General features: G+C 46.5%; 110 protein-coding genes, 16 tRNA genes, 12 rRNA genes, 1 pseudogene and 2 other annotated features (2 of these 141 cut by a window edge). Of the genes and pseudogenes, 4 read left to right on the top strand and 135 right to left on the bottom strand.

From position 1 onward, the window contains the following. A protein-coding gene (locus J6600_RS01000; protein ID WP_179156185.1) for an MFS transporter crosses the window boundary here: on the top strand, positions 1-593 show its final stretch. 619 nt of this gene lie to the left of the window's left edge; 593 of the gene's 1,212 nt are visible here — the last part of the coding sequence; its start codon lies off the left edge, out of view; its stop codon occupies positions 591-593. Positions 594-688: 95 nt separating this feature from the next. On the opposite strand, the gene rrf (J6600_RS00995) is transcribed toward J6600_RS01000, so the two are convergent. The 11 genes from rrf (J6600_RS00995) to J6600_RS00945 all read right to left on the bottom strand — a co-directional run bounded on the left by rrf (J6600_RS00995) (position 689) and on the right by J6600_RS00945 (position 11,443). Further along, positions 689-804, bottom strand: a 5S ribosomal RNA gene (gene rrf / locus J6600_RS00995). Between the two features lie 50 nt (positions 805-854). Further along, positions 855-3,781: ribosomal RNA gene (locus J6600_RS00990) — 23S ribosomal RNA — on the bottom strand. Between the two features lie 175 nt (positions 3,782-3,956). Beyond that, positions 3,957-5,504, bottom strand: a 16S ribosomal RNA gene (locus J6600_RS00985). Between the two features lie 303 nt (positions 5,505-5,807). Continuing rightward, positions 5,808-5,884 (bottom strand) — tRNA-Pro (locus J6600_RS00980). Positions 5,885-5,900: 16 nt separating this feature from the next. After that, positions 5,901-5,977: transfer RNA gene (locus J6600_RS00975), tRNA-Arg, on the bottom strand. Positions 5,978-6,009: 32 nt separating this feature from the next. Then, positions 6,010-6,084: transfer RNA gene (locus J6600_RS00970), tRNA-Gly, on the bottom strand. A 347-nt stretch (positions 6,085-6,431) separates the two neighbouring features. Continuing rightward, positions 6,432-6,504: transfer RNA gene (locus J6600_RS00965), tRNA-Thr, on the bottom strand. Positions 6,505-6,506: 2 nt separating this feature from the next. Continuing rightward, positions 6,507-6,581: transfer RNA gene (locus J6600_RS00960), tRNA-Asn, on the bottom strand. A gap of 46 nt (positions 6,582-6,627) precedes the next feature. Next, positions 6,628-6,743: ribosomal RNA gene (gene rrf, locus J6600_RS00955) — 5S ribosomal RNA — on the bottom strand. A gap of 50 nt (positions 6,744-6,793) precedes the next feature. Next, positions 6,794-9,721 (bottom strand): 23S ribosomal RNA (locus J6600_RS00950). Between the two features lie 175 nt (positions 9,722-9,896). Beyond that, positions 9,897-11,443, bottom strand: a 16S ribosomal RNA gene (locus J6600_RS00945). Together the 16S, 23S and 5S rRNA genes with 5 tRNA genes alongside form the textbook arrangement of a ribosomal RNA operon. A gap of 340 nt (positions 11,444-11,783) precedes the next feature. On the opposite strand from J6600_RS00945, the gene pdaB reads away from it, so the two are divergent. Continuing rightward, complete coding sequence (pdaB, locus tag J6600_RS00940) at positions 11,784-12,548, top strand: polysaccharide deacetylase family sporulation protein PdaB (protein WP_095061648.1); 765 nt, start codon at positions 11,784-11,786, stop codon at positions 12,546-12,548. Here pdaB and kbaA read toward each other — a convergent pair whose 3' ends face one another. Continuing rightward, positions 12,549-13,145, bottom strand: a complete 597-nt coding sequence (kbaA, locus tag J6600_RS00935) for a KinB-signaling pathway activation protein (RefSeq protein ID WP_209387825.1) — start codon at positions 13,143-13,145, stop codon at positions 12,549-12,551. It lies immediately after the preceding gene. 107 nt (positions 13,146-13,252) lie between these two features. Between kbaA and gerD the strand changes: the two genes are divergently transcribed. Further along, the gene (gene gerD / locus J6600_RS00930; protein ID WP_007615280.1) at positions 13,253-13,810 is read left to right on the top strand and encodes a spore germination lipoprotein GerD; all 558 of its coding nucleotides are present in this window, start codon (positions 13,253-13,255) and stop codon (positions 13,808-13,810) included. 32 nt (positions 13,811-13,842) lie between these two features. Here the strand turns inward: gerD and J6600_RS00925 are convergent, their stop codons facing one another. The 3 genes from J6600_RS00925 to J6600_RS00915 all read right to left on the bottom strand — a co-directional run bounded on the left by J6600_RS00925 (position 13,843) and on the right by J6600_RS00915 (position 16,192). Continuing rightward, positions 13,843-14,895, bottom strand: coding sequence for an Mrp/NBP35 family ATP-binding protein (locus tag J6600_RS00925; protein WP_209387824.1), 1,053 nt, complete (start codon positions 14,893-14,895; stop codon positions 13,843-13,845). A 79-nt stretch (positions 14,896-14,974) separates the two neighbouring features. Beyond that, positions 14,975-15,688: an N-acetylmuramoyl-L-alanine amidase CwlD gene (cwlD, locus tag J6600_RS00920; protein ID WP_007410417.1), complete on the bottom strand. Its 714-nt coding sequence runs from the start codon at positions 15,686-15,688 to the stop codon at positions 14,975-14,977. Positions 15,689-15,748: 60 nt separating this feature from the next. Beyond that, positions 15,749-16,192, bottom strand: a complete 444-nt coding sequence (locus J6600_RS00915) for a DUF2521 family protein (RefSeq protein ID WP_007410416.1) — start codon at positions 16,190-16,192, stop codon at positions 15,749-15,751. A gap of 130 nt (positions 16,193-16,322) precedes the next feature. Between J6600_RS00915 and J6600_RS00910 the strand changes: the two genes are divergently transcribed. Further along, positions 16,323-16,796, top strand: a complete 474-nt coding sequence (locus tag J6600_RS00910) for a DinB family protein (RefSeq protein ID WP_209387823.1) — start codon at positions 16,323-16,325, stop codon at positions 16,794-16,796. Between the two features lie 13 nt (positions 16,797-16,809). Here J6600_RS00910 and J6600_RS00905 read toward each other — a convergent pair whose 3' ends face one another. The 120 genes and pseudogenes from J6600_RS00905 to glmU form a co-directional block, all read right to left on the bottom strand. Beyond that, the gene (locus J6600_RS00905) at positions 16,810-17,577 is read right to left on the bottom strand and encodes a class I SAM-dependent methyltransferase (protein WP_014416757.1); all 768 of its coding nucleotides are present in this window, start codon (positions 17,575-17,577) and stop codon (positions 16,810-16,812) included. Between the two features lie 137 nt (positions 17,578-17,714). Then, positions 17,715-18,107 (bottom strand): 30S ribosomal protein S9, encoded by a 393-nt coding sequence (gene rpsI, locus J6600_RS00900; RefSeq protein WP_003225846.1) that lies wholly within the window; start codon positions 18,105-18,107, stop codon positions 17,715-17,717. A gap of 20 nt (positions 18,108-18,127) precedes the next feature. Continuing rightward, a complete protein-coding gene (gene rplM, locus J6600_RS00895; protein ID WP_003225844.1) occupies positions 18,128-18,565 on the bottom strand; it encodes a 50S ribosomal protein L13 in 438 nt (145 codons plus the stop codon). 159 nt (positions 18,566-18,724) lie between these two features. Further along, on the bottom strand, positions 18,725-19,468 hold the full coding sequence (truA, locus tag J6600_RS00890) for a tRNA pseudouridine(38-40) synthase TruA (RefSeq protein ID WP_032872237.1): 744 nt from the start codon (positions 19,466-19,468) through the stop codon (positions 18,725-18,727). A gap of 12 nt (positions 19,469-19,480) precedes the next feature. Then, the gene (locus tag J6600_RS00885; protein WP_014304219.1) at positions 19,481-20,278 is read right to left on the bottom strand and encodes an energy-coupling factor transporter transmembrane component T family protein; all 798 of its coding nucleotides are present in this window, start codon (positions 20,276-20,278) and stop codon (positions 19,481-19,483) included. Next, on the bottom strand, positions 20,275-21,144 hold the full coding sequence (locus J6600_RS00880; protein ID WP_029974329.1) for an energy-coupling factor ABC transporter ATP-binding protein: 870 nt from the start codon (positions 21,142-21,144) through the stop codon (positions 20,275-20,277). Before J6600_RS00880 ends, J6600_RS00885 begins: the two co-directional genes overlap by 4 nt. Next, positions 21,120-21,965 (bottom strand): energy-coupling factor ABC transporter ATP-binding protein, encoded by an 846-nt coding sequence (locus J6600_RS00875; protein ID WP_061861777.1) that lies wholly within the window; start codon positions 21,963-21,965, stop codon positions 21,120-21,122. The genes J6600_RS00880 and J6600_RS00875 overlap by 25 nt, the downstream gene beginning before the upstream one ends. A 131-nt stretch (positions 21,966-22,096) precedes the next feature. After that, positions 22,097-22,459: a 50S ribosomal protein L17 gene (rplQ, locus tag J6600_RS00870; protein ID WP_003156550.1), complete on the bottom strand. Its 363-nt coding sequence runs from the start codon at positions 22,457-22,459 to the stop codon at positions 22,097-22,099. A 77-nt stretch (positions 22,460-22,536) separates the two neighbouring features. Beyond that, positions 22,537-23,481, bottom strand: coding sequence for a DNA-directed RNA polymerase subunit alpha (locus J6600_RS00865; protein WP_003156549.1), 945 nt, complete (start codon positions 23,479-23,481; stop codon positions 22,537-22,539). Between the two features lie 176 nt (positions 23,482-23,657). Then, positions 23,658-24,053: a 30S ribosomal protein S11 gene (gene rpsK, locus J6600_RS00860; RefSeq protein ID WP_007410409.1), complete on the bottom strand. Its 396-nt coding sequence runs from the start codon at positions 24,051-24,053 to the stop codon at positions 23,658-23,660. 20 nt (positions 24,054-24,073) lie between these two features. Continuing rightward, positions 24,074-24,439 carry a 30S ribosomal protein S13 gene (rpsM, locus tag J6600_RS00855; protein ID WP_003156545.1) on the bottom strand — a complete coding sequence of 122 codons (366 nt, stop codon included), beginning with the start codon at positions 24,437-24,439 and terminating at the stop codon, positions 24,074-24,076. A 22-nt stretch (positions 24,440-24,461) separates the two neighbouring features. Continuing rightward, positions 24,462-24,575 (bottom strand): 50S ribosomal protein L36, encoded by a 114-nt coding sequence (rpmJ, locus tag J6600_RS00850; protein ID WP_003156543.1) that lies wholly within the window; start codon positions 24,573-24,575, stop codon positions 24,462-24,464. A 33-nt stretch (positions 24,576-24,608) separates the two neighbouring features. Beyond that, positions 24,609-24,827, bottom strand: a complete 219-nt coding sequence (gene infA, locus J6600_RS00845; RefSeq protein ID WP_003156508.1) for a translation initiation factor IF-1 — start codon at positions 24,825-24,827, stop codon at positions 24,609-24,611. Continuing rightward, positions 24,805-25,039 (bottom strand): annotated as a pseudogene (locus J6600_RS19460) (KOW domain-containing RNA-binding protein); the annotation flags it as partial. The gene infA and the pseudogene J6600_RS19460, both read right to left, overlap by 23 nt. A 112-nt stretch (positions 25,040-25,151) precedes the next feature. Next, positions 25,152-25,898 carry a type I methionyl aminopeptidase gene (map, locus tag J6600_RS00840; protein WP_007410408.1) on the bottom strand — a complete coding sequence of 249 codons (747 nt, stop codon included), beginning with the start codon at positions 25,896-25,898 and terminating at the stop codon, positions 25,152-25,154. After that, the gene (locus tag J6600_RS00835; RefSeq protein WP_007410407.1) at positions 25,895-26,548 is read right to left on the bottom strand and encodes an adenylate kinase; all 654 of its coding nucleotides are present in this window, start codon (positions 26,546-26,548) and stop codon (positions 25,895-25,897) included. Before J6600_RS00835 ends, map begins: the two co-directional genes overlap by 4 nt. A gap of 51 nt (positions 26,549-26,599) precedes the next feature. After that, positions 26,600-27,895 carry a preprotein translocase subunit SecY gene (secY, locus tag J6600_RS00830; protein ID WP_007410406.1) on the bottom strand — a complete coding sequence of 432 codons (1,296 nt, stop codon included), beginning with the start codon at positions 27,893-27,895 and terminating at the stop codon, positions 26,600-26,602. 1 nt (position 27,896) lies between these two features. Further along, positions 27,897-28,337 (bottom strand): 50S ribosomal protein L15, encoded by a 441-nt coding sequence (gene rplO, locus J6600_RS00825; protein ID WP_003156499.1) that lies wholly within the window; start codon positions 28,335-28,337, stop codon positions 27,897-27,899. 30 nt (positions 28,338-28,367) lie between these two features. Then, positions 28,368-28,547, bottom strand: coding sequence for a 50S ribosomal protein L30 (rpmD, locus tag J6600_RS00820; RefSeq protein WP_003156497.1), 180 nt, complete (start codon positions 28,545-28,547; stop codon positions 28,368-28,370). A gap of 13 nt (positions 28,548-28,560) precedes the next feature. Continuing rightward, entirely contained in the window at positions 28,561-29,061 is a 501-nt protein-coding gene (gene rpsE, locus J6600_RS00815; protein WP_003156493.1) for a 30S ribosomal protein S5, read from the bottom strand. A 24-nt stretch (positions 29,062-29,085) separates the two neighbouring features. Beyond that, complete coding sequence (gene rplR / locus J6600_RS00810) at positions 29,086-29,448, bottom strand: 50S ribosomal protein L18 (RefSeq protein WP_003156492.1); 363 nt, start codon at positions 29,446-29,448, stop codon at positions 29,086-29,088. A 34-nt stretch (positions 29,449-29,482) separates the two neighbouring features. Beyond that, complete coding sequence (rplF, locus tag J6600_RS00805; protein WP_209387822.1) at positions 29,483-30,022, bottom strand: 50S ribosomal protein L6; 540 nt, start codon at positions 30,020-30,022, stop codon at positions 29,483-29,485. A gap of 30 nt (positions 30,023-30,052) precedes the next feature. Beyond that, complete coding sequence (gene rpsH, locus J6600_RS00800) at positions 30,053-30,451, bottom strand: 30S ribosomal protein S8 (RefSeq protein WP_003156489.1); 399 nt, start codon at positions 30,449-30,451, stop codon at positions 30,053-30,055. 31 nt (positions 30,452-30,482) lie between these two features. After that, positions 30,483-30,668: a 30S ribosomal protein S14 gene (rpsN, locus tag J6600_RS00795; RefSeq protein WP_003156488.1), complete on the bottom strand. Its 186-nt coding sequence runs from the start codon at positions 30,666-30,668 to the stop codon at positions 30,483-30,485. A gap of 22 nt (positions 30,669-30,690) precedes the next feature. Further along, positions 30,691-31,230: a 50S ribosomal protein L5 gene (gene rplE / locus J6600_RS00790; RefSeq protein ID WP_003156487.1), complete on the bottom strand. Its 540-nt coding sequence runs from the start codon at positions 31,228-31,230 to the stop codon at positions 30,691-30,693. Between the two features lie 26 nt (positions 31,231-31,256). Next, on the bottom strand, positions 31,257-31,568 hold the full coding sequence (gene rplX / locus J6600_RS00785) for a 50S ribosomal protein L24 (protein ID WP_003156486.1): 312 nt from the start codon (positions 31,566-31,568) through the stop codon (positions 31,257-31,259). A 36-nt stretch (positions 31,569-31,604) separates the two neighbouring features. Beyond that, positions 31,605-31,973 carry a 50S ribosomal protein L14 gene (gene rplN / locus J6600_RS00780; RefSeq protein ID WP_007410404.1) on the bottom strand — a complete coding sequence of 123 codons (369 nt, stop codon included), beginning with the start codon at positions 31,971-31,973 and terminating at the stop codon, positions 31,605-31,607. 40 nt (positions 31,974-32,013) lie between these two features. Continuing rightward, a complete protein-coding gene (gene rpsQ, locus J6600_RS00775; RefSeq protein WP_003156484.1) occupies positions 32,014-32,277 on the bottom strand; it encodes a 30S ribosomal protein S17 in 264 nt (87 codons plus the stop codon). A 22-nt stretch (positions 32,278-32,299) separates the two neighbouring features. Continuing rightward, positions 32,300-32,500: a 50S ribosomal protein L29 gene (gene rpmC / locus J6600_RS00770; RefSeq protein WP_003156482.1), complete on the bottom strand. Its 201-nt coding sequence runs from the start codon at positions 32,498-32,500 to the stop codon at positions 32,300-32,302. Continuing rightward, positions 32,490-32,924, bottom strand: a complete 435-nt coding sequence (gene rplP, locus J6600_RS00765; RefSeq protein WP_003156478.1) for a 50S ribosomal protein L16 — start codon at positions 32,922-32,924, stop codon at positions 32,490-32,492. Before rplP ends, rpmC begins: the two co-directional genes overlap by 11 nt. A gap of 1 nt (position 32,925) precedes the next feature. After that, entirely contained in the window at positions 32,926-33,582 is a 657-nt protein-coding gene (gene rpsC / locus J6600_RS00760) for a 30S ribosomal protein S3 (RefSeq protein WP_003156476.1), read from the bottom strand. Between the two features lie 3 nt (positions 33,583-33,585). Further along, a complete protein-coding gene (rplV, locus tag J6600_RS00755; protein ID WP_003156475.1) occupies positions 33,586-33,927 on the bottom strand; it encodes a 50S ribosomal protein L22 in 342 nt (113 codons plus the stop codon). A gap of 16 nt (positions 33,928-33,943) precedes the next feature. Beyond that, positions 33,944-34,222, bottom strand: a complete 279-nt coding sequence (gene rpsS, locus J6600_RS00750; RefSeq protein WP_003156472.1) for a 30S ribosomal protein S19 — start codon at positions 34,220-34,222, stop codon at positions 33,944-33,946. Between the two features lie 57 nt (positions 34,223-34,279). After that, positions 34,280-35,113: a 50S ribosomal protein L2 gene (gene rplB, locus J6600_RS00745; protein WP_003156470.1), complete on the bottom strand. Its 834-nt coding sequence runs from the start codon at positions 35,111-35,113 to the stop codon at positions 34,280-34,282. A 31-nt stretch (positions 35,114-35,144) separates the two neighbouring features. Continuing rightward, entirely contained in the window at positions 35,145-35,432 is a 288-nt protein-coding gene (rplW, locus tag J6600_RS00740) for a 50S ribosomal protein L23 (RefSeq protein WP_003156467.1), read from the bottom strand. Then, a complete protein-coding gene (rplD, locus tag J6600_RS00735) occupies positions 35,432-36,055 on the bottom strand; it encodes a 50S ribosomal protein L4 (RefSeq protein WP_007615239.1) in 624 nt (207 codons plus the stop codon). The genes rplW and rplD overlap by 1 nt, the downstream gene beginning before the upstream one ends. Positions 36,056-36,082: 27 nt before the next feature. Further along, positions 36,083-36,712 (bottom strand): 50S ribosomal protein L3, encoded by a 630-nt coding sequence (gene rplC, locus J6600_RS00730; RefSeq protein ID WP_007410402.1) that lies wholly within the window; start codon positions 36,710-36,712, stop codon positions 36,083-36,085. 39 nt (positions 36,713-36,751) lie between these two features. Beyond that, the gene (gene rpsJ / locus J6600_RS00725; RefSeq protein ID WP_003156464.1) at positions 36,752-37,060 is read right to left on the bottom strand and encodes a 30S ribosomal protein S10; all 309 of its coding nucleotides are present in this window, start codon (positions 37,058-37,060) and stop codon (positions 36,752-36,754) included. A 248-nt stretch (positions 37,061-37,308) separates the two neighbouring features. Then, positions 37,309-38,274 carry an alpha/beta fold hydrolase gene (locus tag J6600_RS00720; RefSeq protein ID WP_209387821.1) on the bottom strand — a complete coding sequence of 322 codons (966 nt, stop codon included), beginning with the start codon at positions 38,272-38,274 and terminating at the stop codon, positions 37,309-37,311. 103 nt (positions 38,275-38,377) lie between these two features. Beyond that, complete coding sequence (tuf, locus tag J6600_RS00715; RefSeq protein ID WP_007410400.1) at positions 38,378-39,568, bottom strand: elongation factor Tu; 1,191 nt, start codon at positions 39,566-39,568, stop codon at positions 38,378-38,380. Between the two features lie 119 nt (positions 39,569-39,687). Further along, positions 39,688-41,766: an elongation factor G gene (fusA, locus tag J6600_RS00710; protein WP_007410399.1), complete on the bottom strand. Its 2,079-nt coding sequence runs from the start codon at positions 41,764-41,766 to the stop codon at positions 39,688-39,690. 52 nt (positions 41,767-41,818) lie between these two features. Further along, positions 41,819-42,289: a 30S ribosomal protein S7 gene (gene rpsG, locus J6600_RS00705; protein WP_003156447.1), complete on the bottom strand. Its 471-nt coding sequence runs from the start codon at positions 42,287-42,289 to the stop codon at positions 41,819-41,821. A gap of 39 nt (positions 42,290-42,328) precedes the next feature. After that, on the bottom strand, positions 42,329-42,745 hold the full coding sequence (rpsL, locus tag J6600_RS00700) for a 30S ribosomal protein S12 (RefSeq protein ID WP_003156445.1): 417 nt from the start codon (positions 42,743-42,745) through the stop codon (positions 42,329-42,331). 115 nt (positions 42,746-42,860) lie between these two features. Beyond that, positions 42,861-43,109, bottom strand: a complete 249-nt coding sequence (locus J6600_RS00695; RefSeq protein ID WP_003156443.1) for a 50S ribosomal protein L7ae-like protein — start codon at positions 43,107-43,109, stop codon at positions 42,861-42,863. Between the two features lie 168 nt (positions 43,110-43,277). Then, on the bottom strand, positions 43,278-46,877 hold the full coding sequence (gene rpoC / locus J6600_RS00690; protein ID WP_007410398.1) for a DNA-directed RNA polymerase subunit beta': 3,600 nt from the start codon (positions 46,875-46,877) through the stop codon (positions 43,278-43,280). A gap of 62 nt (positions 46,878-46,939) precedes the next feature. Further along, positions 46,940-50,521, bottom strand: a complete 3,582-nt coding sequence (gene rpoB / locus J6600_RS00685) for a DNA-directed RNA polymerase subunit beta (RefSeq protein WP_209387820.1) — start codon at positions 50,519-50,521, stop codon at positions 46,940-46,942. A gap of 244 nt (positions 50,522-50,765) precedes the next feature. After that, complete coding sequence (locus tag J6600_RS00680) at positions 50,766-51,371, bottom strand: class I SAM-dependent methyltransferase (protein ID WP_015388780.1); 606 nt, start codon at positions 51,369-51,371, stop codon at positions 50,766-50,768. Positions 51,372-51,462: 91 nt separating this feature from the next. Then, positions 51,463-51,834: a 50S ribosomal protein L7/L12 gene (gene rplL / locus J6600_RS00675; protein WP_003156436.1), complete on the bottom strand. Its 372-nt coding sequence runs from the start codon at positions 51,832-51,834 to the stop codon at positions 51,463-51,465. Between the two features lie 41 nt (positions 51,835-51,875). Further along, on the bottom strand, positions 51,876-52,376 hold the full coding sequence (gene rplJ / locus J6600_RS00670; protein ID WP_014416746.1) for a 50S ribosomal protein L10: 501 nt from the start codon (positions 52,374-52,376) through the stop codon (positions 51,876-51,878). Between the two features lie 63 nt (positions 52,377-52,439). Continuing rightward, positions 52,440-52,582 (bottom strand) — a sequence feature (ribosomal protein L10 leader region). A 48-nt stretch (positions 52,583-52,630) separates the two neighbouring features. Then, positions 52,631-53,329, bottom strand: coding sequence for a 50S ribosomal protein L1 (gene rplA, locus J6600_RS00665; RefSeq protein ID WP_003156431.1), 699 nt, complete (start codon positions 53,327-53,329; stop codon positions 52,631-52,633). A gap of 94 nt (positions 53,330-53,423) precedes the next feature. Then, entirely contained in the window at positions 53,424-53,849 is a 426-nt protein-coding gene (gene rplK, locus J6600_RS00660) for a 50S ribosomal protein L11 (RefSeq protein ID WP_003156430.1), read from the bottom strand. Positions 53,850-54,016: 167 nt separating this feature from the next. Further along, positions 54,017-54,550, bottom strand: a complete 534-nt coding sequence (nusG, locus tag J6600_RS00655) for a transcription termination/antitermination protein NusG (RefSeq protein WP_003156423.1) — start codon at positions 54,548-54,550, stop codon at positions 54,017-54,019. Positions 54,551-54,717: 167 nt separating this feature from the next. Next, the gene (secE, locus tag J6600_RS00650; protein ID WP_003156422.1) at positions 54,718-54,897 is read right to left on the bottom strand and encodes a preprotein translocase subunit SecE; all 180 of its coding nucleotides are present in this window, start codon (positions 54,895-54,897) and stop codon (positions 54,718-54,720) included. Positions 54,898-54,929: 32 nt separating this feature from the next. Next, entirely contained in the window at positions 54,930-55,079 is a 150-nt protein-coding gene (gene rpmG / locus J6600_RS00645; protein WP_003156421.1) for a 50S ribosomal protein L33, read from the bottom strand. Between the two features lie 85 nt (positions 55,080-55,164). Further along, on the bottom strand, positions 55,165-55,821 hold the full coding sequence (gene sigH / locus J6600_RS00640; RefSeq protein WP_003156415.1) for an RNA polymerase sporulation sigma factor SigH: 657 nt from the start codon (positions 55,819-55,821) through the stop codon (positions 55,165-55,167). A gap of 62 nt (positions 55,822-55,883) precedes the next feature. After that, the gene (rae1, locus tag J6600_RS00635; RefSeq protein ID WP_003156414.1) at positions 55,884-56,396 is read right to left on the bottom strand and encodes a ribosome-dependent mRNA decay endonuclease Rae1/YacP; all 513 of its coding nucleotides are present in this window, start codon (positions 56,394-56,396) and stop codon (positions 55,884-55,886) included. Between the two features lie 6 nt (positions 56,397-56,402). After that, entirely contained in the window at positions 56,403-57,152 is a 750-nt protein-coding gene (rlmB, locus tag J6600_RS00630) for a 23S rRNA (guanosine(2251)-2'-O)-methyltransferase RlmB (RefSeq protein ID WP_003156413.1), read from the bottom strand. Continuing rightward, positions 57,136-57,567, bottom strand: coding sequence for a Mini-ribonuclease 3 (locus J6600_RS00625; protein WP_003156412.1), 432 nt, complete (start codon positions 57,565-57,567; stop codon positions 57,136-57,138). Before J6600_RS00625 ends, rlmB begins: the two co-directional genes overlap by 17 nt. 4 nt (positions 57,568-57,571) lie before the next feature. After that, complete coding sequence (gene cysS, locus J6600_RS00620) at positions 57,572-58,972, bottom strand: cysteine--tRNA ligase (protein ID WP_022552483.1); 1,401 nt, start codon at positions 58,970-58,972, stop codon at positions 57,572-57,574. Next, entirely contained in the window at positions 58,969-59,622 is a 654-nt protein-coding gene (cysE, locus tag J6600_RS00615) for a serine O-acetyltransferase (protein WP_003156410.1), read from the bottom strand. The genes cysS and cysE overlap by 4 nt, the downstream gene beginning before the upstream one ends. A 74-nt stretch (positions 59,623-59,696) precedes the next feature. Next, positions 59,697-59,930 (bottom strand) — a binding site (T-box leader). A 2-nt stretch (positions 59,931-59,932) separates the two neighbouring features. After that, positions 59,933-61,384 carry a glutamate--tRNA ligase gene (gltX, locus tag J6600_RS00610; RefSeq protein WP_209387819.1) on the bottom strand — a complete coding sequence of 484 codons (1,452 nt, stop codon included), beginning with the start codon at positions 61,382-61,384 and terminating at the stop codon, positions 59,933-59,935. A 91-nt stretch (positions 61,385-61,475) separates the two neighbouring features. Then, positions 61,476-61,952, bottom strand: a complete 477-nt coding sequence (gene ispF / locus J6600_RS00605; protein ID WP_003156407.1) for a 2-C-methyl-D-erythritol 2,4-cyclodiphosphate synthase — start codon at positions 61,950-61,952, stop codon at positions 61,476-61,478. Beyond that, positions 61,945-62,643, bottom strand: a complete 699-nt coding sequence (gene ispD, locus J6600_RS00600) for a 2-C-methyl-D-erythritol 4-phosphate cytidylyltransferase (RefSeq protein ID WP_017419469.1) — start codon at positions 62,641-62,643, stop codon at positions 61,945-61,947. The genes ispF and ispD overlap by 8 nt, the downstream gene beginning before the upstream one ends. A 12-nt stretch (positions 62,644-62,655) precedes the next feature. Continuing rightward, positions 62,656-63,756, bottom strand: a complete 1,101-nt coding sequence (locus J6600_RS00595; RefSeq protein ID WP_003156403.1) for a PIN/TRAM domain-containing protein — start codon at positions 63,754-63,756, stop codon at positions 62,656-62,658. 113 nt (positions 63,757-63,869) lie between these two features. After that, positions 63,870-64,952: a DNA integrity scanning diadenylate cyclase DisA gene (gene disA, locus J6600_RS00590; protein WP_003156401.1), complete on the bottom strand. Its 1,083-nt coding sequence runs from the start codon at positions 64,950-64,952 to the stop codon at positions 63,870-63,872. A 3-nt stretch (positions 64,953-64,955) separates the two neighbouring features. Further along, positions 64,956-66,335, bottom strand: a complete 1,380-nt coding sequence (gene radA / locus J6600_RS00585; RefSeq protein ID WP_014416742.1) for a DNA repair protein RadA — start codon at positions 66,333-66,335, stop codon at positions 64,956-64,958. A 93-nt stretch (positions 66,336-66,428) separates the two neighbouring features. Beyond that, a complete protein-coding gene (clpC, locus tag J6600_RS00580) occupies positions 66,429-68,861 on the bottom strand; it encodes an ATP-dependent protease ATP-binding subunit ClpC (RefSeq protein WP_007410388.1) in 2,433 nt (810 codons plus the stop codon). Continuing rightward, on the bottom strand, positions 68,858-69,949 hold the full coding sequence (gene mcsB / locus J6600_RS00575) for a protein-arginine kinase McsB (RefSeq protein ID WP_003156398.1): 1,092 nt from the start codon (positions 69,947-69,949) through the stop codon (positions 68,858-68,860). Before mcsB ends, clpC begins: the two co-directional genes overlap by 4 nt. Beyond that, positions 69,949-70,506, bottom strand: coding sequence for a protein-arginine kinase activator protein McsA (mcsA, locus tag J6600_RS00570; protein ID WP_003156397.1), 558 nt, complete (start codon positions 70,504-70,506; stop codon positions 69,949-69,951). Before mcsA ends, mcsB begins: the two co-directional genes overlap by 1 nt. Positions 70,507-70,519: 13 nt before the next feature. Beyond that, positions 70,520-70,984, bottom strand: a complete 465-nt coding sequence (gene ctsR, locus J6600_RS00565) for a transcriptional regulator CtsR (RefSeq protein WP_003156396.1) — start codon at positions 70,982-70,984, stop codon at positions 70,520-70,522. Positions 70,985-71,211: 227 nt separating this feature from the next. Then, a 5S ribosomal RNA gene (gene rrf, locus J6600_RS00560) occupies positions 71,212-71,327 on the bottom strand. Between the two features lie 50 nt (positions 71,328-71,377). Then, positions 71,378-74,305 (bottom strand): 23S ribosomal RNA (locus J6600_RS00555). Between the two features lie 233 nt (positions 74,306-74,538). Beyond that, positions 74,539-76,086 (bottom strand): 16S ribosomal RNA (locus J6600_RS00550). Positions 76,087-76,252: 166 nt separating this feature from the next. Then, positions 76,253-76,328: transfer RNA gene (locus J6600_RS00545), tRNA-Ala, on the bottom strand. 4 nt (positions 76,329-76,332) lie between these two features. Further along, positions 76,333-76,409, bottom strand: a tRNA-Pro gene (locus J6600_RS00540). Positions 76,410-76,425: 16 nt separating this feature from the next. Then, a tRNA-Arg gene (locus tag J6600_RS00535) sits at positions 76,426-76,502 on the bottom strand. 11 nt (positions 76,503-76,513) lie between these two features. Next, a tRNA-Leu gene (locus tag J6600_RS00530) sits at positions 76,514-76,599 on the bottom strand. A 14-nt stretch (positions 76,600-76,613) separates the two neighbouring features. Continuing rightward, a tRNA-Gly gene (locus tag J6600_RS00525) sits at positions 76,614-76,688 on the bottom strand. Positions 76,689-76,712: 24 nt separating this feature from the next. After that, positions 76,713-76,794 (bottom strand) — tRNA-Leu (locus J6600_RS00520). Positions 76,795-76,800: 6 nt separating this feature from the next. Beyond that, positions 76,801-76,876 (bottom strand) — tRNA-Lys (locus tag J6600_RS00515). A gap of 36 nt (positions 76,877-76,912) precedes the next feature. Next, a tRNA-Thr gene (locus J6600_RS00510) sits at positions 76,913-76,988 on the bottom strand. A 5-nt stretch (positions 76,989-76,993) separates the two neighbouring features. Next, positions 76,994-77,069 (bottom strand) — tRNA-Val (locus tag J6600_RS00505). Positions 77,070-77,092: 23 nt separating this feature from the next. Next, positions 77,093-77,208: ribosomal RNA gene (gene rrf / locus J6600_RS00500) — 5S ribosomal RNA — on the bottom strand. Between the two features lie 50 nt (positions 77,209-77,258). Continuing rightward, a 23S ribosomal RNA gene (locus J6600_RS00495) occupies positions 77,259-80,187 on the bottom strand. A 175-nt stretch (positions 80,188-80,362) separates the two neighbouring features. Next, positions 80,363-81,911: ribosomal RNA gene (locus tag J6600_RS00490) — 16S ribosomal RNA — on the bottom strand. Between the two features lie 328 nt (positions 81,912-82,239). Continuing rightward, positions 82,240-83,739: a lysine--tRNA ligase gene (gene lysS / locus J6600_RS00485; RefSeq protein WP_014416740.1), complete on the bottom strand. Its 1,500-nt coding sequence runs from the start codon at positions 83,737-83,739 to the stop codon at positions 82,240-82,242. Between the two features lie 89 nt (positions 83,740-83,828). Beyond that, positions 83,829-84,830 (bottom strand): tRNA dihydrouridine synthase DusB, encoded by a 1,002-nt coding sequence (gene dusB, locus J6600_RS00480; protein ID WP_209387818.1) that lies wholly within the window; start codon positions 84,828-84,830, stop codon positions 83,829-83,831. A gap of 21 nt (positions 84,831-84,851) precedes the next feature. Further along, entirely contained in the window at positions 84,852-85,061 is a 210-nt protein-coding gene (locus J6600_RS00475; protein WP_003150668.1) for a helix-turn-helix domain-containing protein, read from the bottom strand. Beyond that, positions 85,013-85,516 carry a 2-amino-4-hydroxy-6-hydroxymethyldihydropteridine diphosphokinase gene (folK, locus tag J6600_RS00470; protein ID WP_007409947.1) on the bottom strand — a complete coding sequence of 168 codons (504 nt, stop codon included), beginning with the start codon at positions 85,514-85,516 and terminating at the stop codon, positions 85,013-85,015. Before folK ends, J6600_RS00475 begins: the two co-directional genes overlap by 49 nt. Further along, the gene (gene folB, locus J6600_RS00465) at positions 85,513-85,875 is read right to left on the bottom strand and encodes a dihydroneopterin aldolase (protein WP_014416738.1); all 363 of its coding nucleotides are present in this window, start codon (positions 85,873-85,875) and stop codon (positions 85,513-85,515) included. The genes folK and folB overlap by 4 nt, the downstream gene beginning before the upstream one ends. Then, positions 85,868-86,725, bottom strand: coding sequence for a dihydropteroate synthase (gene folP / locus J6600_RS00460; RefSeq protein ID WP_209387817.1), 858 nt, complete (start codon positions 86,723-86,725; stop codon positions 85,868-85,870). The genes folB and folP overlap by 8 nt, the downstream gene beginning before the upstream one ends. Then, the gene (pabC, locus tag J6600_RS00455; RefSeq protein ID WP_115941249.1) at positions 86,706-87,590 is read right to left on the bottom strand and encodes an aminodeoxychorismate lyase; all 885 of its coding nucleotides are present in this window, start codon (positions 87,588-87,590) and stop codon (positions 86,706-86,708) included. Before pabC ends, folP begins: the two co-directional genes overlap by 20 nt. After that, positions 87,587-88,174, bottom strand: a complete 588-nt coding sequence (gene pabA / locus J6600_RS00450; RefSeq protein ID WP_007409944.1) for an aminodeoxychorismate/anthranilate synthase component II — start codon at positions 88,172-88,174, stop codon at positions 87,587-87,589. The genes pabC and pabA overlap by 4 nt, the downstream gene beginning before the upstream one ends. A 6-nt stretch (positions 88,175-88,180) precedes the next feature. Continuing rightward, positions 88,181-89,602: an aminodeoxychorismate synthase, component I gene (pabB, locus tag J6600_RS00445; RefSeq protein ID WP_025650395.1), complete on the bottom strand. Its 1,422-nt coding sequence runs from the start codon at positions 89,600-89,602 to the stop codon at positions 88,181-88,183. Between the two features lie 166 nt (positions 89,603-89,768). Continuing rightward, positions 89,769-90,695, bottom strand: a complete 927-nt coding sequence (gene cysK / locus J6600_RS00440) for a cysteine synthase A (RefSeq protein WP_007615206.1) — start codon at positions 90,693-90,695, stop codon at positions 89,769-89,771. A 75-nt stretch (positions 90,696-90,770) separates the two neighbouring features. Further along, a complete protein-coding gene (locus J6600_RS00435; protein WP_045206448.1) occupies positions 90,771-91,661 on the bottom strand; it encodes a peptidyl-prolyl cis-trans isomerase in 891 nt (296 codons plus the stop codon). Between the two features lie 45 nt (positions 91,662-91,706). Further along, a complete protein-coding gene (gene hslO, locus J6600_RS00430; protein WP_004264606.1) occupies positions 91,707-92,582 on the bottom strand; it encodes an Hsp33 family molecular chaperone HslO in 876 nt (291 codons plus the stop codon). Between the two features lie 10 nt (positions 92,583-92,592). Further along, on the bottom strand, positions 92,593-93,369 hold the full coding sequence (locus J6600_RS00425) for a type III pantothenate kinase (protein WP_007409940.1): 777 nt from the start codon (positions 93,367-93,369) through the stop codon (positions 92,593-92,595). Positions 93,370-93,517: 148 nt separating this feature from the next. After that, a complete protein-coding gene (gene ftsH, locus J6600_RS00420) occupies positions 93,518-95,437 on the bottom strand; it encodes an ATP-dependent zinc metalloprotease FtsH (RefSeq protein ID WP_004264608.1) in 1,920 nt (639 codons plus the stop codon). Positions 95,438-95,534: 97 nt separating this feature from the next. Next, complete coding sequence (hpt, locus tag J6600_RS00415) at positions 95,535-96,074, bottom strand: hypoxanthine phosphoribosyltransferase (RefSeq protein WP_004264611.1); 540 nt, start codon at positions 96,072-96,074, stop codon at positions 95,535-95,537. Continuing rightward, on the bottom strand, positions 96,071-97,489 hold the full coding sequence (tilS, locus tag J6600_RS00410; protein ID WP_061862606.1) for a tRNA lysidine(34) synthetase TilS: 1,419 nt from the start codon (positions 97,487-97,489) through the stop codon (positions 96,071-96,073). Before tilS ends, hpt begins: the two co-directional genes overlap by 4 nt. 104 nt (positions 97,490-97,593) lie before the next feature. Then, positions 97,594-98,595, bottom strand: coding sequence for a protein kinase domain-containing protein (locus J6600_RS00405; RefSeq protein ID WP_014416732.1), 1,002 nt, complete (start codon positions 98,593-98,595; stop codon positions 97,594-97,596). After that, entirely contained in the window at positions 98,561-99,298 is a 738-nt protein-coding gene (locus J6600_RS00400) for a vWA domain-containing protein (protein ID WP_004264624.1), read from the bottom strand. The genes J6600_RS00405 and J6600_RS00400 overlap by 35 nt, the downstream gene beginning before the upstream one ends. Positions 99,299-99,365: 67 nt before the next feature. Continuing rightward, entirely contained in the window at positions 99,366-101,855 is a 2,490-nt protein-coding gene (gene spoIIE / locus J6600_RS00395; RefSeq protein ID WP_209387816.1) for a stage II sporulation protein E, read from the bottom strand. 209 nt (positions 101,856-102,064) lie between these two features. Continuing rightward, positions 102,065-102,136 (bottom strand) — tRNA-Glu (locus J6600_RS00390). Positions 102,137-102,145: 9 nt separating this feature from the next. After that, a tRNA-Met gene (locus tag J6600_RS00385) sits at positions 102,146-102,222 on the bottom strand. 157 nt (positions 102,223-102,379) lie between these two features. Then, positions 102,380-102,766, bottom strand: a complete 387-nt coding sequence (locus tag J6600_RS00380) for a S1 domain-containing RNA-binding protein (RefSeq protein WP_004264630.1) — start codon at positions 102,764-102,766, stop codon at positions 102,380-102,382. Positions 102,767-102,846: 80 nt separating this feature from the next. Beyond that, positions 102,847-103,224, bottom strand: coding sequence for a cell division protein DivIC (gene divIC / locus J6600_RS00375; protein WP_014416730.1), 378 nt, complete (start codon positions 103,222-103,224; stop codon positions 102,847-102,849). 17 nt (positions 103,225-103,241) lie between these two features. Then, complete coding sequence (yabQ, locus tag J6600_RS00370; protein WP_014416729.1) at positions 103,242-103,877, bottom strand: spore cortex biosynthesis protein YabQ; 636 nt, start codon at positions 103,875-103,877, stop codon at positions 103,242-103,244. Further along, positions 103,874-104,176, bottom strand: a complete 303-nt coding sequence (gene yabP / locus J6600_RS00365) for a sporulation protein YabP (RefSeq protein ID WP_004264638.1) — start codon at positions 104,174-104,176, stop codon at positions 103,874-103,876. Before yabP ends, yabQ begins: the two co-directional genes overlap by 4 nt. 78 nt (positions 104,177-104,254) lie before the next feature. Then, positions 104,255-104,515: an RNA-binding S4 domain-containing protein gene (locus J6600_RS00360; RefSeq protein WP_007409934.1), complete on the bottom strand. Its 261-nt coding sequence runs from the start codon at positions 104,513-104,515 to the stop codon at positions 104,255-104,257. Between the two features lies 1 nt (position 104,516). Beyond that, positions 104,517-105,992, bottom strand: a complete 1,476-nt coding sequence (gene yabN / locus J6600_RS00355; RefSeq protein ID WP_007615180.1) for a bifunctional methyltransferase/pyrophosphohydrolase YabN — start codon at positions 105,990-105,992, stop codon at positions 104,517-104,519. Next, positions 105,982-107,562 (bottom strand): putative polysaccharide biosynthesis protein, encoded by a 1,581-nt coding sequence (locus tag J6600_RS00350; protein ID WP_209387815.1) that lies wholly within the window; start codon positions 107,560-107,562, stop codon positions 105,982-105,984. The genes yabN and J6600_RS00350 overlap by 11 nt, the downstream gene beginning before the upstream one ends. 168 nt (positions 107,563-107,730) lie before the next feature. Then, a complete protein-coding gene (gene spoVT, locus J6600_RS00345) occupies positions 107,731-108,267 on the bottom strand; it encodes a stage V sporulation protein T (RefSeq protein ID WP_004264646.1) in 537 nt (178 codons plus the stop codon). A gap of 136 nt (positions 108,268-108,403) precedes the next feature. Further along, on the bottom strand, positions 108,404-111,937 hold the full coding sequence (mfd, locus tag J6600_RS00340) for a transcription-repair coupling factor (RefSeq protein ID WP_209387814.1): 3,534 nt from the start codon (positions 111,935-111,937) through the stop codon (positions 108,404-108,406). A gap of 69 nt (positions 111,938-112,006) precedes the next feature. Continuing rightward, the gene (gene fin, locus J6600_RS00335) at positions 112,007-112,237 is read right to left on the bottom strand and encodes an anti-sigma-F factor Fin (protein ID WP_004264650.1); all 231 of its coding nucleotides are present in this window, start codon (positions 112,235-112,237) and stop codon (positions 112,007-112,009) included. A 61-nt stretch (positions 112,238-112,298) separates the two neighbouring features. Beyond that, entirely contained in the window at positions 112,299-112,865 is a 567-nt protein-coding gene (gene pth, locus J6600_RS00330; protein ID WP_015239025.1) for an aminoacyl-tRNA hydrolase, read from the bottom strand. A gap of 84 nt (positions 112,866-112,949) precedes the next feature. Next, complete coding sequence (locus tag J6600_RS00325; RefSeq protein WP_014416724.1) at positions 112,950-113,558, bottom strand: 50S ribosomal protein L25/general stress protein Ctc; 609 nt, start codon at positions 113,556-113,558, stop codon at positions 112,950-112,952. Positions 113,559-113,642: 84 nt separating this feature from the next. Continuing rightward, positions 113,643-114,596, bottom strand: coding sequence for a ribose-phosphate diphosphokinase (locus tag J6600_RS00320; RefSeq protein WP_004264656.1), 954 nt, complete (start codon positions 114,594-114,596; stop codon positions 113,643-113,645). Between the two features lie 21 nt (positions 114,597-114,617). Beyond that, positions 114,618-115,343: the 3' portion of a bifunctional UDP-N-acetylglucosamine diphosphorylase/glucosamine-1-phosphate N-acetyltransferase GlmU gene (gene glmU / locus J6600_RS00315; protein ID WP_004264658.1), read on the bottom strand. 645 nt of this gene lie beyond the right edge of the window; only the last 726 of its 1,371 coding nucleotides appear in the window; its start codon lies beyond the right edge, outside the window — the gene reads right to left on this strand; its stop codon occupies positions 114,618-114,620.

Raw genomic sequence — 115,343 nt, 5'->3', positions numbered from 1 at the left:
TGCTGTTTATTGCCTTGGCGGGTGCTTATTTCTTCTTTTACGGCGGCAGTGAAGTTTCAATTGTCCATTTTATCCCCTCCATTTTCGCTGAGAAATGGGATATCCCCAACTCTTTGGCAACGATAACAGTTACAGTGTATTGGACGGGTATGATCATCGGAAGGTTATTAACAGGCCCGGTATCAGAAAAGCTGACATATCACCGTTATCTTCGTCTCATAAGCATTGGCGGTCTGGCAGCACTTACCGTATTAGCATTAAGTAAAAACGTATGGTTCGGTTTTGCCCTTTGCTTCTTTTTAGGACTGTTCATGGCAGGCATGTTTGCAATAGCCCTAATCATCACGAATCATTTTTATCCCGGAAAGACAGAAACAACTACCAGTATTCTGCTCGCTTCAAACGGATTAGGAGGTTCACTCCTTCCGATCGCCGTCGGCTGGAGCTTAGATGAATATCCCGCACAAACTGCATTCTGGCTGTTTACTGCACTGATGCTCCTTATGCTGCTGATTGTGTTCAGTTTAAGAATGCTCGAGACAATAAAATCAAACAATCTTCAACATCACAACAGCAAAGCAAAATCAATGTAAACAAAAAAGCTAATGCCCTTGAAAGGCATTAGCTTTATATATCTATGTGATCTTCCATATAAAAAACCCAGTTCATCATGAACTGGGTTAAGATAGCTTGGCGGCGTCCTACTCTCACAGGGGGAAACCCCCGACTACCATCGGCGCTGAAGAGCTTAACTTCCGTGTTCGGCATGGGAACGGGTGTGACCTCTTCGCTATCGCCACCAAACCATTGAGAGTGTTCTCTCAAAACTAGATAACAGTAAGCATACATTCAAATTGGTTAAGTCCTCGATCGATTAGTATCTGTCAGCTCCATGTGTCGCCACACTTCCACCTCAGACCTATCAACCTGATCATCTTTCAGGGATCTTACTTCCTTGCGGAATGGGAAATCTCATCTTGAGGGGGGCTTCATGCTTAGATGCTTTCAGCACTTATCCCGTCCGCACATAGCTACCCAGCGATGCCCTTGGCAGAACAACTGGTACACCAGCGGTGCGTCCATCCCGGTCCTCTCGTACTAAGGACAGCTCCTCTCAAATTTCCTGCGCCCGCGACGGATAGGGACCGAACTGTCTCACGACGTTCTGAACCCAGCTCGCGTACCGCTTTAATGGGCGAACAGCCCAACCCTTGGGACCGACTACAGCCCCAGGATGCGATGAGCCGACATCGAGGTGCCAAACCTCCCCGTCGATGTGGACTCTTGGGGAGATAAGCCTGTTATCCCCGGGGTAGCTTTTATCCGTTGAGCGATGGCCCTTCCATGCGGAACCACCGGATCACTAAGCCCGACTTTCGTCCCTGCTCGACTTGTAGGTCTCGCAGTCAAGCTCCCTTGTGCCTTTACACTCTGCGAATGATTTCCAACCATTCTGAGGGAACCTTTGGGCGCCTCCGTTACCTTTTAGGAGGCGACCGCCCCAGTCAAACTGCCCACCTGACACTGTCTCCCCGCCCGATAAGGGCGGCGGGTTAGAAGGTCAATACAGCCAGGGTAGTATCCCACCGATGCCTCCACCGAAGCTGGCGCTCCGGTTTCCAAGGCTCCTACCTATCCTGTACAAGCTGTACCAACATTCAATATCAGGCTGCAGTAAAGCTCCACGGGGTCTTTCCGTCCTGTCGCGGGTAACCTGCATCTTCACAGGTACTATAATTTCACCGAGTCTCTCGTTGAGACAGTGCCCAGATCGTTGCGCCTTTCGTGCGGGTCGGAACTTACCCGACAAGGAATTTCGCTACCTTAGGACCGTTATAGTTACGGCCGCCGTTTACTGGGGCTTCAATTCGCACCTTCGCTTACGCTAAGCGCTCCTCTTAACCTTCCAGCACCGGGCAGGCGTCAGCCCCTATACTTCGCCTTACGGCTTCGCAGAGACCTGTGTTTTTGCTAAACAGTCGCCTGGGCCTATTCACTGCGGCTCTCTCGGGCTTGCACCCTAACAGAGCACCCCTTCTCCCGAAGTTACGGGGTCATTTTGCCGAGTTCCTTAACGAGAGTTCTCTCGATCACCTTAGGATTCTCTCCTCGCCTACCTGTGTCGGTTTGCGGTACGGGCACCTCTCACCTCGCTAGAGGCTTTTCTTGGCAGTGTGGAATCAGGAACTTCGCTACTATAATTCGCTCGCCATCACAGCTCAGCCTTCACGGGAAACGGATTTGCCTATTTCCCAGCCTAACTGCTTGGACGCGGATATCCAATACCGCGCTTACCCTATCCTCCTGCGTCCCCCATTGCTCAAATGGTGAGGAGGTGGTACAGGAATATCAACCTGTTATCCATCGCCTACGCCTTTCGGCCTCGGCTTAGGTCCCGACTAACCCTGAGCGGACGAGCCTTCCTCAGGAAACCTTAGGCATTCGGTGGAGGGGATTCTCACCCCTCTTTCGCTACTCATACCGGCATTCTCACTTCTAAGCGCTCCACAAGTCCTTCCGGTCTTGCTTCACAGCCCTTAGAACGCTCTCCTACCACTGTTCGAAGAACAGTCCGCAGCTTCGGTGATACGTTTAGCCCCGGTACATTTTCGGCGCAGAGTCACTCGACCAGTGAGCTATTACGCACTCTTTAAATGATGGCTGCTTCTAAGCCAACATCCTGGTTGTCTAAGCAACTCCACATCCTTTTCCACTTAACGTATACTTTGGGACCTTAGCTGGCGGTCTGGGCTGTTTCCCTTTCGACTACGGATCTTATCACTCGCAGTCTGACTCCCAAGGATAAGTCATCGGCATTCGGAGTTTGACTGAATTCGGTAACCCGGTAGGGGCCCCTAGTCCAATCAGTGCTCTACCTCCGAGACTTTTACCTTGAGGCTAGCCCTAAAGCTATTTCGGAGAGAACCAGCTATCTCCAGGTTCGATTGGCATTTCACCCCTACCCACACCTCATCCCCGCACTTTTCAACGTGCGTGGGTTCGGGCCTCCATTCAGTGTTACCTGAACTTCACCCTGGACATGGGTAGATCACCTGGTTTCGGGTCTACGACCACGTACTCAATTCGCCCTATTCAGACTCGCTTTCGCGCGGCTCCGCATCTTCTGCTTAACCTTGCACGGGATCGTAACTCGCCGGTTCATTCTACAAAAGGCACGCCATCACCCGTTAACGGGCTCTGACTACTTGTAGGCACACGGTTTCAGGATCTCTTTCACTCCCCTTCCGGGGTGCTTTTCACCTTTCCCTCACGGTACTGGTTCACTATCGGTCACTAGGGAGTATTTAGCCTTGGGAGATGGTCCTCCCGGATTCCGACGGAATTTCACGTGTTCCGCCGTACTCAGGATCCACTCAGGAGAGAACGAAGTTTTGACTACAGGGCTGTTACCTCCTATGGCGGGCCTTTCCAGACCTCTTCATCTACCTCGTTCCTTTGTAACTCCGTACAGAGTGTCCTACAACCCCAAGAGGCAAGCCTCTTGGTTTGGGCTGGTCCCGTTTCGCTCGCCGCTACTCAGGGAATCGCATTTGCTTTCTCTTCCTCCGGGTACTTAGATGTTTCAGTTCCCCGGGTCTGCCTTCTCATATCCTATGTATTCAGATATGGATACCACTCCATTACGAGTGGTGGGTTTCCCCATTCGGAAATCTCCGGATCAAAGCTTGCTTACAGCTCCCCGAAGCATATCGGTGTTCGTCCCGTCCTTCATCGGCTCCTAGTGCCAAGGCATCCACCGTGCGCCCTTTCTAACTTAACCGTTAAAAAGAATCACTACGTGATATCTTGCATTACTAATTGAATGTGAATTACTTCTGTTATCTAGTTTTCAAAGAACAACATCTCGAAGAATCGAATGATCCTTCAAAACTAAACAAGACAGGGAACGTTCTGTTTATAAGACCCAAGGTCTTATATTCCGTTAAAATCCTTAGAAAGGAGGTGATCCAGCCGCACCTTCCGATACGGCTACCTTGTTACGACTTCACCCCAATCATCTGTCCCACCTTCGGCGGCTGGCTCCTAAAAGGTTACCTCACCGACTTCGGGTGTTACAAACTCTCGTGGTGTGACGGGCGGTGTGTACAAGGCCCGGGAACGTATTCACCGCGGCATGCTGATCCGCGATTACTAGCGATTCCAGCTTCACGCAGTCGAGTTGCAGACTGCGATCCGAACTGAGAACAGATTTGTGGGATTGGCTTAACCTCGCGGTTTCGCGCCCTTTGTTCTGTCCATTGTAGCACGTGTGTAGCCCAGGTCATAAGGGGCATGATGATTTGACGTCATCCCCACCTTCCTCCGGTTTGTCACCGGCAGTCACCTTAGAGTGCCCAACTGAATGCTGGCAACTAAGATCAAGGGTTGCGCTCGTTGCGGGACTTAACCCAACATCTCACGACACGAGCTGACGACAACCATGCACCACCTGTCACTCTGCCCCCGAAGGGGACGTCCTATCTCTAGGATTGTCAGAGGATGTCAAGACCTGGTAAGGTTCTTCGCGTTGCTTCGAATTAAACCACATGCTCCACCGCTTGTGCGGGCCCCCGTCAATTCCTTTGAGTTTCAGTCTTGCGACCGTACTCCCCAGGCGGAGTGCTTAATGCGTTAGTGCGAGCACTAAGGGGCGGAAACCCCCTAACACTTAGCACTCATCGTTTACGGCGTGGACTACCAGGGTATCTAATCCTGTTCGCTCCCCACGCTTTCGCTCCTCAGCGTCAGTTACAGACCAGAGAGTCGCCTTCGCCACTGGTGTTCCTCCACATCTCTACGCATTTCACCGCTACACGTGGAATTCCACTCTCCTCTTCTGCACTCAAGTTCCCCAGTTTCCAATGACCCTCCCCGGTTGAGCCGGGGGCTTTCACATCAGACTTAAGAAACCGCCTGCGAGCCCTTTACGCCCAATAATTCCGGACAACGCTTGCCACCTACGTATTACCGCGGCTGCTGGCACGTAGTTAGCCGTGGCTTTCTGGTTAGGTACCGTCAAGGTGCCGCCCTATTTGAACGGCACTTGTTCTTCCCTAACAACAGAGCTTTACGATCCGAAAACCTTCATCACTCACGCGGCGTTGCTCCGTCAGACTTTCGTCCATTGCGGAAGATTCCCTACTGCGCCTCCCGTAGGAGTCTGGGCCGTGTCTCAGTCCCAGTGTGGCCGATCACCCTCTCAGGTCGGCTACGCATCGTTGCCTTGGTGAGCCGTTACCTCACCAACTAGCTAATGCGCCGCGGGTCCATCTGTAAGTGGTAGCCGAAGCCACCTTTTATGTCTGAACCATGCGGTTCAAACAACCATCCGGTATTAGCCCCGGTTTCCCGGAGTTATCCCAGTCTTACAGGCAGGTTACCCACGTGTTACTCACCCGTCCGCCGCTAACATCAGGGAGCAAGCTCCCATCTGTCCGCTCGACTTGCATGTATTAGGCACGCCGCCAGCGTTCGTCCTGAGCCAGGATCAAACTCTCCGATAAAGTAGTTTGACTGACTACGCACATCGCTGTGCGATTTATTTAAAACTTTGAATTAACAGGTACGTTTTGTCTTGTTTAGTTTTCAAAGATCATTACCGCTTGTTGAAGCAGCTTTATTATCTTACCACTCAGCTTCTTTTATGTCAACAACTTTTTTTAAGCTGTTTCCGAAGCTTTTTGTTGTTGTCTGCTGTTCATCAGCGACGTTTAATAATATACCACGGTGTCTCTCTATAAATCAAGCATTTTTTTAAAAAAAAGAGAGAAAAAGAAAACCAGTATATTATCTTTAAAGTTTGAGAATGGTCGGGAAGACAGGATTCGAACCTGCGACCCCATGGTCCCAAACCATGTGCTCTACCAAGCTGAGCTACTTCCCGATTTTTAAAAATATTATGGCGCGCCCGAGAGGAGTCGAACCCCTAACCTTTTGATCCGTAGTCAAACGCTCTATCCAATTGAGCTACGGGCGCAATTAATATCACAATATCCCGTTGGGATAAAATGGAGCGGAAGACGGGATTCGAACCCGCGACCCCCACCTTGGCAAGGTGATGTTCTACCACTGAACTACTTCCGCAAGTAAAAATGTAATGTACAGCCAGAATACAGCATCAGATAACCCAAAAACTGTATTGTTATTTATTCAGTAAAACTCCAAACAGTATAACCCGCAGTTTAATCTAAAGCATACTGTTCATTATGACAAAAGTAATTATATCAAGGTTTTGATAAAAGTCAATACCGTTTAACAATTAATTATGTTAATCTCTTTGAATCATTGAAGCAAGGCTAACCTCATCAGAAAGCGCGCTTTAAACACCTATACCTTAACTGCTGCAATCAGTAACAGTTTTTACTGATCCAAACAAAAAAATAACAGTTCCATAACGCGCGGAAACTGCTTCAGATCAACGTATTTAGATAAGCTTCCAAGCGGGCTCGAACCGCTGACCTCTTCCTTACCATGGAAGTGCTCTACCTGCTGAGCTATGGAAGCAATGGCTCCGCAGGTAGGACTCGAACCTACGACCGATCGGTTAACAGCCGATAGCTCTACCACTGAGCTACTGCGGAATATTATAAGCTTCATAAACAAAAACATGGTAGATAAAATAAAAAAGCTTGGCGGCGTCCTACTCTCACAGGGGGAAACCCCCGACTACCATCGGCGCTGAAGAGCTTAACTTCCGTGTTCGGCATGGGAACGGGTGTGACCTCTTCGCTATCGCCACCAAACCATTGAGAGTGTTCTCTCAAAACTAGATAACAGTAAGCATACATTCAAATTGGTTAAGTCCTCGATCGATTAGTATCTGTCAGCTCCATGTGTCGCCACACTTCCACCTCAGACCTATCAACCTGATCATCTTTCAGGGATCTTACTTCCTTGCGGAATGGGAAATCTCATCTTGAGGGGGGCTTCATGCTTAGATGCTTTCAGCACTTATCCCGTCCGCACATAGCTACCCAGCGATGCCCTTGGCAGAACAACTGGTACACCAGCGGTGCGTCCATCCCGGTCCTCTCGTACTAAGGACAGCTCCTCTCAAATTTCCTGCGCCCGCGACGGATAGGGACCGAACTGTCTCACGACGTTCTGAACCCAGCTCGCGTACCGCTTTAATGGGCGAACAGCCCAACCCTTGGGACCGACTACAGCCCCAGGATGCGATGAGCCGACATCGAGGTGCCAAACCTCCCCGTCGATGTGGACTCTTGGGGAGATAAGCCTGTTATCCCCGGGGTAGCTTTTATCCGTTGAGCGATGGCCCTTCCATGCGGAACCACCGGATCACTAAGCCCGACTTTCGTCCCTGCTCGACTTGTAGGTCTCGCAGTCAAGCTCCCTTGTGCCTTTACACTCTGCGAATGATTTCCAACCATTCTGAGGGAACCTTTGGGCGCCTCCGTTACCTTTTAGGAGGCGACCGCCCCAGTCAAACTGCCCACCTGACACTGTCTCCCCGCCCGATAAGGGCGGCGGGTTAGAAGGTCAATACAGCCAGGGTAGTATCCCACCGATGCCTCCACCGAAGCTGGCGCTCCGGTTTCCAAGGCTCCTACCTATCCTGTACAAGCTGTACCAACATTCAATATCAGGCTGCAGTAAAGCTCCACGGGGTCTTTCCGTCCTGTCGCGGGTAACCTGCATCTTCACAGGTACTATAATTTCACCGAGTCTCTCGTTGAGACAGTGCCCAGATCGTTGCGCCTTTCGTGCGGGTCGGAACTTACCCGACAAGGAATTTCGCTACCTTAGGACCGTTATAGTTACGGCCGCCGTTTACTGGGGCTTCAATTCGCACCTTCGCTTACGCTAAGCGCTCCTCTTAACCTTCCAGCACCGGGCAGGCGTCAGCCCCTATACTTCGCCTTACGGCTTCGCAGAGACCTGTGTTTTTGCTAAACAGTCGCCTGGGCCTATTCACTGCGGCTCTCTCGGGCTTGCACCCTAACAGAGCACCCCTTCTCCCGAAGTTACGGGGTCATTTTGCCGAGTTCCTTAACGAGAGTTCTCTCGATCACCTTAGGATTCTCTCCTCGCCTACCTGTGTCGGTTTGCGGTACGGGCACCTCTCACCTCGCTAGAGGCTTTTCTTGGCAGTGTGGAATCAGGAACTTCGCTACTATAATTCGCTCGCCATCACAGCTCAGCCTTCACGGGAAACGGATTTGCCTATTTCCCAGCCTAACTGCTTGGACGCGGATATCCAATACCGCGCTTACCCTATCCTCCTGCGTCCCCCCATTGCTCAAATGGTGAGGAGGTGGTACAGGAATATCAACCTGTTATCCATCGCCTACGCCTTTCGGCCTCGGCTTAGGTCCCGACTAACCCTGAGCGGACGAGCCTTCCTCAGGAAACCTTAGGCATTCGGTGGAGGGGATTCTCACCCCTCTTTCGCTACTCATACCGGCATTCTCACTTCTAAGCGCTCCACAAGTCCTTCCGGTCTTGCTTCACAGCCCTTAGAACGCTCTCCTACCACTGTTCGAAGAACAGTCCGCAGCTTCGGTGATACGTTTAGCCCCGGTACATTTTCGGCGCAGAGTCACTCGACCAGTGAGCTATTACGCACTCTTTAAATGATGGCTGCTTCTAAGCCAACATCCTGGTTGTCTAAGCAACTCCACATCCTTTTCCACTTAACGTATACTTTGGGACCTTAGCTGGCGGTCTGGGCTGTTTCCCTTTCGACTACGGATCTTATCACTCGCAGTCTGACTCCCAAGGATAAGTCATCGGCATTCGGAGTTTGACTGAATTCGGTAACCCGGTAGGGGCCCCTAGTCCAATCAGTGCTCTACCTCCGAGACTTTTACCTTGAGGCTAGCCCTAAAGCTATTTCGGAGAGAACCAGCTATCTCCAGGTTCGATTGGCATTTCACCCCTACCCACACCTCATCCCCGCACTTTTCAACGTGCGTGGGTTCGGGCCTCCATTCAGTGTTACCTGAACTTCACCCTGGACATGGGTAGATCACCTGGTTTCGGGTCTACGACCACGTACTCAATTCGCCCTATTCAGACTCGCTTTCGCGCGGCTCCGCATCTTCTGCTTAACCTTGCACGGGATCGTAACTCGCCGGTTCATTCTACAAAAGGCACGCCATCACCCGTTAACGGGCTCTGACTACTTGTAGGCACACGGTTTCAGGATCTCTTTCACTCCCCTTCCGGGGTGCTTTTCACCTTTCCCTCACGGTACTGGTTCACTATCGGTCACTAGGGAGTATTTAGCCTTGGGAGATGGTCCTCCCGGATTCCGACGGAATTTCACGTGTTCCGCCGTACTCAGGATCCACTCAGGAGAGAACGAAGTTTTGACTACAGGGCTGTTACCTCCTATGGCGGGCCTTTCCAGACCTCTTCATCTACCTCGTTCCTTTGTAACTCCGTACAGAGTGTCCTACAACCCCAAGAGGCAAGCCTCTTGGTTTGGGCTGGTCCCGTTTCGCTCGCCGCTACTCAGGGAATCGCATTTGCTTTCTCTTCCTCCGGGTACTTAGATGTTTCAGTTCCCCGGGTCTGCCTTCTCATATCCTATGTATTCAGATATGGATACCACTCCATTACGAGTGGTGGGTTTCCCCATTCGGAAATCTCCGGATCAAAGCTTGCTTACAGCTCCCCGAAGCATATCGGTGTTCGTCCCGTCCTTCATCGGCTCCTAGTGCCAAGGCATCCACCGTGCGCCCTTTCTAACTTAACCGTTAAAAAGAATCACTACGTGATATCTTGCATTACTAATTGAATGTGAATTACTTCTGTTATCTAGTTTTCAAAGAACAACATCTCGAAGAATCGAATGATCCTTCAAAACTAAACAAGACAGGGAACGTTCTGTTTATAAGACCCAAGGTCTTATATTCCGTTAAAATCCTTAGAAAGGAGGTGATCCAGCCGCACCTTCCGATACGGCTACCTTGTTACGACTTCACCCCAATCATCTGTCCCACCTTCGGCGGCTGGCTCCTAAAAGGTTACCTCACCGACTTCGGGTGTTACAAACTCTCGTGGTGTGACGGGCGGTGTGTACAAGGCCCGGGAACGTATTCACCGCGGCATGCTGATCCGCGATTACTAGCGATTCCAGCTTCACGCAGTCGAGTTGCAGACTGCGATCCGAACTGAGAACAGATTTGTGGGATTGGCTTAACCTCGCGGTTTCGCGCCTTTGTTCTGTCCATTGTAGCACGTGTGTAGCCCAGGTCATAAGGGGCATGATGATTTGACGTCATCCCCACCTTCCTCCGGTTTGTCACCGGCAGTCACCTTAGAGTGCCCAACTGAATGCTGGCAACTAAGATCAAGGGTTGCGCTCGTTGCGGGACTTAACCCAACATCTCACGACACGAGCTGACGACAACCATGCACCACCTGTCACTCTGCCCCCGAAGGGGACGTCCTATCTCTAGGATTGTCAGAGGATGTCAAGACCTGGTAAGGTTCTTCGCGTTGCTTCGAATTAAACCACATGCTCCACCGCTTGTGCGGGCCCCCGTCAATTCCTTTGAGTTTCAGTCTTGCGACCGTACTCCCCAGGCGGAGTGCTTAATGCGTTAGTCTGCAGCACTAAGGGGCGGAAACCCCCTAACACTTAGCACTCATCGTTTACGGCGTGGACTACCAGGGTATCTAATCCTGTTCGCTCCCCACGCTTTCGCTCCTCAGCGTCAGTTGCAGACCAGAGAGTCGCCTTCGCCACTGGTGTTCCTCCACATCTCTACGCATTTCACCGCTACACGTGGAATTCCACTCTCCTCTTCTGCACTCAAGTTCCCCAGTTTCCAATGACCCTCCCCGGTTGAGCCGGGGCTTTCACATCAGACTTAAGAAACCGCCTGCGAGCCCTTTACGCCCAATAATTCCGGACAACGCTTGCCACCTACGTATTACCGCGGCTGCTGGCACGTAGTTAGCCGTGGCTTTCTGGTTAGGTACCGTCAAGGTGCCGCCCTATTTGAACGGCACTTGTTCTTCCCTAACAACAGAGCTTTACGATCCGAAAACCTTCATCACTCACGCGGCGTTGCTCCGTCAGACTTTCGTCCATTGCGGAAGATTCCCTACTGCTGCCTCCCGTAGGAGTCTGGGCCGTGTCTCAGTCCCAGTGTGGCCGATCACCCTCTCAGGTCGGCTACGCATCGTTGCCTTGGTGAGCCGTTACCTCACCAACTAGCTAATGCGCCGCGGGTCCATCTGTAAGTGGTAGCCGAAGCCACCTTTATGTCTGAACCATGCGGTTCAAACAACCATCCGGTATTAGCCCCGGTTTCCCGGAGTTATCCCAGTCTTACAGGCAGGTTACCCACGTGTTACTCACCCGTCCGCCGCTAACATCAGGGAGCAAGCTCCCATCTGTCCGCTCGACTTGCATGTATTAGGCACGCCGCCAGCGTTCGTCCTGAGCCAGGATCAAACTCTCCGATAAAGTAGTTTGACTGACTACGCACATCGCTGTGCGATTTATTTAAAACTTTGAATTAACAGGTACGTTTTGTCTTGTTTAGTTTTCAAAGATCATTACCGCTTGTTGAAGCAGCTTTATTATCTTACCACTCAGCTTCTTTTATGTCAACAACTTTTTTTAAGCTGTTTCCGAAGCTTTTTGTTGTTGTCTGCTGTTCATCAGCGACGTTTAATAATATACCATGCATTCTTTAAATTTAGCAAGTGTTTTTTTCATTTTTTTTAAAACGTATTTCGTTATATTCATCTCCGCCGCGGCATACGATGTAATCAAGCATGGACAAGATAAGGAGGCGTCATCAGTGAATCACTTCTACGTGTGGCACATCAGAAGGATAAAACAGCTGCTTATTATTATCATTGCCGCATTTGCAGCAGCCAGCTTTTTTTATATACAGAGAGCCGTCCCCCTTCCTGTATTTTTAACTGATAGCGGCCCGAAGGCTATTTCAAAAGGGGAGACGAAAGCGGGCGAAGTCGCATTAACATTCGATATCAGCTGGGGCGACGAAAAAGCGGTTCCTATTCTGAACGCGCTAAAAGCAAACGGTATTAAAAACGCCACTTTTTTTCTGTCAGCTTCTTGGGCGGAACGGCACCCGGACACAGTTGAACGTATGATAAAAGACGGACATCAAATCGGCAGCATGGGATATGCGTATAAAAATTATACGAACCTAGAGGACAATGAAATAAAAAAAGATATCCTCCGGGCCCAGACCGCATTTAAAAAGCTGGGTGTAAAGAATGTTCATTTACTCCGCCCGCCGACCGGACAATTTAATAAAAAGGTTCTTACCATTGCACAGAAGTACCACTATTCAGTGGTTCATTACAGCGTTAACTCGCAGGATTGGACAAATCCCGGCCCTGATAAAATCATTGAAAATGTAAACAGTCATATAAAAGGCGGCGACATTGTCCTGCTGCACGCCTCTGATTCAGCAACACAGACTGAAGAAGCGCTCCCCGCCATTATTCACAATTTAAAGCAAAAAGGACTGAAAAACGTGACTGTCGGCGACCTGATCGCAAATACTGACGTCAAGTCATCAGAAGTGAAATAACTACCTCTGGGCAAACTTCGGCAGCATTAGCAGCTGAAACGCATTGCAGCCCATCAGCGGAATCAGCATCAAATAAAGCCAGTCCTCATTATTCACTCGTAGCGCAGGAACCCATTCAAGCGCTGTAATAACGACCATTAAAAATAATGATGAAACGAACGTATTTTTTGAGGACTGCTTTTGTTTTATATATGCCGTCAACAGGCCGACGGCAAGCAGAGCCAGCGGCAGCCAGATAAACCCCGCAATCGAGTCATCCCGCTCTCCGAAAAACAAAAATCTGACGTACATTAAATCAAAAGCGACAAACAGAATGATAAACAGCTGAAGCAGATTCCAAAGCGAGCTTGATCTGAGAATTTCAAGGGCAAACCGGTGCACCGTCAAAAAAACGAAGAATCCCATCTGGCTGATCACACTGAAAATCATGCCTACCCCGATAAACCAGATCAGAACGGAGAAAATCTGACCGGCATCAAAATTCAGGAAGAACCCCTTGTACTCCCCCCACTTCAGAGCAAATCCCACGACGCTTGTAATAAGAGCGCCCACAGCTAAAATCGAAAAGAAAAATCGAACAAGCCCGCGGCTTTTCATCTCTTATTCATCCCCCTGACAATCGCGTTCAGCGATATTTTGTTATGTATAAATCCATTCCGATGAATCATATTAAAAATAAGTACAAGTAAGGAAGGAGCTTATGCATGTCAAAAGCCAAAACGCTATTGATAAGCTGTTTTGTTGTATTATCTGTAACAGCTTGTGCTCCAAAAGACCAAGCAGCGGATATGGATTATGACCAGACTAAAAAAATGGTTGTTGATATATTAAAGACAGATGATGGAAAAAAAGCAATTAAGGAAATATTAAATGATGATGCGATGAATGAGGCATTGGTGATTGATCAAAATGCCATTAAAGGCACAATAGAGAAAACCCTCACCTCTAAAAAAGGGGCGGAGTTCTGGAAAACCATCTTTGAAGACTCAAAGTTCGCCGAGAGCTTTGCAAAAACTCTTCAGCCCGAGCATGAAAAAATCATAAAAAAACTGATGAAAGACCCTGATTATCAGAAAAGTTTTATGCAGATCATGCAGGACCCCGGCATGGATAAAAAATACTATGAGCTGGTGAAAAGCCAAAAGTTCCGCAGTTACTTAGAAGATGTAATTACAGAGACACTTTCCAGCCCGCTTTTCAAAAAGCAATTCGAGGATGAATTGAAAAAAGCGGCTTCAAGCTCTGAAAAAGAAAGCCAATAAAAGGCCGGGCCGTGTTGATCCCGGCCCCTTTTTTATTCAGCTGTTTTTTCAATGACTTTCTGGGCGATCCCCATATAAATTTCCCCGATCGGATGACTTCTGTCATAGACAGAAGGCGCAAACTGGTCCTTGTCCCAATCAGGCTGTTTTAAAGGAATTCTGCCAAGCAGCGGCACTTGCAATTCCTCTGCAAGCTTATCTCCCCCGCCTTGACCGAACACATATTCTCTCTCGCCGGTTTTTGCACTTTGATAGTAAGCCATATTTTCAATGACCCCTACAACTTCATGATCGGTCTTAATCGCCATAGATCCCGCTCTCGCCGCTACAAATGCGGCTGTAGGGTGCGGCGTTGATACGATGATCTCTTTGCAGCTCGGAAGCATCGTGTGTACATCGAGCGCCACATCACCCGTGCCGGGCGGCAGATCAAGAACGATATAGTCAACCTCTCCCCAGTCAACTTCATGGAAGAAGTTATTCAGCATCTTGCCCAGCATCGGCCCTCTCCACACAACCGGAGCGTTTTCTTCGACGAAAAAACCCATCGACATAACCTTTACTCCAAATCTTTCGACAGGAAGCAGTTTTTCTCCTTCTACTGTCGGGCGAACTGTAATACCCATCATGTCGGGCACGCTGAATCCGTATATATCCGCGTCGATCAAGCCGACTTTTTTTCCGAGCCGCGCAAGAGAAATGGCCAGGTTGACGGAAACCGTTGATTTGCCGACACCGCCTTTTCCGCTTGCCACCGCAAGAAAGACCGGCGGGTGTTTCCTATTCAGCAGGGTTTCGCTTTCAGCTGCCGGCCGGCTGAATTTCGCCAATGTTTCTTCCGGCAGCTCTTCAAACCGCAGTCCGACAGTTTCCGCACCCGCTTCTTTCAAAACGGATACGATTTCCTGCTGAATACCCATCTGTTCAGCCGTCCCCGTTTTTGCCAATGCAATTTTTACACTGACATGCCGTTTTTCCGGCTTGATCTTTACTTCTTTAATGGCATCCAATTCTCCCAGCGGTCTATGAAGAAAAGGTTCGCGCATGTTTCCGACTATATTTCTTACTTCATCTTCTCTTATCATCGAACCCTCACCCTTTGTGTATTCGTTTACAAATGGTATTATACCATATATTAAACATAGAATCGGCGAAAAACCCTCCTTACTCGGGAGGGTCTCCTTTCTCTGTGAAGTATCTCAATACGCCCTTATACACGGAAGAAGCGATTTTGTCCTGATATTTGGGCTGTCCGAGCCTTTTCGCTTCCGCGGGATTGGACAGAAATCCGATTTCCACCAGCGCGCCCGGTTTGGTTACATTCTGCATTAAGTAAATGCCGTGTATCCGTTTCGCCTTTCTCGTTGTATTCTCCAAATTGATTCTCAATTCGTCCTGTATATATTTTGCCACTTTTTCATTTTCTTCGTATTTTCCATAGTAGAAGCTTTGGGCGCCGCTCCATCTTGGTGACGGTATGGCGTTCAGATGAATGCTGATATAAAGCTCCGCCTCTGAACGGTTGATGATTTCCACGCGCTTTCTCAGATCTTCCGCTTTGCGTCTGCTGTAGCCTTTCGTCCCTTCAGGAGCTAAATCAGTATCCGTCTCCCGCGTCATAATGACCAAAGCTCCCTGCTCCTGCAAATAGTCTCTTACCCTGGAGGCCACTTCGAGAGTAATGTCCTTTTCAAGGTGACTGCCTCCCGTGGCGCCTCCGTCCGGCCCGCCGTGTCCCGGATCGAGATAGATGATTTTTCCGCTCAGCGGCAGACTCCACGGCCGCCAGGAATCATCATTATGGAATTGAAACCGGAATAAACACAATAATATGATAAAGCCAAGTAAAAAACCGAGCCATTTCAGCTTTTTTGTCATACCTTTCCCTCCCGCTTGTCCCCGTTATTAATAAGTATGGGACAAGGGAAGAAATTATGATTACCTCATACGGAGCTTACATTGTTTTTCTCTTTGCAGAAATCCTTCCGTCCACCAGCTGTTGATAAACCGGCAGGACGCTTCATAGATTTCTTTTTGTTCAACGGAAGAATATTGCTCATGCGTCCAATTGCAAAGATATTCAAAAAAATCGACCGTCAGTTCTTCCTCTTCTTCAGCCGAACGGGCGTTTGCCCTCTGCAAAGACTCACCATAATAGCCAAAGACGCCGAACCGGCCGCCTAATAAATACGCTTCAATTGCAAAATCTATGCACCCTTCACTCAGAATGCCGTTTTCGTCTTGAAGAAAGGGAAACAAAGGGGTAAGACATGCTTTTACGGACTGAATGATCTGCGTCAGTGACAGCTCCTTTAGTAAACTCTTCTCAAGCTCAAAATCCTTCTGCCGTTTCACGTCTGAAAAAGATAATACTTCTGCCATTGCCAGCCACGCTCCTTTTTACTGTTATTTTGAAAGGAAAAGGGAAAAAGCATGCTTTGTTGATAGTGGAAATCCTCCCAAATGAAGGAGTTTTATGTTAACTGGAAGAAGAAAGAGCTGAGGTGACGTTATGAAAAAGCTGTTTCAATACAATTGGATGGTGCGTGACGAGTGGTTTATGCTATGTGAAAAGCTGAGCCGGGAGGAACTGACGAAAACCCGGACGGGCGGAATGGAGAGCATCTTGCGGACTTTATTTCATATCATTGATGCCGAGATCAGCTGGGCTCGTGCCATTTTAGGTAAAGATGATGTTTTACCTGCTGAGTCTGACTATACGAGCATTCAGGATCTTAGAAAGCTGTCTGAACAGTATCGGGAGGATGTCATTCATGCGGTCTCCCGCAAAGGACCGGATCTTGTTAAGCCGGACTGGATGGACCAAACCTTTCCTAAAGAAGATATTCTCCGCCACATCCTTGCGCATGAGATTCACCATATGGGACAACTGTCGGTTTGGGCCAGAGAAATTGGGATAGAACCGGTTTCGGCTAATGTGATCAGCCATCCGCAGGAAAAAGCCGCAAAAAAACAGCACCTCTGACGGGATGCCGTTTTTATATTTTAATGCTTCTTGTTACGGAGTATGTATTAATGTATTCATCCAGCACGAGGCCGCCTTTGTCCTCGTAAAAACCGGCAACCATAAAGCCTGCGTCAATCTGACCTTTAATTTGATCCTCCAGCGTATGGCCGAATTCAAGCGCTTCATGATTATCAATAAGTTCCTTTACCTTTTTCTTACTCAGATCTTTTTCATCCGAAAACGGAATGGAATACTTTACTTTTAGTACGCCTTCCTGCTCTAAATCCATATCAAATAAGAACACGACGGGATTTACAAAACCGGAGACTAAAGACCCGCCTTTTTTCAATACGCGATAAGCTTCTTTCCATACCGGAAGAACCGTATCAACAAAGCAATTCGATACCGGGTGCACGATAAAATCAAATGACTCATCATCAAAACAGCTCAGATCATTCATGCTGCCTTTGACAGTCCGAAGCGTAAGATCGTCCCGCTCGGCAACCATTCTGTCTTGCGCAAGCTGTTTTTCCGAATTGTCAAAGATGGTGACGTCCGCTCCTGCAGCAGCCAGGACCGGGCCTTGCTGTCCTCCTCCTGAAGCGAGACAAAGAACCTTCAGACCGTCTATGGGCGGAAACCAATCTGCCGGCACATCTTTTCCGGGGGTCATCCTGATGCTCCAATTGCCTTTTTTCGCTTCACCAATCGTATGAGAATCAACCGCAACCGTCCATTCATTGCCTGTTTCGACTTTTTTATCCCATGCCTTGCTGTTATGTATGACTAACTTATTCATTATAACTGCGCTCCTTATTGGTAATGAATAGAGTATAACAAACAATTCTAGAAAAACATCGGATAACCTCTTGAATATGAGAAAAAAATACAAAAAAACCACAACCAAGAAGTTGTGGTTTTTGCAATCCAAAACGATTAACGTTTTGAGAACTGAGGTGCACGACGAGCGCCTTTAAGACCGTATTTTTTACGTTCTTTCATACGAGCGTCACGAGTCAGAAGACCAGCACGTTTAAGTGTTGCACGGTATTCTGGATCTGCTTCAAGCAAAGCACGAGCGATACCATGACGGATTGCTCCAGCTTGACCAGATAAGCCGCCTCCATGTACGTTTACTAAAACATCATAAGTACCAGCTGTTTCAGTTAAAGTTAATGGTTGTTTGATATCTTCGATTAGAGCCGGAGATGGAATGTGCTCGCTGATTTCACGATTATTAACGACGATACGACCTTCTCCTGGAACTAAGCGCACACGCGCTACAGAACTTTTACGACGGCCAGTACCGTAATATTGAACCTGTGCCAAATTGGTAACCTCCTTTTTAATTAACCGCGAAGTTCGTAAACTTCAGGTTTTTGTGCTTCATGTGGATGCTCAGAACCACGGTATACGTTCAATTTTTTGAACATTTGACGACCTAGAGAACCTTTTGGAAGCATGCCTTTGATAGCAAGCTCAAGCATTTTCTCAGGGTAGTTTGTACGCATTTCAAGAGCAGTTCTTGATTTTAATCCGCCTGGATGTTGAGTGTGACGGTAGTAGATTTTGTCAGTTAACTTTTTACCAGTTAACTCGATTTTTTCAGCGTTGATGATGATCACATGATCTCCAGTATCAACGTGCGGTGTGTAAGTCGGTTTGTGTTTTCCGCGAAGGATAGATGCAACTTCTGTAGAAAGACGTCCTAAAGTCTTGCCTGCTGCATCAACAACTAACCACTTGCGTTCAATAGTACTTGCGTTAGCCATAGGTGTTGTACGCATTGAATTTCCCTCCTAAATGATCTGTCATTTTCAATAATCTTCGATTACGTTCTATTTCACAACACAATAAGTTCCGGGGCTTATCGTGGGGTTGAAATACATACCATATGATATCTTATAACTTTATGCAGACTCTGTCAAGAAAATGTTACACCTGGTTTAGTTGTCATAGCAAACGCTCCATAAATACAGCCCGTGCCCCGGTGCGGTGCGCCCCGCGGCTTCGCGATCTTTCGCTTCGAGCATTGCTTTTACATCATCGGGAGAAAATTTTCCAGCTCCTGTATCCAATAACGTTCCGGCAATGATTCTGACCATATTATAGAGAAAACCGTTTCCGGTGATCCGCATCTGCAGGCCGTCCCCGGTCTCAGTCCAATCCAGCTCGTAAATCGTTCTGACCTTATCCTGAACCGCGGTATCAGCCGCGCAAAAGCTTGTGAAATCATGTGTCCCGATGAGGTGCCTTGAAGCTTCCCTCATTTTCTGCACATTAAGCGGATATGCAAAATGGTAAGCGTAATGTCGTTTAAATACGTCCGGGTGTTTCTCCGTATATACAATGTAGCGATATTCCTTTTGGACCGCGCTAAATCGTGCATGGAACCCATCATCCGCAATCTCTGCTGTTTTGACGGCAATATCATCAGGCAGCAGGGCATTGAGCGCAAACGGCCATTTCTCAGCCGGAATGGACAGCGGCGTATCAAAATGAATGACCTGCCCGGCAGCATGAACATCGCTGTCCGTGCGGCCGGATGAGTACACAGGCACTCTGCCGTCCGTTTTATGGATGACGGCCAGCGCTTTTTCCAATTCACTTTGAACGGTCCGTTTTCCAGGCTGAACCTGATATCCGTTAAATAAATGCCCGTCATAAGCAATGGTACATTTCACTCTCATTCAGCAGCACCTCTAACTTCTTAAGAAAAACAATAACACGGCTAATACGATGATGAGCAGAATAGCTCCGGTATCCTTTCCGGTCCAGACGAGCTTTCTGTATTTCGTTCTCCCCTCACCGCCCTGGTAGCCTCTCGCCTCCATAGCGACCGCGAGCTCTTCCGCGCGTTTAAAGGCGCTGACAAACAGCGGGACAAGCAGCGGAACAACCGCTTTGATTCTGTCTTTCACCGGGCCGCTTGTAAAGTCCGCACCCCTCGCCATTTGCGCCTTCATGATTTTATCTGTCTCTTCCATCAATGTCGGGATAAATCGCAATGATATCGACATCATCAATGCGAGTTCGTGTACGGGCAGCTTCACCTTTTTAAAAGGATTCAGGAGCTGCTCCATTCCATCCGTTATTTCAATCGGCGTTGTTGTCAGCGTCAGCAGCGTCGTCATAAAGATAAGGTAAACGAAACGGAGGGAGATAAAAATCCCCTGTATAAGTCCGCCCTCATACACTTTAAACCAGCCAAGCTGAAAAATGACTGATCCTTCATGGGTCATGAAAATGTGTAATAAAAAGGTAAACGCCACAATCCAGATAATCGGCTTAAGCCCCTTCAGCAAAAAGCTGAACGGCACGCGTGTTAAGGCAATCACCCCGAATGTAAACAAACCGAGCAAAGCGTACGTCTGTACGTTGTTTGCTAAAAAAACGATACATACAAAAAGAAAGATGCTGACAAGTTTTGTTCGCGGGTCCAATCGGTGAATAAGCGATGATCCGGGAACATACTTTCCGATAATCATGCTGTCCATCATTGGTCCTTTTCCTCCTGAAAGAAAGCCTTAATTTCACTGGCGGCATCCTGCAGGGTCAGCATGGGTTTCTCATACTTGACTCCGAGAGCCTTCTCAAGCCGTCTCTGAAACTTTACCGATTCAGGAAGATCCAGTCCCATTTCGGCCATCTCTTCACCTTTTACAAACAAGTCACGCGGACTCCCCGTCGCTTTAATGGTTCCTTTGTGCATGACGATCATTTCGTCAGCATAGCGGGCGGCGTCCTCCATGCTGTGGGTGACGAGAATGGTAGTCAGGTTTCCCCGCTGATGAAGCGCATAGAACATGTCCATAATGTCCTGGCGCCCTCTCGGATCAAGACCGGCCGTCGGTTCATCCAAAACCAGCACTTCCGGCTCCATCGCGAGAACGCCGGCAATCGCCACTCTGCGCATCTGGCCGCCGCTGAGCTCAAATGGTGAACGATCCAAAATGTCTTCCGGAAGGCCCACAAGTCCCAGCATTTCTTTTGCTTTCCGTTCAGCGTCTTCTTTTTTTACACCGAAATTCATCGGTCCGAATGCGATGTCCTTCAGCACAGTCTCTTCAAACAGCTGATGTTCGGGAAATTGGAAAACGATTCCGACTTTTTTTCGCAAAGTCTTAAGGTCTTTATTCTTTTTACCGGCTGCCAGAATCGTGCTCCCGAGTTCAAGCTGTCCTTTAGTCGGTTTCAGCAAACCGTTTAAATGCTGCAGGAGCGTCGATTTGCCCGACCCTGTATGCCCGATGACGGCAACGTAGCTGCCCTCTTTTATCACGGCATTGATATCATACAGAGCCAACCGTTCAAACGGTGTTTTCATTTGATAGCGGTGTTCTACATCTTTGATTTTAATGTCCACAGCTCATTCACCAGCCCTTCCTGAGTCAGATGGTTTTTCGTTAACGCCAGTCCGCTTTCTTTCAAAAGCAGGCTGAGCTGGAATGAGAAAGGCAAATCAAGACCGATGCGAACCAAGTCTTCGTTTAATTTAAAAATCTCTTCAGGCGTGCCCTCTGCATATTTCCTGCCGCCGTTCATCACAATGATCCTGTCCGCCCTTGCGGCTTCTTCCAGGTCATGTGTTATCGAAATGACGGTGGCCATGCCCTGATCTTTTAAGCGTCTGACAGTATCAAGGACTTCTTCTCTCCCAATCGGGTCAAGCATGGATGTCGCTTCATCCAAAATCATAATATCAGGACGCGCGGCAATAATTCCCGAGATCGCCACTCTTTGTTTTTGACCTCCGGAGAGATGGTGCGGCTCTTGATCAAGAAAATCCTGCATATTGACTTGTGTGACAGCCCAATCTACTCTCTCAATCATTTCTTCGCGCGGAACACCATTGTTTTCTAAACCAAAAGCCACATCATCGCGAACAGTCGTTCCGACAAATTGGTTATCGGGATTCTGAAAGACCATCCCTATTTTTTTTCGCACATCCCACACGGTATCCTCAGTCAGCTTGATGCCGCCGACTTCAATTTCTCCGGCCTCAGGCAAAATCAGCCCGTTCAACGCTCTGGCCAAAGTCGACTTCCCTGAACCGTTGTGGCCTACGATAGCAAGCCATTCTCCTTCGTATACCTCCAGACTCACACCGTCCAGCGCCGGTCTTTCTGCATCTTTGCGGTAACGGAATAGAATGTCTTTTACGGATATAAGCTGTTTTTGATCCACGGGCGCCTGACCTCCTCTCAGCTATAGCTCTGCTTTTCTGTCTCATGATAAAAAGTTCTGATATCTAAAAAAAGGGCATAGATCCAGTTAGAAACTGTCCCGCCCTTCTTTAGATACACAAAAATATGTGATTAAACCAATTCGATGATTGCCATTGGTGCACCGTCACCACGGCGAGGACCAAGCTTCATAATACGTGTGTATCCGCCTTGGCGCTCCTCGTAACGAGTTGCAATGTCAGAGAATAATTTTTGAAGTGCATCTTGGTTATTTTCTTCATTAGCAACCTCGTTGCGAATGTATGCAGCAGCTTGACGACGAGCATGCAAGTCACCGCGCTTACCAAGAGTGATCATCTTTTCAACAACAGAGCGAAGTTCTTTCGCACGTGTTTCAGTTGTTTCAATTCTTTCGTTGATGATCAAATCTGTTGTAAGATCACGAAGCATAGCTTTACGCTGTGAACTCGTACGTCCTAGTTTTCTGTATGACATGTGATGTCCCCTCCTTTAATGGAATGCTGTTTCTAAATAAAAAACACACGAAAATCCTAGTTCACATGGAAACTAGATCAATCGTCTTTGCGAAGGCCGAGTCCAAGTTCTTCTAGTTTCGCTTTCACTTCTTCAAGTGATTTGCGTCCCAGGTTGCGAACTTTCATCATATCTTCTTCCGTCTTGTTCGCAAGTTCTTGAACCGTGTTAATGCCCGCACGCTTCAAGCAGTTGTAAGAACGGACAGAAAGGTCAAGTTCCTCAATCGTCATTTCAAGAACTTTTTCTTTTTGGTCCTCTTCTTTTTCAACCATGATTTCAGCATGCTGAGCTTCGTCAGTTAAACCGACGAATATATTAAGGTGTTCAGTTAAAATCTTTGAACCGAGAGCAATTGCTTCCTTCGGTCCAGTGCTTCCGTCAGTCCAAACATCAAGTGTAAGTTTGTCATAGTTTGCAACCTGGCCTACACGAGTGTTTTCTACCTGATAAGATAAACGAGAAACTGGCGTAAAGATTGAATCGATCGGAATCACGCCGATAGGCTGATCGTCTCTTTTGTTCGAATCAGCAGGTGTATACCCACGTCCTCTTTGTGCAGTAAGGCGAACTCGGAAACTCGCATTCTCACCAAGAGTCGCGATATGAAGATCCGGATTAAGGATTTCAACATCGCTGTCGTGTGTAATATCAGCTGCTGTGACAGTTCCTTCGCCCTGTACATCAATTTCAAGCGTCTTCTCTTCATCAGAGTAGATTTTCAATGCAAGCTTTTTAATGTGCAAGATTATCGTTGTAACATCTTCCACAACGCCTTCGATTGTCGAGAATTCGTGCAGTACACCATCTATCTGGATCGATGTTACAGCGGCACCAGGGAGTGAGGATAAGAGGATACGACGTAAGGAGTTACCCAGAGTTGTACCATATCCACGCTCAAGCGGCTCTACGACAAACTTACCAAATTTGGCATCGTCGCTGATTTCAACCGTTTCGATTTTTGGTTTTTCAATCTCGATCATTACTTAAAACCCTCCTTCAAAACGTCGAAACCTCGAATAGAATCATATGAGATTCCATCCGAAATTCCCCATTGTTTAGTCCCGTATGTGCTCAGGCAACGAGTCGGTGCATTCGTTTCATAAATAACTGTATCATAACCCATTATTGACAGGGACACAAAATCTATACAAACAAATTACACGCGGCGACGTTTTGGTGGACGGCATCCATTATGAGGAACAGGAGTTACGTCTCTGATAGCTGTAACTTCAAGTCCGGCAGCTTGTAAAGCACGGATTGCAGCTTCACGGCCAGAACCTGGTCCTTTAACAGTTACTTCAAGAGTTTTAAGTCCGTGTTCGATTGAACCTTTAGCAGCTGTTTCAGCAGCCATTTGCGCAGCAAAAGGAGTAGATTTACGAGAACCTCTGAATCCTAGAGCTCCGGCACTAGACCAAGAAAGAGCATTACCATGAGTATCAGTGATCGTAACGATCGTGTTGTTGAAAGTTGAACGAATATGAGCGATTCCTGACTCAATATTCTTTTTCACGCGACGTTTACGCGTGTTTTGTTTACGAGCAGCAGCCATTGTTTAGGTACCTCCCTTACTTATTTTTTCTTGTTAGCTACAGTACGACGCGGACCTTTACGAGTACGCGCATTGTTTTTAGAGTTTTGTCCGCGAACAGGCAAACCTCTGCGATGGCGGATTCCGCGGTAGCTTCCGATTTCGATCAGACGCTTGATGTTAAGAGAAACTTCACGGCGAAGGTCACCTTCTACTTTCAGTTTGTCAATAACATCACGGATTTTACCAAGTTCTTCTTCAGTAAGATCACGCACACGAGTATCTTCAGAAACACCAGCCTCTTTCAAGACTTGCTGAGCCGTTGTGCGGCCAATTCCGAAGACATATGTTAAAGAAATAACAACACGTTTGTCACGTGGGATATCTACACCAGCAATACGAGCCATTCTCTGGGCACCTCCTTATTAATTATCCTTGTTTTTGTTTATGCTTTGGATTTTCACAGATCACCATTACTTTTCCTTTTCTGCGAATAACTTTACATTTCTCGCAGATTGGTTTAACTGATGGTCTCACTTTCATGTGTTTCCAACCTCCTTCAGTTTCCGGAGTGCTTTATTTGTAACGGTACGTAATCCTGCCACGAGTTAAGTCATATGGAGATAATTCTACCGTAACTTTGTCTCCAGGTAAAATGCGAATGAAGTGCATGCGGATTTTACCAGATACGTGAGCCAAAACCGTATGGCCATTTTCGAGTTCAACTTTGAACATCGCGTTTGGCAGTGTTTCGACAATCGTACCTTCCACTTCAATTACATCGTCTTTCGCCATTCAAGTGTTCTCCCTTCTTCAAATCAGTAACTTGCTCTCTGACAAATTTCAAAAGAGAAAATCTCAGTTATCCGTTTGTCACACGCCCTGTTTCGTTTATACTGTTCTGAACTTCCGGAGATACGCAATCATAAAGGGTGAATGATTGATATTCTTTTTCTAAGGAGAATGAAATGTACGCTTTTCTCCGTCTGCTTTAGTACACGATGATGAATCTTCATTCCGATGACAGCAGCTAGCCGTTTTTTCTTCCGACCAATTGTAAACCTACAATCTGCCCAGGTGCGGAATGAAAAACATATGTCATGGAATTCATTTCATCATCTAGACTTTTGTCAGTATATCAAAACCCGTTTCCGTAATCGCAATCGTATGTTCAAAATGAGCACACTTTTTCCCATCTACCGTTACAACCGTCCAGTTATCAGCCAATGTTTTCACATATCGGCTGCCAGCGTTAACCATCGGTTCTATAGCGAGAACCATACCAGGCTTCAGCCTAGGTCCTTTGTTTGGCGGACCGTAATGAGGAATTTGCGGATCCTCATGCAAGTCTTGACCAACACCATGTCCGACATACTCCCTAACAACTGAAAACTGCTCATTTTCGACATACGTTTGTATTGCGTGGGAAATATTCGACAAACGTTCACCTGGTTTTGCTTCCTTCAAGCCTTTATATAAAGACTCCTCTGTCACTTCCAGCAGTCGTTTATCATCATCACTGATGTTTCCTACCGGATATGTCCAAGCAGAGTCACCATGATAACCATTTAATTTAGCACCGATATCAATGCTGATAATGTCACCGTCACGCAAAACCCTTTTACCGGGAATTCCGTGAACGAGTTCTTCATTAACTGATACACAAATGCTCCCGCGAAACCCATTATACCCCTTAAAAGATGGGATTGCACCCTGCTTCTCAATAAAACGTTCGGCAATTTGATCCAATTCTTTTGTCGAGATCCCTGGTTTAATGTGCTTTTTCATCTCTTCATGAGTCAAAGCCACGATTCGCCCTGCTTCCCGCATGATGCCAAGCTCACGAGGGGTCTTACAGATAATCATTTGCTCAATCCTCCAAGAAGCTCTTTCACATCTTTGTACACGTCGTTAATGTCCTGCTGGCCATTGACGTTGACAAGATACCCTTTCTCAGAATAAAAATCGAGTAAAGGCTGAGTCTGCTTCATGTTGACCTCAAGCCGTTTTGAGACGGTTTCCTCATTATCATCTGCCCGTTGATAAAGGTCTCCTCCGTCTTTATCACAAACACCCGGCGTTTTCGGCGGATTGAAAACCAAATGATAGGTTGTGCCGCAAACACTGCAAATTCTGCGTCCAGTCAAACGTTCCATTAAAGAGTCTTTGTCTACTTTAATGTTAATGACATAATCAATCGGCTTGCCGTATTCCTCAAGAATGTTTTCAAGAGCTTCAGCCTGAGCGACTGTTCGCGGAAATCCGTCCAGAAGAAAACCTCTTTCACAATCATCTTTGCCGAGTCTTTCTTTGACAATGCCGATTGTGACTTCGTCCGGTACGAGCTCGCCTTTATCAATATAAGACTTTGCTTCGAGTCCGAGTGGTGTTTCTTCTTTCATAGCAGCACGGAACATATCTCCCGTTGAGATATGAGGTATCCCATAATCCTCAACAATTCGTTCTCCCTGTGTGCCTTTACCGGCTCCAGGAAGTCCCATTAAGACTAAGTTCATTCGGATTTCCCCCGTCCTCTCTTATTTAGAGGAATGGTTAAAACCAGTCCTCTAATTTTTCATAAATCCTCGGTAATTACGTTTCACTAACTGGCTCTCCAGCTGCTTCATTGTCTCCAAGGCTACCCCGACGACAATTAACAATGATGTTCCGCCAATCTGTGCACTTTGAGGCAATCCAGCGAATTGAATGAAAAAGATAGGAAGAATGGAAATCACGGCTAAGAATATAGAACCCACAAACGTAAGTCGATACAAAATGCTCGTAATTCTATCTTGAGTCATTTTCCCTGGACGAACCCCCGGGATATAGCCACCCTGTTTTTTAAGGTTATCAGCCATTTGTTCAGGGTTTACCTGCACAAAAGCATAGAAGTACGTAAAGGCGATAATTAATGCGACATAAACCGCCATGCCCACCGGATGTGTATTGTCAAAGTTGGCTTGAATCCACTTTGTCACATCGTTTTCTCCGAAAAATGACGCGATAGTACGCGGCGTAATAAGAAACGCAACCGCAAAGATTACCGGAATAACCCCTGCCGGATTCACTTTAAGCGGAAGGTGAGTTGACTGGCCTCCGCCAACAGGTGAACGACCTTGCCCTTTTGCATATTGAATCGCGATTTTGCGTACGGCCTGCTGAATGAAAATAACACCAACAATAACGGCCAAAATCGCAATCACCAGTAAAGCGATTTTTACAATATGAATAAACAGCTGATCGCTGCTGCCGACAAATTGAGTCTCATAAATCTGCCCAACAGTTTTCGGAATACTAGCCACAATCCCCGCGAAGATGATGATCGAAATTCCGTTACCTACTCCATTGGAAGTAATTTGTTCTCCCAGCCACATTAAAAAAGCAGTTCCTCCAGTGAGTACTAAAGCAATAATCAGATATGTCGATATGCCGGATTTTTCAATCAGCATACCGTTTGCAAGGTTGTTAAACCCGTAAGACATACCTAATGCCTGGATAAAACCAAGCACAATCGTAAAATATCTCGTGAACTGAGCTAATTTACGGCGGCCGACTTCACCTTGCTTAGACCACTCGGTAAACTTCGGCACAACATCCATCTGAAGCAGCTGGATGATGATTGAAGCAGTGATGTAAGGCGTAATTCCCATCGCAAAAATGGAGAACTGATAAAGCGCACCGCCGCCAAATGTATTAAGGAGATCAAAAACCCCCATCGAACTTTGTGTCTGCAACGCCTGAGCATTTACATATGGCACAGGGATAAACGCACCTATGCGAAAGACGATTAGCATGAGTAATGTAAAAATGATTTTATTCCGAATATCACTCACACGCATAAAGTTGGAGATTGTCTTAAACAAGTTAGATCACCTCAGCTGTACCGCCAGCAGCTTCAACAGCTTCTTTCGCAGAAGCAGAGAATTTATTGGCTTTTACAGTTAATTTTTTCTCTAATTTACCGTTGCCAAGAATCTTTACTCCTGCATTAAGTTTGCTAATAACACCAGTCTCAAGAAGAAGTTCAGGAGTGACTTCCGTTCCTTCCGCAAAACCGTTCAATTTGTCTACGTTCACAATAGCGTATTCCTTACGGTTGATGTTTGTAAAACCGCGTTTAGGAAGACGTTGGAATAAAGGCATTTGTCCCCCCTCGAATCCAGGGCGTACACCGCCGCCAGAACGAGCGTTTTGACCTTTGTGACCTTTACCAGCTGTTTTACCGTTACCAGAACCAATACCACGACCTACGCGATTGCGTACTTTACGTGAACCTTCTGAAGGCTTTAATTCATGAAGTTTCATTAGGACACCTCCTTAGCCTATAATTTATTTTTATTGTTCTTTAACAGAAACTAGATGAGATACTTTATTAATCATACCGCGGATCGCAGCGTTATCTTCATGAACAACAGTTTGGTTTGTTTTCTTTAAACCAAGTGTTCTTACAGTAACGCGCTGATCTTCCGGGCGACCGATTACACTGCGTTTGAGGGTGATTTCTAATTTAGCCATTAATGTTCCCTCCTTATCCTAACAGTTCTTCTACAGATTTTCCACGAAGCTTCGCAACCTCTTCGGCACGTTTAAGCTCACTTAAACCTTGAAGTGTTGCACGGATCATGTTGATCGGTGTGTTAGAACCTAAAGACTTAGAAAGGATATCAGCAACGCCAGCAAGCTCAAGTACCGCACGTACAGGGCCTCCAGCGATAACTCCAGTACCTTCAGAAGCAGGTTTCAACAAGATATTGCCTGCACCGAAACGTCCGATGATTTCGTGTGGAATCGTAGTTCCAACCATTGGTACTTCAATCAAATTCTTTTTCGCATCTTCAACAGCTTTGCGGATTGCTTCAGGTACTTCTTGTGCTTTACCAGTACCGAAACCTACGTGACCGTTTTTGTCACCGACAACGACTAGAGCTGCGAAACGGAAACGACGACCACCTTTAACAACTTTCGCTACGCGGTTAACCGTAACTAAGCGTTCTTCTAACTCTAATTTGCTTGGGTCAATACGACGCATAATCATGTGTCCCTCCTTTTTTTATTAAAATTTCAGTCCGGCTTCACGAGCTGCATCGGCCAGAGCTTTTACACGTCCATGGTATAAGTATCCGCCGCGGTCAAATACTACGTCAGAAACACCTTTCTCAGAAGCGCGTTTCGCAACGAGTTCACCGACTTTAGCAGCAGCAGCGCTGTCACCAGTGCTTTCCACGTTCAAATCTTTATCGAGAGTAGAGGCACTAGCAAGTGTAACGCCATTTACATCATCGATGATTTGAGCATAAATGTGTTTGTTTGAACGGAACACATTCAGACGAGGTCTTTCAGCTGTGCCTGAAAGTTTAGCACGAACACGGGCATGTCTTTTTTGACGAGCAGCATTTTTGCTAGTTTTCGTAATCATCCTTAGGTCACTCCTTTCTTCACTTTAAGCGGTCTTACTTAGCAGATTTACCTTCTTTACGGCGAACAACTTCACCTTCGTAGCGGATTCCTTTACCTTTGTAAGGCTCTGGAGAACGTACAGCGCGGATGTTAGCAGCGATAGCTCCTACACGCTCTTTGTCTGTACCTTTTACAACTACTTTAGTTTGAGAAGGAACTTCGATTTCGATGCCCTCTTCAGGAACGATCTCAACAGGGTGAGAGTATCCAACGTTTAAAACAAGTTTGTTTCCGGATTTAGCCGCACGATAACCGACACCGACTAATTCCAAACCTCTTTCAAATCCTTTAGATACGCCTTCAACCATGTTTCCAAGCAGACTGCGAGTCGTACCATGCAGCGCACGGTGCTCTTTGTGATCAGAAGGACGAGTAACTGTAAGCACGTTGTCCTCAATTTTGATTTCCATTTCAGGATGGAAAGTACGAGTTAATTCTCCTTTTGGTCCTTTTACAGCTACAGTGTTGCCTTCGTTCAGCGTTACTGTAACTCCAGAAGGGATCTCAAGCAGTTTTTTTCCTACACGAGACATACTAAAACACCTCCATTCTTGTTAAACTTCTTACCAAACGTATGCTAGAACTTCTCCACCAGCTTGTTTTGCACGGGCTTCTTTGTCCGTTAAAACACCTTGTGATGTAGAAATAATCGCGATTCCAAGACCGTTAAGTACGCGAGGTACTTCATTTGATTTAGCGTATACACGCAAACCTGGTTTGCTGATTCTTTTAAGACCAGTGATAACGCGCTCGTTGTTTTGTCCGTATTTCAAGAAAACGCGGATGATACCTTGTTTGCTGTCTTCTACGAACTCAACGTCACGAATGAAACCTTCACGCTTTAAAATGTCAGCAATTTCTCTTTTCAATTTAGAAGCAGGAATTTCAAGCTTCTCATGACGTACCATGTTTGCATTGCGAATACGAGTCAGCATATCTGCAATTGGATCTGTCATAACCATTATATAATTACCTCCTTCCCATTCTTGGGGATTACCAGCTGGCTTTTTTCACGCCAGGAATTTGTCCTTTATATGCAAGCTCACGGAAACAAATACGGCAAAGTTTAAATTTACGAATGACTGAGTGCGGACGTCCGCAGCGTTCACAGCGAGTGTACTCTTGCACTTTAAACTTTGGTGTACGTTGTTGTTTCGCAATCATTGACTTTTTAGCCACGATTTCGCCTCCCTTTCATTGATTATTTCTGGAACGGCATACCTACTTGAGTTAATAGCTCACGAGCCTCTTCGTCAGAGTTAGCAGTCGTTACGATAACGATGTCCATTCCGCGAACCTTTGTTACTTTATCGTAGTCAATTTCAGGGAAGATTAACTGTTCTTTAATACCAAGAGTGTAGTTTCCGCGACCGTCGAAAGATTTCTTAGAAATCCCGCGGAAGTCACGTACACGCGGTAAAGATACAGAAATAAGTTTATCAAGGAAATCATACATGCGCTCTCCGCGAAGAGTTACTTTCGCACCGATAGGCATTCCCTCACGAAGACGGAATCCAGCAATTGATTTCTTCGCACGAGTAACGACAGGTTTTTGACCTGCGATAAACGTTAATTCTTCAACAGCACTGTCGATTGCTTTCGCGTTTTGAACAGCATCACCAACACCCATGTTGATTACGATTTTTTCGATTTTTGGCACCTGCATAACAGAGTCGTAGTTGAACTTCGTCATTAAAGCAGGTGAAATTTCTTTATTGTACTTTTCTTTAAGGCGGTTCATGAGATAGACCTCCCTTCCTTTAAATACTATTTATCTAAGACTTGCCCAGATTTTTTTGCAACACGAACTTTTTTGCCATCTTCCACTTTGTATCCTACGCGAGTCACTTCACCTGTTTTAGGATCGAGCGGCATAACGTTTGATACATGAATTGGCGCCTCTTGATTAGAAATACCGCCTTGAGGGTTTGCTTGAGTTGGTTTAGAGTGCTTCTTCACCATGTTTACGCCCTCAACTAGAACGCGGTCCTTTTTAGGGAAAGCAGCAAGGATCGTACCTTGTTTGCCTTTATCTTTACCAGAGATAACCATTACTTTATCGCCTTTTTTCACATGCATCCTGATCGCACCTCCTTGAGTAAGGCATTTATTTCATTAGATAACTTCTGGAGCCAGAGAAACAATTTTCATGAAGTTGTTTTCACGTAATTCACGGGCAACCGGTCCGAAGATACGAGTTCCACGCGGGCTCTTGTCGTCACGGATGATAACACATGCATTCTCATCGAAGCTGATGTATGATCCGTCAGTTCTGCGTGCTCCGCTTTTTGTGCGAACGATAACAGCTCTTACGACTTCACCTTTTTTGACAACGCCTCCTGGTGTTGCTTGTTTAACCGTGCAAACAATTACATCACCAATGTTAGCCGTTTTACGTCCAGAACCGCCAAGAACTTTAATAGTAAGTACCTCACGCGCACCGGAGTTGTCAGCAACTTTTAAACGAGTCTCTTGTTGAATCATTATTTGTTACCTCCCTTCGGAAAAAGAATTCCGAACTTTATTAGATAATAACAGCTTCTTCGACAACTTCTACTAGACGAAAACGCTTAGTTGCAGATAATGGACGAGTTTCCATGATCTTTACGATGTCTCCGATTTTAGCTTGGTTATTTTCATCATGTGCTTTGAATTTCTTTGAGTATTTTACGCGTTTACCGTAAATAGGATCCTTTTTGTATGTTTCAACAACAACAGTGATGGTTTTATCCATTTTGTCAGAAACAACACGGCCTTGGTAAACTTTGCGTTGGTTACGTTCGCTCATGCTCACGACCTCCCCTCAGTGATTATTTGTTGGCAGCAATTTCTCTTTCACGAATCACAGTTTTCATGCGCGCGATAGCTTTGCGCACTTCACGAATGCGAGCAGTATTTTCAAGTTGTCCTGTCGCTAATTGAAAGCGAAGATTGAAAAGTTCTTCTTTAAGAGACTTTACTTTTTGTTCAATTTCAGCAGTGGTAAGGTCACGAATTTCATTAGCTTTCATTTGATTCACCACCAATTTCTTCACGTTTTACGAACTTCGTTTTAATTGGCAATTTGTGAGATGCAAGACGAAGAGCTTCACGAGCTACCTCTTCAGACACACCAGAAATTTCAAATAAAACTTTGCCCGGTTTTACAACAGCTACCCAGCCTTCAGGAGCCCCTTTACCGGAACCCATCCGTACCTCAAGCGGTTTAGCAGTGTAAGGTTTTGAAGGGAAAATTTTAATCCAAACTTTACCGCCACGTTTCATGTAACGAGTCATCGCAATACGTGCAGCTTCGATTTGGCGGTTCGTGATCCAAGAAGCTTCAAGAGCCTGGATACCGTACTCACCAAAATGTACTTCAGTACCGCCTTTAGCGCGACCGCGCATTTTTCCGCGGTGCTCTCTGCGATATTTAACGCGTTTTGGTAATAACATATTATTTTCCTCCTTCCTCAGTTTTCTTCTTAGTAGGAAGAACCTCTCCACGATAGATCCAGACTTTTACACCAAGCTTACCGTAAGTTGTGTCAGCTTCAGATGTTGCATAGTCGATGTCAGCACGTAAAGTGTGCAATGGAACAGTTCCTTCACTGTAGTATTCAGAACGAGCAATGTCAGCTCCGCCAAGACGGCCAGAAACCATTGTTTTCACACCTTGTGCTCCAGCACGCATAGTGCGTTGGATTTGTTGTTTCTGCGCACGGCGGAAAGAAATACGGTTTTCTAGTTGACGAGCGATGTTGTCAGCTACAAGCTGAGCATCAAGATCTGCTCTTTTGATTTCAAGAATGTTAATGTGTACACGCTTGCCAGTAAGGCTGTTAAGGGCTTTACGAAGTGCTTCAACTTCAGATCCGCCTTTACCGATTACCATACCAGGCTTAGCAGTGTGGATCGTAATGTTAACGCGGTTTGCTGCGCGCTCGATTTCTACTTTAGAAACAGAAGCGTCAGAAAGGCGTTTGCTAATGAATTCACGAATTTTTAAATCTTCGTGCAGGAAGTCAGCGTAATCTTTACCAGCGTACCACTTAGATTCCCAATCACGAATGACTCCGATACGAAGACCGACTGGATTTACCTTTTGACCCACTACTTATCCCTCCTTCTTTTCTGATACAACGATTGTAATGTGGCTCGTACGTTTGTTGATTTGGCTCGCACGTCCCATAGCACGCGGGCGGAATCTTTTTAACGTTGGGCCTTCGTCAACAAATGCCTGAGAAATAACCAGATTGTTAGCGTCCATCTCGTAGTTGTGCTCAGCATTTGCGATAGCAGATTTTAAAACTTTTTCGATGATCGGAGAAGCAGCTCTCGGAGTTAAATTCAGGATAGATACTGCTTCGCCTACTTGCTTACCTCGAATCAGGTCCATTACTAGACGTGCTTTACGAGGAGCAATACGGACTGTTCTTGCAACAGCTTTAGCTTGCATTTAAAAGCCTCCTCTCTTAGCGTCTTGTTTTTTTATCGTCACTGGCGTGGCCTTTGTAAGTACGAGTCGGTGCGAATTCGCCCAACTTGTGGCCTACCATGTCTTCAGAAATGAATACAGGCACGTGTTTACGTCCGTCATATACTGCGATAGTGTGACCGATAAATTGTGGGAAAATAGTTGAACGGCGAGACCAAGTTTTTACAACTTGTTTCTTGTCCGTTTCATTTAATTTCTCGATTTTTGTCATCAAGTGTCCATCGACAAATGGTCCTTTTTTCAAGCTGCGAGCCATTTTGGAACCTCCCTTCGTGATTGCACTACGGTCCGAAATGAACCGTAGACAACCCCGTTATTTATTTTTACGACGACGTACGATAAATTTATCAGATTTGTTCTTTTTCTTACGTGTCTTGAATCCAAGAGTCGGTTTGCCCCAAGGAGACATTGGTGATTTACGTCCGATTGGCGCGCGACCTTCACCACCACCGTGCGGGTGATCGTTAGGGTTCATTACAGAACCGCGGACTGTAGGGCGGATGCCTTTCCAGCGAGAGCGTCCTGCTTTACCAACGTTGATCAGTTCGTGCTGCTCGTTACCTACTTGACCGATAGAAGCGCGGCAAGCAGAAAGGATCATGCGAACTTCACCAGAGTTAAGACGTACAAGAACGTATTTGCCTTCTTTACCAAGAACCTGAGCAGATGTACCAGCTGAACGTACAAGCTGTCCGCCTTTACCAGGTTTTAATTCAATGTTATGCACAACTGTACCAACAGGGATGTTGATAAGCGGAAGTGCGTTACCTACTTTGATGTCAGCTTCAGGGCCGGACATGATTTCAGTACCTACTTGAATTCCTTTTGGTGCAAGAATGTAACGTTTTTCTCCGTCTACATAGTTGATTAGTGCAATGTTAGCTGAACGGTTTGGATCGTACTCAACTGTAGCAACGCGTCCAGGTATACCATCTTTATCGCGTTTGAAGTCGATAACACGGTATTGGCGTTTGTGTCCGCCACCTTGGTGACGTACAGTCAATTTACCTTGGTTGTTACGTCCGCCTTTTTTGTGAAGGGGCGCAAGCAAGGATTTTTCCGGCTGGTCAGTCGTGATTTCAGCAAAATCTGAAGTTGTCATGCCACGACGTCCGTTAGAGGTCGGTTTATACTTTTTAATCGCCATTTTGAATTTCCCTCCTTCTTTTTACAGATAATTAAGCTTCAAAAATTTCGATTTCTTTGCTGTCTGCAGTAAGTTTTACGATCGCTTTTCTGCGACGGCTAGTCATACCAGTGTAGCGGCCGACACGTTTTGATTTCCCTTTGTAGTTCATGATGTTGACTTTGTCAACTTTCACTCCAAAGATACTTTCAACTGCATCTTTCACTTCTGTTTTATTAGCTCTTACATCAACTTCAAAAGTATATTTTTTTTCAGTCATTAAATCAGCAGAACGTTCAGTAATGACGGGGCGCTTAAGAACATCACGAGGATCTTTCATTATGCAAGCACCTCCTCTACTTTTTCAACCGCAGCTTTTGTAATCAGAAGCTTCTCGTGGTTGACAACGTCTAACACGTTGATTCCGTTAGCTTGAACAACTGTAACTCCAGGGATGTTGCGTGCAGAAAGAGATACTGCTTCGTTTGCATCCGCAGTTACGATTAAAGCTTTTTTCTCAACAGATAATCCTTTAAGGATAGCTGCCATTTCTTTTGTTTTAACCGTATCAAGAGTAAGATCTTCAAGAACAATAATGTTGTTGTCGTTCACTTTAGAAGACAATACTGATTTGATTGCCAAGCGGCGAACTTTTTTAGGTAATTTGTAAGAATAGCTGCGTGGTGTTGGGCCGAATACGACACCACCTCCGCGCCATTGCGGTGAACGGATTGAACCTTGACGGGCACGACCTGTACCTTTTTGACGCCATGGTTTGCGACCTCCGCCGCGTACTTCAGAACGATTTTTTACTTTGTGAGATCCTTGACGTAAGGAAGCTCTTTGCATAAGAATAGCGTCGAATACTACGCTCTCATTTGGCTCAATTCCAAATACAGAAGCGTTTAATTCGATATCACCAGCAGTAGAACCGTTTTGGTTGTATAATGCTACTTTTGGCATGATCAATTTCCTCCTTTCCTAAGAGACTTATTTAGATTTAACAGCACTTTTAACAGTGATTAAAGTTTTTCTCGCACCAGGTACGTTACCTTTAATCAAAAGAAGATTGCGCTCAGCATCTACTTTTACGATTTCAAGGTTTTGGACAGTGATTTGATCTCCGCCCATGCGTCCAGGTAATAGTTTACCTTTGAATACACGGTTAGGATCTACAGGTCCCATTGAACCAGGACGACGGTGGTAGCGTGAACCGTGAGACATAGGTCCGCGAGATTGTCCGTGGCGCTTGATTGCACCTTGGAAACCTTTACCTTTAGATACTCCTGTTACATCTACGATTTCTCCTGCAGAGAAAATTTCAACCTTGACTTCCTGACCAATTTCATACGCATCCATATCCACGCCGCGTAATTCTTTAACGAAGCGCTTAGGAGCAGTTTCCGCTTTTGCAACGTGTCCTTTTTCCGGTTTGTTTGAAAGCTTTTCACGCTTATCGTCAAAACCAAGCTGGATCGCTTCATAGCCATCATTTTCAGCTGTTTTCTTTTGAAGAACAACGTTTGGAGCTGCTTCAATAACAGTTACCGGGATAAGATCACCGTTCTCTGCGAATACTTGCGTCATACCAATTTTTCTTCCTAAGATTCCTTTGGTCATTCGTCACACCTCCTATTAAGATCATTCTATATTTTAGAATTAAAGTTTGATTTCGATATCGACACCAGATGGTAAGTCTAATCGCATGAGAGCATCAACAGTTTGTGGTGTTGGGTTCACAATGTCGATTAAACGTTTATGTGTACGCATTTCAAATTGCTCACGAGAATCTTTGTATTTGTGCACCGCACGAAGGATTGTGTAAACTGATTTTTCAGTTGGCAACGGAATCGGACCAGATACGCTGGCACCAGAACGTTTTGCCGTTTCAACAATCTTCTCTGCAGATTGATCAAGGATTCTATGATCATATGCTTTTAAACGAATACGAATTTTTTGTTTTGCCATTATTTTCCCTCCTTTTCGCCTACATCACGTTAGACAGTTCTCCGTGAGAAAAACCTGATCACCTTGCCATGGCAAAGCGGCCGGGTGTGTCAGCAACCTCTCACTTCATCGCAGTCAAAGACCAACATACACTATTATACAGAAAATAGACGTATGTTGCAAGGTTTATTTAAAGAACCTTGTGGTTTTCACACTTTGATTATTATACAGGTGATACCATGATTAATCAAGGATATGCCTGTTTTCTTTCAGAGATGGAACGATGCGAACCGGCTGACAACTTCGGCAAAGCGATCCGGTTCCTCCAAGTGAGGCGAATGGGCTGAGTTCTCAAACCAATGCCATTCTTTATACGGCGCATCAACCTTCTGATAATATTCATAAGACGTCGTCCCCGGGACCGTCAAATCGTATCTCCCTGACATAAAACAGCACGGTATTATAATAGAAGAAACTGATTCTCCGGCATCAAAGAAAATGAGATCCTCCCACAGATGTTTCAGGCTGAACATTTGTCCCTTCGCGGCTAAGAAGCTCCCTCTCACACCGTACGGTTCACCAAACAGCATTCGCCCCCCTGCTTTAAGAGCGCCGATCGGATGATGGGTAAAGCCCCCTCCCCTCATCTCGATACAAAGCAGAAACAACGTTCGCTGCAGCTGTTTCTCCCATGGAGGCGCTCCGATAAAGCTCAGCGTCTTTTCCAGCAGGAAATGTTTGCGTTGCCTGCTCCATTCCATCATCAGCCGGTAAGCTTCCGTTTCTTCCTTTTGGATATTAACCACCTGACTGATACCGATATACCCATAATACAAATCAGGTCTTTCTCGAAGAACATGAAGCGCCAGAACTGACCCCCACGAATAGCCGGCGATATATATTTTTTGCCTGCTGAATTGCTTGCATAAGCGTTCGGTCAAATGAATGGTATCGGCTGTCAGCTGATCCAAAGTCATAGATGAACCCGGAATTTCCTTTGAATAAGAGAGACCCGCCCCTCTCTGATCCCAGTTCACAACGGTGAAATGCTTTTCCAGCTTATTCTGGTATTTTCTCGCATAGCCGATTTGAGGCGTGCCGGGACCGCCGTGCAAAAATAAAAGCAGCGGATTACTCCTGTCATCACCATTAATCATAGTGGTTTGTTCACTGCCATTAATCAGCAATTGCTGAAGCATTGAAATACGATTGGTTTTCTTGAAGTTATCGTTCATCACTCTGCTCCTAAAATTTGTATACGTTCTATTATACATGGAATCAGCGGGGAAACAAAAAAACGAGGCCCCATAAGGGACCCCGCATTAATGAACGAGTCGATTACTCAGTGATTGTAGAAACAACGCCTGAACCAACTGTACGTCCGCCTTCACGAATAGAGAAACGAGTTCCTTCTTCGATAGCGATTGTAGAGATAAGTTCAACGATCATTTCAGTGTTATCTCCAGGCATAACCATTTCTACGCCTTCTGGAAGATTGATGATACCAGTTACGTCAGTTGTACGGAAGTAGAACTGAGGACGGTAGTTAGAGAAGAATGGAGTATGACGTCCACCCTCTTCTTTAGAAAGAACGTAAACTTCAGCTTTGAATTTGCTGTGTGGAGTGATTGTACCTGGTTTAGCAAGTACTTGTCCACGTTGGATGTCTTCACGAGCTACACCGCGAAGAAGTGCACCGATGTTGTCTCCAGCTTCAGCGTAGTCAAGAAGCTTACGGAACATTTCAACACCTGTAACAGTTGTTTTGCTGTTTTCTTCTTGAAGACCGATGATTTCAACTTCGTCACCGACTTTAACTTGTCCGCGTTCTACACGGCCAGTAGCAACTGTACCACGACCAGTGATTGAGAATACGTCCTCAACTGGCATCATGAATGGTTTGTCAGTGTCACGTTCTGGAGTTGGGATGTACTCATCAACTGCAGCCATAAGTTCAAGAATTTTTTCTTCGTACTCAGCATCGCCTTCAAGAGCTTTAAGAGCAGAACCTTTAACAACTGGTACATCATCACCAGGGAAGTCGTATTCGCTAAGAAGATCGCGAACTTCCATTTCAACAAGCTCAAGAAGCTCTTCGTCGTCTACCATGTCGCATTTGTTAAGGAATACTACGATGTATGGTACACCAACGTTTTTAGAAAGAAGGATGTGCTCACGAGTTTGTGGCATTGGGCCATCAGCAGCAGATACTACAAGGATAGCTCCGTCCATTTGCGCAGCACCAGTGATCATGTTTTTAACATAGTCAGCGTGTCCTGGGCAGTCAACGTGTGCATAGTGACGAGTGTCAGTTTCGTACTCAACGTGTGCAGTAGAGATTGTGATACCGCGCTCACGTTCTTCTGGAGCACCATCAATTTGATCGTACGCCATAGCTGTACCTTTACCAGATTTCTTATGAAGTACTGTTGAGATAGCAGCAGTTAATGTTGTTTTACCATGGTCAACGTGTCCAATTGTACCGATATTGGCATGTGATTTGGAACGGTCGAATTTTTCTTTAGCCATTCTAAAATCCTCCTTAAGAGCTTTTAATTAGTAATGTATAGAGTGATAGAAAGTGAAAGCAAGCTTTCACTCCCTCATCTTACAATAGTAGTTATACTTGAGTTAAGTGGCAAAATCAATTATTCGCCTTTATTTTTTTTGATAATTTCTTCAGCGATGCTCTTCGGCACTTCTTCGTAGTGATCCATGAACATTGTGAACGTACCGCGTCCTTGCGTGTTAGAACGAAGGGCAGTAGCGTAACCGAACATTTCAGCAAGAGGTACCATCGCACGCACAACTTGAGCGTTACCGCGAGCTTCCATACCTTCTACGCGTCCGCGACGAGAAGTAACATCACCCATGATGTCTCCCATGTATTCTTCAGGAATAACAACTTCAACTTTCATGATTGGTTCAAGAAGAACTGGGTTACATTTGCTGACTGCATTTTTCAATGCCATAGAAGCAGCGACTTTAAACGCCATTTCATTTGAGTCAACATCATGGTAAGATCCATCAAAAAGTTTCGCCTTGATGTCGATTAGCGGGAATCCGGCTAGGACACCATTTTCAAGAGAGTCTTCAAGACCTGCTTGTACGGCTGGGATGTATTCACGAGGAACAACACCACCGACGATTGCGTTTTCGAATTCAAAGCCAGCGCCTTCTTCGTTCGGTTCAAATTCGATCCAAACGTGACCGAACTGACCGCGTCCGCCTGATTGACGTACGAATTTACCTTCAACTTTTGCACCGGTACGGAATGTCTCACGGTACGCAACTTGAGGAGCACCAACGTTAGCTTCAACTTTGAACTCACGCTTCATACGATCAACAATGATATCAAGGTGAAGCTCACCCATACCAGAGATGATTGTTTGACCCGTTTCAGGGTTTGTTTGTGTACGGAATGTAGGATCTTCTTCAGCAAGTTTCGCTAAAGCGATACCCATTTTATCTTGGTCAGCTTTTGATTTAGGCTCAATCGCTACGTCGATAACAGGCTCTGGGAATTCCATTGATTCAAGGATTACAAGATCCTTCTCATCACATAGAGTATCTCCAGTAGAAGTATCTTTTAGACCTACAGCAGCTGCGATGTCTCCAGCGTAAACAGTAGAGATCTCTTCACGGCTGTTAGCGTGCATTTGAAGGATACGTCCTACGCGCTCACGCTTGCCTTTTGTAGAGTTCTTTACATATGAACCGGAATCAAGTGTACCGGAATATACGCGGAAGAATGTCAGCTTACCGACATAAGGGTCAGTCATAACTTTAAATGCAAGTGCAGAGAACGGCTCTTCATCAGAAGAATGACGAACGATCTCTTCATCTGTATCAGGACGTACACCTTTGATTGCAGCAACATCAGTTGGCGCAGGAAGGTAGTCAAGAACAGCATCAAGTACAAGCTGAACACCTTTGTTTTTGAAAGCAGAACCAACAAGTACAGGGTAGAATTCAACATTCAGTGTACCTTTACGGATAGCAGCTTTCAGTTCAGGGATAGTGATTTCTTCACCTTCAAGGTACTTTTCCATAAGCTCTTCATCAAGCTCAGCTACAGCTTCAATCAGGCTGCTGCGAAGCTCTTCAGCTTGCTCTTTGTACTCTTCAGGGATTTCTTTCGCATCTGAACGAGTTCCAAGGTCATCTTCGTAGAAATACGCAACGTTTTCTACTAAGTCGATGATACCTTCGAAGTTGTCTTCAGCGCCGATCGGCAATTGAATTGCGTGAGCGTTAGCTTGAAGACGGTCTCTTAAAGTGCCTACAGAGTAAAGGAAGTCTGCGCCGATTTTGTCCATTTTGTTGACAAATACAACACGCGGTACTCCGTAAGTTGTTGCTTGGCGCCATACTGTTTCTGTCTGAGGCTCAACACCTGATTGAGCATCAAGTACGGCAACCGCACCATCAAGTACACGGAGTGAACGTTCAACTTCAACTGTGAAGTCTACGTGTCCCGGTGTATCGATGATGTTTACACGGTAACCTTTCCACTGTGCAGTCGTTGCTGCAGAAGTGATTGTGATACCGCGTTCTTGTTCCTGCTCCATCCAGTCCATTTGCGAAGCACCTTCGTGAGTTTCGCCAATTTTGTGGATACGGCCTGTGTAGAACAAGATCCGTTCTGTAGTAGTCGTTTTACCGGCATCGATGTGAGCCATGATCCCGATATTACGAGTTTTTTCTAAGGAGAACTCTCTTGCCATTGGGTAATTTCTCCTTCCTTATTAGGGAATTATTATTTTGATTATATGAATCCTACCAGCGGTAGTGAGCAAATGCTTTGTTCGCTTCTGCCATCTTGTGAGTGTCTTCACGTTTCTTAACGGCAGCACCAGTGTTGTTAGCTGCATCAAGAATTTCGTTAGCCAGGCGCTCTTCCATTGTTTTTTCTCCGCGAAGACGCGCATAGTTAACCAACCAGCGAAGACCAAGAGTTGTACGGCGTTCAGGACGAACTTCTACAGGCACTTGGTAGTTAGCTCCACCTACACGGCGTGCTTTTACTTCAAGTACAGGCATGATGTTTTTCAATGCTTGTTCGAAAACCTCCATTGCATCATTGCCAGTGCGTTCTTTAATGATATCGAATGACTTGTATAGGATTGTTTGAGATTTACCTTTTTTACCGTCGATCATCATTTTGTTGATCAGGCGGGATACCAGCTTAGAGTTGTAAAGCGGATCAGGTAAAACATCTCTTTTTGCTACAGGACCTTTACGTGGCATCTGAATATCCTCCCTTCATAGTTTTAATGATTTATTTGATTACTTTGCTTTAGGACGTTTCGTACCGTATTTAGAACGGCCTTGCGCACGGTTTTCAACTCCGGCAGTATCAAGCGCGCCACGAACGATGTGGTAGCGTACCCCCGGTAAGTCTTTTACACGTCCGCCGCGGATCAGTACAACGCTGTGCTCTTGCAGGTTGTGACCGATACCAGGAATGTAGGCAGTAACCTCGATTCCGTTAGTCAAACGAACACGAGCGTATTTACGAAGTGCTGAGTTCGGTTTTTTCGGTGTCATTGTACCCACACGAGTACATACCCCGCGTTTTTGTGGAGAAGATACGTTAGTGTGCTCTTTTTTAAAGCTGTTGTATCCTTTGTTTAGTGCAGGTGACTTAGAGTTTTCAACTTTGCTCACGCGTCCCTTGCGAATTAGCTGATTAATTGTAGGCATGTTGTGTTCCTCCCTTCATTACGTTTTATAACCCACATACCCAGGTGGTTCATCATTAGGCAAAAAACAATGTCTTTACACAAGATTGATATCTTATATAAAAACAAAAAGTACGCTATAACATAATGGCAACAGCTGCTGCTCCCACTTCAATTCCGCAGGCTTTGCCGAGCTTTTTCATGGAATCCACCATACAGACAGCGGTATTTTGGTTCTTTGCAAGCTGGATAACGCCAGCCGTAAGAACTGAATCCGCGTCTTTTGCCACGACGACTTCCTTCACTGAACCTCGTTTTAGAGCTTTCACTGTTTGCTTCGTACCAATAATAATTGATTTGGCCTGTGATACTTTATCATAAGACATAAACATATCCTCCAAAGTAACAGGTTTTATTTCGAGCACCTTGGTTATATTATCACTCTGCGGGACGGATGTCAACAACGTATGACATTTTTTAGTGCAGTCCCCCGCCAGAATAATTGTAATACTGAGGAAAAGCTGTCGAAACAGCCTTTCCTGCAGCAGTTTCTGTTATTCAGCCGGAACCATATCTTCCGAAGGCTGAACGTTTGAAACAGGTTTTACTTTTCTGTAATTCATCATACCGGTACCGGCCGGAACCAGTTTACCGATGATAACATTCTCTTTCAGGCCGAGAAGTTCATCGCGCTTGCCTTTAATCGCAGCATCAGTAAGAACGCGTGTTGTTTCTTGGAATGATGCGGCAGACAAGAATGAATCCGTCTCGAGTGAAGCTTTCGTGATACCGAGAAGGACAGGACGTCCTGTAGCAGGTCGATTGCCTTCAAGCAGCACTTTTTTGTTCGCTTCTGTGAATTGGTGAATATCAAGCAATGTGCCAGGGAGAACATCAGTATCTCCGGCATCGATCACACGGACTTTGCGAAGCATCTGGCGAACCATTACTTCTACGTGTTTATCGCCGATTTCAACCCCCTGCATACGGTAAACCTTCTGAACCTCATGCAGAAGATATTCCTGAACCGTTGTCAGGTCAGTGACTTTAAGAAGTTCTTTCGGATCGATAGAACCTTCTGTCAGCACTTGACCGCGGGTAATCTGATCACCCTCAGCCACTTTCAGGCGTGAGTTGTAAGGTGCCGTGTATGAACGTGTCTCAACAGCGCCCTGAACAACAATCTCCTGCTGTTTGTCGCGTACTTCATTGATTTCGGCAATTGTACCGTCAATTTCAGAAATCGTCGCTTGACCTTTCGGATTACGCGCTTCGAAAAGCTCCTGGATACGCGGAAGACCTTGTGTGATATCGTCTCCGGCAACCCCGCCTGTGTGGAACGTACGCATCGTTAACTGTGTTCCAGGCTCACCGATAGATTGAGCGGCGATAATACCTACTGCTTCACCGACTTCAACATCAGTTCCGGTTGCAAGGTTACGTCCGTAGCATCGTTTACATACACCATGAGGAGTGTTACATGTGAACGCGGAACGGATCCACACTTCTTCGATTCCGGCTTCAACGATTTCCAGCGCTTTATCTTCATCGATCAATTCATTTTCGTTAATGAGCACAGCACCCGTTTCAGGATGTTTGATCTGTTTTCTGGCGAAACGTCCGATCAGACGCTCTTCCAGACGCTCGATGATTTCCGTGCCTTCTTTGAGCGGTTTTGCAAGAATACCGCGGTCTGTTCCGCAATCTGTTTCACGAATGATAACATCCTGCGCAACATCAACAAGACGGCGTGTAAGGTAACCTGAGTCAGCTGTTTTCAGGGCGGTATCGGCAAGACCTTTACGCGCACCGTGAGTGGAGATAAAGTACTCCAATACTGTCAGACCTTCACGGAAACTTGATTTAATCGGCAATTCAATGATTCGTCCAGCCGGGTTGGCCATCAGACCGCGCATACCCGCAAGCTGTGTAAAGTTAGATGCATTACCACGGGCTCCTGAGTCACTCATCATGTAGATCGGGTTGACTTCGTCTAATGATTTCATCAGTTTGCCTTGGATAACATCTTTCGCTGAACTCCAAATTGAAATGACTCTTTCATAACGTTCTTCTTCGGTGATTAAACCGCGTCTGAACTGTTTCAGGACATTATCAACTTTGCTTTGTGCTTCTTCAAGGATTTCCTGTTTGTCATCGAGAACGACGATATCAGAAACCCCTACTGTGATGCCGGCTTTCGTTGAATATCTGAAACCGAGGTTTTTCATGCGGTCAAGCATTTTAGACGTTTCCGTGATATGGAATCGTTTAAAGATTTCCGCGATGATTTTACCGAGAATGCCTTTTTTAAACGGTGCGTTGATCGGCTGCTCAGCAATCACAGCTTTTACGTCAGCACCTTTATCTAAGAAGAAACGGTCAGGTGTCTTCTCTTCAATGTTGCTCTTCGTTGGTTCATTCATGTAAGGGAATGATTCCGGAAGAATTTCATTGAAGACGAGCTTACCGACAGTTGTAATTAACAATTTTGAACGCTGTTCTTCAGTAAATGTCACATTCTTAAGGGAGTTCGCTGCAACAGCTACTCTCGTATGAAGGTGAACATAACCGTTTTGATAAGCAAGAAGCGCTTCGTCTGTATTCTTGAAGACCATACCCTCGCCGACTGCTCCGGCGCGCTCAAGCGTCAGGTAGTAGTTTCCTAATACCATATCCTGAGACGGCGTAACAACCGGTTTACCATCTTTAGGGTTCAAGATGTTTTGGGCTGCAAGCATCAGAATACGTGCTTCAGCTTGAGCCTCAGCTGATAAAGGTACGTGAACCGCCATTTGGTCACCGTCAAAGTCAGCGTTATAAGCTGTACATACTAACGGGTGAAGACGGATGGCGCGTCCTTCAACAAGCGTCGGTTCGAAAGCCTGGATACCTAATCTGTGAAGAGTAGGGGCACGGTTCAGTAAGACCGGATGCTCCTTAATGACAGATTCAAGTACGTCCCATACTTCAGGCTGCACGCGTTCGATTTTGCGTTTTGCGCTCTTGATATTGTGAGCAAGGCCTTTTTCAACAAGCTCTTTCATGACGAAAGGCTTGAAGAGCTCAAGCGCCATTTCCTTCGGCAAACCGCACTGATACATTTTCAGATGCGGACCTACGACGATAACGGAACGTCCTGAGTAGTCTACACGTTTACCGAGAAGGTTCTGACGGAAACGCCCTTGTTTCCCTTTCAGCATGTGAGAAAGAGATTTAAGCGGACGGTTACCCGGTCCGGTAACCGGACGGCCGCGTCGTCCGTTGTCAATCAGAGCATCGACTGCTTCCTGAAGCATACGTTTTTCGTTCTGAACGATGATGCTTGGCGCGCCGAGGTCTAACAGACGTTTTAAACGGTTATTACGGTTGATGACACGACGGTAAAGGTCGTTCAGGTCAGACGTTGCGAAACGTCCGCCGTCAAGCTGAACCATCGGTCTTAATTCAGGCGGAATAACCGGAAGCACGTCGAGGATCATCCAAGACGGCTTGTTTCCTGAATTACGGAAGGCTTCAAGCACTTCAAGGCGTTTGATCGCACGTGTACGGCGCTGTCCTTGAGAAGTCTTCAGCTCTTCTTTTAACATATCAACTTCTTTGACAAGGTCGATGTCCTGCAGAAGTTTATTAATGGCTTCCGCACCCATAGAGGCTTGGAATTTATTTCCGTACTTATCCAGATACGCACGGTATTCCTTTTCAGATAAAAGCTGTTTCTTTTCGAGCGGTGTATTGGCCGGGTCAGTTACGACGTAAGAAGCAAAGTAAATAACTTCTTCCAGCGCACGCGGTGACATATCCAATACAAGACCCATACGGCTCGGAATACCTTTGAAATACCAAATGTGAGAAACCGGGGCAGCCAGTTCAATATGCCCCATTCTCTCACGACGGACTTTAGCCCGCGTTACTTCAACTCCGCAACGGTCACAAACTACGCCTTTATAACGAACCCGCTTGTACTTGCCGCAATGACATTCCCAGTCCTTAGTCGGTCCGAAAATGCGTTCGCAGAACAGGCCGTCCTTTTCAGGTTTCAATGTACGATAGTTTATCGTTTCAGGCTTTTTCACTTCACCAAAAGACCATGAACGGATTTTATCCGGTGAAGCAAGACCGATGTTCATATACTCAAAATTGTTCACATCTAGCAAGGGGCCTACCTCCCTTTTTATCTTCGGATTAACCGATGTCACTTGCCTTTATCAATCAGAGACTATTCTTTCGTTACTGCGTCACGTTCAACGTCTGAAGATGCTGTTTCTTCCGGCGCTTCATCACCTGATAATGCAAGGCCGTCAGCCTGTTTCGCATCTTCCTCGTCTTCTAGATCTCTCATTTCTATTTCTTCTTCATCGCCTGAAAGGATTTTCACGTCCATACCTAAGCTTTGAAGCTCTTTGATCAATACTTTGAATGATTCCGGAACACCAGGCTCTGGAACATTGTCGCCTTTGACGATGGCTTCATATGTTTTCACACGTCCGACCACGTCATCGGACTTCACAGTCAGGATTTCTTGAAGCGTGTAAGCTGCGCCGTAAGCTTCAAGCGCCCAAACCTCCATCTCACCGAAACGCTGTCCGCCGAATTGGGCTTTACCGCCGAGAGGCTGCTGCGTAACAAGTGAGTAAGGACCTGTAGAACGGGCATGAAGTTTATCATCAACCATGTGCGCCAGTTTGATCATGTACATGATTCCGACTGATACACGGTTGTCGAACGGTTCTCCCGTACGGCCGTCATAAAGAACTGTTTTAGCGTCTCTTGACATGCCTGCTTCTTCAAGTGTTTCCCACACATCTTCTTCACGCGCGCCGTCAAATACAGGTGACGCGATGTGAATGCCGAGGTAGCGGGCAGCCATACCCATGTGAAGTTCTAATACCTGACCGATATTCATACGTGATGGTACACCCAGCGGGTTAAGCATGATATCGATCGGCGTGCCGTCAGGAAGGTAAGGCATATCTTCTTCAGGAAGAATCTTCGAGATAACCCCTTTGTTTCCGTGACGTCCGGCCATTTTATCACCTTCAGAAATCTTACGTTTCTGAACGATATATACGCGTACAAGCTGGTTCACTCCCGGAGGAAGTTCGTCGCCGTCTTCACGGTTGAAGACTTTTACGTCGTGGATAATTCCGCCGCCGCCGTGAGGCACACGGAGAGAAGTATCACGGACTTCACGCGCTTTTTCTCCAAAGATCGCATGCAGAAGGCGTTCTTCAGCCGTAAGCTCAGTTACACCTTTAGGCGTTACTTTACCTACGAGAAGGTCTCCGTCGTTGACTTCCGCACCGATACGGATAATTCCGCGGTCATCAAGATTGCGGAGCGCGTCTTCCCCTACGTTTGGAATATCGCGGGTGATCTCTTCCGGCCCAAGCTTTGTATCACGTGCTTCTGATTCATATTCTTCAATGTGAATAGATGTGTATACATCATCTTTCACAAGGCGTTCACTCATGATGATGGCATCCTCATAGTTGTAACCATCCCATGTCATGAAGCCGACCATTACGTTGCGGCCGAGAGCAAGTTCACCAAGCTCCATTGAAGGTCCGTCAGCAAGGATTTCTCCTTTGACTACTTCATCGCCGACACTGACGATCGGACGCTGGTTGTAGCACGTACCTTGGTTGGAGCGGACAAATTTCAGCAAGCTGTACTTATCCAGGTTGCCTTTTACTTTTTGGCCGTCAATTTCTTCATAGCGGCGCACCCATACGTTTTTCGCTTCCACCCGTTCAACGATACCAGGGTGTTTACAAATAACGGCTGCACCGGAGTCTTTACCGGATACGTATTCCATACCCGTTCCGACGATCGGAGCTTCCGGCTGCATCAAAGGCACAGCCTGACGCTGCATGTTCGCTCCCATGAGGGCGCGGTTCGAGTCATCGTTTTCCAAGAACGGAATACATGCTGTCGCAGCAGAAACAACCTGTTTAGGAGATACGTCCATGTAATCCACGCGGTTGCGGGCTACAACGGTGTTTTCCCCTCTGAAACGCGCTACGATGCTGTCATCCAAGAAAGAACCGTCATCGCTCAGCTTAGCATTCGCTTGGGCTACGACATAGTTATCCTCTTCATCAGCAGTCAGGTAGTCGATTCTAGGCGTTACTTTTCCTGTTTCAGGATCAACGCGGCGGTATGGCGTCTCAATGAAACCAAAGCGGTTTACTTTCGCAAATGATGACAATGAGTTGATCAAACCGATGTTCGGGCCCTCAGGCGTTTCAATCGGACACATACGGCCATAGTGAGAGTAGTGAACGTCACGTACTTCCATACCTGCGCGCTCACGTGTCAAACCGCCCGGTCCGAGAGCTGACAGACGGCGTTTGTGCGTCAATTCAGCAAGCGGGTTCGTCTGATCCATGAATTGAGAAAGCTGTGAGCTTCCGAAGAACTCTTTAATAGACGCAATAACAGGTCTGATGTTAATCAGCTGCTGCGGCGTGATTGTATTTGTGTCTTGAATAGACATTCTTTCACGTACGACACGTTCCATCCGGCTTAAACCGATACGGAATTGGTTTTGCAGGAGCTCACCTACAGAACGCAGACGGCGGTTTCCGAGATGGTCGATATCATCAGTGTCGCCCACTCCGTGCAGGAGGTTGAAGAAGTAGCTGATAGAAGAAATAATATCAGCAGGCGTAATGTTTTTAATCGCCTCTTCGATGTAAGCATTGCCGATCACATTGATCGTCTGCTCTCCTTCTGCATCGGTAGGAGCATAGATTTTAATGGATTGAAGCATCACTTCATCCTCGACGACGCCGCCGTTAGGATAAAGTTTTCTGAAGCCGATTCCATTTTCTAAGTATGGCAGTACTTTATCAAGTGTTCTTCTGTCAAGAATCTGCCCTTTTTCAGCGAGAATTTCACCGGTTTCCGGATCCACCAGTGTTTCTGCAAGTCGCTGGTTAAACAGGCGGTTCTTGATATGAAGCTTTTTATTAATTTTATAGCGTCCTACATTCGCAAGGTCGTATCGCTTCGGATCGAAGAAACGGGAATCCAGCAAGCTTTTTGCGTTTTCTACTGTAGGCGGCTCTCCGGGACGAAGGCGCTCATAGATTTCAAGAAGCGCTTTGTCACTGTTTTCAGTGTTGTCCTTATCCAGTGTATTGCGGAGATATTCGTTCTCACCAATGAGATCGAGAATCTCTTGGTCGGAACCGAAGCCGAGAGCACGCAAAAGAACCGTAACCGGCAACTTACGTGTGCGATCAATGCGGACATACACAACATCTTTCGCATCAGTTTCGTATTCTAACCATGCGCCACGGTTTGGAATGACAGTCGCGGTAAAACCTTTTTTACCGTTTTTGTCTACTTTACCACTGAAATATACACTTGGAGACCGAACAAGCTGAGATACGATAACACGTTCTGCACCGTTGATGATAAAAGTACCGGTATCTGTCATAATAGGGAAATCACCCATGAAGACATCCTGGTCTTTTACCTCTCCAGTTTCTTTGTTAATTAAACGAACCTTCACTCTCAGCGGAGCTGAGTAAGTCACATCACGTTCTTTTGACTCTTCAACGGGATACTTAGGATCTCCTAAACTGTAGTCAATGAACTCAAGAGAGAGGTTACCAGTGAAATCCTCAATTGGTGATATGTCTTGAAACATCTCTCTAAGACCCTCATCAAGAAACCACTGATAAGAAGAGGTTTGAATTTCAATGAGATTTGGTAATTCTAACACTTCGCTAATGCGAGCATAGCTTCTGCGCTGGCGGTGTCGTCCATACTGAACTAGTTGACCTGTCAACTGATTCACCCCTCAAATCATGCGTATTATATGTGTAATAAGCATCTCTTACGATAAAGAAATACTTTTACAAGACAAAAGAAAAAAGGGTTTCTAATTAAGAAAACCACATCCAAAAACAAATACCGATTTTATTAGCATTTCCATGTTTGTATAATTTATACATGCACTATGATTATTTCAGCATATCATGCAAAATATATACATTGGCATTTTACAATATTAACATAGCTGAAAATTCAAGTCAAACTTTTTTTGCTTTTATGATATAATAGCCTTTCTTTTTTTGAACCACAGAAACTTCGTCAAAAAGCTCCTTCAGTTTTTCAATGGCAGAAGGCCCGCCCTGTTTTTTCTGTATAACGATCCACAATTCACCTGAAGCCCTTAAATGCTCAGCGCTTTTTTCAAAAATGGCATGGACAACTTTTTTTCCGGCGCGGATTGGGGGGTTTGTAATAATAGAAGCAAATGTTTGAGCAGAATCAATATTTGAAAATAAATCACTCTGATAAATCCGAACGTTTTTTATTCCGTTTTTTTCTGCATTTTCATTTGACAGCTCTACGGCTCTTTCATTCACGTCAATCATGTGCACGGTGCGGTCTGTAAATGCACCGGCGAGTGACAAACCGATCGGGCCGTAACCGCAGCCTGCATCCAGGAAGTCACCATCGATCTCCGGCTCTTCAAACGCTTCAATTAAGACACGCGAACCGAAATCAACTTCCTTTTTCGAGAAAACGCCGCTGTCACTTGTGAATGTATAAGATCTGTTCCGCAGTGTAAATGACCATGTCTGTTTATCGCTTTTAACTGAAGGTTTTTCTGAATAATAGTGTTCACTCATTATTAGAACCTCCTTTTTTAATGGCACTTAAAGAAAAGCAAAGAAAAAGCCCGCCTCATAAAAGCGAGCTTCCCCTACAGGCAAGTGAAGATTACTTAACTTCTACAGAAGCGCCAACTTCTTCAAGTTTAGCTTTAAGCTCTTCAGCTTCTTCTTTCGCAATACCTTCTTTAAGTGGTTTTGGAGTGTTGTCAACAAGTTCTTTAGCTTCTTTCAAGCCAAGACCAGTGATTTCACGAACAACTTTGATAACTTTGATTTTCTGAGAACCTGCACCAGCAAGGATAAGGTCGAATTCGCTTTGCTCTTCAGCAGCTCCGCCAGCAGCAGCTCCGCCAGCTACAGCTACAGGAGCAGCAGCAGTTACGCCAAATTCTTCTTCGATTGCTTTTACTAGGTCGTTCAATTCAAGTACAGTTGCTTCTTTAACGGAAGCAATGATTTCTTCGATATTTAAAGCCATTTGAAATTCCTCCATTTGTTTTATTTTAGGGTAAAATTAGATTAAGCGCCTTGTTCTTCCTTTTGTTCTGCAACTGCTTTAGCTGCAAGTGCAAGGTTGCGAACTGGAGCTTGAAGTACGCTAAGCAACATAGAAAGTAAGCCATCGCGTGAAGGAAGTTCAGCAAGAGCTTTCACTTCTTCAACAGAAGATACTTTTCCTTCGATAACGCCCGCTTTGATTTCCAGAGCTTCGTGATTCTTCGCGAACTCGTTAAGAACTTTTGCCGGAGCGACAACATCTTCAGTACTGAATGCGATCGCATTCGGTCCAGTTAAGACATCATTCAAACCATCAAGTTCAGCTTGTTCAACCGCACGGCGAGTCATTGTGTTTTTGTACACTTTGAACTCTACGTTAGCTTCGCGAAGCTGTTTACGGAGTTCAGTTACTTCAGAAACGTTAAGTCCGCGGTAGTCAACGATGATCGTTGATTTGCTTTCTTTCAGTTTAGAAGCAATCTCTTCAACAACAACTTTTTTTGTATCAATTGCGCTGCTCATGGTTACACCTCCTGTAGATTTTGTGTAACACTTATACCGCTAGGTGATCACGACTGTGACGACGATTTCATATAAAAAGCCTCCATGTGGACATGGAGGCTGTATATACAAGCATACGTAACGTAATAGCTGTGATATATATACACCTCGGCAGGATATTAAGCCTCAACGGCCCCTGCTGTCTACGGTATAAATGACATATTATATTTTACAACATTTTGAATCATATCAGAATGCTGATCTAAAGTCAAATATTATTTTACGTTGAAAGTAGAAGCGTCTACTTTGACACCAGGGCCCATAGTAGAAGTAACGGCAACGTTTTTCACGTAAACACCTTTAGCCGCAGCCGGTTTTGCTTTCAGGATTGTATCATACATTGTTGTGAAGTTCTCAACAAGTTTTTCATCCTCGAAAGAAACTTTTCCGATCGGAACATGGATGTTACCAGCTTTGTCAACGCGGTATTCTACTTTACCAGCTTTGATTTCGCCGATTGCTTTTTCCACTTCGAATGTAACAGTTCCTGTTTTAGGGTTTGGCATAAGACCTTTTGGTCCAAGCACACGGCCGATTTTACCGACTTCACCCATCATGTCAGGAGTCGCAACGATTACATCGAATTCGAACCAGCCTTGCTGGATTTTCGCGATGTAATCAGAATCGCCTACGTAGTCTGCACCGGCAGCTTCAGCTTCTTTTGCTTTTTCGCCTTTAGCGAATACAAGCACGCGCTGAGTTTTACCAGTTCCGTTAGGAAGTACAACTGCACCGCGGATTTGCTGATCGTTTTTACGAGGGTCAACCCCTAAACGAAAAGCAACTTCAACTGTAGCGTCGAATTTAGCTGTGTTTGTTTTTTTAGTAAGCGCCACTGCTTCAGCGACGTCGTAAGCTTTCGCACGGTCTACAAGCTTCGCAGCTTCAACGTACTTTTTACCTTTTTTAGCCATTTTAAAATTTCCTCCTTATGTGGTTATAGCGGAATAACCTCCCACGAATAAGGGTTGCGAACTTGTGAAAACTCGCAACCCGACAAGAAACAAATTAATCCTCGATAACGATACCCATACTGCGGGCAGTACCTTCAACCATGCGCATTGCCGCTTCAACGTCTGCTGCGTTTAAGTCAGGCATTTTCGTTTCAGCGATTTCGCGAACCTTATCGCGCTTAACGGTTGCCACTTTATTACGGTTTGGTTCACCAGAACCAGACTCAATTCCAGCTGCTTTTTTAAGCAATACTGCAGCAGGCGGAGTTTTTGTAATAAATGTAAATGAACGGTCTTCGTAAACCGAAATTTCAACAGGAATGATTAAACCAGCTTGGTCAGCTGTACGAGCGTTAAACTCCTTACAGAATCCCATGATATTTACACCGGCTTGACCTAGTGCAGGTCCAACTGGCGGCGCTGGGTTAGCTTTTCCAGCAGGAATTTGCAATTTTACAACTTTTACTACTTTTTTAGCCACGAGACACACCTCCTTAAGTCCGTGATGTGGTAATAGGGTAAACCCTCCCACTCAAGGTTTCATTCTTTATATGAATGACGAAATATCAAGCTAGCTGCCTTGGATTAGTCCAAGACGTACCTTTGCTATATTATCATTAATATATAGCAATTTCAAGTTTTTTCACATTACAATTTGTCGATCTGGGTAAATTCCAGTTCAACCGGCGTTTCACGGCCGAACATGTTAACGAATACTTTCACTTTGCTCTTATCATAATCAATCTCTTCAATTGATCCTGTAAAGTTGGCGAAAGGTCCGTCTATGACTTTGACTGTCTCATTCAATTCAAAATCAATGTCGGTTTTCCGCTCATCCATGCCCATCCGCTTTAAGATGGTTTCTGCTTCGCCAGGAAGAAGCGGAGTCGGCTTTGAGCCTGAACCGGCTGATCCGACGAATCCGGTAACGCCCGGCGTGTTGCGGACCACATACCAGGAATCATCAGTCATGACGATTTCAACAAGCACATAACCCGGGAACACTTTCTTTTTGACTACTTTTTTCTTGCCGTTCTTAATATCAGTCTCTTCTTCTTCAGGGACGACAACGCGGAAAATTTTATCCTGCATTCCCATTGATTCCACACGTTTTTCAAGGTTCGCTTTTACTTTGTTTTCATAACCGGAATACGTATGAACAACATACCAATTCTTTTCCATTCTATCAGGACTCTGCAGTCCTTCCCTCCCCGCATTTAAAAATGAAGTGTAAAACAAAAAATAGGCTCAGGGCCTATGAATCCTTTTTTCAACAACACAATAAAAAACCCGCTGAACGGGTTTTGGCAAACGATATTATGATCTATTATAGCACGTATTGCTGATCATTATTCAACTATTAAACGAATTAATTGAGAAATTCCTGTATCAAGGAGGGCAAAAAAGATAACAAAAAAGATAACCGTTGAAATCACCGTGATCGTATAGCGCGTTAACTCTTTGCCTTTAGGCCAGCTAACCTTTTTCATTTCTTTCCCAACATCTTTAAAGAAACTCATCATGCGCATGTAAAAGACCTCCACAATTTAAAAAGCGAACACTATTTTGTTTCTAAATGAGCTGTATGTGAATTGCAAGTGCTGCAGTACTTCTTAACTTCTAACCGCTCAGCCGCTGATGCAGAGCTTTTCATTGTCGTATAATTACGATTTCCGCATGTTTTGCATGCCAGCGTAATCTTTTTTCTCATGTCGTTACACCTTTTCCTAAACATTCATTTATCTTAATAAAATAGCACAGTCAGAAAAATTCTGTCAATATGACACAGAAACCTGCTACAGGCTGATCTCTCTTATTTCTAAATACTTTTCAAGCTTGCGCTTCACGCGCTGCAGGGCATTATCGATTGATTTTACGTGTCGGTTTAAGTCATCTGAAATCTCTTGGTAACTTCTTCCGTCCAAGTACAGAACAAGCACCTTTCTCTCCAGATCGCTCAGCAGTTCTCCCATTTTCATTTCGATATCATCAAATTCTTCCTGATTAATAATCATCTCTTCAGGATTTAACGTTTTAGCGCCTGAAATGACATCAAGCAGTGTTCTGTCAGATTCTTCATCAAAAATAGGTTTGTCTAAAGAAACATAGGAATTTAAAGGAATGTGTTTCTGACGGGTAGCTGTCTTTATTGCGGTAATAATCTGGCGGGTAATGCATAATTCTGCAAAAGCTTTAAATGAAGTGAGCTTGTCCTCTCTAAAGTCTCGGATAGACTTATATAAGCCTATCATCCCTTCCTGTACAATATCTTCTCTGTCGGCCCCTATTAAAAAATAAGACCTTGCTTTCGCCCGTACAAAATTACGGTACTTCGTAATCAAGTAATCTAACGCATCACTATCCCCAACATGAACCTTTTCAATGACCTGCTCGTCCTCCAACTGGCAAAATTGCACTTTGTTGAACTTTCCCTTGCTGTTCTGTAGATTCACTGCGATCCCCCCGGCGCACGTAGATAGAAATATTATACATTAATGGGCGAAAAAGCGTCAACCTAATCCAGACCGCCTCGGCGCCACTTTTCAAACGTTTTCAAAACCTCTTCGGACAGCTCGATTTTACCCGGTGGTTTTTCAGAAGTGATCTTTGAAACCCGCCTTTGAATCCGGCGTTCTATCGTATCCACTTCCCTCAGGAGCTCCCGGGCGGATTTACGGAGAGCCCCTTGTCCGAAAATCGCCCACTGCTCCGTATAATCGGAGGTTGCGACATGAATCTGTGTCGCAATATTATTCAGCGCCTGGGCAAGCTTCTCGATCCGCTCATCCGCCGTCTCATTCTCCCGTGTGAAAATCACTTCGACTCTGTGATTCGTTTGTTTTTTCTCTATGCCTTTTACCAGATGTGCGTCAAACACCACAATGACTCTGATTCCCGTGTAGGACTGATATTCCGCCATCTTCTGGATCAGTACATCTCTCGCTTCTTCAAAACTGTTCGCTTTTAAATCCTTTAGCTGCGGCCAAGCTCCAATCATGTTGTATCCGTCTACTAACAGGATGTCCATCTGTCTTCATTCCCCTAAAGGATTGCGCTTCCGGTAGACTTCATACATGAGAAGGCCGGCCGCTACCGACGCATTCAGAGACGTGACTTTTCCGGCCATCGGAAGCTTAATGAGAAAATCACATTTCTCTTTCACAAGCCGGCCCATTCCTCTGCCTTCGCTTCCGATAACGAGCGCCAAAGGCATCTTGCCGTCCATAGAGCGGTAGTCTTCCCGGGCGGATGCATCCGTTCCGACGACCCAAATCCCCCGCTCCTTCATTTCATCAAGTGTCCGGGCAAGGTTGGTCACCTTCACGACGGGAATGTGTTCAATCGCACCGGTCGAAGCTTTTGCGACCGTCGAAGTCAGTCCGACCGCTCTGCGTTTCGGAATCACGATGCCGTGTGCACCGACAGCGTCAGCCGTTCTCATGATGGAACCGAGATTATGAGGGTCTTCCAGCTCGTCCAATATGAGAAAGAAAGGCTGTTCGTTTCTCTCTTCCGCTCTTTTATATAATTCGTCTAATTGTGCATATTCATATGCCGCCACCTGGGCGACAACACCCTGATGCTGCCCCTCAACCATCTGATCGAGTTTTTTCCTCGGTACAAATTGAATGGTGACGCCGCGCTTTTTAGCAAGCTCCATAACTTGCTGCGCCTGTCCTTTTACTGTGTTTTCCGCCATCCATAACTTATACAGCTTGCGATCTGACTTTAACGTCTCAATCACAGCGTTTTTTCCTATGACGTAATCATGTTGCTGACTCATTTGTTTTCCTCCCTGACGTCCCGACTTGTATAGCCTCAGCAATCAGCTGATTCAGTCTTTCTTCTCTTTTCTCAAGAAAAAGGTATCCGAGTAAAGCCTCAAAAGCTGTACTATGGCGGTACGTCTGTACATCTGTGTTTTTAGGCGTCGTCCCTGATTTCGCGTTTCTGCCTCTTCTCAGCACGGCTTCCTCTTCCTCCGTGAAAAAGGATTCGTCCTGAAGGCGGAACAATATGTCTGCCTGTGATTTTGCCGATACAATCCGGCTCGCCTTCTTATGAAGGTCATTCGGTTTCGTAAAGCCCTGCTTAAGCAGGTGATGCCGGACGTATATTTCAAAAATGGCATCACCCATATAAGCAAGCGCAAGACCGTTTAACTGCTTTGAATCTTTGATTTGTTCAAATTGAAGCATCCGCTTACTCTCCCCGCTTCCAGCGAGTTCCCTGGGCCGTATCTTCAAGAATGATATTCATGCTTTTCAGCTGATCGCGAATCTGGTCTGACAAAGCAAAATCGCGATTGCGGCGGGCTTCATTTCTCTTCTCAATCAACTCTTCAATCTCTTCGTCGACAAGCTCTTCTTCGCCGAGCGTAAGTCCGAGAACAGATCCGATTCTGTCAAACATGCTGATAAAGGCTTTAATGACGTGATCCGCCGTATTGTCTTCCTGCATGTAGTAATTGGCGAGCTTCGCCAGATCAAACCAAACGGAAATCGCATTCGCCGTATTAAAATCATCATCCATTGCTTCTTCAAACGCAGTGCGGTGCTCTTCGATTTTAGCGAGCCATTCCTCATCATTGTCAGTCAGATTCGTGCTGCTAATCAAACGATGGTTTAAATTACTGTAGGCCGTCTTCAGGCGGTTAAACGCGTTTTTTGTTTTCTCAAGCAGCTCTTCCGAATAGTTGATCGGGTGGCGGTAATGAACGGACAGCATGAAAAATCTCAAAAGCTGCGGGTCATATTGCTTAATGATATCGTGCACCAAAACAAAGTTGCCGAGAGATTTTGACATTTTCTCATTATCGATATTGATATATCCGTTGTGAAGCCAGTATTTTGCGAATGTCTTGCCTGTTAATGCTTCAGATTGGGCGATTTCGTTTTCATGGTGCGGGAATGTCAGGTCCTGACCGCCGGCATGAATATCGATTTCGTCACCCAAATACTTTTTCACCATTGCGGAGCATTCAATATGCCAGCCCGGGCGGCCTTTTCCCCAAGGGCTATCCCATGAAATTTCTCCGTCCTTAGCAGCTTTCCAAAGAGCAAAGTCCAGCGCATCATCTTTCTTCTCGCCGACACGGATACGCGCGCCTGATCTGAGTTCATCAATTGATTGCTGAGATAGCTTGCCGTAGCCTTCGAAGGCCCTTGTTTTGAAATAGACGTCGCCTTCTGATTCATAAGCGTAGCCTTTTTTAATCAGCTCGCTGACAAATTCAATAATGGCGTCCATGTTTTCCATGACCCGGGGGTGAAGATCCGCTTTCCGACATCCGAGGGCGCCCACGTCTTCAAAATACGCTTTAATGAACCGCTCAGAAACGGTCGGGACGTCCTCGCCGAGCTCGTTGGCCGCCTTAATCAGTTTGTCGTCAACATCGGTGAAATTCGATACGTATTGAACATCGTATCCTTTATACTCCAAATAGTTGCGTACGGTATCATACACAATCGCCGGACGTGCGTTTCCGATATGAATATAGTTGTATACAGTCGGTCCGCACACGTACATTTTTACTTTGCCTTCCTCAAGAGGAACGAATGTTTCCTTTTTCCGTGTCAATGTATTATAAAGTGTAATGGTCATTTTTGGTTGATCCTTTCTTTTTTATCTTCCAGTTCAGCCTGCAGTTCAAAAATCTGCTGCTCCAATGCTCTAAACCGGTCAGCAACCGGATCGGGCAAGTCTTGGTGATTGAGATCGCGTTTGATTTTTCTTCCGTTCTGAATGACGACTTTCCCCGGTATGCCGACAACGGTCGAAAAGTCGGGAACATCACGAAGCACAACGGAGCCGGCCCCTACTTTAGAACCCTGCCCGACCGTAATAGAGCCGAGCACCTTCGCTCCGGTTGCAATTAAAGCATCATCTTTTATGGTCGGATGCCGCTTCCCCTTTTCTTTTCCCGTTCCCCCGAGAGTGACGCCTTGGAATACCGTCACGTTATTGCCGATTTCACATGTTTCCCCTATGACGACCCCCATACCGTGGTCAATGAAAAACCTTCTCCCGATGGTCGCGCCGGGATGGATTTCAATTCCGGTAAAGAAACGGGCAATCTGTGATATCAGGCGCGCCAGGAAGAAAAATCTCCGTTTATATAAAGCATGTGCAATCCGATGCGCCCATATAGCATGTAAACCAGAATAAGTTAAAACAACTTCGAAATAGCTTCTTGCTGCCGGATCTTGATCGAACACTGTATCTATGTCTTCTTTTAGCATTTTAAAAAACACATGCTTCCCCCCATTCTCTCCCCGCTCCAGTCTGTTTTTCCGCCTATAAAAAAAGCGCCTCTGCATGTAAACATGACAGAGACGCTTTTACCGCGCGGTTCCACTCTGTTTGAAAAACAAGTCACTGTTTTCCCAACTTAAAAGCCGGTAACGGCGGCGGCCGCCTTTAAATACTGATTTCCGCAGAAATGTTCTTCAAAGGTCTTAAGGGCGCACTTCTAAAACATGACGCATGAATCTCTCTCAGCCGATGAAGATTCTTTCTGTAATGGTCATTGTTTTATACTCTTCCCTGTCAACAATCGTATATTTAAATGCTTTTCAGGCGTCTTACGGCTGTTTCTCTGCCGATCAGCTCAATGGCCTGCGGAAGCTCCGGACCGTGTGTCTGACCGGTAACCGCTACACGAATCGGCATGAACAGCTTTTTGCCTTTATGGCCTGTTTCTTTCTGAACAGCCTTGATTGAGGCTTTGATCAGCTCAGGCGTAAATTCTTCAAGCTCTTCAAGCTTCGCAGCAAATACGCTGAGCACTTCAGGCACCTGTTCTTCTTCCAGAACGGCTTTTGCCTCTTGATTATACTCGATCTCATCTTTAAAGAACAAATCAGTCAGCTCGACAATTTCAGCGCCGTAGCTCAATTGCTCATGGTAAAGAGAGATTAATTTACGAACCCATTCCTGCTCTTCGGCAGAAAGCTCAGTGCCGACTTTTCCTGCTTTTTGCAGGTGCGGCAGGGTCAGCTCAACAACTTGATCAAGATCCAGCGCTTTGACGTATTGGTTGTTGACCCATTTCAGTTTATGCATATCAAACAGAGCCGGTGACTTAGACAAACGATTTACATCAAAAATTTCAATAAATTGTTCTCTTGTGAAAAGCTCATCTTCACCGACGGGAGACCAGCCGAGAAGTCCGATAAAGTTAAACAGCGCTTCAGGCAGGTAACCCAGCTCATCATACTGCTCAATAAACTGGATAATTGATTCATCACGTTTACTTAATTTTTTGCGGCTTTCGTTTACGATAAGCGTCATATGTCCGAAGACAGGAACATCCCAGCCGAATGCCTGGAAAATCATGATCTGTTTCGGTGTATTTGAAATGTGATCCTCACCGCGGAGCACGTGCGTCATTTTCATTAAGTAATCGTCAATCGCGACAGCAAAGTTATACGTCGGTGTTCCGTCTTTTTTGACGATGACAAAGTCGCCGATGCCGTCTGATTCAAAAGAAATCTCGCCTTTTACGATATCGTTAAATGCGATGATTTTCCCTTCCGGCACGCGGAAACGGATGCTCGGCTGTCTGCCTTCGGCTAAAAACTGCTCCTGCTCTTTTTGAGTCAGGTTTCTGTGTTTGCCGGAATAGCGCGGCATTTCCCCGCGGGCGATTTGCTCTTCACGTTCTTTCTCAAGTTCTTCTTCCGTACAGAAACATTTATAAGCTAGCCCTTTTTCAAGAAGCTCTTCATAGTACTCTTTGTAAATGTCGTTACGCTCAGACTGGCGGTACGGGCCGTATTCTCCGCCGACATCCACACTTTCATCCCAGTCCATGCCGAGCCATTTCAAATAGTTGAGCTGGCTTTGCTCTCCGCCTTCAATATTTCGCTTTTTGTCCGTATCCTCAATCCGGATAATAAACTTTCCGCCTTGGCTGCGGGCAAATAAATAGTTAAAAAGCGCCGTTCTGGCGTTACCGATATGCAAATGTCCGGTCGGACTCGGTGCATAACGAACGCGTACTTCATTTCCCATGTTCAAATACTTCCTTTCATCTCGTCTGTAGCCTCTAGCCGAATATATGTATCTATTCTACCACCAAATAGACCGGGCATCAAAACAATGATCAGGCTTTTTGGATCAGAACGGTTGCCTGAGCGGCAATTCCTTCGGCTCTTCCGGTAAACCCGAGCTTTTCTGTCGTCGTCGCTTTTACGTTTACTTGAGAAACGTCCGCCTCAAGGCCTTCCGCTATCCGTTTTCTCATAGCATCAATATGCGGCGCCATTTTCGGCTTTTGCGCAATAATCGTGCAGTCTATATTTCCGAGTACGTATCCTTTTTCTTTAACAATGTTCCAGACATGCTGAAGCAGCTTAAAAGAATCCGCATCTTTGAATTCCGGATCAGTATCCGGGAAATGCTTGCCGATATCTCCTTCACCTGCCGCTCCGAGACACGCGTCTGCGACTGTATGCAGCAATACATCAGCATCTGAATGTCCGAGCAGCCCTTTTTCATAAGGAATTTCAATTCCGCCGATGATGAGAGGACGGCCTTCCGTTAATTGATGCACATCAAATCCTTGTCCGATTCTAAACATTATGATTCCCACTTTCCGCTTTCATGATTGCTTCCGCGGATATCAGATCATCCGGCGTTGTCAGCTTAATATTGGTATAGCTGCCTTCAACGATACTCACCTGATATCCATCAAGACGCTCGACGAGGCTGGCGTCATCCGTCCCTAAGAAGCCTTTGTTTTCCGCTTCCATATGCGCCGTCTTCAATAAAGAAAGACGAAAAGCCTGCGGCGTTTGAACGGCCCACAAGCTTGAACGATCAAAGGTCTCCGCAACCCGGGAGCCTTCCGCCCGTTTTATCGTGTCTTTCACAGGAACAGCCAGGACAGCCGCTCCCGCCTCCTCTGCTGTTTCAACGAGCTTATCGATATGCTGATGTGTGACAAACGGGCGCGCTCCGTCATGAACAAGGACGACCGATTCCTTATCAATCACTTTCAGTCCTTCGTATACACTGTGCTGACGCTCCGCACCTCCGGTAACAAGCTCAATTTCCGTCTGAATCGGAAATTGGGCCAGCAGCTGGCGAAAATCTTCCCGTTCACTCTCGTTTATCACCAGGATTATTTTCTGACAGGGTGCGTGGCTTTCAAAAACCCGCAGTGTGTGTATAATTACAGGCGCACCTTTTAAGCTGATGAACAGCTTATTTTTCCCGGCCTTCATCCGTTTTCCTTGTCCGGCAGCCGGAATAACGACAACATACTCCATATTAACTCCCTCTTAAAGAGCTTTCTCAAGCAGCTTGGGCTTGGCAAAAATCATTCGTCCCGCCGCTGTCTGCAGTACGCTGGTTACGAGCACATCAATATGTTTCCCTATATAATTGCGGCCTTCTTCCACAACAATCATCGTCCCGTCATCCAAGTAAGCCACACCTTGATTATGCTCTTTCCCGTCCTTAATCACCTGCACATTCATCTCTTCGCCCGGAAGCACAACCGGCTTCACCGCGTTTGCAAGGTCATTAATATTCAGTACCGCAACCTTCTGAAGCTCACATACTTTATTTAAATTAAAATCATTCGTCACAACGACGCCGGATGTCAGCTTCGCAAGTTTGACAAGCTTGCTGTCAACCTCCTGAATGTCTTCGAAGTCGCCTTCATAAATTTCAACCGTAATATCCAGTTCCTTTTGAATGCGATTCAAGATATCCAGTCCGCGGCGTCCTCTGTTACGTTTTAAAACATCTGAAGAATCAGCGATATGCTGTAATTCCTCCAGCACAAATTGAGGAATGACAATGACGCCTTCTAAAAAGCCCGTCTGACAAATATCTGCAATTCTCCCATCAATAATAACACTTGTATCCAAGATTTTCAGCCTTTTATCCTGTTCCTCCTGCTCCTCATCAGCACTTCCCTTTTTCTTCTGCATTCTTGCAGAAATGGAGAAAAGACTGATCAGTTCATCCTTTTTCTTAAATCCGACTTGGAAGCCCAGGTAACCGAGAAAGAAAGCCAGAAAGACCGGAATGATGGTGCTGAATATACGGTACGGAATATTGTCCAGCGGAATCACGTTTACAATGAGATATGCGATGATAAGTCCAAAAACCAATCCGAGACTCCCGAATAACAGATCCGGCACCGGAGCTCTCAGCAAAGAATCTTCAATCCATTTTACCCAATTAATCACATATTCTGTCGTCCATATACTGATGAGAAAAAAGATAATAGCACCAATTGCAGCAGACGTATATGCGTTTGTTATTAAAGGTATGTCCTGTATATTTGACAGCACAAACAATTCAGGTATTAAAAAGATACCGACAACGCCGCCCACAATAATGAAGAACGCCTGAACTATTCGTTTTAACATACCTCCACCTCCTTTTAAGTAGCATTTTTTCAGCAGACTGTCAGAGCCTACAAATTCAGAATAAACAAAAACTAACAATAATATACCCGGATTCCGACAGGTTTAAGCGATTCTTAAAGCTGTCTATCTATATAGTGTTTTTCCTGAAGGCGTTTTAAGCCTTTTTTGATTTTTTGGGCGCGCACTTCGCCGATACCTTCGACATCATCAAGCTCTTCAACTGTGGCTTCCGTTATGCTTGGCAAAAATCCGAACGCCTCAACCACATTTTCAACAATCGGCATCGGCAGACGCGGGATTTTGTTCAGCAGCCTGTATCCTCTCGGGAGCACATAATCATCAAGATTCGTAGAAGCCGGATATCCAAGCAGCTTAAACAGGATGGAATCATCAAGCAGATCATAGCTGGACATATCCTGAAGCTCTTTTAACAGCACGAACGGATCTTTGATTTTTTCTTTGACATAGTCTTTGATGAAAAGTGCCGCCTCTTCTTCCATGTCCGTAATCAGTTCAATCACCTGCAGACGGATTAAGTGGCCTTCCGTTCCGAGTTCTTTAATATACATATTGATTTCATTTTTTATTCGGAGCACCATTTCATACCGATGCATGACGGACAGCACGTCACTGAATGTCACAAGCTCCTCAAACTCTAATGCGTTTAAAGCCGTAATCGTTTTGTCTAAAATGGTTTTATACTTCTCAAGCGTTTGAATGGCCTGATTTGCCTTTGTTAAAATAAAACCTATGTCCTTTAGTGTGTACTTCATGCTGTCCTGATATAACGTAATGACATTTCTGCGCTCAGAAATGGCAATGACGAGACAGCCTGTCTGCTTCGCCACCCGTTCCGCCGTACGGTGCCTCATTCCCGTTTCTGAAGAAGAAATGGTCGCTTCCGGCATAAGCTGCGTATTCGCATAAAGAATTTTCTGGCCGGAATCACTTAAAATAATGGCACCGTCCATTTTGGCCAGCTCGTATAAGTGAGCGGGCGCAAATGATGTATTAATATGAAAACCGCCATCGACGACTTGCTTTACCTTATCATTGTATCCGACAACAATCAGGCCGCCTGTATTTGCCCGAAGTACATTCTCTATCCCGGCTCTGAGCGGGGTGCCCGGTGCAACGAACTGCAGAATTGCAGACAGGTCAAGCTCTTGTTTCGCCCCTTTTTTCTCTTTTTCCATCTATTATGATCCTCCTAATGAAGTACGAAGCGCTTCTGCAACATTTGCTACTCCGACAACCTCAATCCCTTTTGGTATTGTCCACCCGTCTGCATTCGCCTCAGGTATGATCATGCGCTTGAAGCCGAGTTTCGCCGCTTCTTTTACGCGCTGTTCGATTCTTGACACCCTGCGGACTTCTCCTGTCAGACCCACTTCACCGATAAAGCAATCTGCGGGATTCGGCGGTGTATCTCTGAAGCTTGAGGCAATGCTGACGGCTACTGCCAAATCAATCGCCGGTTCATCCAGTTTGACCCCGCCGGCGACCTTTAAATACGCATCTTGATTTTGAAGCAAAAGACCCACCCGCTTCTCAAGCACAGCCATAATTAACGACACCCTGTTGTGGTCAATGCCTGTAGCCATGCGGCGCGGGTTTCCAAAACTGGTCGGTGATATGAGCGCCTGAATTTCAACCAGGATCGGTCTCGTTCCTTCCATTGACGCAACGATACTCGAACCTGATGCCCCGGCAGAACGCTCTTCCAAGAATATTTCAGAAGGGTTCAGCACCTCCGTAAGCCCCTCTTCCCGCATTTCAAAGATGCCCATTTCATTTGTGGAGCCGAAACGGTTTTTTACGGCCCGCAAAATACGGAATGTATGGTGCCGCTCTCCTTCAAAGTATAGAACGGTATCGACCATGTGCTCAAGCAATCTCGGCCCTGCGATCGATCCTTCTTTTGTGACGTGTCCGACGATAAAAATAGGTATGCCGTTTGTTTTCGCGATTTTCATCAATTCGGCCGTACACTCTCTTACTTGTGATACACTGCCGGGAGCTGAGGTGATATCACTTTGGTACACGGTCTGAATGGAGTCTACGACAACAAATGCGGGTTTCATCTCTTGTATAGCAGACGAAATATACTCCATATCGGTTTCAGATAAAACATGTAACATTTGGCTGTTGATTCCAAGTCTGTCGGCACGCAGCTTCGTTTGCTTCACGGATTCTTCCCCTGAAATGTAAAGCACGCTGCCGGCCGTATCTGCTAATTGTGCGGATACTTGGAGAAGGAGCGTTGATTTTCCGATGCCGGGATCGCCGCCGATTAATACTAACGAGCCCTTCACAACGCCGCCGCCAAGCACTCTGTTGAATTCTTCGAGCTTTGTGTGAACGCGGGGTTCTTCCGATGTTTCAATTGATGTAATGGGTGATGGTTTCTGGACGGTTTGAACGGAGTGGGAGAAAGCCGCCCGCCGATTCGCCGGCGCTTTTTTTATGGTTTCTTCCACCATTGTATTCCAAGCCCCGCAGCCCGGGCACTTTCCCATCCACTTTGCGGATTCATAACCGCATGAGTGGCAGATGAATTTTGTTTTTGATTTAGCCATATATGTTGTAAGACCTCTTCCTTATCGAATATTTCTCTATATAACAAAGTGAGGCATACACTCGCTTACGTATGCCTCATGTTTGTCACTATATTAGTTCGTTTTAGCAGTTGTTTTTACGACAAATTCGCCGTCCTCAACATCAAGAACAATGTGCTGGCCTTTATCAATATTGCCTCTGAGGAGTTCTTCTGATAACCGGTCCTCCACATGCTTTTGAATCGCTCTTCTTAACGGACGTGCGCCGTATTCCAAATCGACGCCCTCTTCTGCCACTTTTGCTTTTGCAGCATCCGTCAGCTCGATAGAGAGATCTTGTTCTTTCAGACGTTTTGTTAACTGATCAGACATAAGCGACACGATGTCTGTAAGATGTTTTTTCTCAAGGGAGTGGAAGACGATAATTTCGTCAATCCGGTTGATAAACTCAGGTCTGAAGGCACGCTTCAGCTCTCCCATGACTTTGTCTTTCATGTCTTTATGGTTTTGTGATTCATCCTGCACATTGAAGCCCACATATTTGTTGCGTTTCAGCTCGCTCGCTCCGACGTTTGACGTCATAATCAGGATCGTGTTGCGGAAATCCACAGTGCGTCCTTTTGAATCAGTCAAGCGTCCGTCTTCAAGCACTTGCAGGAGAATGTTAAACACATCAGGGTGCGCTTTTTCAATTTCATCAAGCAATACGACAGAGTATGGTTTTCTTCTTACTTTTTCTGTCAGCTGGCCGCCTTCATCATAGCCGACATATCCCGGAGGAGAACCGACAAGACGTGAAGTCGAGTGTTTCTCCATGTATTCGGACATATCCACTCTGATCATCGCTTCCTCATCACCGAAAATGGATTCCGCCAGCGCTCGTGCCAGCTCTGTCTTCCCAACGCCTGTAGGGCCTAAGAAGATGAATGAACCAATCGGGCGTTTCGGGTCCTTCAGACCGGCTCTTGCACGTCTGACAGCCTTTGCAACGGCTACAACAGCTTCATCCTGGCCGATGACGCGGGAGTGCAGAATGCTTTCCATATTGAGAAGCTTATCTGTCTCCGTTTGGGCAATTTTAGATACGGGCACCCCGGTCCAGCTGGATACAACCATCGCGATATCCTCTACAGAAACTTCGGAGTTCTCCTGGCCTTGTTTTTCTTTCCACGTTTTTTTCGTGTCTTCCACCTGTTCTCTCAGACGCTGCTCCGTATCACGAAGGGAAGCCGCTTTTTCAAACTCCTGGCTCTGAACGGCAGCGTCTTTTTCCTTGCGAACTTCATCGAGTTTCTGCTCAAGCTCTTTTAAGTTCGGAGGCGTTGTGAAAGAACGGAGACGCACTTTTGAACCGGCTTCATCAATTAAATCGATCGCTTTATCCGGAAGGAAGCGGTCAGAAATATAACGGTCGGACAATTTTACCGCCGCTTCAATCGCTTCATCGGTAATTGATACGCGGTGATGCGCTTCATAGCGGTCACGGAGCCCTTTTAAAATTTGAATGCTTTCATCGGCTGACGGCTGATCCACCTGAATCGGCTGGAAACGGCGCTCCAGAGCCGCGTCTTTTTCGATATATTTACGGTATTCATCAAGCGTTGTCGCACCGATGCATTGAAGCTCTCCGCGGGCCAGTGAAGGTTTTAAGATATTCGATGCGTCAATCGCACCTTCTGCTCCCCCCGCTCCGATCAGTGTATGCAGTTCGTCAATGAATAAAATAATATTGCCGGCCTGACGTATTTCATCCATTACTTTTTTCAAGCGGTCTTCAAATTCTCCGCGGTATTTCGTACCGGCTACAACCGTACCCATGTCTAATGTCATTACGCGTTTATCACGTAAAATTTCCGGCACTTCATTATTGATGATCTGCTGTGCGAGGCCTTCAGCAATCGCAGTTTTACCTACACCCGGTTCTCCGATAAGAACGGGATTATTCTTCGTTCTGCGGCTTAATACCTCAATAACACGCTGAATTTCTTTGCTTCGGCCGATAACCGGATCAAGACTGTCTTCCTTCGCAATCGCAGTTAAATCACGCGCCAGACTGTCCAGCGTCGGCGTGTTTGCATTGCTGTTCGTACCGGATGCAGAAGATCCCGTCTCATTGCTTCCCAGAAGCTGCAGCACTTGCTGTCTCGCCTTATTCAAGCTGACACCGAGATTATTCAGAACTCTCGCGGCCACGCCTTCTCCTTCACGAATCAGTCCGAGAAGTATGTGTTCTGTTCCCACATAAGAATGTCCTAGCTTTCTGGCTTCATCCATGCTGAGCTCAATGACTTTTTTTGCTCTTGGCGTATAATGAATCGTTTGAGACATTTCCTGTCCCCGTCCGATTAAGCTCTCCACTTCTTTCTGAATTTTATCCGAACCGAGTCCGAGTGCTTGGAGTGCTTTAGCCGCAATCCCTTCTCCTTCACGAACCAGACCTAATAAGATATGTTCAGTTCCAATATTGTTATGGCCTAAGCGCAGTGCTTCTTCCTGTGCCAGTGCCAATACCTTTTGAGCTCGCTCTGTAAACCTTCCAAACATCATATCGAATCATCCTCCTGTCTATTTGCACTCATTTCTAAATGCAGCCTTTCCCTGATAAGAGCCGCTCTTCTCGCGTCTCTTTCGTTCGGCCGTAATGCACCGCCCGAATATTGCTGGAGAAAACCCGGCTGTGTCAAAATCATCAGTTCATTAAGTATATTGCTTGATAGCCCTTTGATGATTCCCAGGTCTATCCCCAGCCGAACGTCAGAAAGGCATTTCGCCGTTTCCTTTGATTCAATCATACGGCAGTTGGATAAAACGCCGTAAGATCTGAATACCCGGTCCTCCAATTCAATTTTCGAGGTTTGGTAAAGCGCTTCTCGGGCTGAACGTTCCTGCTCAATCAGCTGGGCAGCCACACTGTTTAAATCATCTACAATGTCCTGTTCTGATTTTCCGAGTGTGATTTGATTTGAAATTTGAAAGATATTTCCTAATGCTTCGCTGCCTTCACCGTAAATTCCTCTAACAACTAAGCCTAATTGGTTAATTGCCGGTATAATTCGATTCATTTGCCTAGTTAATACAAGGCCCGGCAAATGCATCATGACTGAAGCCCTTAGTCCCGTCCCTACATTTGTAGGACAGCTTGTTAAGTACCCTCTCTTCTCTCCAAAGGCGTAATCCACTTTCTCCTCAATCCAGTCATCAACCTGGTTTGCCGCTTTTATGGCGTTGAGAAGCTGGAAGCCGGGGAAGAGGCATTGAATTCTGATATGATCTTCTTCATTTAACATAATGCTGACTTCTTCATTTTCAGAAAGCAGACAGCCGCCAAAAGGAGATTCCGTTAAATTCGGGCTGATGAGATGTTTCTCCATCAGCACCCGTTTTTCCAAAGGCTGAGCTTCACTCATTCTGATTAAATGAAATTGACCGATATCAGGCAGTTCTTTTCCTGAAAAATGATCTTCGAATTGCTGAATGATGGATGAGGCTTCTTCATTCGTATACCTAGCAGGAAACTTTATATTTTCAAAGTTTCGGGCCAACCGTATACGGCTGCTGAGTACAATGTCACTTTCAGGTCCCTTTTGCTTCATCCAATTGCTTAGTGCGTCCTGAATAAAATGCTTGAGCGACATTACCCTTGTTCCCCCTCACTGTCTGTACTTTTTAATTCCTGCTCTAACGATCGGATCTGATCCCTGACCTCCGCTGCCCTTTCAAACTCTTCGTGGTGTATTAAAGATTCAAGTTCTTTTTTTAACATTTCCATTTGCCGTCTTACATGCAGGTTTCCGCCTATTCGTTTTGGAATTTTCCCGGCATGCACCGTATTCCCGCTGTGAACTTTTCGCAAGATCGGCGTAATTTGGCTGTAGAACGTATCGTAACATTCCGCACAGCCGAAACGCCCTGTTTTTCTCAGCTGCTGAAACGTCATACCGCATTTCTTACAAGCTGTCCCTTGCTCTGAGTAGCCGAACATTTGAGAACCGGTGTTTTGAAATGAAGACTCCATATTCAGCAGCCCTGATAATAAATTATGAATCGAGAACCCTTGGTTTCCACTTATACTGTATGAATCGCTATTTTCTTTTGCACATTGTTCACAAATATGAACTTCTTGTTTTTCTCCATTAACAACTTTCGTAAAGTGAAAAGTGGCCGGTCTCTCATTGCATTCTTGACAAATCAATCTTTTCACCCGCTTACTTTAGTTTTAAAGATGTGAGCATTGCTTTCATCATTCTGGCTCTTAGTTCATCCCGTTCGGGCAAATCAATATATAGAACTGAACGATCCATTACACTCACCATCATTTTAGCTTCTCTTTCCGAAATAACTCCGTCCTCTAACAGTCTGAGAATAATGTCATCAGAGGCTGCCTGGGACAAGTGGGTATGAATCTGCGAAATAATATTGTTGATGAGGACGACTTCGTTATTCATTTTAATTTTGATAATACGAATATAACCGCCGCCTCCCCGTTTACTTTCAACAATATATCCTCTTTCACTTGTAAACCTGGTGTTGATGACATAATTTATTTGGGAAGGAACACATTGAAATTTATCAGCGATTTCACTGCGTTTGATCTCTAAAATTTCTTTGCCATTTTGATCTAATACTTGTTTCAAGTACTGTTCAATGATGTCAGAAATATTATGTCCCACTCAACCCCCTCCTTTATTGACTTTGACTATATTTGACTTTAATCTTACTATAAGGTGTTTCGCAAAATTTTTCAACTGTATCGCTCTATCTCTATTATTTCCACTTTGCACAGGCATAAAACCTGCTTTTGCAAAAAGGCATATCGTTACGTTTCTCATATTATATAACGTATGCAGAAAAACACAAAAAAGGCAGCTCATGATGAGCTGCCTTTACCGTAATGATAGCTTGGCGGCGTCCTACTCTCACAGGGGGAAACCCCCGACTACCATCGGCGCTGAAGAGCTTAACTTCCGTGTTCGGCATGGGAACGGGTGTGACCTCTTCGCTATCGCCACCAAACCATTGAGAGTGTTCTCTCAAAACTAGATAACAGTAAGCATACATTCAAATTGGTTAAGTCCTCGATCGATTAGTATCTGTCAGCTCCATGTGTCGCCACACTTCCACCTCAGACCTATCAACCTGATCATCTTTCAGGGATCTTACTTCCTTGCGGAATGGGAAATCTCATCTTGAGGGGGGCTTCATGCTTAGATGCTTTCAGCACTTATCCCGTCCGCACATAGCTACCCAGCGATGCCCTTGGCAGAACAACTGGTACACCAGCGGTGCGTCCATCCCGGTCCTCTCGTACTAAGGACAGCTCCTCTCAAATTTCCTGCGCCCGCGACGGATAGGGACCGAACTGTCTCACGACGTTCTGAACCCAGCTCGCGTACCGCTTTAATGGGCGAACAGCCCAACCCTTGGGACCGACTACAGCCCCAGGATGCGATGAGCCGACATCGAGGTGCCAAACCTCCCCGTCGATGTGGACTCTTGGGGAGATAAGCCTGTTATCCCCGGGGTAGCTTTTATCCGTTGAGCGATGGCCCTTCCATGCGGAACCACCGGATCACTAAGCCCGACTTTCGTCCCTGCTCGACTTGTAGGTCTCGCAGTCAAGCTCCCTTGTGCCTTTACACTCTGCGAATGATTTCCAACCATTCTGAGGGAACCTTTGGGCGCCTCCGTTACCTTTTAGGAGGCGACCGCCCCAGTCAAACTGCCCACCTGACACTGTCTCCCCGCCCGATAAGGGCGGCGGGTTAGAAGGTCAATACAGCCAGGGTAGTATCCCACCGATGCCTCCACCGAAGCTGGCGCTCCGGTTTCCAAGGCTCCTACCTATCCTGTACAAGCTGTACCAACATTCAATATCAGGCTGCAGTAAAGCTCCACGGGGTCTTTCCGTCCTGTCGCGGGTAACCTGCATCTTCACAGGTACTATAATTTCACCGAGTCTCTCGTTGAGACAGTGCCCAGATCGTTGCGCCTTTCGTGCGGGTCGGAACTTACCCGACAAGGAATTTCGCTACCTTAGGACCGTTATAGTTACGGCCGCCGTTTACTGGGGCTTCAATTCGCACCTTCGCTTACGCTAAGCGCTCCTCTTAACCTTCCAGCACCGGGCAGGCGTCAGCCCCTATACTTCGCCTTACGGCTTCGCAGAGACCTGTGTTTTTGCTAAACAGTCGCCTGGGCCTATTCACTGCGGCTCTCTCGGGCTTGCACCCTAACAGAGCACCCCTTCTCCCGAAGTTACGGGGTCATTTTGCCGAGTTCCTTAACGAGAGTTCTCTCGATCACCTTAGGATTCTCTCCTCGCCTACCTGTGTCGGTTTGCGGTACGGGCACCTCTCACCTCGCTAGAGGCTTTTCTTGGCAGTGTGGAATCAGGAACTTCGCTACTATAATTCGCTCGCCATCACAGCTCAGCCTTCACGGGAAACGGATTTGCCTATTTCCCAGCCTAACTGCTTGGACGCGGATATCCAATACCGCGCTTACCCTATCCTCCTGCGTCCCCCATTGCTCAAATGGTGAGGAGGTGGTACAGGAATATCAACCTGTTATCCATCGCCTACGCCTTTCGGCCTCGGCTTAGGTCCCGACTAACCCTGAGCGGACGAGCCTTCCTCAGGAAACCTTAGGCATTCGGTGGAGGGGATTCTCACCCCTCTTTCGCTACTCATACCGGCATTCTCACTTCTAAGCGCTCCACAAGTCCTTCCGGTCTTGCTTCACAGCCCTTAGAACGCTCTCCTACCACTGTTCGAAGAACAGTCCGCAGCTTCGGTGATACGTTTAGCCCCGGTACATTTTCGGCGCAGAGTCACTCGACCAGTGAGCTATTACGCACTCTTTAAATGGTGGCTGCTTCTAAGCCAACATCCTGGTTGTCTAAGCAACTCCACATCCTTTTCCACTTAACGTATACTTTGGGACCTTAGCTGGCGGTCTGGGCTGTTTCCCTTTCGACTACGGATCTTATCACTCGCAGTCTGACTCCCAAGGATAAGTCATCGGCATTCGGAGTTTGACTGAATTCGGTAACCCGGTAGGGGCCCCTAGTCCAATCAGTGCTCTACCTCCGAGACTCTTACCTTGAGGCTAGCCCTAAAGCTATTTCGGAGAGAACCAGCTATCTCCAGGTTCGATTGGCATTTCACCCCTACCCACACCTCATCCCCGCACTTTTCAACGTGCGTGGGTTCGGGCCTCCATTCAGTGTTACCTGAACTTCACCCTGGACATGGGTAGATCACCTGGTTTCGGGTCTACGACCACGTACTCAATTCGCCCTATTCAGACTCGCTTTCGCTGCGGCTCCGCATCTTCTGCTTAACCTTGCACGGGATCGTAACTCGCCGGTTCATTCTACAAAAGGCACGCCATCACCCGTTAACGGGCTCTGACTACTTGTAGGCACACGGTTTCAGGATCTCTTTCACTCCCCTTCCGGGGTGCTTTTCACCTTTCCCTCACGGTACTGGTTCACTATCGGTCACTAGGGAGTATTTAGCCTTGGGAGATGGTCCTCCCGGATTCCGACGGAATTTCACGTGTTCCGCCGTACTCAGGATCCACTCAGGAGAGAACGAAGTTTTGACTACAGGGCTGTTACCTCCTATGGCGGGCCTTTCCAGACCTCTTCATCTACCTCGTTCCTTTGTAACTCCGTACAGAGTGTCCTACAACCCCAAGAGGCAAGCCTCTTGGTTTGGGCTGGTCCCGTTTCGCTCGCCGCTACTCAGGGAATCGCATTTGCTTTCTCTTCCTCCGGGTACTTAGATGTTTCAGTTCCCCGGGTCTGCCTTCTCATATCCTATGTATTCAGATATGGATACCACTCCATTACGAGTGGTGGGTTTCCCCATTCGGAAATCTCCGGATCAAAGCTTGCTTACAGCTCCCCGAAGCATATCGGTGTTCGTCCCGTCCTTCATCGGCTCCTAGTGCCAAGGCATCCACCGTGCGCCCTTTCTAACTTAACCGTTAAAAAGAATCACTACGTGATATCTTGTATTACTAATTGAATGTGAATTACTTCTGTTATCTAGTTTTCAAAGAACAACGCATAGGACATGCTAACACATGCGTTGCCACAGGAAGTGGCGCATTTAGCAGGTGTTCCTATGTTTCGAAGGAATGATCCTTCAAAACTAAACAAGACAGGGAACGTTCTGTTTATAAGACCCAAGGTCTTATATTCCGTTAAAATCCTTAGAAAGGAGGTGATCCAGCCGCACCTTCCGATACGGCTACCTTGTTACGACTTCACCCCAATCATCTGTCCCACCTTCGGCGGCTGGCTCCTAAAAGGTTACCTCACCGACTTCGGGTGTTACAAACTCTCGTGGTGTGACGGGCGGTGTGTACAAGGCCCGGGAACGTATTCACCGCGGCATGCTGATCCGCGATTACTAGCGATTCCAGCTTCACGCAGTCGAGTTGCAGACTGCGATCCGAACTGAGAACAGATTTGTGGGATTGGCTTAACCTCGCGGTTTCGCGCCCTTTGTTCTGTCCATTGTAGCACGTGTGTAGCCCAGGTCATAAGGGGCATGATGATTTGACGTCATCCCCACCTTCCTCCGGTTTGTCACCGGCAGTCACCTTAGAGTGCCCAACTGAATGCTGGCAACTAAGATCAAGGGTTGCGCTCGTTGCGGGACTTAACCCAACATCTCACGACACGAGCTGACGACAACCATGCACCACCTGTCACTCTGCCCCCGAAGGGGACGTCCTATCTCTAGGATTGTCAGAGGATGTCAAGACCTGGTAAGGTTCTTCGCGTTGCTTCGAATTAAACCACATGCTCCACCGCTTGTGCGGGCCCCCGTCAATTCCTTTGAGTTTCAGTCTTGCGACCGTACTCCCCAGGCGGAGTGCTTAATGCGTTAGCGCAGCACTAAGGGGCGGAAACCCCCTAACACTTAGCACTCATCGTTTACGGCGTGGACTACCAGGGTATCTAATCCTGTTCGCTCCCCACGCTTTCGCTCCTCAGCGTCAGTTGCAGACCAGAGAGTCGCCTTCGCCACTGGTGTTCCTCCACATCTCTACGCATTTCACCGCTACACGTGGAATTCCACTCTCCTCTTCTGCACTCAAGTTCCCCAGTTTCCAATGACCCTCCCCGGTTGAGCCGGGGGCTTTCACATCAGACTTAAGAAACCGCCTGCGAGCCCTTTACGCCCAATAATTCCGGACAACGCTTGCCACCTACGTATTACCGCGGCTGCTGGCACGTAGTTAGCCGTGGCTTTCTGGTTAGGTACCGTCAAGGTGCCGCCCTATTTGAACGGCACTTGTTCTTCCCTAACAACAGAGCTTTACGATCCGAAAACCTTCATCACTCACGCGGCGTTGCTCCGTCAGACTTTCGTCCATTGCGGAAGATTCCCTACTGCTGCCTCCCGTAGGAGTCTGGGCCGTGTCTCAGTCCCAGTGTGGCCGATCACCCTCTCAGGTCGGCTACGCATCGTTGCCTTGGTGAGCCGTTACCTCACCAACTAGCTAATGCGCCGCGGGTCCATCTGTAAGTGGTAGCCGAAGCCACCTTTTATGTCTGAACCATGCGGTTCAAACAACCATCCGGTATTAGCCCCGGTTTCCCGGAGTTATCCCAGTCTTACAGGCAGGTTACCCACGTGTTACTCACCCGTCCGCCGCTAACATCAGGGAGCAAGCTCCCATCTGTCCGCTCGACTTGCATGTATTAGGCACGCCGCCAGCGTTCGTCCTGAGCCAGGATCAAACTCTCCGATAAAGTAGTTTGACTGACTACGCACATCGCTGTGCGATTTATTTAAAACTTTGAATTAACAGGTACGTTTTGTCTTGTTTAGTTTTCAAAGATCATTTTGTTCACTTTCTCAAGCAACTTTTTAAGTATATAATAAGTTCCTCTTAAAGTCAACATGTTTTTTTATAAATGGTGGAGCCTAGCGGGATCGAACCGCTGACCTCCTGCGTGCAAAGCAGGCGCTCTCCCAGCTGAGCTAAGGCCCCGAAGTGGTCGGGAAGACAGGATTCGAACCTGCGACCCCATGGTCCCAAACCATGTGCTCTACCAAGCTGAGCTACTTCCCGATTTTTAAAAATATTATGGCGCGCCCGAGAGGAGTCGAACCCCTAACCTTTTGATCCGTAGTCAAACGCTCTATCCAATTGAGCTACGGGCGCATAATAATGAATGCCGAGGGCCGGACTTGAACCGGCACGGTAGTCACCTACCGCAGGATTTTAAGTCCTGTGTGTCTGCCAATTCCACCACCCCGGCGTGGATGGTATAGTTGGAGCGGAAGACGGGATTCGAACCCGCGACCCCCACCTTGGCAAGGTGGTGTTCTACCACTGAACTACTTCCGCATACAGGATAGTTATCCTGTATAATGCGGGTGAAGGGACTTGAACCCCCACGTCATAAGACACTAGATCCTAAGTCTAGCGCGTCTGCCAATTCCGCCACACCCGCGTAACATGGTGAGCCATGAAGGACTCGAACCTTCGACCCTCTGATTAAAAGTCAGATGCTCTACCAACTGAGCTAATGGCTCTTTTTAAAAGACTTATGTTATTATCTTGTCCAAAAATGGTGCCGGCCAGAGGACTTGAACCCCCAACCTACTGATTACAAGTCAGTTGCTCTACCAATTGAGCTAGGCCGGCAAATATGGTGGAGGATGACGGGCTCGAACCGCCGACCCTCTGCTTGTAAGGCAGATGCTCTCCCAGCTGAGCTAATCCTCCATATATTACACTTACGTGTAATGGCTTGGCGGCGTCCTACTCTCACAGGGGGAAACCCCCGACTACCATCGGCGCTGAAGAGCTTAACTTCCGTGTTCGGCATGGGAACGGGTGTGACCTCTTCGCTATCGCCACCAAACCATTGAGAGTGTTCTCTCAAAACTAGATAACAGTAAGCATACATTCAAATTGGTTAAGTCCTCGATCGATTAGTATCTGTCAGCTCCATGTGTCGCCACACTTCCACCTCAGACCTATCAACCTGATCATCTTTCAGGGATCTTACTTCCTTGCGGAATGGGAAATCTCATCTTGAGGGGGGCTTCATGCTTAGATGCTTTCAGCACTTATCCCGTCCGCACATAGCTACCCAGCGATGCCCTTGGCAGAACAACTGGTACACCAGCGGTGCGTCCATCCCGGTCCTCTCGTACTAAGGACAGCTCCTCTCAAATTTCCTGCGCCCGCGACGGATAGGGACCGAACTGTCTCACGACGTTCTGAACCCAGCTCGCGTACCGCTTTAATGGGCGAACAGCCCAACCCTTGGGACCGACTACAGCCCCAGGATGCGATGAGCCGACATCGAGGTGCCAAACCTCCCCGTCGATGTGGACTCTTGGGGGAGATAAGCCTGTTATCCCCGGGGTAGCTTTTATCCGTTGAGCGATGGCCCTTCCATGCGGAACCACCGGATCACTAAGCCCGACTTTCGTCCCTGCTCGACTTGTAGGTCTCGCAGTCAAGCTCCCTTGTGCCTTTACACTCTGCGAATGATTTCCAACCATTCTGAGGGAACCTTTGGGCGCCTCCGTTACCTTTTAGGAGGCGACCGCCCCAGTCAAACTGCCCACCTGACACTGTCTCCCCGCCCGATAAGGGCGGCGGGTTAGAAGGTCAATACAGCCAGGGTAGTATCCCACCGATGCCTCCACCGAAGCTGGCGCTCCGGTTTCCAAGGCTCCTACCTATCCTGTACAAGCTGTACCAACATTCAATATCAGGCTGCAGTAAAGCTCCACGGGGTCTTTCCGTCCTGTCGCGGGTAACCTGCATCTTCACAGGTACTATAATTTCACCGAGTCTCTCGTTGAGACAGTGCCCAGATCGTTGCGCCTTTCGTGCGGGTCGGAACTTACCCGACAAGGAATTTCGCTACCTTAGGACCGTTATAGTTACGGCCGCCGTTTACTGGGGCTTCAATTCGCACCTTCGCTTACGCTAAGCGCTCCTCTTAACCTTCCAGCACCGGGCAGGCGTCAGCCCCTATACTTCGCCTTACGGCTTCGCAGAGACCTGTGTTTTTGCTAAACAGTCGCCTGGGCCTATTCACTGCGGCTCTCTCGGGCTTGCACCCTAACAGAGCACCCCTTCTCCCGAAGTTACGGGGTCATTTTGCCGAGTTCCTTAACGAGAGTTCTCTCGATCACCTTAGGATTCTCTCCTCGCCTACCTGTGTCGGTTTGCGGTACGGGCACCTCTCACCTCGCTAGAGGCTTTTCTTGGCAGTGTGGAATCAGGAACTTCGCTACTATAATTCGCTCGCCATCACAGCTCAGCCTTCACGGGAAACGGATTTGCCTATTTCCCAGCCTAACTGCTTGGACGCGGATATCCAATACCGCGCTTACCCTATCCTCCTGCGTCCCCCCATTGCTCAAATGGTGAGGAGGTGGTACAGGAATATCAACCTGTTATCCATCGCCTACGCCTTTCGGCCTCGGCTTAGGTCCCGACTAACCCTGAGCGGACGAGCCTTCCTCAGGAAACCTTAGGCATTCGGTGGAGGGGATTCTCACCCCTCTTTCGCTACTCATACCGGCATTCTCACTTCTAAGCGCTCCACAAGTCCTTCCGGTCTTGCTTCACAGCCCTTAGAACGCTCTCCTACCACTGTTCGAAGAACAGTCCGCAGCTTCGGTGATACGTTTAGCCCCGGTACATTTTCGGCGCAGAGTCACTCGACCAGTGAGCTATTACGCACTCTTTAAATGGTGGCTGCTTCTAAGCCAACATCCTGGTTGTCTAAGCAACTCCACATCCTTTTCCACTTAACGTATACTTTGGGACCTTAGCTGGCGGTCTGGGCTGTTTCCCTTTCGACTACGGATCTTATCACTCGCAGTCTGACTCCCAAGGATAAGTCATCGGCATTCGGAGTTTGACTGAATTCGGTAACCCGGTAGGGGCCCCTAGTCCAATCAGTGCTCTACCTCCGAGACTCTTACCTTGAGGCTAGCCCTAAAGCTATTTCGGAGAGAACCAGCTATCTCCAGGTTCGATTGGCATTTCACCCCTACCCACACCTCATCCCCGCACTTTTCAACGTGCGTGGGTTCGGGCCTCCATTCAGTGTTACCTGAACTTCACCCTGGACATGGGTAGATCACCTGGTTTCGGGTCTACGACCACGTACTCAATTCGCCCTATTCAGACTCGCTTTCGCGCGGCTCCGCATCTTCTGCTTAACCTTGCACGGGATCGTAACTCGCCGGTTCATTCTACAAAAGGCACGCCATCACCCGTTAACGGGCTCTGACTACTTGTAGGCACACGGTTTCAGGATCTCTTTCACTCCCCTTCCGGGGTGCTTTTCACCTTTCCCTCACGGTACTGGTTCACTATCGGTCACTAGGGAGTATTTAGCCTTGGGAGATGGTCCTCCCGGATTCCGACGGAATTTCACGTGTTCCGCCGTACTCAGGATCCACTCAGGAGAGAACGAAGTTTTGACTACAGGGCTGTTACCTCCTATGGCGGGCCTTTCCAGACCTCTTCATCTACCTCGTTCCTTTGTAACTCCGTACAGAGTGTCCTACAACCCCAAGAGGCAAGCCTCTTGGTTTGGGCTGGTCCCGTTTCGCTCGCCGCTACTCAGGGAATCGCATTTGCTTTCTCTTCCTCCGGGTACTTAGATGTTTCAGTTCCCCGGGTCTGCCTTCTCATATCCTATGTATTCAGATATGGATACCACTCCATTACGAGTGGTGGGTTTCCCCATTCGGAAATCTCCGGATCAAAGCTTGCTTACAGCTCCCCGAAGCATATCGGTGTTCGTCCCGTCCTTCATCGGCTCCTAGTGCCAAGGCATCCACCGTGCGCCCTTTCTAACTTAACCGTTAAAAAGAATCACTACGTGATATCTTGCATTACTAATTGAATGTGAATTACTTCTGTTATCTAGTTTTCAAAGAACAACATCTCGAAGAATCAAATGATCCTTCAAAACTAAACAAGACAGGGAACGTTCTGTTTATAAGACCCAAGGTCTTATATTCCGTTAAAATCCTTAGAAAGGAGGTGATCCAGCCGCACCTTCCGATACGGCTACCTTGTTACGACTTCACCCCAATCATCTGTCCCACCTTCGGCGGCTGGCTCCTAAAAGGTTACCTCACCGACTTCGGGTGTTACAAACTCTCGTGGTGTGACGGGCGGTGTGTACAAGGCCCGGGAACGTATTCACCGCGGCATGCTGATCCGCGATTACTAGCGATTCCAGCTTCACGCAGTCGAGTTGCAGACTGCGATCCGAACTGAGAACAGATTTGTGGGATTGGCTTAACCTCGCGGTTTCGCGCCCTTTGTTCTGTCCATTGTAGCACGTGTGTAGCCCAGGTCATAAGGGGCATGATGATTTGACGTCATCCCCACCTTCCTCCGGTTTGTCACCGGCAGTCACCTTAGAGTGCCCAACTGAATGCTGGCAACTAAGATCAAGGGTTGCGCTCGTTGCGGGACTTAACCCAACATCTCACGACACGAGCTGACGACAACCATGCACCACCTGTCACTCTGCCCCCGAAGGGGACGTCCTATCTCTAGGATTGTCAGAGGATGTCAAGACCTGGTAAGGTTCTTCGCGTTGCTTCGAATTAAACCACATGCTCCACCGCTTGTGCGGGCCCCCGTCAATTCCTTTGAGTTTCAGTCTTGCGACCGTACTCCCCAGGCGGAGTGCTTAATGCGTTAGTCGCAAGACTAAGGGGCGGAAACCCCCTAACACTTAGCACTCATCGTTTACGGCGTGGACTACCAGGGTATCTAATCCTGTTCGCTCCCCACGCTTTCGCTCCTCAGCGTCAGTTACAGACCAGAGAGTCGCCTTCGCCACTGGTGTTCCTCCACATCTCTACGCATTTCACCGCTACACGTGGAATTCCACTCTCCTCTTCTGCACTCAAGTTCCCCAGTTTCCAATGACCCTCCCCGGTTGAGCCGGGGGCTTTCACATCAGACTTAAGAAACCGCCTGCGAGCCCTTTACGCCCAATAATTCCGGACAACGCTTGCCACCTACGTATTACCGCGGCTGCTGGCACGTAGTTAGCCGTGGCTTTCTGGTTAGGTACCGTCAAGGTGCCGCCCTATTTGAACGGCACTTGTTCTTCCCTAACAACAGAGCTTTACGATCCGAAAACCTTCATCACTCACGCGGCGTTGCTCCGTCAGACTTTCGTCCATTGCGGAAGATTCCCTACTGCTGCCTCCCGTAGGAGTCTGGGCCGTGTCTCAGTCCCAGTGTGGCCGATCACCCTCTCAGGTCGGCTACGCATCGTTGCCTTGGTGAGCCGTTACCTCACCAACTAGCTAATGCGCCGCGGGTCCATCTGTAAGTGGTAGCCGAAGCCACCTTTTATGTCTGAACCATGCGGTTCAAACAACCATCCGGTATTAGCCCCGGTTTCCCGGAGTTATCCCAGTCTTACAGGCAGGTTACCCACGTGTTACTCACCCGTCCGCCGCTAACATCAGGGAGCAAGCTCCCATCTGTCCGCTCGACTTGCATGTATTAGGCACGCCGCCAGCGTTCGTCCTGAGCCAGGATCAAACTCTCCGATAAAGTAGTTTGACTGACTACGCACATCGCTGTGCGATTTATTTAAAACTTTGAATTAACAGGTACGTTTTGTCTTGTTTAGTTTTCAAAGATCATTTTGTCTTTCGTTCAAGCGACTTTATTATTATATCTTATCAATCTCTTGAAGTCAACAACTTTTTAAATTTCTTTTTTTCGTCAGCGCCTTGTTTAGCGGCAACGAATAATAATATACCACCTCACAAATAATAGTGCAATAGTTTTTTAAAAGAAAATCAAAAAAGTTTTACGAGCGGCTTGTTTCTAAAAAAGCGCCGTACTGCGATAAGCAGAAACGGCGCCTTCCCTTTTATTAGCGTTGTCTCATTTGAGGGAATAATAAAACGTCTCTGATAGACGGAGCATTTGTTAACAGCATGACAAGGCGGTCGATACCGATACCCAATCCCCCGGTCGGCGGCATGCCGTATTCAAGAGCTTCAACGAAGTCTTCATCCATCATATGCGCTTCATCGTTACCTTCTTCTCTTTCTTTTAATTGCGCTTCAAAGCGTTCCCTCTGGTCAATAGGGTCATTCAGCTCCGTAAACGCATTAGCGTGCTCACGGCCGACGATAAACAGCTCAAAACGGTCTGTAAAGCGAGGGTCCTCCGGATTTTTCTTAGCAAGAGGAGAAATCTCTACAGGGTGGCCGTAAATAAATGTAGGCTGAATGAGTGTTTCTTCAATTTTTTGTTCGAAGAATTCATTGATGATATGACCCACCGTCATTGAGTTTGTGATCTCGATACCATGCTCTTTTGCATGACCGCGCGCTTCTTCAACAGTCATCTCATTCCAGAAATCTACGCCTGTCGCTTCTTTGACCGCATCTACCATGTGGAGTCGTTTCCATTCAGGTTTCAGATCAATCTGCTCTTCGCCGTACTGGATTGTGGTGCTTCCAAGCACTTCCTGCGCAATATGTGCAACGAGGTTTTCCGTAAGGCTCATAATATCTTTATAATCGGCGTACGCTTCATACAGCTCGATCATCGTGAATTCAGGGTTATGGCGTGTAGAAACACCTTCGTTACGGAACACACGGCCGATTTCGTAGACTTTTTCCAATCCGCCGACAATCAGGCGTTTCAGGTGCAGTTCAATCGCAATACGCATATAAAGAGGCATATCGAGCGCGTTATGGTGCGTGATGAACGGGCGTGCAGACGCTCCTCCCGGTATGCTGTGCATCGTAGGTGTTTCAACTTCTAAGTATCCATGGTCATCTAAGTATCTTCTCATCGCTTGGATGATTTTGCTGCGTGTGATAAACGTTTGTTTGCTGTCAGGGTTTACGATGAGATCGAGATAGCGCTGGCGGTAACGCTGTTCAACATCTTTTAACCCATGATATTTATCAGGAAGAGGACGCAGTGCTTTTGTCAGCAGTTCAAAAGATGTCGCTTTGACAGAAAGCTCGCCTACGTTTGTTTTGAAAACTTTCCCCGTGATGCCGATAACGTCTCCGAGGTCTGAAGATTTAAAGATTTCATATTGTTCTTCGCCGACACTGTCTTTTCTTACGTAAATTTGAATTTGACCTTCTAAGTCCTGCAGATGCGCAAAGCCGGCTTTCCCTTTTCCGCGCTTTGTCATCATACGGCCTGCAATGGTCACTTCGATCGCTTTTTCTTCCAGTTCTTCTTTAGAAAGCTCCTGGTAGGCGTCAATGATCTGTTGAGATTGATGCGTTCTCTCGAAACGTTCGCCGAAAGGGTCAATGCCGTTTTCTCTCAGCTGGTTCATTTTATCTCGTCTGACTTGCAGCTGGTCGTTCAATTCCTCATGATTTTGCTCTTCTTGACTCATTGGTATCACTCCGTTACATTTTGATTTCACGAAAAAGCAGAAAAACTGCCAGCGGTAAGCTGGCAGTGAGCAGCAATAGAGGGTGTATATTAACCTACTTTTGCATCTCGAAGCTCTTTTGCCTCTGCTTCGGCGGTAAATGCATCTAAAAGCTGCACAACTTCTTCACGCGTCTCACATTGGTTGATTTCGTTGCGTACATTCGCATTGCCTCTGACACCTTTCAGGTACCAGGCAGCGTGTTTTCTCATTTCTCTGACTGCCACATTTTCGCCTTTTAACTTAATCAGGCGGTCTAAGTGCAGTTTGCATACCGACATTTTTTCACGGACTTTCGGTTCGTCTTTTAACTCACCGGTTTCAAGGTAGTGCACCGTACGGTAAATCATCCACGGGTTGCCGAGTGCGGCCCGGCCGATCATGACGCCGTCAACTCCTGTTTCCTCAAGCATACGTTTCGCGTCCTGAGGCGTTTTGACATCACCGTTTCCGATGACGGGAATGGAGACGGATTGCTTCACTTCTTTAATGATATCCCAGTTCGCAGTGCCTTCATACATTTGCACTCTTGTGCGGCCGTGCAGGGCAACGGCTTTTCCGCCGGCACGTTCAACGGCTTGGGCATTTTTCACCGCATAGATGTGCTCTTCATCCCAACCCATTCTCATCTTCACTGTAACCGGCTTATCAACAGCATCTACTACTGCGGATACCATTTCATAAATCTTATCAGGATCGAGAAGCCATTTGGCGCCCGCATCACATTTTGTAATCTTGGGTACGGGACATCCCATGTTTATATCAATAATATCAGCAGTCGTGTTTTGATCTACAAACTTCGCCGCTTCCACAAGAGTTTCCTTTTTCCCTCCAAAAATCTGAAGGCTGAGCGGTTTTTCACGTTCATCAATGTAAAGCATCCCCATTGTTCTGGCGTTGTTGTAAAGAATCGCTTTGTCACTGACCATTTCAGCGCATACCAACCCGGCTCCGAATTCCTTTACAGTCAATCTGAACGCTGAGTTGCAGACACCGGCCATAGGGGCAAGCACAACCCGGTTTTTCAATTGAATATCACCGATTTTAAACATTTTTCCCCTCCTTTCATTTGTCTATTTTTCAGGCGGGGCCAATTCGTCCGCACTTATATTTAAAACATCTGCCGCATCTTGAATGATGGCATCTGACGGCAATCGGTTTCCGCGTTCAATTTCACCGACAATAGAAACTGATATACCTAATGCTTTTGCAAATCCTTCTTGAGTATAACCTTTCAGCTTTCTGAATGCACGAATTCGCCTACCCCAGATTTCTGCTTCCATACTCTTACACCTTCTTGGTTTGTTTCAGCGCTTATCGTGATATGATCCGCCTGCGGACATATTTCTTTTAACGGCGCAAGGACAAATAAGCGCTCATACATTCTCGGATGCGGAACAATCAGCCGCTCTGTTTCAATATTTTCACGATTATACAGCAAAATGTCAAGGTCTGCCGTCCGCGGTCCCCAGCGAATCTCTCTCGTTCTGCCTAATTCAGCTTCAATGCTCTGCGTTACATCAAGAAGTTCAAAAGGAGATAACGACGTTTTCACTTCAACCGCCATATTGAGAAACTGATCTTGATCCTCATAGCCGACGGGATCTGTTTCATATATGGAGGACACCTTTGACACCGTCACGCCATGATGCCGGCTGAGCATGGCCACTGCCTGACGCAAATAATGTTCACGGTCGCCCATATTGGAACCGAGGCCGATATATGCCGTATTGTTCATGATTTCTTTCTCGTCATTTCTATAGCTACTGATTTATAATGGCCGGGAATCGGCGGATCAGGCTTAACAACCTTTACCGTACATTGCTGCACCGGCTCAAATTTCTCAAGGACGGTGTCTGCGATCCGTTCCGCAAGGGTCTCGACCAAATTAACAGGCTCGCCCTCAACGATGCCGCGGCAGACACTGTACAATTCCGCATAGTTAATGGTATAAGAAAGGTCATCCGTTTGCCCCGCTTTGCTCAAATCCAGTTCGGCAGTCAGGTCTACTTTGAAGCGCTGGCCAAGTTTGTTTTCTTCTTCGAACACGCCGTGATATCCGTAAAACTCCATACCTTCCACATATACTTTATCCATAATGTGCGCCTCCTTTGTTCAACATAGCATCCATCATCTTAGTCATTCTTGCGATCTCTTTGACATCGTGCACCCTCACAATGTTGCAGCCTTTCTGGACGCCAAGGCATACTGTCGCTCCCGTTCCCTCGGCACGTTCTTCAGGGGGAAGGTCAAGTACACGGCCGATGAACCTTTTTCTCGATGTCGCCAGGAGCAGCGGATAACCTAACCCGCTGAACACCTCCAGCTTGTTCATGACAGCCAGATTGTCCTCATAGTTTTTCGCAAAGCCGATCCCCGGATCCAGAATCATGTTTTCATCTGTGACGCCGGCTTCTGCGGCAATTTTCACGCTTTCCATCAGGTCTGCAAGCATATCAGGAATAAGATCGTTGTAGTTTCTTTCCATGCGATTATGCATTAAGATAATCGGAACCCCGTGTGCGGCGGCTACTGACGCCATGTCAGGATCACCTTTCGCCCCCCAGATGTCATTAAGGATAGAGGCTCCCGCTTTGACCGCTTCGTCTGCCACGGACGCTTTGTACGTATCAATTGAAAGCGGAATGTCCAGCTCGCTTGTAATCCGTTCTATGACGGGGATGACTCGTGACATTTCCTCATCAGCCGACACGAGTGATGCGCCGGGTCTTGTCGATTCACCGCCGATATCTATGATATGCGCCCCTTCTTCAGCCATCTTCACCGCACGCAGAAGCGCCCTTTCCGTACTGTCGTATTTGCCGCCGTCAGAGAAGGAGTCTGGCGTTACATTTAATATCCCCATAACGAGCGTCTTCTCTTTATAGGACAGAGCGCCTTTTTTTGTATGAATCAGTTTAGGCTGTTCAATTGTTTGCTGCGCCATTTTGTTCCTCCTCCTGTACATTCATTTTGTTTATTTCTTGCTGATACTGCTTACGGAGCAATTGCACCGTTTTTCCGCTCATTCCTGGCAGCGGAACTTCCTCTATTTTAGAAAACGGGATGATTTCAAGCACGGAGTTTGTCAACCACGCTTCATCCGCTTCAAGCATTGATTGAAAACGGAATCGGCCTTCGGTGACTTCTGTCCCCTGCCGTTTCAATTCATCAATGACAAACTGTCTCGTTACGCCGTCGAGAATTCCCGTATCCAAAGATGGCGTAAAGACCTTGTCTCCTTTTCGCCAAAACACGTTGGAGACAATGCCTTCCGCGACATCTCCTTCACCGGTCAGGAAAATGCCTTCAAGATTGGGATCATTCCCGATCTCCCGTTTAGCATACATGTTGTTTAAATAGTGATGGGATTTTAACCGAAAAGATCCTTCAGGCGTGTTTCTCCGGACAGAGAGAAGCCTGCCTTCTTTTTGAACAGGCAGAGTTTCCGGATTGAGCCGGTTGACGAAACAAAGGACGGTCGGCTTTTCATAAGTCTGCGCGGCAAATCCCTTATCGCTGACGCCTGCCGAGATGTTAAGCCGGACACGCGCGCTGCCGTCCTTGATGTCATTGAGGAGCAACAGTCTCAGAAGCATATCAAGCAGCTCCTGTTTGTTCACCTCATATGCAATCTGCAGATCCCGAAGCGCCCTGTTGAGCCTGGCGACATGCGCATCCGGCAGAAACGGCCGGCCGCTGTAAAGCCTGAACGTCTCGAACGCGCCGATCCCGTACAGATAACCATGGTCAAAAGGAGAAAGCGCCGCTTCTTTCTCCTCTATATATTGACCATTCAAATATATAATCACACCGTCACTTCCTTTTTGCGGTGTGTCTCTATAAAGTTTCTGAGCATCTCTTTGCCGAAGGAGGTCATGATGGATTCCGGATGGAACTGAACACCTTCAACAGGCAGCTCATTATGGCGGATTGCCATAATTTCTCCTTCTTTGGTTTGAGCGGATACCGTAAAACAATCCGGCAGCGTGTCCGCTTTGACAATAAGTGAATGGTACCGGGTGGCGACCAGCGGATTTTGCAGGCCTTTAAAAATCGTCTGTCCGTCATGCATAACTTCTGACGTTTTGCCGTGCATGAGCCGCTCTGCTCTGACGACATCGCCGCCGAATACTTGCGCAATCGACTGATGCCCGAGACATACGCCGAAAATAGGAATACTGCCGGCAAAATGTTTGATGGCTTCGAGGCTGATCCCCGCTTCATCAGGACTGCACGGCCCGGGTGAAATCATTAAGAAGTCCGGACCCAGCTCTTCAATCTGCTCAATCGTAATCTCGTCATTCCGTCTGACGATCAGTTCCTCCCCGAGCTCACCCAAATATTGAACCAAGTTGTACGTAAATGAATCATAATTGTCAATCATTAAAATCATCTCTGCTCACCTCGTCTGATTTTTTGTCTCTTCTTCGCTCAGCTCTAACGCCTTTTTCATCGCAAAAGCTTTTTTGAACGATTCCTTGTATTCATGCTTCGGAACCGAATCAATGACCACTCCTGCTCCGGACTGCATAAAAGCATGTCCGCCGGCTGCATAGATCGTCCGGATCACAATGTTAAACTGCAAATCTCCGTTGAATCCGAACCAGCCTATAGATCCAGTATAAAGCCCCCGTCTTGTCGGCTCAAGCTCTTCTATAATTTCCATCGTTCTCACTTTGGGCGCTCCAGTGATGGTGCCCCCCGGGAACACCGCATGAATAATGTCTGTCGCGTCATATCCGTCCTGCAGCTCTCCCTGTACGTTTGACACGATATGCATGACGTGGGAATACTTTTCGATCGCCATAAATTCGTTAACGCGCACGGAGCCGTAGCGCGATACGCGCCCGAGGTCATTGCGCTCAAGATCAACAAGCATGACGTGTTCCGCACGTTCTTTTTCATTGTGAATTAATTCGTCAGCCAAAGCCTTGTCTTCAGCATCGTCTTTTCCTCTTGAACGCGTACCCGCGATCGGTCTCGTTTCAAGCTTCTTCCCCTTCTTTGTCACCAATAGCTCCGGCGACCCGCATATCACTTGAAACCCCGGTGTCTCGAGATAGGCCATGTAAGGAGACGGATTGACGTTTCTCAAGTGTTTATACACCTCATACGGATGAACGGATAAGGACTGAGACTGCCTGATGGACAAATTAACCTGGAACACATCGCCGCTCGCGATATATTGTTTAATTTGTTCTACAGCCTGCGAAAATCCTTCTTCAGTGAACGGAGCGGCGTACGATCCGTCCCCATTCCGATCCAGCGGTGAAAAAGGCTCGTCCGCCGTTTGGAGGGAACACCACATGTCCTCTAAGCCGGACAGCTTTTCTTCCGCAAGATCCGCTTCTTCCGCTTCAGTATGGGTAATGAGCCATAACGCCTCTTCCTCATGGTCATAAACGGCCACATCATCAAAAACAAGAAAGTAAATATCAGGTGTTTCCAGATCATCTAACGACAGCATCTTAAAATTCTCAATATATCGGGCGTAGTCGTAACTGATAAAACCAATCGCACCGCCCTGAAAGTCCGGAAACTCAACGTTTGTTTCCGTTCCGAGCGTTCCAAACCATTCATGAAAGGCCCGCAGCGGGTCACCTTCTTTAAACAGTGTTTCCCCCTCATGCTTGATCGTTGTAATTCCGTCTTTCCCTCTGACGGACGCAATCGGATCTAGACCGGCTATACTGAATCTTCCCCCTCTCGCGCTTTCGAGCAGAACATGCCGTTTTCTCGATTTCGAAAGGTTTTCATATCGCTGTAAAAATGCTTGTTTCGTAAAAGGTATTTTTCTTCCTGCCGGTCTGCGTTGTGCCATCATATCAATCCTCTGCTTCGTTTTACTGTAGTTTTATTTTAAAGCAATCACACTGGTGAAAAAAGTGAATTTCACTTCCAACCATAAAATTCGAAACGTTTTTTGGATTTTCGATGCTTCAGCACAAAAAAACTCCCGGATACAGCCGGGAGCCGTGTATATGTCTCTATTCAAACTGATAAAGCGGTGTGCTTAAGTAACGTTCTCCGTTACTAGGGATGATCGCAAGCACTTTCTTGCCTTTCCCCAGTTTTTTCGCGATTTCCAGTGCCGCGTAAATGGCCGCTCCGGAAGAAATGCCGCCGAGAATCCCTTCTTCTTTTGCCGTTTTACGGGCATATTCAAATGCATCCTCGTTTTTGACGGGAATGATCTGATCATAGATGTCCGTATTCAATGTTTCAGGGACAAATCCCGCTCCGATACCCTGAATTTTATGCGGGCCCGGTTTTCCGCCGGAAAGAACTGGAGAATCCGCCGGCTCTACCGCATAGATTTTGATGGATGGATATGCTTCTTTCAGCACTTCGCCCGCTCCCGTGATGGTTCCGCCGGTACCGATTCCGGCCACGAACGCATCAAGCTGGTCGTCACCAAACTGTTCTACGATTTCTTTCCCCGTCGTTTGGCGGTGAATTTCCGGGTTTGCCGCATTGTTGAATTGCTGAGGCACAAAGTATCCGTGTTCCTCGGCAAGTTCTTCCGCCTTTTTAATGGCGCCCTTCATTCCTTCTGCGCCGGGAGTCAGCACAAGCTCCGCTCCGTATGCGCGCAGCAGGTTGCGTCGCTCCATACTCATCGTATCAGGCATAACGAGAATGGCTCTGAGACCTTTAGCCGCTGCCACCATCGCAAGACCGATCCCTGTATTTCCGCTTGTCGGTTCAATGATTGTGTCGCCGGCTTTTAATTTTCCTTCTTTTTCAGCCGCTTCAATCATCGCCACTCCGATCCGGTCTTTTACGCTGCTGCCCGGATTCATGTATTCAAGCTTCAGATATACATCTGCGCTGTTTTCATCCGTCAGGCGATTCAATTTCACAATAGGAGTATTTCCGATTAGTTCAGTAATAGAATTTGCAATACGCACCATGTTGGACACCTCAATTTCCGACTAAATTTATTGGTATTATAAATATAAGTTATCAATTTCAAAATTTTTTGTCAATCATTTAGTTCTTTTTTCCCCGTAGAACCAAGAGACCCCCGCCTCTTTCCACAGCGTTTTAACTGTCGCCTTGTCACCTAATTGATCCATCGCGATCTGGCGTCTGATTTGGCTCTTCACTTCATTGTATGAGAAAGTTCTCGCTTTAAGCTTTTCTTTCAGCTGAATGACGGCGTATCCTGAAGAAACTTTAATCGGTTCAGCCGACCATTCATCTTCTTTAAGATTTTTAGCTTCTGTGATATATGCCTGCGGGATATTTTCCTGGTTTTCTGTCACAAAGCCGAGGTCTCCGCCATACTGTGACGTGTATCTGTCAGTGGAACGCTCAGCGGCGACGGCTTCAAAGCTGGAACCGCCTTTCAAATCAGCAAGCACCCTGTCCGCCTCATCTTTGTTTTTGACGACGATGTGCCGGATTCTGTAGGAATCATCGAAATGGTACAATTCTTTATTTTTATTATAAAATGATTGCATTTCCTTATCCGATATATCGATGTCCTTCGTCAGCAGTTCTTCAAGAAGAATGTTGTAGCGGATCTGGTCTCTCCATTCTTTTTCGGTAATATGGCTGTCTTCATAAAATGAATTATTCACCGCTTTGATTAAAAGAAACTCCCGCTCCAATTCGCTGTTTGAAACTGTGAGTTTATTCTTTTTCGCAAGCTCTTCCACTACTTGTGCATTAATCATGTCTTCCAGCGTTGATTTTCCGTACTCGTCTTCCATCTTTTTCATCCAGTCTTGCCGTGTGATATGTTTATCACCGATTGTCGCGATGGATTCTTCAGATGACCCCGCGGCTTGGGATTTTGTTAACTTATACGCCACTGTCACACTGCATACTAACAGCGCCGCTACAATAATCGTCAAAAGTGTTCTCGATTTCAAAATCTACCCCATCCCTTTTATAAAATAGAACAACCCGCTAAAGAGCTAGCGGGTTGTTTCGTCACGAAGCTCTTCCAGTTCTTCTTTTGTAAATAAATATTTCTCATTACAAAAATGGCAAACCGCTTCGGCTTTTCCGTCTTCTTCTATCATATCTTGTATTTCTTTTTTGCCTAGTCCTAAAATGGCCGTTTCGAATCGATCTTTTGAACAAGAACAGTGAAATTTGACCGGCATTGTTTCGAGAACGTCCGGTTTTTGACCAAGAACTTCTTCTAAGATTTCTTCCGGTGTCAGGCCTTTTTGAATCAATTTTGAAATCGGTTCGATTTGAGATAATTGTTTTTCAATTGTTGAAATGGTTTCTTCATCAGTCCCCGGAAGAAGCTGAATGATGAACCCGCCCGCAGCGAGAATGGTGTTATCAGGATTTACTAGAACACCTACGCCGACAGATGAAGGGACTTGTTCAGAAGAAACAAGGTAATACGTGAAGTCGTCACCGAGTTCACCCGAGACAATCTCTACTTGTCCCGTAAAATAATCACGCAAGCCCAAATCTTTTACGACACTGAGTGTTCCGTCAGTTCCGACCGCCCGTCTGACATCCAGTTTCCCTTGTTCATTGAGGTCAAAATGAACGTGCGGGTTTGATACGTATGCTCTTACCTCACCCTTTGCGTTCGCATCCGCGACAATGGCTCCGATCGGGCCGCCGCCTTCTATTTTGACTGTCAGCTTATCTTCACCCTTAAGCATCGCTCCGAGCATCAGAGAAGCTGTCATCGTTCGGCCGATTGCGGCTGATGCCGTCGGCCACGTGTCATGCCTTCTTTGCGCTTCATTTACCATATCTGTCGTTCTGGCTGCATAAGCCCGCACTTTACCGTCATATGCAATTGCTTTAATTAAATAATCCATCGTTTACCTCCTATACGTGACCCACGCGATTTCGCTCATAAATGATTTCCAGCCCTTTCAGAGTGAGAAACGGGTCAACAATATCAATACAGTCTGATTCGTTTGCGATTAATGACGCAAGCCCGCCTGTCGCAATGACTTTCGGTTCCTGTGTTGCCTGCCATTTCATCCGCTTCACTATACCTTCAACTTGTCCGACATAGCCGAAAAGGATGCCGGACTGCATGGCGCTTACCGTGTTTTTGCCGATGATATTGTCCGGACGGGCAATTTCAATTCTCGGAAGCTTCGCCGCACGTGAGTACAGCGCTTCCGTCGAAATCGTAATGCCGGGAGCAATCGCGCCGCCCATGTATTGTTTGTTTTCATCAATGTAGCAATACGTCGTCGCCGTTCCGAAATCAACAACAATTAAGGGGCCGCCATACTGCTGGATCGCCGCAACGGCATTGACGATCCTGTCAGCTCCCACTTCTTTCGGATTGTCATACTTTATATTTAAACCTGTTTTCATTCCCGGGCCGACAACTTGCGGCTCGATGTGAAAGTATTTTGTGCACATTCTTTCTAAAGAGAACATAATCGGCGGCACCACGGATGAGATGATAATCCCTTCAATCTGTTCAAACATGAGTCCGGAATGTTCAAATAAGGAACGGAGCAGCATGCCGAATTCGTCTTCTGTTTTGTGCCTGCTCGTTTCTATGCGCCAATGATATTCTAATTCCCCATCATGATATACACCAATCACGGTGTTGGTGTTCCCCACATCTATAACCAGTAACAACCTCTATCACCACTTTTGAATAGTTTCTAATCATAACATTTTCAACATTCTACAATACCATACACGATCTGCGGCTCTTTTGTAAACAAAACGGAACCAGTAAAAAAACCGCCGGTATACGCCGGCGGTTTTCATATCAGAAAGCGAACTATTCTTTCGGCTCGTCTTTCTTTTCGTCTTCTGTTTTAGACAGGATGTTTACTTTCACATCGTCTTTTTGAAGATGGTCATCTGAGAAATTGCGCTCAGGGAGTTTTCCGTGATCCACGAGATGCTTGATTTGTTCCGCATCTAATGTTTCCACATCAAGCAATGTCTGAGCAATCAATTCCAGCTTATCGCGATTTTCAGTCAGGATGGTTTTCGCACGCTCATAACATTCTTTAATGATGCGCTGAATTTCCTGATCGATTTCGTAAGCGATCTGATCACTGTAGTTTTGCTCGTTGTTGAAATCCCGGCCCAGGAATACTTGACCGCCTTGAGATTGACCGAACTGAAGCGGTCCGAGTTTTTCTGACATGCCGAACTCTGTCACCATTCTTCTGGCAATGTTCGTTGCCCGCTGGAAGTCATTGTGAGCGCCCGTGCTGACTTCGCCGAAGATAATTTCCTCGGCAACGCGTCCGCCCAGAAGACCGACAATTTTATCGAGAAGTTCAGGTTTTGTCTGGAAGTAACGGTCTTCTCTCGGAAGCATGACCGCGTATCCGCCCGCCTGCCCCCTCGGAACGATCGTTACTTTATGAACCATATCGGCTTCATCCAGCACAAGACCGATAACGGTGTGACCGCCCTCGTGGTACGCCACGATATTGCGTTCTTTTTTCGATATGACGCGGCTCTTCTTCGCAGGGCCCGCAATCACACGGTCCGTCGCTTCATCAATGTCGCGCATATCAATTTTCTTCTTGTTTTGACGGGCAGCAACGAGTGCCGCTTCGTTAAGAAGGTTTTCTAAATCGGCGCCTGAGAAACCGGGTGTTCTTGAAGCGATCGCTTTTAAGTTCACCGTTTCATCAAGCGGTTTGTTTCTCGCATGGACCTGTAATACGGCTTCACGGCCGATGACATCCGGACGGTCTACCGTAATCTGACGGTCAAAACGTCCCGGACGAAGCAATGCAGGGTCGAGAATGTCCGCACGGTTTGTCGCAGCGATAATAATGATTCCTTCATTCGCACTGAAACCGTCCATCTCTACAAGCAGCTGGTTCAGCGTCTGTTCGCGTTCATCATGCCCGCCGCCAAGACCTGCGCCGCGCTGACGTCCCACCGCGTCGATCTCATCAATGAAGATCAGACAAGGCGCATTCTTTTTCGCATTTTCGAATAAATCACGCACACGGGAAGCACCGACACCGACAAACATTTCAACGAAGTCAGATCCGCTGATGCTGAAGAAAGGAACGCCCGCTTCACCGGCTGAGGCTCTCGCAAGCAGCGTCTTACCGGTTCCCGGAGGTCCGACCAACAGCACGCCTTTAGGGATTCTGGCGCCAAGCTCGGCGAATTTGCGAGGATCTTTCAGAAACTCAACAACCTCAACGAGCTCCTGCTTCTCCTCATCCGCGCCGGCTACATCTTTAAACTTCACGCGTTTCTTTTCTTCCGTATACAGCTTCGCTTTGCTCTTTCCGAAGTTCATGACACGGCTGCCGCCGCCCTGAGCCTGATTGAGCAGGAAGAAAAACAGAATAAAGATGATGACAAACGGAATGATCGTCGTTAAGAACGTCACCCACCCGCTTGTTTCCTGTGCGGGATCAACTTTTACGTCCGTCTTTTTAATTGCATCAAATATCTGGTCTGCTCCTTTTCCCTCAGGAACATGTGTTAAAAAGTACTGGTCTTTGTCGTATTTTTTCAGCTGTCCTTTTACCTCATAAACACCTCTGACAGGCTGAACCGATACGCTATCAACTTTCCCCTCATCGAGGTTCTTGATAAACGTACTGTACGACATATTTTCTGTTTTCGGGTTTGAAGTCTGGAAGTAACTCACAACCCCGATTACTACTAATAAAATAAGTAAATAAAAAATGGTATTACGGAAGACCCGATTCATTCCTTACCTCCTCCCACAGTAAGCACAACTATGTTCAATAGTACCATAGAAAATCATTCCAATACAACCGATAACCATCTCGGAAGCAGGCAGCCGATCAGCTTTCATAAATCGCCGGTTTTAATACTCCGATGTAAGGCAGATTGCGATAGCGTTCGGCATAATCAAGTCCGTAACCCACAACAAACGCGTCAGGAACTTCAAAGCCTACGAAGTCTGCTTTAATGTCCGCTTTTCTTCCGCTTGGTTTATCCAACAGGGTAACAATCTTAATTGATTTCGCTTTACGATATCGGAAGAGTTCTACGAGATAGCTCAAGGTTAACCCACTGTCGATAATATCTTCAATGATTAAGATGTCCCGGCCTTCTACAGATGTATCCAAATCTTTGATGATTTTGACTTCTCCGGAAGAAACCGTGGAATTTCCGTAGCTTGATACATCCATGAAGTCCATTTCCAAATATGTATCAATATGCTTTATAAGATCAGCCATAAAAGGAAGCGCTCCCTTTAACACACCGATTGCCAACGGAAACGTGTCGCTGTACTCGCTTGTTAATTGTTCTCCAAGCTGTTTTACTTTCTGCTGGATCTCATCTTCTGAGATCAGCACTTTTTCGATATCCTGTTTCATGTTAATGCTTGCCCCCTACACTTTTCATGCTGTCTATATTGTAATACAATGCGGTCACTGTTTGAAATCACAAGATCGTCAAAGATGGATTTTTTCAAGCCAGGCAGCCAGATAATTTCACCGCTCGCATCCGTTACAATCGGCCATTCGTCCCGATCCCGCAGAGGCAGTTTATGATCAATAAATATATCTTTCACCTTTTTCGAGCCATTCATCCCTTTAAGTTTGATCCGATCGCCGATTTTTCTTGTCCGGATTGTTAAAGGAAATTGCACCTTATTTCTGCTTGTCATAAAAACAGCATTCCCATTTTTGATATGAGGGTCAGCCTGATCGGCCACCTCTATCATAAAGCCGTTGGGGAGAACAGCAGTCTCGCCTTCCGCTCCTTGCAGCTGCAGCTCAAAGGGAACCTTTTCACATTGCCATTGTTCAAATGTAAACAAACATGTCTGATATGATTTGACCACCTTCAGCCCTTTCGGAAAATCAAGCACTCCCGAGGCGCTTCCATTTTCCGCCCATTCGAGAAACTGCTGTATGTGGCGGGCGGAAAACGACGATGGAACGTTTTCATAAAGATAGTTTAATATTAGTTGAACTCCTCTTCTTTGTAAAGGTATCGGAAGGGCAAGCAATTGAGAGGAATCGACTTCAACCGATGTGTCAGACTTGCTTGTAATAACCTTATTCATTCGTTCTTTCGTTAATGACTGCAGGTATTGTTCGTCTTCTGTCAGTGCTTCACTCACCTTTTGAAACATTTTATGAACGTCAGGTGATTCTTGTTTTAAAAAAGGAAGCACGGTCTTTCTGAATCTGTTTCTTGTATAATCGTCTTTTGCATTGCTCTCATCCGTTCTGTAGCTGAGCCCTTCTTGACGGCAGTATTCAAGGATTTCATCCTTTGCCGTATAGAGGAAAGGCCTGATCAGCCAGCCGGATGCAAATTCGCGGACGGGCTGCATTCCCGCAAGCCCTGCCCCGAGCGTACCTTTCGCAAGCCTCATGAGCATTGTCTCAACCTGGTCATCGCCGTGATGAGCCAGCGCCAAAAACTTCGCTTGGTGTTTTGTCATCAGATCTTCGAAAAACTGATATCTGCAATCACGCGCGGCAGCCTGCTTGTTCAGCTTATTCTTCTTTGCGTATGCAGAAACATCAATCTGTACCGTTTCGCAGAGGATGTGTTCAGCCTCGCAATATGACTGCACAAACTTCATATCTTCTTCAGATTCAGGACCCCTGAACTGATGGTCGACATGCGCCGCTATGATAACGGAAGAGTGCCCGAAGTGCTTATTCAGCATACTGAGAAGCGCCATTGAATCAGGGCCTCCGGAGACCCCGGCAATAATCGTTTCCCCCTCCGCCTGAAGATGATATGTTTTGAAAAAATCTTCCACGCTTTTCACAATGTCCCCCTCACAATGAGCAGGTTTTTTAAAGATATACATATCCTATCACTTTCATTCCCTCCAAGCAAAGAAGAAGCATGAGCGCAGGCGTCCGGCCGGCACTAGATGAGAAAAAAGACGATGTAAGCGAAATAAAGGGCGAGAACGCTGATTAAAATAAGTGTTGTTTCAAACAAACCATTGTGCTTTGCGGGTTTTTGTTTAGGTTTATACCGCGTCTGAGATACAGTGCCCTGCCGCGGTTTTGAATGCGGCGGCTTAGGCTTGGCGGCGGCTTTCCTTTTGCTCCCGGCGCTCTGCCCCGCCGTCAGGATGTCATGCTTCATGGCTTCCGCAGACGGATATTGGCCGTTTAAAGCAGAAAACAGAACCTTCTTATACTTATTCAGAAACGGGTGGCCTTCAATGATAGAACGAAGCTGTTCTTTCGGCTGTCCTGACTTTTTGCACTCTTTCTTCTGGACACAGTGGATCATGATCATTGCGACAGCAAACAGGTCATAGGATGGTTCTGCTTTTCTTGTTCCATACCCCCAATAGCCCCTGTCGTAAAACTCCGTATACTCTTTAATCGCGCGGCCCTGTTTTGTCGTTCCCCCTACATCAATGCAGCGAATGGCAGCCGGTGGTCCGGTTACAATGAGATTGTCCGGTTTGAGGTCGCCAAAAACCCATCCTTGCTGATGAAGGACTGACAGGCTGGAAAGAAGCTGAACCATCAGCACCGGAATCCACTCCGCTCCCTTACTGCTGATATATTGCGGAAGAAGCGGCCCTTCTATGTACTCCATCACGTAAAAAGAGACATTTTTATTCAGCTGCGGTATAAACGCATCGTCCGCATCAAAAAAAGAAGGCCCCATCGTTTGCGACCGGGCCTTTGAAAAGGATTTTAAGACATTCACTTCAGAGGTAACAGACATGCTGTCGCTGCTTATTTTCAAAGCGACCTGTCCGCCTGATGCTTCTGCCAGATATACAATACCGTTAGCCCCTTTTCCAAGCTGTTTGAGCAATCTGTAGGATTTGCCGTTCCATTTGCCCTGAATTGCCGTCCCCGGTGCCAGACTACATGCCAAACTCGTTAAAGCGTCGTTCATCATCTGCCAACATGCTCCTTCTTGAGCGGATTCTCTCAAACTGCTGCGTCGCTTCCCGGATAGCGGGGCCCGTAGGGGTGATACCGCCGGTCGACAGCTTCGCAAAGAGTGCAGAAAGGGATTCAAGCTTCGGCGTCCAATTCAGTACAAGCTCAACTTCCTGGCTTTTCCCGGGAAATATACACATTGCAAATTCATTTTGTCCGGCCCGGGAATTTAAACTGATGGAAAGATCGATCAGCGCTTCTTTCACCGTCGGCAGTTTCGGCGCCATACTCGCACTCGTATCAACCAGCACAAGCACTTGCAGATGAACCGTTTCGCCGAGTTCATCAACCACTTCCATCACTTCGCCGCGTTTTTCAGGAGAAAGCTCTTCCATTTCAACGTTTTTCCCTAAAATTTGTTTAAGCTCTTGATTGACGACACCTTGCAGCGTCTGGGTCATTGCTTTTTTCGTCACCATTTGAACCGTCTGAGACAATTGTGACGCGTACACAACTTGATGGACGCCGCCTCCGGCCATGGCGATGCCTTCAACTTCCTTCATTGCCTCTTGGTCAATCGCGTTTTCTTCCATAATTCCTATAACATTCACCGTAATCCCCTGCTCCTTGGCGAAAGCCGCCATTGCGATCGGGTCTTCACCATGATTGGAGCAGCCATCTGTAATCAGCAGAACTTGATTTAAATGTCCCTTATTCACATACATTCCTCCCGGTGATACGATTAGTCCCATCTTCGCCAGAAGGAAAGTGATTTATACGAAAGGATTAAGAAATCTCCTTTTTATTTTGGAAAACCGCCGGCACCGGGATGGAAGCCCATTTCGGCGTGTTGTGATCAATCCGGACAACAACCACCGTCATATCGTCTTCGATTTGGCCGGAACGCGTTCTGATGACCTCTTCCATTAATATATCAGCGATTTCCTGCGGATCTTCGGTTTTCAGCCCTTTCATTTTCCGTTTCATCCACAGATCGTGGTTTTCAACGTGCTTCGGCCCTTCAAAAATACCGTCACTCATCATGACGAGCAGATCTCCCGCTTTTAACTGTTCACTTACAACCTCTACATCAAATTCATTGATGATGCCGATCGGCAGATTGCTGGCCTGCACTTTCATGACTTGATCTCCCCGCTTGATAAAACTCGGCGTTGAACCGACCTTCAAGAATTTGCAGCTTGCATCCTGAAGATCAATGATAGAAAGATCGAGAGTTGAGTAGATTTCGTCTGTCGTCCGTAAAGACAGAATACTGTTGATCGTTTTGATCGCTATTTTTTCATCAATACCTGATTCGAGAATTTTTTCGAGCAGCTTAATCGTTTCATTGCTCTCATAATGGGCCCTCGCCCCATTGCCCATGCCGTCACTGATCGCGGCAGCATACTTTCTCGCCCCCAGTTCCATCATGCTGTAGCTGTCGCCGGAGACAAGGCCGCCGCCTTTTGCCGCATGAGCAGCGCCTGTCGATACCCGGTACGACTTGGTCGAACCGAACGCGACATGGCTGTAGCCATTCGGATGAGTCGAGTGCTGTTCGCTTTTGACAAGTATCTGCTCCTCAAGAATGTCAGACAGCATCGGGGCGATAATTTTCTCACTCTCGCCGTGTCCTCCGCTGAACGGGATTGTCATTTCGATATCAATATTGCCCTGCTCCAAGCTGTATATCTCGACATGCTGAATCTCGATTCCGAAATGCTGAAGCGCCTCTATCATTTGTTCTTCCTGAATAAAATGCTGCTCCCTCTCCCGTTTTATTTCCCGAGAAAAGTCCGCCATGACCTCAGAAACCCCCAACAGCTGCTCGGCAACAAGCCTTCTGCTGTCCTGAACTTTTCTCTTCAGTGTCAGATGGGCGTGATGGTGGGCAAGTTCGTCCTCAATCAGCTCTTCCACCTGTCTGGATTTGGAGCAGTGCTGTTGAAACTCCTTTTTTAATCTGCGGTTTGAGGCATACTGTTTTTCTTCTGTTTCATGCATAACTTGTTTCATTAAGTCATATGTTTTATCAAAGTTTTGAACCCAGCATTTGCTTTTCTTATAGCAGGATTGACAGGAATGCTCGGTGATTTTGCTTAAAAAGAGATCCACTTCCCCTTCTTCCGCCTGCTCATCGGAAGACGTTTGATGAAAGGTGGCAAAGCTCTCCGACAAGGCATGAAACACATTGGAGAACTGGTCTACTTTCTGGGCGGTGACATCTCTGATTTTCCTCGCGTACTGCTGCTGTTCCTGACTGTGCTCAGCAGTGCCCGGTATGTATCTCGCCACCTTTTTCGTAATCGATTGGGGCGTAATCAAAAACAAAACAACGGCAATCAAAGATTCATAAAGAGTGGTCATTAATCCGGCAGACCCTTCTCCATATAATGAAATCAGCAGTGAGCCGATCACTAATCCGACTGCAGCGCCGGCTTTCTTTCCTTCTTTCAGCAGCCCGCCAAGAAGCCCGGAAAACGCAAGCAGACTCATTTGATAGAGATTCCCGATATTCGCAAGCCCGAGGATCAGTCCGGTCACAACACCGACCGTACAGCCGATGCTTGCCCCGCCGACAAAGGAAAAACTCAGCACGACATAGCGGGCCAGGATATGCTCAGCCTGCATTCCCTGAAATGAAACACCGGCAAGCCCGGTTAATACGGATGCGATCAAGATCATAAAACAGATGATTTCTTCTATTTTTAACGATTGCTTCACTTTTTTAATCGTGAAAATCGGCAGGCTTTGCAAAAAGATCAGCGTCAAAATAAAGGCCAGGCCCGCCTCGACAACAGCCATCACATAATCATAGGTGGTAAAAGCGCCGCTTTCAAAATAAACAAATCCGATTCTCGCGGCAGCCATAGAGAAAAACACCACGATCGGCAGCATCTTCACCCGGTCCTGCACGATATATATACCGATTTTCGAAAATAGAGTGAAGACGGCCAAAGCTGTGAGAATCAATAAAGAGTGTTTCGGCGAAATGGTTAAAGCGCCCGCAAGTAAAGACAGACAAGCATAGAAGGCTTTATCTCTTCTGATCAACAGCATCGCTCCGAAAAACGGCAGTGCAAACGGAAGAACCTCAGATAATATGAAAGCCCGTCCAAGTAAAAAACCGATCACGACATAAATGAACCCCTTATAGAAAAAAAGTGAATGCGCTTGATGGACTGTAAGCTTTGCCGCCTTTTCAAAAAACGATTGCAGTTTTTCCAGAGCTTGTCCCGCCATCGGCCCGTTCACTCTTCTTTCCGCTTTTTCCATTGCTCTCATCCCCCACCTGTTTTATTCGTTGCTTGTCATTATAAATGAAAGCCCAGATAGGATTTTGTCAAAAGAAGGTAACAATTCCAGAGAAGTCTTCGACGCTTTCTCCCTTGTTCCCCTTTCCTTTCGTATTTCCTCCGACATTTCTCAAAAAGTTGTCTAAATATGAAAAAATCGGCTTCTGCAACAGAAGCCGATTCGCTTGATGACCCGTACGGGATTCGAACCCGTGTTACCGCCGTGAAAGGGCGGTGTCTTAACCGCTTGACCAACGGGCCGGATATATATGGTAGCGGCGGAGGGGATCGAACCCCCGACCTCACGGGTATGAACCGTACGCTCTAGCCAGCTGAGCTACACCGCCATATAGGTGCTTATAAGCACAAGTTATATAATACAAAGGTTTCTTCATTCCGTCAATAAAAACTTTAAAGTTTTAATTTTCTGACTATAATGGCGCATACAAAAAAAGCACCCGCTGGGATAGACGGATGCTCCATGTATTTATAGAAAGCAGCAAGTTATCCTCTTCTTGCTCCGCGCCCTCCACGTTTTGATTCCGTGTTTCGTTTTAAAGATGATAAGCGGTCTTCGCTATCTTTAAGAAACTTGTTCATTTTCTGTTCAAAAGATTCTTTCGGACGGAAATCATTTCTAGGTCTGGCTTGCGGACGGTCTTTAGCTTTTTTAATTGATAAACCAATTTTCCCGTCTTTTTCAACGTTGATGACTTTCACTTCAACTTGATCGCCGACTTTTAAATGCTCGTTAATGTCTTTTACATAATTATCGGCTACCTCACTGATATGAACGAGACCGGTTGAGCCTCCAGGCAATTCAACAAATGCTCCGAAATTTGTAATACCTGTTATTTTCCCTTGCAACTTGCTGCCAACTTCAATCGACATAAAAAAAGTGCTCCTCCTTAGGCTTATAAAAAGATCGTTTGTTTAATTATACCTAAATAAAAATTTAAGTGTCAACAAGGCTACTTGCTCTTCTTCTCTACATTAAAGAGAATCTCACCATTTCCTGACATAAACAAGTCTCTTCTGGCAAGCTCTGTGACGTAATCCTCATCCTTTAATTTGGAAATTTCATCTTTTAAATCAGCCTGTTTCGCGTTCAATTTTTTCACTTGTTTTTCCAGCTGAGCTTTCTTTTCTTCGTTTGCGCTAAGGGAAGAGGTCTGTGACCACAGAGAACCCGCTAAGACAATAGCCGTCAACAACACAAGGGCGCCGAATACGATCAACCGTCTGAAAAGCCCTTTCCGCCTTCTTTTCATAAGCTGGGATTGCCGTTCAACCTGCTCTTTATAGTCGTTTTGAATTTCAGTTATTGTACGTTCTCTAGATAGATTCAAACCAGACGGTCCTCCTTTCACCTTTTCAAAATACGTATCATGGTCGATCTGATTGTTATGATTAGTTTCTTGCTCTTTTGTGAAAATCCTGCACTTTTTTGAAAATATCGTTTGAAAGTAAGACGCCATTTTTCAGGAAGAAGTTTCAATAATTGTTTCAACAGGAAGAACAGCGGATACAGCAAAAAAGCTACGATCTTAAAAAGACACTTCGCAAAAAAGGCACTCACCCGATAGGAGTATAAAGAAATAACCGTGATCAGCCCGATGAGCAGCTTAAAGAGCAGAAGCACCGGACGGAACAGCACGTGCTGAATGAGCTTTTTTGCGAATTGGTAAAGAGACACCGCAAGATGAATGGCAAATTTCAGTATTTTTATATACATTCGTTTAAACAGGCTTTGGTACGTCGCAATACCCAGTAAGACAGCCAAGAAAATGTATACCCTGAGTTCTCCTTCATTCACGTTGAGCAGCACATAGAAAAACATCAGACCTTGTACAATCCAAAAGAGAATGTCATGAATGAATAACAGCCATCTGGCCGTTTTGGCGCGGCTGACAAACAGCCTGTATGTATCAAGCGACGCTCCGAGCCAGGCGCCCATACCGGTCATTGCCAGCATCGTATAAAATTGGGTCGTCAGTGTCATTTAAACAACTTGCTAAAAAACCCTTTAGCTTTATCCCCTTGCTGCTCGTCTAAATATACAAGGTCAAACACCCTGCCTTTTATAGATACAATCCCTTTTTCCACATCAAGGTTTTTCATCTGCAGGTTCTCGCCTCTGACGGAAAGCATTCCCATAACTGTTTCCAGCAAAAACTCTTCGTTGTCAAAACTTTCTACATGCTTGACGCCCGAAATGTCTAAATGCTTTCTCCCTTTCATCGTTACATCATGCTGTTCCGGAACAGAAGAAGAACCTTTTTGCTCATAATATGAATTCATCTATTCAGCCCCCATATCCTCGATACTTTTAGCATTATTACTGCATTGTATGAGGCGGGAGCCTTGTTTAGAACAAGCCTATTCGCCGAGTTTTTCTTCTTTGACGATTGTATACATGCCCGCGGCTTCTTCTTTTTTCGTTGTTTCTTTCAATTCGTTTACCTTCACGGTGACAAGCTTCTGGCCGAAGCGGACCGTCAGTTCATCACCGGCTTTTACGTCTGAGCTGGCTTTCGCCTGATTCCCGTTAACGGTGATTCTCCCTTGATCGGCGACCTCTTTCGCCAATGTGCGGCGTTTAATTAATCTGGATACTTTTAAAAACTTATCAAGTCTCATATCAGAATCTCCTCTCCATTTCTTTTGCTTCATCCCACAATTTGTCCATTTCTTCAAGTGACATTGCGGTCAATTCAAGTCCCTTTGCTGCCGCTTCTTTCTCAATATAAGCAAAGCGTCTGCGAAATTTGTCATTTGTCATGGCGAGCGCTTCCTCAGGCTCAATTTTATAGTATCGGCCGATATTGACCAATGCAAATAAAACATCGCCGAATTCAGCTTTTAAGCTGATTTCATCTGCTGATTCGGCGGAAGCCTCAGCAGAAAATTCCTTCAGCTCTTCATTTACTTTATCCCATATATCCTGAACGTCATCCCAGTCAAAACCGGTTTTTGCGGCTTTTTTCTGAAGCTTGGCCGCTTTTGCAAGAGAAGGCAGTGTTTTCGGCACGGCATCCAGCAATGAAGAGGATGTTGTTTGCTTTTCCGCTTTTTTGATTTCTTCCCAGTTGGCGACGACATCATGTTCATCCTGAACCTTAACATCCTTAAACACGTGCGGGTGCCGTCTGACCATCTTCGCACTGATGTCTCTGATGACATCATCAATTGAGAAATACCCCTCGTCTTCTCCGATCTGGGCGTGCAGCATAACCTGAAGCATGACGTCCCCGAGTTCTTCTATCATGTGATCCGTGTCCTCTTCGTCAATGGCCTCAAGCAGTTCGTAGCATTCCTCAATCATATATTTCTTTAATGACTGGTGTGTCTGCTTTTGATCCCACGGACAGCCGTTCGGCCCGCGAAGCTCGCGAATAATACTTCGGAATGCAGAAAATTCCTGGTAAAGGAGTTCTTCTTTTTTAATCGGCGGAACATACACGCTTGTTAAGTTATTTATTTCTACATTGCGGTCAAGTTCAAACAAAGGCACCTTGGTCATCTTTTCTCCCTTGCTTCCGGCTGCCGTGACGATGACCACTTCATAGTCGTCAGGCAATTTCTCCATAAGCGTCAGCTTTACCTCAGAGGCCGTCATTTGGTCATAAACCTGGCAAATGATCAGGTGATGGCGGAGTTCGAGCTCATCCGGCGTCATTGTTTGCGCATCCGTAAATTGAAACCCTTCAATCGGATCAATTCGCAATGCATTAAAAGTGGCATCCAAAAAGCTTTGCCCTCCGGCAGTATGAACAGCTACCTGTTGTTCTTCCCGGCGTTCAAATAACAGCTGAACGGTTTTCTCAGCGACAAACGGATGACCGGGCACAGCGTAGACGACATCCTCTTGCTTCGCTTTTTCAAACAGAATGTCCGCGATCTCTTCATAGACCGCTTCAAACTGATCATGTTTTTCATAAATATCATCAAAATACCGGATGTCCGCTTCCGTCTCTTGCTCTAATTCCGGAATCAAAGGGTGGTCTTTCGTTCTTATATATAAATGCTTCGCCTGAGTCAGCAGCTTATGTACGCCCACTGTCAACTGATCCATGTCTCCGGCGCCGAGACCGACGACCGTAATGTTACCTGCCATGTTTTTCTCTCCTCTTTTTCAATTTGCATAAAGCACTGCCGAAAGGAAGGCCGCTCAGCTCTTCGTCCGTGAAAATCTTCATTCTTATCATACAATAAATAAACAATAGCCCTCCGATGACTGACGCAGACAGACTCTCACATACAGCTCCGGCCCTGCTGACAGGAACAAATAACTGCCAAAGCTTCATATATACGAGCAGAAAGAAGACCATCAGCAGACTGCACCAGCACAGACGGGCAATCACGCCTCCGATATTCGTCAGCCAGCCCTTCGACCAAATTCTCCGGAGATTCAGGCACGCAACTGCGGCAAATGCCAAGACGGTCGCCAGTGCCGCTCCTGTAATACCCCAGCCGGGGACCAGCCAAACATTCAGCACCCATTTCAGCGCCCCTCCCGCCAAAACGGATACGGCGGGGAAAACGGTATGTCCCGCTCCTTGCAGAATCGCGGCTGCCGTAAGCGCAATTGAGGCAAAAAAGATAGATAAGCTGAATATTTGTAAGGTCTGCGTCCCCTCACTGTTTTGGAAAAGCATGATATTCACCGGCTTTAAAATGCAAAAAAGCCCGGCTGATGCACCGATCCCTACCGCAAGGCAGAGCTTGACGGCTGATGTTGCTTTCTCTTTTATGATAAACGGCTTATTCTCATGCACCGCTTTTGAGATTGAAGGAACCAATGACGCGGCGATACTGACGGCAAACACGGTTCCCAGCTGAAGAAGCGGCTGTCCGCGGTCATATATGCCTTTCAGCTGTTTCGCGGCATGGCTCTCCGTCCCGTCTGAAAGCAGTGAATATAAGTTTAGGGCGTCTACAAGCTGAATCAAAAGCATGAGTACACTGCTGATACAGATGGTGACTGAATAAAGCAGCAGCTTTTTTACAATGACGGCCGTTTCGATATGTCCGCCGTCTTTCTTTGTTTCTTCCCGCTTATACCAGAAAACAGCCAATACACAAAGGGCCGCCAAGCTTCCGGCAATTGATCCCGAGGCCGCCCCCGCACCTGCCGCGTATAATGAGCGGCCGCTTTTCAAAAGCCAGAAGGATAAACCGAGAAGCACCGCCACGCGAAGAAGCTGTTCCGTAATCTGGGATAAGGCTGACGGCATCATATCATGCACGCCTTGGAAATACCCCCTGAAAACCGCCGTAAACGGAAACAGTATGAAAGCGAACGCCGCGACCCTTATCAGCATCACAAGGCGGGCGTCACCCATAAAACCGGCCAACGGCGCCGCACCGGCATACATGAGCGCAAACAGAACAAGTCCGGCCGCCGTGACATAAAGGGCGGAAATTTTCATTATTTTTTGTTTATGGTCGCTATAATCGTTCATTAATTTTGAGATGATTACCGGAAAACCGGATGTTGACAGCATGACCGCGATCCCTAAAAACGGGTACACCTGCTGATAAATGTAAAATCCGACGTCACCGACAATATTCTGAAAAGGAACCCTGTACACGGCGCTTAATATCTTCGTCACGATGCCCGCAACGACGAGCACAAAAGCACCTTTCCATGCCGATTGCCGCTTGGCGCCAACTGAATCGTTCATCCAAAAGCTCCTTCCAGCCGCTAGAAAATTACGTCTATAAAACGAGCTTATTATATCACAATCCTAACGGCCGAACCGATAGAGAGCACATATGAATATGAAAAAGAACAGCACTTGTATAAGAGCTGCTCTTTCTCCGTTTTCTTATTTCAATAATGGTAATAAGACCTACTGCTCCATCTGTCTCGCCAAAAAACTGGCTGCCGTTTCTACCGCTTTATGTTCTACTTCTCCAAGCGCCTGTTCCTTGGAAAAGATGACCACGGCGCCGATAGGATCGCCATTTGCCACGATCGGGGCTATTGTATAGGAGCTCATATCTTCATCAATGTCATTAACAAGCTGCGCGGACTTCACGTCGTTTTCTACCACTGAGCTGCGCTGATCCATCGTTTTTTCGAGCAAATCGCTGATGGCTTTGTTCAGAAATTCTTTTTTCGAACTGCCTGAAACGGCAATATACGCGTCACGGTCGCAAATCAAGACGGAATGGCCGAGACTGTCATACAATGCATCTGCATATTCCTTCGCAAAATCGCCAAGCTCACTGATAGGAGAATATTTTTTCAATATAACTTCTCCGTCGCGGTCAACGAATATTTCAAGCGGGTCTCCTTCCCTGATTCGCAGTGTTCTCCGAATTTCTTTAGGAATGACGACCCGTCCTAGATCATCAATACGACGTACGATACCTGTAGCTTTCATCTCTCTGGTGCCTCTCTTTCATGTGATGATATTTAAGGGAAAGTACTAAAGCTCTTTACTTTATGTAGCTTCCGCCACTCGCTTGAAATTAGTATCCGTCACATCAAATGTAATATACACCAGAGAGTAACAATTTTTATGAAGACGCGATTGTTTCTTTCTTCACATCCTGAAGGCCTTTCAGCATGCCGAGCACGGTCTCCAGCCACTCTTCCGTTTTGCGGCCTTTCGTCTGTACTGAGATTTTCAGCTTTTTCCCTTCCATTCCCAGTCCGATCTGCCGGCCGTATTTATTGCCGAGTTCGAACAATTTCTGGCCGTCAATCTGTGCGCTGGCCTCTTCAGAAATGGTAAATCTGATCGCGTCTTTATCCTGCTTGATGAGTTCGACGCGTTCATATTTTCCGTATACCTTCATCTCAGCAACCGTAAACAGCCATTCAACCTCTTTAGGGTAGCTGCCGAACCTGTCGATGATTTCATCTTGAAGCTCATTTTTCTCCTCAATTGTGGCGATCGACCTGAACCGTTTGTACATGTCGATTTTTTGCTTGCCGTCTTGTATATAGTTTTCAGGAATATACGCGTCTAGCTCGATATCGATTTCTGTCTCAAACTGTTCGCTTTTCGGAATATCGCCTTTCCGCTCTTCAATCGCTTCCTTGAGCATTTGCGAGTACAGGTCAAAACCGACTGAGTCGATAAAGCCGTGCTGCTGGGCGCCGAGAAGGTTCCCCGCTCCCCTGATCGTCAAGTCACGCATGGCGATTTTAAAGCCAGATCCCAGCTCGGTAAATTCTTTAATCGCCTGCAGCCGTTTTTCCGCCACCTCAGTGAGCACTTTGTCTCTGCGGTACGTAAAATACGCGTAAGCGACGCGGTTGGAACGGCCGACCCGTCCTCTCAGCTGATACAGCTGAGACAGCCCCATTTTGTCTCCGTCGAACACAATCAAGGTATTGACATTTGGTATATCTACGCCTGTCTCAATAATAGTCGTGCTGACAAGGACGTCTGATTCCCCCTCCAGAAAATTGAGCATGACGCTTTCCAATTCATTTTCAGTCATTTTTCCGTGGGCATATGCCACTTTCGCATCGGGAACAAGCATGGAAATTTCATCAGCCTTCCGCTCGATGTCATCCACGCGGTTGTACAAGAAATATACCTGTCCTCCGCGCGCCAGTTCTCTTTCGATGGCTTCCCGCACAAGCGCGCCGTTGTATTCCACGACATATGTCTGAACAGGGAAACGGTTTTCCGGCGGCGTTTCAATAACAGATAAGTCCCGCACACCGAGCATGGACATATGAAGCGTACGCGGTATCGGCGTCGCTGTAAGAGTCAGCACATCGACATTGGCTTTGATCTGTTTGATTTTTTCCTTATGCGTTACGCCAAAGCGCTGCTCTTCATCAATGATGAGCAAGCCGAGATCTTTATAGACGACGTCTTTAGATAAGAGCCTGTGGGTTCCGATTACGATGTCTACCGTTCCGTTTTTCAGGCCTTTAATGGTTTCATTGGATTCTTTTCTCGTTCTGAATCGGCTGAGAAGACCGATGTTAATCGGATAGTCCTGAAAACGCTCCATAATGGTTTCATAATGCTGCTGCGCGAGTATTGTCGTCGGCACAAGAAGCGCGACCTGCTTTCCGTCTGCGATCGCTTTAAAAGCGGCTCGGATGGCTACCTCCGTCTTCCCGTAACCGACATCACCGCAAAGCAAACGGTCCATCGGGCGCTCTCTTTCCATGTCCTTTTTAATCTCCTGAATGGAACGGAGCTGGTCCTCTGTTTCCTGATAAGGGAAAGCAGATTCGAACTGCCGCTGCATTTCATGATCCGGCGAGAACGCATAGCCTTTGCTTGCTTCCCGTTCCGCATAAAGCTTAATCAGATCATCGGCAATATCCTGAACGGAGTTTTCAACTTTTTTCTTCACCCGTTTCCATTCACTGCCGCCCAGTTTATAAAGCTTCGGTTCTTTTCCTTCAGAGCCGACGTACTTCTGCACCTGGTCGATTTGTTCTACAGGGACGTACAGCTTATCGCTGCCCTGATAATGAATGTTGAGGTAATCTTTATGAATGCCTTTGATTTCTAGTGTTTCGATCCCCAAATACTTACCGATCCCGTGGTTGACGTGGACGACATAGTCACCGACCTGAAGCTCGGAATAGCTTTTGATCCGTTCGGCATTTGTCAGCTTCTGCTTTCTCGGCTTTTTCTTAATTCGGTTTTTGAACAGCTCTTCCTCCGTAATGACGGCCAGCTTCATCAGCGGCAGTTCAAAACCGGATTGCAGCTCGCCTTCCATGACATAGACCTGTCCTTGCACAAGCGCTTTGGAGCTGTCCGTTTTTGCGGCTTCAATTTCGTAATCAGCCAGCACGGATGCCAATCTGTCGGTTCTGTCCTTATTCGCGCCTAAAAAGACGACGGTGAAGTTTGATTTCTTAAAGCGCTCCATTTCACCTGCAAGCACATTCATCTGCCCGTGAAAACTCTGCATCTGCCTGCTTGTCACATTCACGATATTCTGAGGGCTTGTATGCTGGACATGACGCAAAAATAATGAATAATAAATAGCCGGGCGCCGCTTTTCGCTCATAAGCTCCTGAAAGCTGAAGGATAAATGAATGTCGTGCAGAATTTTCCCTTCCTCGAGCAGACTTGTCGTAAATTCGGCCTCTTCTTTTTGCAGCTGATCCTCCATTTCATGAATGCGGCTGACCTCGTCTAACAGTAACAACGTGTCTGCCGGTGTATAATCTAGCAAACTAGCAGGTTTTTCGTAAAAGTACGAGAGATACTTCACAAGTTCCTGATCAGTCTGTCCCGTTGATAACCGTTCTTTATCATGTGAGATATTGATATGAAGCATTTCCTTTTGTTTGTCCTGCTTCAGCTTTTTCAGACTGTCGGCAAGCCCTTTATCGAGCCTTTCCATCGCACGGGCTTTTTCTTCCGCCCTGATGATCAATTCCTTCGCCGGTCCTATCGCCACATGTTTGAGCGTCTCAATTGATCTCTGGTCATCAGAATTGAAGCTTCTGATGGAATCGACCTCCGTATCAAACAGTTCAATTCGCACCGGATGCTCCGACGTCAGCGGATAAATGTCGATAATTCCGCCGCGAATACTGAATTCACCGGGTGCAGAAACCATATCGGAACGCTCATACCCCACCTCTACAAGGCGCGCGGACAGCTGATCCGGTTCTATTTCGTCTCCGAGTGAAATGACGAGCTGGCTGCTTTCCCACAGCTCCTTCGGCGGAAGCATTCTTCTCACTGCCGCAACGGGCGCCACAACGACCGGCGCTTCTCCGTTTGTTAATCTATTAATGACATCAAGCCGCTGAGCGCGCAGTTCAGGGCTCGCTACCGCAATTTCTGAAGAAATCAATTCATTTACGGGGTATAAAAAAACAGATTGATCCCCGAGAAGCGCCGTCAGATCTTCCGTCACTTTTTGGGCCTGATATAAATTATGGGTGATAAAGAAAATCGGCCTTTTCGTTTCCTGTGCAAGGGCGGAGGTAAAAACAGAACGCGCGGAACCTGACAGACCCGCAAGCAGCTGTTCCTTCAGCCCCTCATGTAAACCGTTGACAATGGATTTAAAATCATCGCTTTCTTTAATAAAGGTTTGAATGTTGTCCATATGGGCCCTCCTCTCTATTTTCTGCAAGAACAGAAAAACGCTTTGGTCTAGAATCTACACCAAAGCTTCTTATTGAATAAATGTGTTGTGTTCATGGTAGTGCGGATTGCGTTCCAGCGCCTCTTGGCAGTCTTCACAAATTGTAAGAACATGGACATCTCCATTGTCTTTATATGAAATCATATCGTTTCTTTCCTCATTTGTTAAGTGCTGAAATCCAAGTGACTGTGTCGGCACCGTCGAATATTCCAGGCTCCCTACCTTAAAGCCGCAGTGGCGGCAGAAATAATGCAAAGCCATACGTTGGACCTCCTGATGTGAAAAAATCATTTTTCCCTAGTATGGTCTCCCATTATTTATCTTATACATTTGCATTAAATTCGTTCATGACTTCTAAAAATGGTTTCGTTAAGGAAGCTTCGCAGGCTTTTACGGTTTTTGAGACGGCATCATTGATATGCGGCGCTTCTTCCTTCGTAAAAGCTCCCAGTACATAGTCAACGACTTTCATTCCGTTGACGGGGCGGCCGATTCCGATTCTGACCCGGTCAAATTCAGGGGTTCCGAGGTGCTGTATAAGCGATTTAATTCCGTTATGTCCGCCTGCGCTCCCCTTCGTCCGGAGCCTGATTTTTCCCGTCGGAAGATCAAGGTCATCGTATATGACTTTCAGATCTTCATGATCGGCATCATAATAATCCAGTAGCGGCCGCAAACATTCCCCTGATAAATTCATATATGTAAGCGGTTTAACAAGTAGAACTTTTTTTCCGGAAACAAAACCGATTCCGTAAAGTCCGTTGAATTTCGTTTTATTCAATTCAATATTCCATTCTTTAGAAAGCTCGTCAATGGCCATAAAGCCGACATTATGTCTCGTGTTCTCGTAGGTTTTCCCGGGGTTACCGAGACCGGCAATCACAAGCATCGTAAATCCTCCCTCAACATCGCTGTAATTCTTCTCATTCTAGCACAAAAGACGTAACCTCGGGCGGGTTACGTCTTAAAGCGCTTATTGATTTTCTCCTTCGGGCTCTTCCCCAGGAGACGGTTCTGCATCTTCTTCGAATGCTTCCTGCTTAGGAGGAAGGATGGAAGCCACGACTTCTTCCGGGTCGTTTGTAAATGTATAATTGCCGTCAGCAGTCAGATCTGCGATGGTCAGCACATCATTCATTTCAAGCCCGGAAATATCAACATTGATTGTCTGAGGGATGTCCTTCGGTCTGGCCTTAATCGAAAGCTCATGCAGCGGCTGCTGGATGACGCCTCCGTCTTTGACTCCCTTCGCCTCTCCCGTCAGCTGAATCGGCACCTCGGCCTCCAGCTCCTCACTCATATTCACGACTTGAAAATCGGCGTGCGTCAATTCGTTTTTGAGCGGGTCTGTCTGAAGATCAGTCACCATAACCGATTGCTGATTTCCGTTGACATCAATTGTGATAATCGTGTTTTTCCCTTCGTCCCGCAATGTTTTAAGCAATTCGACACTGTCTAAAGAGACAGGCGTATTCGTTGTTTCTTTACCGTATATAATCCCTGGAACATGTCCTGAATGACGGATTTTCCGAAGCGTCGAACGTTTAAAATCTGTTCTTTCATTTGCTTTTAAAGTTGCCATATTCAGCACCATCCTAATTATCGTTTTATCGTCCTATTAGAACAATACCCACAATAACTGGGATTTAAACCTTAAAGTTTCGGTTTAGCTGAATAAATAGCTGACAGATTGTTTCTCGTGAACGCGGATAATCGCTTCAGCCAGAAGCGGTCCGACAGAAAGCTGCTTAAAGCGGTCGATTTTTTTCTCATCAGGAAGCTTAATGCTGTTCGTTACGACAAGCTCCTTGATTTTAGAGTTATTGATCCGCTCAACGGCAGGGCCTGACAGTACAGGGTGCGTACAGCATGCATACACTTCTGCAGCTCCGTTTTCAACCAGCGCGTTAGCGGCAAGTGTGATTGTGCCGGCCGTATCAATAATATCATCGATCAGAATCGCTGTTTTTCCTTCCACATTACCGACGATGTTCATCACTTCTACCTCATTCGGTCTAGGACGGCGTTTGTCGATAATCGCGATCGGCGCTTTCAGACGGTCCGCAAGTTTGCGGGCGCGCGTCACACCGCCGTGGTCAGGAGAAACAATGACGATATCTTTCAAGTCTTTACCTTCAAAGTAATGGCCTAAAATCGGAACACCCATTAAGTGGTCAATCGGAATATCAAAGAAACCTTGAATTTGCGGTGCGTGTAAATCAAGCGCGATCACGCGTGTCGCACCCGCTGTTTCAAGCAGGTTTGCAAAAAGTTTTGCCGTAATCGGTTCGCGTGATCTTGCTTTTCTGTCCTGGCGCGCATAACCGTAGTACGGAATCACAATGTTGATTGTTTTCGCGGAAGCGCGCTTTAAAGCGTCAACCATAATCAGCAATTCCATAATGTGCTCATTAACCGGCGCACTTGTAGACTGAATGATATAGCAATCACAGCCGCGAATACTTTCTTCTATGTTGATCTGGACCTCTCCGTCACTGAATCTTGTAACAGAGCACTTTCCTAATTGAACCCCTACATTATCCGCGATTTCTTTTGCAAGTTCTGGATTTGAATTCAAAGAAAAAATCTTTAAATTCTTATCTCCGTATTCGTTAGACATGGTAAACCTCCGATTTTAGGATTATTTTTTATGAATGTTTTTCACATAATCTTCTTTATTTACTTGTCTTGCTCTGGCAATGGCAAGCGCTTCGCCCGGCACATCTTCAGTTACGGTTGAACCCGCAGCGACGTACGCGCCTTCTCCCACTGTAACAGGAGCGACCAGATTGGAGTTGCAGCCTATAAAGGCGCCGTCTTCAATTTTGGTTAAATACTTTTTCTTCCCATCATAATTGACCGTGATGGAGCCGCAGCCCAGATTCACATCCGTGCCCACTTCGGCATCACCGATATAGCTTAAATGAGATGCTTTGCTTCGGTCGCCGAATTGTGTTTTCTTGATTTCAACAAAGTTTCCGATCTTCACTTCATTGCCGATTGCGGAATCGGGTCTGATGTGAGCAAAAGGACCGATATTTACATCATTCCCAACTTTGCTGCGATTGACAACGGATTGTTTAATCACAGTGCGGCTGCCGATTGAGCTGTCCTCTATCTCAGTGTGAGGGCCGATGACACATTCATCGCCGATTTCAGCTTGTCCCTTTAACACAGTTCCGGGATAAATAACTGTATCTTGTCCGATACGTGCGTCAGGTGAGATGTACGTATTCATCGGATCGATTAAAGTGACTCCGTTCTGCATATGCCGTTTGTTAATACGCTCTTTCATATACATTTCAGCCTGAGAAAGAGCGACTCTATCATTCACTCCGAGCGTCTCTTGGAAGTTACCAGTCTGGTA

It is taken from the genome of Bacillus sp. LJBV19, assembly GCF_017797845.1.
Lineage (GTDB): Bacteria > Bacillota > Bacilli > Bacillales > Bacillaceae > Bacillus > Bacillus velezensis.
This window is presented reverse-complemented; position numbering and strand designations above follow the sequence as displayed.

Coding starts and splice junctions, on each gene's coding strand:
- kbaA (WP_209387825.1), bottom strand. CDS start 13,145: ATGAAAAGCCGCGGGCTTGTTCGATTTTTCTTTTCGATTTTAGCTGTG.
- gerD (WP_007615280.1), top strand. CDS start 13,253: ATGTCAAAAGCCAAAACGCTATTGATAAGCTGTTTTGTTGTATTATCT.
- J6600_RS00925 (WP_209387824.1), bottom strand. CDS start 14,895: ATGATAAGAGAAGATGAAGTAAGAAATATAGTCGGAAACATGCGCGAA.
- cwlD (WP_007410417.1), bottom strand. CDS start 15,688: ATGACAAAAAAGCTGAAATGGCTCGGTTTTTTACTTGGCTTTATCATA.
- J6600_RS00915 (WP_007410416.1), bottom strand. CDS start 16,192: ATGGCAGAAGTATTATCTTTTTCAGACGTGAAACGGCAGAAGGATTTT.
- J6600_RS00910 (WP_209387823.1), top strand. CDS start 16,323: ATGAAAAAGCTGTTTCAATACAATTGGATGGTGCGTGACGAGTGGTTT.
- J6600_RS00905 (WP_014416757.1), bottom strand. CDS start 17,577: ATGAATAAGTTAGTCATACATAACAGCAAGGCATGGGATAAAAAAGTC.
- rplM (WP_003225844.1), bottom strand. CDS start 18,565: ATGCGTACAACACCTATGGCTAACGCAAGTACTATTGAACGCAAGTGG.
- truA (WP_032872237.1), bottom strand. CDS start 19,468: ATGAGAGTGAAATGTACCATTGCTTATGACGGGCATTTATTTAACGGA.
- J6600_RS00885 (WP_014304219.1), bottom strand. CDS start 20,278: ATGATGGACAGCATGATTATCGGAAAGTATGTTCCCGGATCATCGCTT.
- rplQ (WP_003156550.1), bottom strand. CDS start 22,459: ATGTCATACAGAAAACTAGGACGTACGAGTTCACAGCGTAAAGCTATG.
- J6600_RS00865 (WP_003156549.1), bottom strand. CDS start 23,481: ATGATCGAGATTGAAAAACCAAAAATCGAAACGGTTGAAATCAGCGAC.
- rpsK (WP_007410409.1), bottom strand. CDS start 24,053: ATGGCTGCTGCTCGTAAACAAAACACGCGTAAACGTCGCGTGAAAAAG.
- rpsM (WP_003156545.1), bottom strand. CDS start 24,439: ATGGCTCGTATTGCTGGTGTAGATATCCCACGTGACAAACGTGTTGTT.
- rpmJ (WP_003156543.1), bottom strand. CDS start 24,575: ATGAAAGTGAGACCATCAGTTAAACCAATCTGCGAGAAATGTAAAGTT.
- infA (WP_003156508.1), bottom strand. CDS start 24,827: ATGGCGAAAGACGATGTAATTGAAGTGGAAGGTACGATTGTCGAAACA.
- map (WP_007410408.1), bottom strand. CDS start 25,898: ATGATTATCTGTAAGACCCCTCGTGAGCTTGGCATCATGCGGGAAGCA.
- J6600_RS00835 (WP_007410407.1), bottom strand. CDS start 26,548: ATGAACTTAGTCTTAATGGGACTTCCTGGAGCCGGTAAAGGCACACAG.
- rplO (WP_003156499.1), bottom strand. CDS start 28,337: ATGAAACTTCATGAATTAAAGCCTTCAGAAGGTTCACGTAAAGTACGC.
- rpmD (WP_003156497.1), bottom strand. CDS start 28,547: ATGGCTAAATTAGAAATCACCCTCAAACGCAGTGTAATCGGTCGCCCG.
- rpsE (WP_003156493.1), bottom strand. CDS start 29,061: ATGCGTCGTATTGACCCAAGCAAATTAGAGTTAGAAGAACGCTTAGTT.
- rplR (WP_003156492.1), bottom strand. CDS start 29,448: ATGATTACGAAAACTAGCAAAAATGCTGCTCGTCAAAAAAGACATGCC.
- rplF (WP_209387822.1), bottom strand. CDS start 30,022: ATGTCTCGTGTAGGAAAAAAACTGCTTGAGATCCCTTCTGGAGTTACA.
- rpsH (WP_003156489.1), bottom strand. CDS start 30,451: ATGGTTATGACAGATCCAATTGCAGATATGCTGACTCGTATTCGCAAT.
- rplE (WP_003156487.1), bottom strand. CDS start 31,230: ATGAACCGCCTTAAAGAAAAGTACAATAAAGAAATTTCACCTGCTTTA.
- rplX (WP_003156486.1), bottom strand. CDS start 31,568: ATGCATGTGAAAAAAGGCGATAAAGTAATGGTTATCTCTGGTAAAGAT.
- rplN (WP_007410404.1), bottom strand. CDS start 31,973: ATGATTCAACAAGAGACTCGTTTAAAAGTTGCTGACAACTCCGGTGCG.
- rpsQ (WP_003156484.1), bottom strand. CDS start 32,277: ATGAGCGAACGTAACCAACGCAAAGTTTACCAAGGCCGTGTTGTTTCT.
- rpmC (WP_003156482.1), bottom strand. CDS start 32,500: ATGAAAGCTAATGAAATTCGTGACCTTACCACTGCTGAAATTGAACAA.
- rplP (WP_003156478.1), bottom strand. CDS start 32,924: ATGTTATTACCAAAACGCGTTAAATATCGCAGAGAGCACCGCGGAAAA.
- rplV (WP_003156475.1), bottom strand. CDS start 33,927: ATGCAAGCTAAAGCTGTTGCAAGAACAGTCCGTATTGCTCCTCGTAAA.
- rpsS (WP_003156472.1), bottom strand. CDS start 34,222: ATGGCTCGCAGCTTGAAAAAAGGACCATTTGTCGATGGACACTTGATG.
- rplB (WP_003156470.1), bottom strand. CDS start 35,113: ATGGCGATTAAAAAGTATAAACCGACCTCTAACGGACGTCGTGGCATG.
- rplW (WP_003156467.1), bottom strand. CDS start 35,432: ATGAAAGATCCTCGTGATGTTCTTAAGCGCCCCGTCATTACTGAACGT.
- rplD (WP_007615239.1), bottom strand. CDS start 36,055: ATGCCAAAAGTAGCATTATACAACCAAAACGGTTCTACTGCTGGTGAT.
- rplC (WP_007410402.1), bottom strand. CDS start 36,712: ATGACCAAAGGAATCTTAGGAAGAAAAATTGGTATGACGCAAGTATTC.
- rpsJ (WP_003156464.1), bottom strand. CDS start 37,060: ATGGCAAAACAAAAAATTCGTATTCGTTTAAAAGCATATGATCATAGA.
- J6600_RS00720 (WP_209387821.1), bottom strand. CDS start 38,274: ATGAACGATAACTTCAAGAAAACCAATCGTATTTCAATGCTTCAGCAA.
- tuf (WP_007410400.1), bottom strand. CDS start 39,568: ATGGCTAAAGAAAAATTCGACCGTTCCAAATCACATGCCAATATCGGT.
- fusA (WP_007410399.1), bottom strand. CDS start 41,766: ATGGCAAGAGAGTTCTCCTTAGAAAAAACTCGTAATATCGGGATCATG.
- rpsG (WP_003156447.1), bottom strand. CDS start 42,289: ATGCCACGTAAAGGTCCTGTAGCAAAAAGAGATGTTTTACCTGATCCG.
- rpsL (WP_003156445.1), bottom strand. CDS start 42,745: ATGCCTACAATTAATCAGCTAATTCGCAAGGGACGCGTGAGCAAAGTT.
- J6600_RS00695 (WP_003156443.1), bottom strand. CDS start 43,109: ATGTCTTATGATAAAGTATCACAGGCCAAATCAATTATTATTGGTACG.
- J6600_RS00680 (WP_015388780.1), bottom strand. CDS start 51,371: ATGAGTGAACACTATTATTCAGAAAAACCTTCAGTTAAAAGCGATAAA.
- rplL (WP_003156436.1), bottom strand. CDS start 51,834: ATGGCTTTAAATATCGAAGAAATCATTGCTTCCGTTAAAGAAGCAACT.
- rplJ (WP_014416746.1), bottom strand. CDS start 52,376: ATGAGCAGCGCAATTGATACAAAAAAAGTTGTTGTTGAAGAGATTGCT.
- rplA (WP_003156431.1), bottom strand. CDS start 53,329: ATGGCTAAAAAAGGTAAAAAGTACGTTGAAGCTGCGAAGCTTGTAGAC.
- nusG (WP_003156423.1), bottom strand. CDS start 54,550: ATGGAAAAGAATTGGTATGTTGTTCATACGTATTCCGGTTATGAAAAC.
- secE (WP_003156422.1), bottom strand. CDS start 54,897: ATGCGCATGATGAGTTTCTTTAAAGATGTTGGGAAAGAAATGAAAAAG.
- rpmG (WP_003156421.1), bottom strand. CDS start 55,079: ATGAGAAAAAAGATTACGCTGGCATGCAAAACATGCGGAAATCGTAAT.
- rae1 (WP_003156414.1), bottom strand. CDS start 56,396: ATGGACATCCTGTTAGTAGACGGATACAACATGATTGGAGCTTGGCCG.
- rlmB (WP_003156413.1), bottom strand. CDS start 57,152: ATGAGTCAGCAACATGATTACGTCATAGGAAAAAACGCTGTGATTGAG.
- J6600_RS00625 (WP_003156412.1), bottom strand. CDS start 57,567: ATGCTTCAATTTGAACAAATCAAAGATTCAAAGCAGTTAAACGGTCTT.
- cysS (WP_022552483.1), bottom strand. CDS start 58,972: ATGACCATTACACTTTATAATACATTGACACGGAAAAAGGAAACATTC.
- gltX (WP_209387819.1), bottom strand. CDS start 61,384: ATGGGAAATGAAGTACGCGTTCGTTATGCACCGAGTCCGACCGGACAT.
- ispF (WP_003156407.1), bottom strand. CDS start 61,952: ATGTTTAGAATCGGACAAGGATTTGATGTGCATCAATTAACGGAAGGC.
- ispD (WP_017419469.1), bottom strand. CDS start 62,643: ATGGAGTATGTTGTCGTTATTCCGGCTGCCGGACAAGGAAAACGGATG.
- J6600_RS00595 (WP_003156403.1), bottom strand. CDS start 63,756: ATGTTAAAACGAATAGTTCAGGCGTTCTTCATTATTGTGGGCGGCGTT.
- disA (WP_003156401.1), bottom strand. CDS start 64,952: ATGGAAAAAGAGAAAAAAGGGGCGAAACAAGAGCTTGACCTGTCTGCA.
- radA (WP_014416742.1), bottom strand. CDS start 66,335: ATGGCTAAATCAAAAACAAAATTCATCTGCCACTCATGCGGTTATGAA.
- clpC (WP_007410388.1), bottom strand. CDS start 68,861: ATGATGTTTGGAAGGTTTACAGAGCGAGCTCAAAAGGTATTGGCACTG.
- mcsB (WP_003156398.1), bottom strand. CDS start 69,949: ATGTCGCTCAAGCATTTTATTCAGGACGCACTAAGCAATTGGATGAAG.
- lysS (WP_014416740.1), bottom strand. CDS start 83,739: ATGAGTCAAGAAGAGCAAAATCATGAGGAATTGAACGACCAGCTGCAA.
- dusB (WP_209387818.1), bottom strand. CDS start 84,830: ATGTTTAAAATCGGTGATATTCAATTGAAAAACCGGGTTGTGCTTGCC.
- J6600_RS00475 (WP_003150668.1), bottom strand. CDS start 85,061: ATGGAAGCAGAAATCTGGGGTAGGCGAATTCGTGCATTCAGAAAGCTG.
- folK (WP_007409947.1), bottom strand. CDS start 85,516: ATGAACAATACGGCATATATCGGCCTCGGTTCCAATATGGGCGACCGT.
- folB (WP_014416738.1), bottom strand. CDS start 85,875: ATGGATAAAGTATATGTGGAAGGTATGGAGTTTTACGGATATCACGGC.
- folP (WP_209387817.1), bottom strand. CDS start 86,725: ATGGCGCAGCAAACAATTGAACAGCCTAAACTGATTCATACAAAAAAA.
- pabA (WP_007409944.1), bottom strand. CDS start 88,174: ATGATTTTAATGATTGACAATTATGATTCATTTACGTACAACTTGGTT.
- pabB (WP_025650395.1), bottom strand. CDS start 89,602: ATGGCACAACGCAGACCGGCAGGAAGAAAAATACCTTTTACGAAACAA.
- cysK (WP_007615206.1), bottom strand. CDS start 90,695: ATGGTGCGTATTGCAAATTCTATTACTGAACTAATCGGAAATACTCCT.
- hslO (WP_004264606.1), bottom strand. CDS start 92,582: ATGGATTATTTAATTAAAGCAATTGCATATGACGGTAAAGTGCGGGCT.
- ftsH (WP_004264608.1), bottom strand. CDS start 95,437: ATGAATCGGGTCTTCCGTAATACCATTTTTTATTTACTTATTTTATTA.
- hpt (WP_004264611.1), bottom strand. CDS start 96,074: ATGAAACAGGATATCGAAAAAGTGCTGATCTCAGAAGATGAGATCCAG.
- J6600_RS00405 (WP_014416732.1), bottom strand. CDS start 98,595: ATGATGAACGACGCTTTAACGAGTTTGGCATGTAGTCTGGCACCGGGG.
- spoIIE (WP_209387816.1), bottom strand. CDS start 101,855: ATGGAAAAAGCGGAAAGAAGAGTGAACGGGCCGATGGCGGGACAAGCT.
- J6600_RS00380 (WP_004264630.1), bottom strand. CDS start 102,766: ATGTCGATTGAAGTTGGCAGCAAGTTGCAAGGGAAAATAACAGGTATT.
- yabQ (WP_014416729.1), bottom strand. CDS start 103,877: ATGACACTGACGACCCAATTTTATACGATGCTGGCAATGACCGGTATG.
- yabP (WP_004264638.1), bottom strand. CDS start 104,176: ATGAATTCATATTATGAGCAAAAAGGTTCTTCTTCTGTTCCGGAACAG.
- J6600_RS00360 (WP_007409934.1), bottom strand. CDS start 104,515: ATGAGACTTGATAAGTTTTTAAAAGTATCCAGATTAATTAAACGCCGC.
- yabN (WP_007615180.1), bottom strand. CDS start 105,992: ATGGCAGGTAACATTACGGTCGTCGGTCTCGGCGCCGGAGACATGGAT.
- J6600_RS00350 (WP_209387815.1), bottom strand. CDS start 107,562: ATGAACGATTCAGTTGGCGCCAAGCGGCAATCGGCATGGAAAGGTGCT.
- spoVT (WP_004264646.1), bottom strand. CDS start 108,267: ATGAAAGCTACAGGTATCGTACGTCGTATTGATGATCTAGGACGGGTC.
- mfd (WP_209387814.1), bottom strand. CDS start 111,937: ATGGACAACATTCAAACCTTTATTAAAGAAAGCGATGATTTTAAATCC.
- fin (WP_004264650.1), bottom strand. CDS start 112,237: ATGGCTTTGCATTATTTCTGCCGCCACTGCGGCTTTAAGGTAGGGAGC.
- pth (WP_015239025.1), bottom strand. CDS start 112,865: ATGCTTGTGATTGCCGGTCTCGGTAACCCCGGGAAAACCTACGAGAAC.
- J6600_RS00325 (WP_014416724.1), bottom strand. CDS start 113,558: ATGGCAACTTTAAAAGCAAATGAAAGAACAGATTTTAAACGTTCGACG.
- J6600_RS00320 (WP_004264656.1), bottom strand. CDS start 114,596: ATGTCTAACGAATACGGAGATAAGAATTTAAAGATTTTTTCTTTGAAT.